Below are 112445 nucleotides of genomic sequence, written 5' to 3'. Positions count from 1 at the left end.
GGACGCGGTGGCCGCCGGCACCCTGGCCCAGGGAGACACCGCCATCACCGTCAAGGTCTAAGCCAAACTCCAGACTCCACTTCCCACTCCTACTGATGAAGGAATGATTATTGTGACCACCACTTTCCCCGACGGATTCCTCTGGGGCGGCGCCACCGCCGCCAACCAGATCGAAGGCGCCTACAACGAGGGCGGCAAGGGCCTCTCCATCCAGGACGTGATGCCCAAGGGCATCACCGAAACTCCCACGGAAGGCCCGACGCCGGAAAACCTCAAGCAGGTGGCGATCGACTTTTACCACCGCTACGAAGAGGACATCGCCCTCTTCGCGGACATGGGCTTCAAGGTGTTCCGTTTTTCCATCGCGTGGAGCCGGATCTTCCCGCTGGGCGACGAGGAAACCCCCAACGCCGAGGGACTGGCCTACTATTCCAGGATCCTCGATGAACTCGAGAAGCACGGCATCGAACCGCTGGTGACCATCAGCCACTACGAAACCCCGCTGCACCTGGCCAGGAAGTACAACGGCTGGACCAACCGTGAACTGATCGGTTTCTACGAGCGCTATTGCCGCACCCTTTTTGAACACTTCGGCGGCCGGGTGAAGTACTGGCTGACATTCAACGAGATCAACTCGGTAATCCACGAGCCGTTCCTGTCCGGCGGCATCCCCACCCCCAAGGATCAGCTCACCAGGCAGGACCTCTACCAGGCCATCCACCACGAGCTGGTGGCTTCGGCCCGGGCCACCAAACTGGCTCACGAACTGATGCCCGGGGCGCAGGTTGGCTGCATGATCATCGCCCTGCCCACCTACCCGCTGACGCCGGATCCCTCGGACGTTGTTGCCGCGATGAACACCGCCCAGGACAGCTACGCGTTCGGCGACATCCACTGCCGCGGCGAATACCCCGGCTACCTGCTGCGGTACTTCCGCGACAACGGGATTGAGCTGGACATCACCGCGCAGGACCGCGAGGACCTGAAGAACACGGTGGACTTCGTGTCCTTCAGCTACTACATGAGCATCTGCGAGACGGCCGACCCCGCCAAGAAGGTCAAAGGTCCCGGCAACATCATGGGCGGTGTTCCCAACCCCACGCTCACGGCATCCGAGTGGGGCTGGCAGATTGACCCGCAGGGGCTGCGGGTGGCGCTCAACGACTACTGGGACCGTTGGCAGAAGCCCCTCTTCATCGTGGAAAACGGTGTTGGCGCGAAGGACCAGCTGGTGGAAGTGGACGGCGCGAAGACCGTCGTCGATGACTACCGGATCGCGTACCTCAACGACCACCTGGTGCAGGCCCGCGAAGCAGTTGAGGACGGCGTCCAGCTCCTGGGTTACACCTCCTGGGGATGCATCGACCTGGTCAGCGCCTCGACCGCGCAGATGAGCAAGCGCTACGGTTTCATCTACGTGGACCGTAACGACGACGGGACCGGCTCCATGGAGCGGCACCCCAAGAAGTCCTACGGTTGGTACAAGGAAGTCATCGCCACCAACGGCGCGAGCCTGAAAGACTGACCCGAGAGAGTTTTTGGGCAGGTACCGCGCCCTAACGGCCGCTGAATTCCTGGTATCTGCCCACAAACTCCCACCCGGGAGCCCGCTCAACGATGAAAGGAGGACGACGTGGAGGTGTTGCGCGTTTTCAACAACAACGTCGTCCTCGCCCGCGACGCGGACAGGGGAGAGGTCATCCTCACCGGGCGGGGCCTCGGTTTCCAGGCCAAGCCCGGCCAGCAGGTGGACGAGGCCAAGGTGGTGCGCGTCTTCGTCCCCGAGGACGGCCGCAATGCGGACAACTTCGGCGCCCTGGTGGCGGCCATCCCGCCCGAACACCTGGCCCTGGCCGACCAGGCGCTGGAAATCGCCAGGGGCGGGGTGGCCGGGCCACTGAACTCCACCACGGTGGTGGCGCTCGCGGACCACCTCAGCTTTGCCATCAAGCGGCTTCGGCAGGGCTTGAACATCGAATACCCGCTGCGCGCCGAGGTCGCCCACCTCTACCCGGACGAGCTGCGGATGGGGCAGCAGATCGTTGATTTCGTCAACGACAGGCTTGAGGAAAAGCTGCCACGCGACGAGTCCGTTGCCGTGGCCCTGCACCTCGTCAACGCGGGCTTCGCCAGCGGTGACCTGTCCTACACGTACCAAATGACCGGTGTCTTCGCGCAGCTCTTCGAGGTGCTGGAGCAGGCCTACGGCCGCGCCTTCGACCGGGAGACAGTCAACGCAGCCCGCTTCATCACCCACCTGCGGTACTTCTTCGTCCGGGCGCACACGGGACGGCAGCTGGCGGAAGGATCAACCGGACTCGGGTCCGCCATCCGCGAAGCCTACCCCGAGGCTTTTGGCACCGCCCTGAAGCTGCAGGCCGTCCTGGAACTCCGGCTCGGCGAGCCCCTCACCGATGACGAAGTGACCTACCTGACCCTGCACGTGGCCCGCATGGCCGACGACCTGCGGCTGAGCCAGGGCGCCGGAACCGGAAGCTAACAGATGCCGGCTAGAGGGCGGGCAGCACGTCCCGGGCCTCGCCCGCGTCCATGCCGGTGGCCTCCAGCAGGTCCACCATCAGCGGCCTGTACAGCATCACCACCGTTTCCCCTTCCAGCCTCTGCACCTCCAGCAGCCTGGGATGCAGCCTGAGCGCAATCTCGCTCAGGTCCTGGCGGGCGGTGCGCAGGTGGGCGCGCCGGGCGCCGTCGTGCGTCTCCGCAAGGCCGAGCGAGAGTTCGTCAATCGCGGCAGCGGTCTCCTGCAGCACCTCCGCGATGTTTTCGGTCGCTTCGTCGGAAAGCGCCGCGTGGTTGATGGCGCTGGTGAGCCGGCGCGCAAAGACCCTGCTGTTTCGCAGGGCAAGATCGATGAAGTCCAGTGACTGCTTGAGCCGGTCCAGCTCGTCACGGTGCCTGCGGTAGGCCGGCGAGAGCGTTGCAATCTCCCCGGAAGCGCGCAGGGAATGGCGCATCGCATCCACCAGCGGCTGGCAGTTGCGGCCGCGGATGAGCGCGTGCCAGGCCTGCGTGGAATCGCTGTTGACGAGCGCGTTGCCACACTCGCGCAGTACCTCGGCCAGTTCATGGAGGAGCTTCTGCACGTCCTTCCGTGGTTCGCGGCGCGGATCCTTGGGCACAAGGATGGTCACCAGCAGCGCGAACAGCCCGCCGATAATAGCGTCAATGCTGCGCGTGAAGGGCCCGCCGGCGGGTGCCGGCAGCAGCACTACCAGCAGCGACTGCAGCCCCAGCTGGGTGGTGAAGATATTGCCGCTGTCGAGGAAACGCGCCAGCAGGATGGAGACGAACAGCACGACGGCGGCAACCCAGATTTCGCCGCCCAGCCAGTGGAGGAGCAGATCGCCCACTGCGATGCCGATGGTGCAGCCCAGCCCAACTTCCACCACCCGGCGCAGCCGGGGCTCGCGGGAGAAGCCCAGGGCGATCAGCGAGGACGTCGCCGCGAACAGCGGTCCTGAGTGGCCCAGCACGTACTCCGCGAACGCGTATGCTCCCACCGCGCAGCCGGTCATCTGGATGGCGGGGGACAGCGAGTTGCGGCTGCGGATCAGGCCGGTGCGGACGCGGCCGCGCACGAACCGGCCGGTTGCTGAGAGTCCCGCTGAAATGGCCATGCGTTCAAGTCTATTCACCGCCCCCGCACTACGGCCGGACATGTGATCTGCGCAATGGTAACCCGGCATATGTAAGCCAATATCCCGCCGTCGTTAAGGTTCCGTTCACTTTGGACCGCCAATCCCGTTACCTGCGGCCCCTAACTTCGATGAAGGTACAAAACGTACGCATCGCGCTGCAGGGTGTCTCCGGCCCTGCCCGCAACTGAGACCCTGGAAGGGGTACATCTAGTGAAGGCACTCCGCTTCGGCCGCCACGCGGCTATCGCTGTTATCGCAGCCGGCGCTCTCGCGCTCACCGCCTGCGGTTCAGACAACGCCACGGGCACCGCGCCCGCCGGCGGCCAGACTTCCGCCGGCCCCAAGGTCACCGGCACGCTTACCGGCATCGGCGCATCCTCCACCGGTGCAGCCATGGACGCGTGGAAGGCCGGGTTCGCTTCAGCCAACCAGGGCGCCACCGTGCAGTACTCCCCGGACGGCTCCGGCGCAGGCCGCAAGGCCATCATCGACGGCTCGGCACAGTTCGCCGGATCGGACGCCTACCTCAAGGACGAAGAGCTTGAGAGCTCCAAGGCCGTGTGCGGTCCCGACGGCGCCATCAACATCCCCGTCTACATTTCCCCGATCGCCGTGGCCTTCAACCTCCCCGGCATCACCGATCTGAAGCTCGACGCCGCAACGGTGGCCAAGATCTTCCGCGGCGAAATCGCCAACTGGAACGATCCCGCCATTGCCGCCCTGAACGAGGGCGTCACCTTGCCGGACCTCAAGGTCACCCCTGTGAACCGCTCGGATGACTCCGGCACCACCACCAACTTCACCGACTACCTGGCTTCGGCAGCTCCCGAAGTCTGGACGGACAAGTCCGCCGGCGTTTGGCCTGCAACCCTGCAGGGCGAGAACGCCAAGGGCACCTCCGGTGTGGTCAAGACCGTCACCGACACCCCCGGTGCCGTGACCTACGCTGACGACTCCGCTGTTGGCGGCACGCTGGGCACCGCGTCCATCAAGGTCGGCGAGGAATTCGTCAAGATCTCCGCTGAAGCTGCCGCCAAGGCCGTGGAAGCAGGCACGCCCGTCGAGGGCCGCGCCAGCACCGACGTTGCCATCAAGCTGGACCGCAAGACCACCGCTGCCGGCGCCTACCCGGTGGTCCTCGTTTCCTACCACGTTGTCTGCAGCGCCTATGACAACCAGGAAACCGTTGACCTGGTCAAGGCCTTCGAGAACTACGTAGTCTCCGAGGAAGGCCAGCAGGCCGCCGCGGATTCCGCGAAGTCCGCCCCGCTCTCCCCGGCCCTGGCAGAGAAGGCCGCCGCGGCCGTCGAGTCCATCAAGGTTAAGTCCTAGTAACCGCTCTGAATCCGGGTTCCCCGCCTGCCGCGAGGCAGCGCGGGGAACTTGGCTTTGGACACCTTCTCTTCCCCTCCCAGTAATCGATCGAAGGGCCGTCGAATGACCGCCACCTCCCTGACCAGCACCCAGGGCGCCGGCCGCGCCGGGGACAAAATTTTCTCGGGTGCCGCGCTGGCCGCCGGCTGCCTCATCCTCGCCGTCCTCTTCGGCGTCGCACTCTTCCTCGTGGTCCAGGCCATCCCGGCGCTGACTGCGCCGGCCGCCGACATCCAGGGCGGTGAGGGCTTCTTCGCCTACATCTGGCCCATCGTGATCGGCACGCTCATCGCGGCGGTCATCGCGCTGGTGATTGCCACGCCCATCGCCATCGGCGTCGCGCTGTTCATCTCGCACTTCGCCCCGCGCGGCCTCGCGTCCGGCCTGGGGTACGTGGTGGACCTTCTCGCCGCCATCCCGTCCGTGATCTACGGCGCCTGGGGTGCGGCGTTCCTGGCCAAGGAAATCTCCCCGGCCTACAACTGGCTCGCGGACAACATGGGCTGGCTGCCCATCTTCCAGGGCCCGGCCTCAGCCACCGGCAAGACCATTCTCACGGCGGGCATCGTTCTCTCCGTGATGGTGCTGCCCATCATCACCTCTCTGTCCCGCGAGATCTTCCTGCAGACCCCCAAACTGCATGAGGAAGCCGCCCTCGCACTGGGCGCCACGCGCTGGGAAATGATCAAAATGTCAGTTTTGCCGTTCGCCCGGCCGGGCATTATCAGCGCCGTTATGCTGGGGCTTGGCCGCGCGCTGGGCGAGACCATGGCAGTAGCGCTGGTGCTCTCCTCCGGGGCACTGACCGCCAGCCTGATCAAGTCCGGCAACCAGACCATCGCCGCGGAGATCGCACTGAACTTCCCGGAAGCCAGCGGACTGAAGGTCAGCACACTGATCGCCGCCGGCCTGGTCCTGTTCGTTATCACCCTGGCCGTGAACATGATCGCGCGCTGGATCATCACCCGGCACAAAGAATTCTCGGGAGCCAACTAAATGACCTCCACGCTTAGCCCCGTGCGCAGCAAGCGCTCGGCGCTCACCAAGGGCCAGTTGCCCAAGTACGCGCCCTACGTGGTCCTGGCCGCCGCGCTGATCGTTGGTGCGGCAATCCTCGCCCTGGTGGGCTTCAACGCGTTCGGCTGGGGCATTGTCTCGGCGATCCTGTTCGCCATCGGCCTGGTGTCCTGGAGCGCCGCTGTTGAGGGTTCCCGCAGGGCCAAGGACAAGCTGGCCACCTGCCTGGTGGTGGGTTCCTTCCTGGTGGCCCTGCTCCCGCTCTTCTCGGTGATCTGGACGGTGCTGGTCAACGGTGTGCCCGGACTGCTGAACCCGGGATTCCTCACCAACTCCATGAACGGCGTGACCGGCGTATTCGACAACCGGGCCGTGGAACAGGGTGCCCCGGTCCTTGGCGGCATTTACCACGCGCTCCTGGGCACCGTCCAGATCACCCTGCTGGCAACCATCATTTCGGTGCCGGTGGGCCTGCTGACCGCCATCTACCTGGTGGAGTACGGCAATGACGGCCGGCTGGCACGCGCCATCACGTTCTTCGTTGACGTGATGACCGGCATCCCGTCCATTGTGGCCGGTCTCTTCGCCGCGGCCTTCTTCTTCGCCGTGGTTGGCCCCGGAACCAAGACCGGCGCCGTGGCCGCCGTCGCGCTTTCGGTCCTGATGATCCCCGTGGTGGTGCGGTCCAGCGAGGAAATGCTGAAGATCGTCCCCAACGAACTGCGTGAAGCCGCGTACGCGCTGGGCGTCCGGAAGTGGCGGACCATCGTCAAGGTGGTCATCCCGACGGCGATCTCCGGCATCGCGTCCGGCGTCACCCTGGCGATCGCCCGCGTCATCGGCGAGACCGCCCCCATCCTGGTCACCGCAGGATTCGCCACCAGCATCAACTCCAACGTGTTCAGCGGCTGGATGGCCTCGCTGCCCACGTTCATCTACACCCAGATCCTGAACCCCACGTCACCGGCCAACCCGGACCCGTCCTCACAGCGGGCCTGGGGTGCCGCCCTGGTGCTGATCATCCTGGTGATGATCCTCAACCTGGGCGCCCGGCTGATCGCCAGGATCTTCGCCCCCAAGACAGGTCGCTGACCGCCTGCTCCTTCCGGTCCCACAGGCCGGATCATAGACTTCAATTCATACCCAGTTAGTGAAGGAACACCATGTCTAAGCGCATCGACGTCAAGGACCTGAACGTGTACTACGGCGATTTCCTCGCGGTGGAAGACGTCACCATCAACATCGAGGCCAAGTCCGTCACCGCGTTCATCGGCCCGTCCGGCTGCGGAAAGTCCACCTTCCTGCGGACCCTGAACCGCATGCACGAAGTGCTTCCCGGTGCCCGCGTGGAGGGTGAAGTCCTGCTCGATGGCGACAACCTCTACGGCCCCGGCGTGGACCCCGTTACCGTCCGCTCGCAGATCGGCATGGTCTTCCAGCGGCCCAACCCGTTCCCCACCATGTCCATCCGCGACAACGTGCTGGCGGGCGTGAAGCTGAACAACAAAAGGATCTCCAAGGGTGAGGCTGACGTCCTGGTGGAACGCTCGCTGAAGGGTGCCAACCTTTGGAACGAGGTCAAGGACCGCCTGGACAAGCCCGGTTCGGGCCTCTCGGGCGGCCAGCAGCAGCGCCTCTGCATCGCCCGCGCCATCGCCGTGGAACCGCAGGTGATCCTGATGGACGAGCCGTGCTCCGCGCTGGACCCCATCTCCACCCTGGCCATCGAGGACCTCATCAACGAGCTCAAAGACCAGTACACAGTGGTGATCGTGACCCACAACATGCAGCAGGCAGCCCGTGTCTCGGACCGGACAGCCTTCTTCAACATCGCGGGCACCGGCAAGCCGGGCAAGCTGATCGAAGTCGGCGACACCCACACCATCTTCAGCAACCCCACCCAGAAGGCAACTGAGGACTACGTCTCAGGCCGCTTCGGATAATCCCCAGCCGCGCCCCAGGCTCGCACGCTCGCCCGGGGACCCCTGCGGCCGTGGGCCCATAGCCGCGCCCCAGGCTCGCACGCTCGCCCGGGGACCCCTGCGGCCGGGGGCCCACAGCCAGCTGAACCAATGGGCCGTCGTTCGCCTACTCGGGCACTTCCAGCTGGAAGCCGCACCGGCAGCGCAGGACCCTGGTGGGAAGTGAGACCGCGCTGAGTCCGCCACTGCCGGTGCTGGTGCGGTAGCAAAGGCGTTCAATCTCAAACTCGGCTTCCTCCATGGGGAAGCCGCAGTGGACGTACTCATCACCGAACATGATGACCTTGGCCATCGAGCGCACCTGGCGCAGGGCCGCGGCCACCTCCGCCGCGTACGCAAGGTGTTCATGGAACCGGCGGCAGTCATGGCAGGTGTAGGAAACCGTGACCAGGTCCCCGTTGGCCGCGCCCATTGCCGTGACGGCGTGGATGGTCAGGTGATGTTCCGTTCCACAGATTTCGCATTCCATATGCCGTGGCTGGGGCAGGGAGTGCCGGGGATTCGAGTTGGACAAAATGCCTGCTCTTTTCCACATGTGCATCCGGGCCGCCGATATTCTGCAGCGGCGTAAGTCCGCGGCCCTGCACCCGGCGGCGGATGTCAGCCCCCGGCAGCAGCGCTTGGGGGCATACTTGTGAATCTACGTCACACGGGTCGGCCTGTACAGGGCAGCACGGACTCCCGGCCCCTCAACGGCCGAGCGGGGACAGTGCGAGGGCCAGCACAAAGGCGAGGGCAGCCGTTGCGGCCGGCGTCAGGATCCACAGTGCCACGATGCGGATCACCAGTTTCCGGTTGGTCACCGAAAAGTTCTGGTTCTCGCCCGCGCCCAGCACCGCCGAGGTGACGGTGTGCGTGGTGGAGAGCGGCCACTGCAGGCCAATGGCACCCACAAACAGCATGAGGGCACTGAGGATTTGGGCCACAGAGCCTCGCAGCGGATCAACCTTGGTGATTTTGTGGCCTATGGTGTGCGAGATCCGCCAGCCCCCGTACAACGTGCCGGCAGTGATCATCGCCGCCGTCAGCAGCGCCACCCACACAGGAATAGTGCCGCCGTCGGAATAGCCCGCCGCGAGCATGGCGAGGATCAGCACGGCGCTGATCCGCTGCCCATCCTGCAGGCCGTGGCCAAAGGCCACCGCCCCGGCAGCTATGGACTGGCTCCGGCGGAACCGCTGGTTGACCACGTTGGGCTGCGTGTACCTGGCCGCCCAGGTGGCCGGATAAACCAGCAGGAAGGCTCCGCTGTAGGCCACCAGCGGAGACAGCACCAGCGGCAGGACCACCTGGAACAACAGTGAGTGGTCCACGCCGCCCACGCCCGTTCCGCCCACCGCGAGGCTGGCGAGCCCGGCCCCGGCAAAGCCGCCCACCAAGGCGTGCGTGGAAGATGCCGGAATGCCCCGCCACCACAGCAGGATGCCCCACGCGATGGCACTGCCCAGGCCGGCGAGCAGGATGCTGAGGCCGTCCGTCCCTTCGGGCAGGTGGACCCAGGTCTGGCTGACGGCCACGGCCAGGAGCGCGCTCAACAGTGCGCCAATGAAGTTGAAGAAGGCGGCCAGCAGGACGGCCACGCTGGGCGTAAGGGCCCGGGTCCGGACGGCAAGGGCCACCGAGGTGGACACGTCGCGGAAGCCGTTGACGAACGCGAACACGGCTGCCAGCAGGACCACCACGCCGAAGACGACTGCTGTCACCTCAGGATTCCTTGACGATGATGCTGCCTACCTGGGTGGCGATGCGCCGCATGTCCTTGGTGACGTCCACCAACTGGTTGGCGACATCACGGTTCCGTGAGTACTGGGCCCACTTCATGTCCCTGATCATGTCCGCCACCCACACCCGGTGCGTCCGTTCAGCACGCTTGGCAAGGCGAAGGATTTCGATCCAGTAATCTTCCAGGTCGTCCAGGTTGTCCAGCCGGCGCATGGCGTCCACGGTGAGCTCGGCCTGCCGGCTGATGATTTCCAGCTGGTCCGCGGCGCGCTTGGGCAGCCGATCGAGCCGGTACAGCGCCACCAGTTCCGCGGCGGCGTCCAGCCCTTCGATGGCTTCGTTGAGGAAGCGGGACAGGGCATACATGTCTTCGCGGGGGAGCGGGTTTACGAAGCTGGTGCGCATGTGCGTCAGGAGGGCGAAATGCAGCTCGGCGGATTTGGCCTCGTGGTTGTGCATGTCTTCCACGAGCTTGCCGTGCTCATCGGCTGGGACGCCGAGGATTTCGGCCAGGGTGGCACTGGCCAGCACGATCTGCTGCGCCATCTGCGTTAGGAGGTTCAGCCCGGCGGGCTCCTGGGGAAAAAGGCGCAGCTTCACGTAGTTACCGGTCTCCGGGATAAGTACAGGGCAAATGTTGTCTGCCGTGTGACTTGACGCCGGCGCGCAACTGACGCTAACTCTACCGGCCCGTTACTGCACCCCTGAAATGGGCCGGCAGGAAAACAGGCAATCGATAATTGGGCAGAAAAATGGTGCCGAACCGGATACGCCTCTCGGCGGTAGGCCGCTCTAGGCGGCTGAATGTTGAAGCCCGGGGGTTTCGCGGCTCGGCACCAGTTTCAGTGTTCTACGTTGATTGGCCCAAGTCAACATTGACAGATCCGGGCTCTTGGGCCAGTGCGGCGGCTTAGTCCAGCTCACCGAGGCGCCAAGCATTGGCGGCGTGCTCGAGGTCCTCGGCGGTCTTCACCAGCTGGTGGGAGTTGCGGGTGAGTTTGCTCGCGTGCGCCTCGTTCCCGTGCTCGGCACCGTCGGCGAGGGTGGCCTGGCCGAGTGCCACCACGCGGCAGAACGCGGCGGACCGTTCCAGCGCGACGTCGAACTCGCCGTCGAACGCGCCGGAAAGGATGGCGTCAGCCATCGCCTTCATTTCGTCCGCACCGGGCGGCTCGGCCGCGCCCGCCACCACGTTGGAGACCTGGGCGGTGTCCTTGCCCGCGCGGAAGTACACCGAAATGCGCTCCGGGTCCTGAACCGTGGCCGCGCGCAGGGCGTACAACCGCCACAGCGCGCCGGGCAGCGAACGGGCCGGGCTTTCGGCCCACATTTCCGCAATGGCCTCCAGGCCCTGCTCGTCCGCAAGTTTGACCAGCCGCTCGGTCACTACGGGATCGTCGCTGTCCCGGCCGTGGCGGACCAGCGCCTGTGCAGCGAGGTGGGCGGCTTCGGATACGCGGGCGGGGTCGGCGCCGCCGGCGAAGGGTTCGAAGTCGACGGGCGCGAAAGGCTTCGGCTTGTGGTGCCGGTTGGCGCCGCCGTAATGACTGGAACCTGTTTGCTCGCTCATGCCACCCACGCTACTCCTGTGCCATGCGGGAAATCGAGCATCCGGACATAGCCGATGGACGCCAGCGCCAGGATCGGCCGCGGGCCGGACCTGCGTGCGAATGGTGCCTGAACCATGGGTTAGAGTATTAACGTCCAGAAATGGATGGGCCGGGTCGGCCGGCACGACGTGCCGAAGCAGCCCGGCTGGGGCCTTTAGCTCAGTTGGTAGAGCATCGGACTTTTAATCCGTGGGTCGTGGGTTCGAGCCCCACAGGGCCCACTCTTTTAGCGAAGAGCGGGAAATCCCCCGGCAGCCTCCCCGAGGCCGCCGGGGGATTTCTTGTTGGCGGCACCCGGCACAATGGGGAGATGACAAAAAGCAGCGCCGGGCGGCTGCCACGCCTCGAGGACGTGGCCGAACTCGCCGGTGTCTCCCACCAGACAGTTTCCAGGGTGGTCAACGGCCACCCGAACGTCAGCAAGGCAACCCGCGAAAAGGTCGGGGCGGCCATCGCAGAGCTCGGCTACCGGCGCAACACCGCAGCCCGGAGCCTGGTGACCCGGCGCTCGCAGACCATTGGTGTGCTCGGCAGCGAGCTGTCCCAGTATGGCCCGGCCAACACCCTGTTGGGAGTGGAGCAGGCGGCACGGGATGCCGGCTACTTCGTCAGCATCGCCGCGCTGCGATCCGTGGGCCGGGACGCCATCGTCGATGCACTGCGGCACTTCCGGGACCAGGCGGTGGACGGGATAGCTGTCCTGGTGCCGCATACACAAACCCTGCGGATCCTGGAAGAGTTTAATGCCGGCGTGCCCGTGGTGGCGGTCGGCTCGGCGGGAAGCCCGGCCGTGAGCGGGGCGATGGTGGACCAGAAGCGCGGGGCGGAGATCGCCGTCGGGCATCTCATCGAGCTGGGGCACAGCCGGATCGGACACGTGGCCGGGCCGGCGGACTGGATCGACGGCGCCCTGCGCACCGAGGGCTGGCGCGCCGCCCTGCAGCACGCAGGGCTTCGGGACGACCTGCTGCTGGAAGGTGACTGGAGCGCGGGCAGCGGCTACGCGATCGGGCGGCAGCTGGCAGCAGAACGCACCGCGACTGCCGTGTTTGTGGGAAATGACCAGATGGCCCTCGGGGTGCTGCGCGCCTTCAACGAGGCGGGGGTCCGCGTGCCCGACGACGTCTCCGTGGTGGGGTTCGACGACCAGCCGGAGTCCGGCTACTTCACCCCGCCGCTCACCACCGTCCGGCAGGACTTCGAAGAGCTCGGGAGGCGCTGCATGGACACCATGCTGAAGGAGATTGAGGCGGGTGCCGCCGTCAGTTCAACGGTAGTCACCCCGGAGTTGGTTCGCCGGGAGAGTGTGGCGGTGCTGCCAGGCTGACTGACCGGATAACGGCTCCGCAATGGGTCCGCGCCGCAGGCACGGTGTGTATGCTGGCCGGAAGACGGCGCCACAGATTCATGAATTTTCCAGGCACGGCCCGTGAGGCACCTCGTTTCTACGCGGAGGTTTTCGGCGGGGAGCTGTCCCTGCACACCTATGCGGATTTTCGGCCGCAGCAACGGTCCGCCGGGCGCCATTGCCCGCGGGGTGCTCACGGGCGCCATGGCAAGTGTGGGATGGGATGCGGCGGCGGGCGAGAGGACCGTCCGGTTCGAAGGAGTCATGCTTTCCTTGCTTGGAACGGCTGCACCTGATGTTCTTCACAGCTGGTTTGACCAGCGGCTGCGCGGGGAAGGTGGTGGAACCCCTTTGCCCAAAGCCCTGGGGCGCTTCCGATGGCCAGGTGGTTGACCGCCACGGGCTTCACTGGCTCATTGGGTACGAAGCCTAGCGACGACGGCTGCGGGCTAACGGGCGGCGATCTTACTTCGGCCCGACCTGACGCGGCCGGCCCAGCCGGCAGGCCGGGGCCAGTAGCTGATGACGGCATTCGTCGCGAGGGCCGCGGCCATGTGCACGTAAAGCATCAGGTGCAGCGAGTAGCCTGCGGGCGCGGCCATCTCGCCTGCCTGCGATGGTTCCTGGCTGACTCCGCCGTGCCCGTGCCCTGAGAGCCCGCTTCCGGAGCCGCCGGCAAAAACCGCGAACCCCAGATGGAGCAGCTGCTGGGCCACCCCGCACAAAAGCAGTACCACCCAGCCCGGCAACGGAAAGCGACCCAGTATCGCCGCCGCCATGCCGAACAGTGCGGCCAGCGCCCCAAGGATCATAAGGCTGGGCGCGGGGCCTCCGGCGGCCAGGTGGGCAGCCAGCCCGAGGCCGGTGGAAAGCGGACCGGCCAACCACGCGAGACCGCCGGCGCGGGCGTGTGGTTTCGCATCCCCGTCCACGGAGCTCCTTCCGGTTGTGCTGGACTTCATCCTGTCCTTACATCTTTACCCCTTTGGGCGGCGTCCCACACTTTCCCGGCGCGAGCTGCATGTTCCAGGCCCAAAAAGCACTTACCCCTGCATTGACATTCGTCTTGTTAGCGCTCACAATCGAAGGGCCGCGAAGCTGCGGCAGCTATCGGAGGAACTTCTTTATGGATGTCAGAGTGGACACGGACAGCTACGTCATCGGTGTGGACTACGGGACGCTTTCCGGCCGGGCAGTGGTGGTCCGCGTCCGGGACGGCAAGGAGTTCGGCAGTGGCGTGTATGAGTACCCGCACGCAGTGGTGACGGGGGCCCTTCCCAGCGACCTGTTGGACGCTTCCGGCGAACCAGGTGCCCGGCTTCCCGGCGAATGGGCGCTTCAGGTGCCCAATGACTACCGCGACGTCCTGCGGACTGCAGTTCCGGCTGCCGTCGCCGACGCGGGAATTGAGCCGGCTGCCGTCGTCGGAATTGCCACGGACTTTACCGCCTGCACCATGGTGCCGGCCAAGGCGGACGGCACCCCGCTGAACGAGCTGCCGGGGTACGCGAACCGGCCCCATGCCTATGTGAAGCTGTGGCGCCACCATGCAGCGCAGGGCCAGGCCGACCGGATCAACCAGTTGGCGGCCGAGCGGGGCGAGGAGTGGCTGCCGCGATACGGCGGGTTGATTTCCTCGGAATGGGAGTTCGCCAAGGGCCTTCAGCTCCTGGAGGAGGACCCCGAGGCTTACGCGGAGATGGACCACTGGGTTGAAGCTGCCGACTGGATCGTCTGGCAGCTGTGCGGCCGATACGTCCGCAATGCCTGCACCGCCGGGTACAAGGGCATCTACCAGGACGGGCGCTACCCGTCAGAGGACTTCCTGGCCGCCCTGAACCCGCAGTTCAAGGACTTCGTCAGTGCCAAGCTCGAGCACACCATCGGGCGCCTCGGAGAGGCCGCCGGATACCTCACGGCTGAGGCTGCTGCCTGGACTGGCCTGCCCGAGGGGATCGCGGTTGCGGTGGGCAACGTGGACGCCCATGTGACAGCGCCTGCTGCGAGGGCAGTGGACCCCGGCCAGCTGGTAGCCATCATGGGCACCTCCACCTGCCACGTGATGAACGGCACCGAACTCCGGGAAGTGCCCGGCATGTGCGGGGTGGTGGACGGCGGCATCGTGGACGGACTCTGGGGCTACGAAGCCGGCCAGTCCGGGGTGGGCGACATTTTCGCGTGGTTCACCACGTACGGCGTGCCGCCGGCATACCACCAGGCAGCCGAAGCGGCCGGACTGGGCATCCACGAATACCTGACAGAACTGGCCTCCCGGCAGGCCATCGGCGGGCACGGCCTGATAGCCCTGGACTGGCACTCGGGCAACCGTTCGGTGCTGGTGGACCATGAGCTCTCCGGCCTTGTGGTGGGCCAGACCCTGGCCACGCGCCCCGAAGATACCTACCGTGCGCTGCTGGAAGCCACCGCTTTCGGAACCCGGACCATTGTGGACGCATTCCGCAACTCCGGCGTTCCGGTGAAGGAGTTCATCGTGGCCGGCGGACTGCTCAAGAACCCGCTCCTCATGCAGATCTACGCAGACGCCACCAACCTGCAGCTCTCCACGATCGGCTCCTCGCAGGGTCCGGCCCTCGGGTCCGCCATCCACGCCGCCGTGGCAGCCGGAAAGTACGCCACCATCCGTGACGCCGCGGCCGCCATGGGTTCCGAGCCCGGCGAGGTCTACACCCCCATTCCGGAGAACGTGGCCGCGTACGAGGAACTGTTCCAGGAGTACAAGGCCCTGCACGACTACTTCGGCCGCGGCAGCAACGACGTGATGCACCGGCTCAAGGCCATCCAGCGGCGGGCCGCCGGCTCACTCTCCGCGACCGGGGCCGGCACTTCCGCGGCCGCGGTGGAGGTGTCGGCATGAGCGCCGGAATCCTTGACGCTATTGCCCGGGTCCGCAAGGACGTCTGCGCCCTCCATGCCGAACTCACCCGGTACGAACTGGTGGTGTGGACGGCAGGCAACGTTTCCGCCCGTGTCCCCGGCCACGAACTGATGGTGATCAAGCCTTCCGGCGTCTCGTACCAGGACTTGACACCGGAACAGATGGTGGTCACGGATCTCTACGGGGTGCCGGTGGCCGGCGATGCGGCAGGTGAGTGGGGCAACCCGGCGTTGTCGCCGTCGTCGGACACCGCAGCGCACGCGTACGTCTACCGGCACATGCCCGAGGTGGGCGGGGTGGTGCACACACACTCCACCTACGCCACCGCCTGGGCGGCGCGCGGGGAAGCAATCCCGTGCGTGCTAACCATGATGAGCGACGAATTCGGCGGGCCCATCCCGGTGGGGCCGTTCGCGCTGATCGGCGATGATTCGATCGGCCACGGCATTGTGGAGACGCTGAAAAACTCAAACTCGCCGGCAGTTCTGATGCAGAACCACGGCCCGTTCACCATCGGCAAGGACGCCAAATCCGCGGTAAAGGCTGCCGTGATGTGCGAGGAAGTGGCCCGGACAGTCCACATCGCGCGGCAACTCGGGGAGCCCGTTCCCATCGACCAGGGGCACGTCGATTCCCTCTACGCCCGCTACCAGAACGTTTACGGCCAGTAGTCCCGCCGCCGGACCCCAAGACTTATTCCAAGGAGACCCATGAGTACCGCAGCAAACACTTCCCTTGACGGTTACGAGGTCTGGTTCCTCACGGGCAGCCAGCACCTCTACGGTGAAGACGTCCTCAAGCAGGTGGCCGCCCAGTCGCAGGAGATCGCCACCCAGCTCAACGCTGCGTCCTCGGTGCCGGTGCGGATTGTGTGGAAGCCGGTCCTGACCGACTCGGATGCCATCCGCCGCACGGCACTGGAGGCCAACTCGGACGACGCCGTTATCGGTGTTACGGCCTGGATGCATACGTTCTCGCCAGCCAAGATGTGGATCCAGGGCCTGGACCTGCTCCGCAAGCCGCTGCTGCACCTGCACACCCAGGCCAACCGGGACCTGCCCTGGGCGGACATCGACTTCGACTTCATGAACCTCAACCAGGCCGCGCACGGCGATCGTGAGTTCGGCTATATCCAGTCCCGCCTGGGCATCGCCCGCAAAACCGTGGTGGGGCACGTCTCCAACCCCGAGGTCGCCAACCAGGTGGGGTCCTGGCAGCGCGCCGCCGCCGGCTGGGCCGCGGTGCGGACCCTGAAGCTGACCCGCTTCGGCGACAACATGCGCAACGTCGCCGTCACCGAAGGCGACAAAACCGAGGCGGAGCTCCGCTTCGGCGTCGCAGTGAACACCTGGTCCGTGAACGAGCTCGCCGATGCCGTGCACGGCGCCGCAGAGCCCGACGTCGATGCCCTGGTTGCCGAGTACGAGGACCTTTACGACGTGGTGCCGGAGCTCCGCGCAGGCGCGGCCCGGCAGGAATCGCTGCGGTACGGCGCCAGGATCGAACTGGGCCTGCGCAGCTTCCTGGAAGCCAACGGGTCTGCCGCCTTCACCACCTCCTTCGAGGACCTGGGCGCGCTCCGCCAGCTCCCCGGCCTGGCCGTGCAACGGTTGATGGCCGCGGGCTACGGCTTCGGCGCCGAGGGCGACTGGAAAACCGCCATCCTGGTCCGCGCCGCCAAAGTCATGGGCGCCGGACTGCCCGGCGGCGCGTCGCTGATGGAGGACTACACCTACCACCTGGAGCCCGGCTCCGAGAAGATCCTCGGAGCGCACATGCTCGAGGTCTGCCCGTCCCTGACCGCCGGCAAGCCCCGCCTTGAAATCCATCCGCTGGGCATCGGCGGCAAGGAAGACCCGGTACGCCTGGTTTTCGACGCCGATGCCTCCCCGGGTGTGGTGGTGGCCCTCTCGGACATGCGGGACAGGTTCCGCCTGGTGGCCAACGCCGTCAACGTCGTCCCGCTGGACCAGCCGCTGCCGAACCTGCCCGTGGCCCGCGCCCTGTGGCAGCCGAAACCCGACTTTGCCACCTCCGCCGCCGCCTGGCTCACCGCCGGCGCGGCCCACCACACAGTGCTTTCCACCCAAGTGGGAATGGACGTGTTTGAGGACTTTGCCGAGATCGCCAAAACCGAGCTGCTCACCATCGACGAAGGAACCACCATCCGGCAGTTCAAAAAGGACCTGAACTGGAACGCCGCCTACTACAAACTTGCCGGCGGAATCTAGGTTGCCTAGTGGCCGAAGTGCGCTCGCGGCGGGCCTTCGGGCAACCGTTCGAGGATGTCCTCCGCCACCCTGCGGACCTTGATATTCCGGTGGCTTGAGGCCTTGGCCAGGATCGAGAAAGCCTCGTGGTAGGAACACCTGTTCTGGGCCATGATCACCCCGCAGGCAACGTTGATGGACGTTCGGCTGTCCAATGCAAGGCGCAGGTCCGAGGCGGTGGACCTCGCGTTGTGCAGGTCAAGGGCCATCTGCAGGCTCTTGGAGGCAAGGCCGGCGAAGGCCCGCGCCTCGGAGATCACCTGCAAGGGGAACGCCTTGGCGTCCTGGGCGAAAAACGCCATGGCCGCGCTGGTCTGGCGGACCGGAGTGCCATCGTCCCGCACATCCCCGGCGTCCTGGTCCACGCGGAGCCGGACCCCCAGGACGCTGCCCAGGTTAGCCAACTGCAGCTGGCCGCAATACCGCGGCCAGCGGAAGTCCCCGCTTCGTTGCAGCACTGCCACGGGATGCCCCCCGGACAGGACCTCACTGACTGGCCCTTCGCCTGTTTCCTGCTCCCATTCAAGCAGGCGGATGACTTCCGGCGAGGTTCCGGTGATGGCCGGCGTCCTCTTCGTCTGGTGCACCACCACGCCGCACTCAATCACAAGCCCTGCCGTGCGGACCACGGCCCGTGCGGACGCGGCGGCGAGCAGTTCGAGTGAATCCTGCAGCGTCTCCGTGCCGGTCATCAGGTCCAGCAGGATTCCGTCAGGCTTCCCTGGTGCGGAGGCTTTCGCCGCTGCGGGGGACGGCGTCCTGGGCTGGAGGGGCTGTGCTGCTGTGGCGCGCCCGGAGCTGGAGGTTCCGCGTGCGCCGTTTCCGGGCGCGGCAGCAACCTGCCGGTGGTGGTTGCTGCCCTGCGGGGAAGTGAGAGGGCCGGCGACGGCTGGGGGAGAGGCCTTGGTCTCAAAGGCCTCCTCGTCGCCGGCCCCGTCTAGTGCCCGGGTCCGTCGGACCGGGAAACCGGAGCTTGCGTATCGTGCATGCATTACGTCTCACACCCCCTCGTGAGTCAAGTACCGCGAGCCAGAACGCGTTCATGTCTCTGTGAAAAACCTAGTTCCGCGGCCGTCCGGGGAGAATGCGTAACCGGTACTCGTTTTTGGAATTAGGTACTACTTGGTTTTTGGACTGCACTACCTGCTTTCGGCGTCTGTGCAGGTGGGTGGCGCGGGGTACCGGGAACCGCTTGGTGCGCGCTCAGGGCGCCGGACAGGCCGCCGGGCTTGACGCTGGACCCGGTAGCCCCAACAATATTTCTATAACGTTGTAAAGATAAATGAATAACCAGGAACGAGGACGTTTTCGTGGCAACAACAGAACCGGCCGGCAGCAGCGGGGCCAGCGCCGCAGGACCAGCCGCAGCAAAAATCACCATGGACCCCGCCTTTTCAGTGGGCCCCGTCCGCCGCCGCACGTTCGGCGCCTTTGTGGAGCACCTGGGACGCTGCGTATACACCGGAATCTTCGAACCGGACCATCCGCAGGCGGATGAGGATGGTTTCCGGAAGGACGTGCTGGAGCTGACCCGTGAGCTCGGGGTGTCCACGGTCCGCTACCCGGGCGGCAACTTCGTATCCGGGTACCGCTGGGAGGACGGCGTTGGCCCCGCAGGCAAGCGGCCTGTCCGCCTCGACCTCGCCTGGCACTCCACCGACCCCAACCTGGTAGGCGTCGACGAGTTTGCCAAGTGGTCCGCCAAGGCCGGTGTAGAAACCATGATGGCCGTGAACCTCGGCACCCGCGGAACGCAGGAAGCCCTGGACCTGCTGGAATACTGCAACATCGACGGCGGCACGGCCTTTTCCGACCAGCGCCGCGCCAATGGCGCGGAAGCCGGCTACGGCATCAAGATGTGGTGCCTGGGCAACGAGATGGACGGGCCGTGGCAGATTGGGCACAAGAATGCCCTTGAGTACGGCCGGCTGGCCGCCGATACCGCCCGGGGCATGCGCATGATCGAACCCGACCTGGAGCTGGTGGCCTGCGGCAGTTCCGCCCCCACCATGAACACTTTCGGCGAGTGGGAGCGCGTGGTCCTCTCCGAAACCTACGAGCTGGTAGACCTCATCTCCGCTCACCAGTACTTTGAGGACTTCGGTGACCTGCAGGAACACCTCTCCGCCGGCCACCGGATGGACGCCTTCATCCACGACATCGTGAGCCACATCGACCACGTGAAGTCGGTGAAGAAATCAACCAGGCAGGTGAACATCTCCTTCGACGAGTGGAACGTGTGGCACATGAGCCGCGATGAGTCCCGGGCACCCACCGGCAAGGACTGGCCGGTAGCCCCCGTCCTGCTGGAGGACACCTACACGGTGGCGGACGCCGTCGTCGTTGGGGATCTCCTGGTCACCCTGCTCAAGAACACGGACCGTGTCCACTCCGCCAGCCTGGCGCAGCTGGTCAACGTGATCGCCCCCATCATGACCGAGCCCGGCGGCCGCGCGTGGAAGCAGACCACCTTCCATCCGTTCGCGCTCACCTCACGGCACGCGTCCGGCACAGTGCTGCAGCTCGCCGTCGAATCCCCGCTGGTCAGCGGAGGCAAGACGGCCGAATTTGCCGCAGTGTCCGCCGTCGCAACCTTTGATGTAGACAAAGGCGAGGCTGTGGTGTTCGCCGTCAACCGCTCGGCTACCGACGCGCTGGGCCTGGAAGCGGTGGTGTCCGGCTTGGGTGACGTCCGCGTGGTGGAGGCGCTCACGTACGCCAACAAGGATCCGTACTGGCAGGCAACCGCTGATGATTCCACCTCCGTCCTGCCGGCGGAGAACCTTTCCGTGAAGTCCGACGGCGGCCGCCTCACCGCCGAGCTGCCGGCAGTGTCCTGGACCATGATCCGGCTGGCGGCAGGCAACTAATCCCCAAGGAGTTTGTGGGCAGTTACCGGGACCTCAAGGGGCCTCAAGTCCCGACAGCTGTCCAAAACTCCAGGGGAGGGAGCGGCATGACGGCGGCGGCCCCCGGGTGGCAGGATGGACGGCATGGAACTGCACATCACGGGGGATCCCGCCGCGGACAAGTTGTTGAGCGAGGACGCTTTCGCATTGCTGACGGGCATGCTGCTGGACCAGCAGGTGACCATGGAATCGGCGTTTGCCGGGCCGGAAAAAATCAAGACCAGGATCGGGTCCATAAAGCCCGAGGCCATCGCCTCCCAGGAACCGCAGGCCTTCGTCGAGATGTTCAAGGAACGGCCGGCAGTCCACCGCTTCCCGGGATCCATGGCGGCACGCGTGCAGGCGCTCGCCGAAACAGTGCAGAGCGAGTGGGACGGCGATGCCACCGCGATCTGGACCAGGGGCGGGCCTGACGGCAGCGAGGTGCTGCGCCGGCTCAAGGCGTTGCCCGGCTTCGGCGAGCAGAAGGCCAAAATCTTCCTGGCCCTGCTGGGCAAGCAGTGCGGACTCCAGGCGCAGGGCTGGCGTGAAGCGGCTGGCCATTATGGCGAGGAAGGGGCCTACCTTTCGGTGGCGGATATCGTCGATCCGGGGTCCCTCACCAAAGTGCGCGCCAGCAAGCAGGCTGCCAAGGCCGCGGCGAAGGCAGCAAAAGCCAAGGACTGACCAGGGCCCGTTCCGGCCCCCTTTCCTCAGGGCCGTTCCCGCAGGGACGGCTTCTTCTGCAACGATGTATGCGGGGAACAGGCGGAACCACAAGAAGGAGCCACGATGGCGGTCACCATGAACGATGTAGCGAGGGCGGCGGGCGTCTCGCTAAAGACGGTGTCCAACGTCCTGAACGACTACGAGTTCATCCGGCCCGCCACCAAGCAGCGGGTCCAGGACGCCATCGCCGAACTCGGGTACGAAGCCAACCTGACGGCCCGCAGCCTCCGCTCCGGCAAGACCCGCATGCTGGGCCTGGTCCTGTCCGACCTCTCGGCGCCGTACTACGCGGAGCTGGCCTCCAGGCTGATGAAGGCCGCCGCCCAGCGGGGTTACCGGGTCCTGGTGGAACAGTCGGACGCCGTGGCGGACGCGGAGCTGAACGCGCTGCAAGGTCCGTTCCGGCAGCTGACCGACGGCCTGCTGTTCACTCCGCTGGTGATCGACGCCGAGGCCATCGCAGCCCGCCTGGGCAGAAAACCCTTGGTAATGCTGGGCGAACACGTCCTCGATCCCAGGTTCGACCTCGTCACCATGAAGAACGAGGAAGCTGCCGCCGCCCTGGCAACCCATCTGCTGGGTTCCGGACGCCGTCGGATTGCCGTTGTTGGCGCGCACCCGGAGGAGTCCACCGGCAGCCCCGGCCTCCGCCTCAACGGCTACCGAAAAGCGCTGGAGCAGGCCGGCGTCCCGTTCGATCCGGCCCTGGTGGCGCCGTGCGAATGGCGCCGGGACAACGGCGCGGCCGCCGTGGCCGGGCTCCTGGAGAAGGGCGTTAAATTCGACGCCGTCTTCGGCCTGAATGACGTCCTTGCGCTGGGCGCCATGCACGAACTGCTGATCCGCGGCGTCCGGGTGCCGGACGAGGTGGCCGTGGCGGGCTTCGACGACATTGACGAAGCCCGGTTTGCGTCGCCGTCCCTTACCACCGTCTCACCGGGCATGGAGGAAATCGCCGAGCGCTCCATCGCCCTGCTTCTCGACCGGATCGAGGGGCAGGAAAAGGACAGCCACGGTATCCACGTGGAGGCCGGGTTCCAGCTGCAGATCCGCGAATCGGCGCCTTAGGTTCGGGAGCCGGGTTTGGGACACGGGGTTTCGTGCGTCCTGCCCCAGGGTACGGTTCCGGCACGAGCCCCGTGAGGAAAGGTGTCCACATGATTGCACTTCTTGTTATCGACATGCAGAACGCCTATTTCGAGGCGCCGGAACTGGCAGCGCAGCAGGAGCAGTTGGTGGCATCCTGCAACAGGCTGCTTGAGGCTTTCAAAGCCGGTGGCCACAAGGCGCTGATGGTGGGCACGGAGCACGAGCGGGACAAATCCACCTGGACGCTGAACATGCTCGACGACGACCAGGGCTTTATCTTCCGCGGCAGCAAGCAGGCGGAGGCGGTGCCCGGGCTGGCTATTGACGGCCTGCCCCAGCTGAACAAGACCCGGGACAGCGCGTTCATAGGGACCAACCTGCTCGCCCGCCTCCGCAACTGGGGTGCGGACGAGGTGGTGCTCGCCGGCGTCTCCACCCACAACTGCATCGCCCAAACCGGTGCTGACGCCTTCGCCCACAACATCCGTGTCACCTATGCCAAAGACGCCATGGCCTCGGAGGACAGCCAGGATGCTGCGGACATGCTGCGCATCCTGTCCACGACTTACCGCCAGCCCGTCCAGTCCAGTGACGAGATCCTGGCCCGCCTCAACCACTGAGCAACCCGCCGCCGGGGCAAGGGGTACGTGACCTGGCCGGGAATGGAGAGCCGCGGATAACAAAACTGAAATGTGGCGGAAACGTCTGCCACCTACTGTGGGTTCCACGCCGTCCGCTGGCCGTCGAAGGGACCCCCATGCATCTGATGCCACGTGAGCAGGAAAAGCTGCTGATTGTAGTGGCGGCCGACCTCGCCCGGCGGCGCCAGGCCCGCGGACTCAAGCTCAACTATCCGGAATCCGTGGCCATCATCAGTTACGAGCTCATCGAGGGTGCCCGTGACGGACGCAGCGTTGCCGAGCTCATGAGCTACGGCACTACCCTGCTGAGCCGGGAGGACGTTATGGAAGGCGTGCCTGAAATGATCCACGACGTGCAGATCGAGGCCACGTTCCCGGACGGCACCAAGCTCGTCACCGTCCACGATCCCATCCGCTGAAGGGGCAGGCAATGATTCCAGGAGAGTACGTCCTCCGGCCGGAACCGGTGATGGTGAACGCGGGCAGGGACGCGATCGACGTCGTCGTGGTTAATACTGGTGACCGGCCTGTGCAGGTGGGCTCACATTTCCACTTCGCCGAAGCGAACGCCGCCCTTGCCTTCGACCGGGAGGCAGCCTACGGCCGGCGCCTGGACATCCCCGCCGGCACGGCGGCACGGTTCGAACCGGGGGACTCCCGGAACGTGCGGCTGATCGAGCTTGCCGGCACCCGCGAAGTCTTTGGGCTGGGCAATGCGGTCAACGGAAAGCTCGACGGCGGCACCCGCCTGGAAGGGGACGGCGCGTGAGCTTCGAGATTCCCCGCCGGCAATACGCCGACCTCTACGGCCCCACCACCGGTGACGCCATCCGCCTGGCCGACACAGACCTCTTCCTCGAGATCGAGAAGGACCTCACCGTGTACGGCGAGGAAGTGGTGTTCGGCGGCGGCAAGGTGATCCGCGACGGGATGGGCCAGAACGGACAGGCAACAAGGGACGGGGACGTCCAAGGGGGAGACGTCCCGGACACCGTCATCACCAACGCCGTGATCCTGGACTACACCGGCATCTACAAGGCCGACGTGGCGCTCAGGGACGGACACATCTTCAAGATCGGCAAAGCCGGCAACCCGCAGATCACCGACGGCGTGGACATTGTGATCGGGGCGAGTACCGAAATTATTGCCGGCGAACACAAGATCCTGACCGCCGGGGGAGTGGACACCCACATCCACTTCATCTCCCCGGACCAGATCCCCGCCGCGCTGACCAGCGGCATCACCACCATGATCGGCGGCGGCACCGGCCCGGCCGAAGGCACCAAGGCCACCACCGTAACGCCCGGAAAGTGGCACATCCAGCGGATGCTGCAGGCCGCCGAGGGCTTCCCCATGAACATCGGCCTGTTCGGCAAAGGCCACGCCTCCGCCGTCGAACCCCTGGCCGAGCAAATCCGGGCCGGCGCCATCGGGCTGAAGGTCCACGAGGACTGGGGCTCCACCACCTCCGCAATCGACACCTCCCTCACCGTTGCCGACGAATACGACGTCCAGGTGGCCATCCACACCGACACCCTGAACGAGTGCGGCTTCGTGGAGGACACCATCCGCGCCATCAACGGCCGCGTCATCCACACCTTCCATACCGAAGGGGCAGGTGGCGGGCATGCCCCGGACATCATCCGCATCGCCGGGATGCCCAACGTCCTGCCGGCCTCCACCAACCCCACGCTGCCGTACACCCGCAACACCATCGAAGAGCACCTGGACATGCTGATGGTGTGCCACCACCTCAACCCGGATATTCCCGAGGACGTGGCTTTCGCCGATTCCCGGATCCGCGCCGAAACCATCGCGGCCGAAGACGTCCTGCAGGACCTGGGCATTTTCTCCATCACGTCCTCCGACTCCCAGGCGATGGGCCGCGTGGGCGAAGTGGTCACCCGCACGTGGCAGGTGGCTGACAAAATGAAGAAGCAGCGGGGCGTGCTGATGGACCCCCGCGGGGACGAAGCAGCCGGCGTGCACGGTTCCGCGGTGGGCCTGGGCCCGGGCAGCGACAACTTCCGGCTCAAGCGCTACGTGGCCAAGTACACCATCAACCCGGCCATTGCGCAGGGCATTGCGGACTCCGTCGGCTCCGTGGAGGTGGGCAAGTTCGCGGACCTGGTGCTGTGGGATCCTGCGTTCTTCGGCGTCAAACCGGAACTGGTGCTCAAAGGCGGACAGATTGCCTACGCCCTCATGGGCGATGCCAACGCCTCCATCCCCACCCCGCAGCCGCGCACCATGCGCCCGATGTTCGCCGCCTTCGGCAAAGCGGTCCAGCAATCCTCCATCACCTTCCTGTCCCAGGCAGCGATCGACGCCGGTGTGCCCCACGAGTTGGGGCTGGAGAAAATCATCCGCCCCGTCTCGGGGATCCGGACGCTGACCAAAGCCGACCTGAAATACAACGACGCCACCCCGGACATCCAGGTGGACCCGGAAACCTACCAGGTAACGGTCGACGGCGAGGACGTCGCCTGCGAGCCATCCGACGTGCTGCCCATGGCCCAGCGCTACTTCCTCTTCTGACCCGCCCTTTCCGAACCTGACTGGAGCGCCACGTGATCATCGAAAAAATCCTCGGCAACCTGCATGAACTTCCGGACCCGCAGGCCTACGCCAACCTGCACCAGGAGAAAGTGGTGCTGCCCAGCGCCCAGCTGGTCAAACGCATCCAGCGCGCCACCACCGACCACGGCAAGGAGATCGGCATCCGGCTGCCCTCCGGCGCCGGAGACCTGCGCGACGGCGACATCCTGCACGTGGCCGGGTCCAACATGATCGTGGTGTCCGTGCTGCCCACCGACGTCCTGGTGGTCGCGCCGCGGACCATCCACGAAATGGGCGTCGTGGCCCACTCCCTCGGCAACCGGCACCTCCAGGCACAGTTCTTCGACGCTGCTTCGGAGTACGGGGCGGACGTCATGGTGTGCGCTTACGACCACACCGTCGAGGACTACCTCAGCCACACTGCCGTGCCCTATACCCGCCAGGAACGCGTGATGCCTGTGCCTTTCCGCCATGCTGAGCACTCGCACTAGTATCAGCGTCACCTGGGGTGCGACGGCTGGCAGCGCTGTGCTGGCTCCAGCGGGTGAAGGGGGCTGTGCCCGTCCCCAGGCGCTCCCAACCCTCGCAAGCTCCGGTCGGGGCCCTCGCGCCAGTGGGCCCCCCGCGGTGCCCACCACACCGCAGCCCCCTTCACCCGCCTCCGCTGAGTTCGATGCCCGCCGCGCCTATTCGAGGTGCCCGTCATGAGCTATCAGTTGGCGCTGCAGCAGCTTACTGACTCCGCTCTTCCTACTGGGGCCTTTGCTCACTCCCTGGGGTTTGAGACTTATGTCGACGGCGGCGTGGTCGCTGATGAGGCTTCCTTTGGGGCGTGGTTGTCTGCCTTTATCGGGCAGCAGTTGACCTATTCGGATGGGTTGGCTGTTCGGTTCTTCTATGAGGGCGTTGATGTCCTTGAACTCGACGGTCTGTTGTCTGCTTCGCTTTTACCTCGGCAGGTTCGTGAGGCCAGTGTGAAGATGGGCTTGCGGTTGCTCGATATTGGGGCGGAGGTGTTCCCTTCGCCTCAGCTGGACCTGTACCGGGGCTTGGTGGCGCGGGGAGTTGCTTGCGGGCATCAGCCGCTGGCGTTCGCCGTCGTCGCCCGCTCACTGGGCGTCCCGCTACAGGAAGCACTCGCCGCCTACCTCTTCGCCACCGTCATGTCCCTGACGCAGAACGCCGTCCGCGCCATCCCCCTGGGCCAGAACGCAGGGCAGCGGCTGCTTAGGCAAGCGGCCGACGACGTCGCTGCCGCCGTCGAACGGATCCCGCACCTCACGCCGGACGACTTCGGGGCCGTCAGTCCCGGACTCGAAATTTCGCAAATGCGGCACGAACGGCAGCGTGCCCGGATGTTCATGAGCTAACTGTGCTTCTTATTCAGGAGGAAAAATGACTGAACCCATCAAAATCGGCATCGGCGGCCCGGTCGGTGCCGGCAAGACCCAACTCGTGGAGCGCCTCACCCGGCATATGAGCGGCAGCATCTCAATGGCCGCCATCACCAACGACATCTACACCATCGAGGACGCCAAAATCCTCGCCGCCAACGGCATCCTCCCCGAAGACCGGATCATCGGCGTCGAAACCGGCGGCTGCCCGCACACCGCCATCCGCGAAGACACCTCCATGAACACCGCCGCCATCGAGGAACTCAAAGCCCGCCACCCCGACCTCCAGGTGATCTTCGTCGAATCCGGCGGCGACAATCTCTCCGCCACCTTCAGCCCCGAACTCGTCGACTTCTCCATCTACATCATCGATGTGGCCCAGGGCGAAAAAATCCCCCGCAAAGCCGGGCAGGGCATGATCAAGTCCGACCTCTTCATCATCAACAAAACTGACCTCGCACCACACGTCGGCGCGGATTTGTCAGTCATGGAACGGGATTCCAAGGAGTTCCGCGGGGCTAAGCCGTTCTGCTTCACGAACCTGAAGACGGATGAAGGGCTCGACGCCGTCATCGCATGGGTGCGGCGCGATGTCCTGATGCTCGACCTGATGCCGTGACGTCCATCAGTTCCGTCGTTGGCCCACCATGGGCGGCGTCCGCGGATGAAGGGGGCTGTGCCCGTCCCCAGGCGCTCCCAATCCTCGCAAGCTCGGATCGGGGCCCTCGCGCCAGGGGGCCCCTCACGAGTGCCGCCACGCCGCGGCCCCCTTCATCCGCGTCCGCTGATCGCCCAGTTAGAGGCCGCTTGGAGCTTGACATCAGCGTGCGGGAGGGCAAGTCCATTGCGTCCTGGCAATTTCATGAGGGTGCTCTTCGGGTACTTAGGCCTCACTATTTGGATGAGTCCGGGCAGGTCTGCTTTGTCGTTGTTAATCCTGGCGGGGCTTATCTTGGGGCGGACCTCTTCCTTCTTGATGTAGAAGTCCAGGAGGGTGCCGAACTCCTCCTGACCACGCAGTCCGCTACGAAGGTTTATCGGACTCCTGGGTCTTTTGCTGAGCAGCGGATGGTTGTCCAGTTGGGGGACCGTGCCCGGTTGGAGTTGATGCCTGACCAGCTCATCGCTTACCGGGAGGCGAGCTACCGGCAACGGACGCACATCACTGTCCGGCCGTCGTCGTGCTTGGTGATGGCTGAGGTGGTGACGCCAGGGTGGTCTCCCGACGGCGCGGCCTTCCGGTATGAGGAACTGCGGTTGCGGAACGAAATTCATATCGAAACGGAGGACGGCAGCCAGTTGCTTGCCCTCGACAACCTGCTGATCCGGCCGCCTTCCGGGGATGTCACGGGTTTGGGGTTTATGGAGGGCTTCAGCCACCTCGGTTCCCTGATCGTGGTGGATCCGCGCGTGGACCAGGCGCTCGCCGATGAACTGCATCAGGTGACGTCAACACACGATGCCTTGACCGGACTCTCGCTGACCCGCAGCATCGCGGGAACCACCGGGCTGGTCCTGCGCGCACTGTCGAACAGCACGGGGGAACTGAATCTCCTCCTTGGCGCCTGCACCGCCCTCCTCCGGAAGCGGTGGCACAGCCAGGAACCACTGAACTTGAGGAAACACTGATGACCGCCCTTACGAGCATCACTACCCTTTACCGCGGGCGGGAAGCATTGCCGCTGCGGACCCGCTTGCTGTGCATGTTTGGTGCGGTGACGGCATTGCATGCCGCCGCCGTCGTACTTCTGCTCGCAGGCAATGCAGGCAGCGGCGTGCAGGCCCTCACTTGGGGCCTGATCCTGACTGCTTACCTCGCAGGAGTGAAGCACAGCTACGACTGGGACCACCTCGCGGCCATCGACAACTCCACCCGCAAGTTCGTGGCGAACCGCCAGGATCCGGTCAGCGTGGGCTTCGCCTTCAGCCTCGGGCATAGCTCGGTGGTGACGCTGGCAGGCGTGCTGGTCATCTGCGGCGCCGCTGTGGCAGGAGAGTTCATGAAAGACGGATCCGCCGGAAACCTGGTGCTGGGGCTGATCGGCAGCGGTGTTTCCTGCCTGTTCCTGCTGGCCTTGGGCCTCTTCAACGGCTCGGCCTTCGCCCGCTCGGCCCTGGCCTACCAGCGGGCGCGGACCGGTGCCGCGATCGATCCCCTGGACCTTGAACCGAAGGGACTGGTGGCACAACTGCTCGCCCGGCCGCTGTCCAGGGTGCGCCGGCCGCGGAACATTTATGTGATCGGCTTCCTGTTCGGGCTGGGTTTCGACACCGCCACCACCATCGGCCTGCTCATGATGACGACGGCGGCGTCGCTCGCCGGCGTGCCGCCGTTCGCCCTGTTGGCGCTGCCGCTCGCTTTCACCGCCGCCATGACCCTGTGCGACTCGATCAACGGGATAGCCATGATGCGGATGTACCGCTCCGCGCTTGACGACCCGCAGCGGAAACTGGGCTTCAACGCCCTGGTGACGGGGATCTCGGCGGTGTCAGCACTGTTTATCGCCGTGATCACCTTGGGCGGGTTCCTCAACGCCGCCTTCGCGCTGGAGGACCCCCTGACGGTGTGGCTGGGATCCATAGACCCGGGTGACGCGGGCCTGCTGCTGGTGGCGCTGATGCTGGCCGTCTGGGGTGCGGCGGCGTTCAGGGTTCGGCCGCGGGGCAGTTCGCGGCAGCAGTACTAGTTCGGCTGGCCCATAGTCACGCGGCCATCCGGCCTTTGCTCCTCCGCTGCGCACGGTCCTTCACTGCCGACGGAACCGATACTCCCGCGGGAACCTTCGGCCGCTCGGGTGCCTTCGCCCGCTCGGGAAGCCGTGCGGTGGAGCCCAACGGAACGTGGCCGCCGTCGGGAACCGCGCTGTCCGCGTGCAGGTGAACCCCATGCTCGATAAGGACGCTGGAGCCGATCCGCGAGTGGCTGCCGATGTGCACCCGGTTGCCGATCACTGTTCCCCGGCCGATCCTGACGCCGTCGCCAATAACGGCACGGTCGCCGATAGTGGCATCACGGTCGATCCAGCTGCCGTGGCCGATCCGGCACCCTGAGCCGATCCGGGCGCCGGGCTCCACATAGGTCATGGGGCCGATGCGTGTGTTTTCCGCCACGGATGCACCGGGAGCGGTCAGGCCGCCGCCGTTGGCATGGCGGACATAACGGGTGACCTTGCCGGCATCGTCTTCAACTGAGACATACTTCGCGTTCATGGAATCCCTCGTTCGAATGCGCGGCACTTTCCCGCACATTCAGTTAACGGTGCACAACTCAAATGGATTCCCGGGCACACGCATGTTTCACCCGGTGCGCGCTGAAAGGCGGCCAAACGGCGCAGAACCGCGTGCAACGCGGCGCGGCAAAGTCCTGACTAGGCCACGAGGTTGGCGGCGGCATTATCCATATGCGCCCGGATGGTCTTTCGGGAAAGCGACGCATCACCGGTTTCGATGGCCGCCACGATCTCACGGTGACGGTCAACGCTCATGTTCTTGACGCCCTTTTCCAGGCCGCCGAACATGATGGACATCCGGATCGAGCCTTCCAGCGACTCCCAGGAGTGGAGAAGGGTTTCATTGCCGGTCAACCGGCACAGAGTACGGTGGAACTCCATGTCGGATTCGATGCGCTCCTCCAGCGATGCCTCCTGCGCCGCCTCCATAACATCGATGGTCTGGTGCAGGGACTGGATCACGTGAGCGCGGTCAGGGAGCTCGCAAAGGGTCCGTGCGGCCAAGGATTCAAGGGCTGCCCGAACGGCAAAAATATCGCGGATCTCTTTTTCGTCCAGGTGCCGGACCGAGAGCCGGCCGCGGGGCCCGGCTGACAGCAGGCCCTCCTGTTCAAGCTGGCGCAAGGCCTCACGCAGGGTTCCCCGGCTGATCTGCAGCATTTCGGACAGTTCTGTTTCCACCAGGTGCCGGCCCGGAGCCAGTTCGCCACTGGTGATGGCGGTCCTCAGGGCCGAGAGCGCCTGCTCGCGCAGGCTCTTCTTTTGCAGTCCGAGCAGCGGGGCTGTCACTCCGGCCATGGCTTCTACCTTAATGTCGTAAGTTGACTGTTTACAGTCGTAGTTCGATAGTACGGCAGAAAGCACGGCGCCGGGTTGGGCTGGTGCCGTGCTTTCTGCGTTTGCTCCGTTTGTCTGAGGCGTGCGCCTAGCCGAGTTCGGCGAGTACCTTCGCCACGATGCGGTCCACGGCGAGGCCGTAGCGGTCGTGGAGGGTGGGCAGGGCGCCGGCGTCGAGGAACTGGTCCGGGAGCGCGACCGGGACAACGCGCTTGCCAATTCCGGCGGTGACGACGGCGGAGGCTACAGTCTCGAACAGGCCGCCCACCACGGAGTGGTTCTCCAAGGTGACGGCGAGCCGGTCGGTGTTGATCTCGGCCAGGACGGTGGCGGCGTCGAACGGCTTGATGGTGGGGGTGTGCACGACGGCGACATCGACGTTGTGTGCCGCCAGCGCCTTGGCTGCCTGGAGGGCCCGCATGGTCATCAGGCCGGAGGAGATGAAGACGACGTCGTTGCCGCCGCGCAGCACTTTGGCTTTGCCGAGCTCGAACGTGTAGTCGTATTCATCGAGGACGGTGGGCACGTTGCCGCGCAGCAGACGCAGGTAGGTGGGCCCTTCGGACGCGGCCAGCTGCGGCACTGCCTGCTCGATGTCGATGGAGTCGCAGGGGTCCACGATGGTCAGGTTGGGCATGCCGCGGAAGATCGCCATGTCCTCGGTGGCCTGGTGGCTGGGGCCGTATCCGGTGGTCAGGCCGGGCAGGCCGCCCACGATGTTCACGTTCAGGTTGGGCTCGGCCGCGTCCAGGCACAGGAAGTCATAGGCGCGGCGGGCGGCAAACACGGAGTAGGTGGACGCGAACGGCACTAGCCCGGTTTCGGCCAGGCCGGCCGCGGCGCCGAAGAGCAGCTGTTCGGCCATGCCCATCTGGAAGAACCGCTCCGGGAAGGCCTTGGCGAAGATGTGCATGTCGGTGTACTTGCCGAGGTCCGCGGTGAGGCCGACGATTTTGTCGTTCTCCTGCGCGGCCTTCACCAGCGCGTGCCCAAACGGGGCGGAGCTGGTTTTCTGGTCCGGGTCGGCGAAGGAGGCGATCATCGCCGAGGTCTTCAGCTTCGGCTTGGCCGCTGTTGTTGTGTCGGGGGCCTCGGTGGTGGTGCTCATGCTGAAGCCTTTCCTTCGTATCCGGCGGTGAGCTGCTCGCGGCAGGTCTGCCACTCGTTTTCTTCGATGCGCATGAAGTGCGCCTTTTCGCGGTTCTCCAGAAGCGGGACGCCGCGGCCCACCTTGGTGTCGCAGAGGATCACGGAGGGGCGTCCGACGGCGGCGGCCTGGGCGGCTGCGTTGTCGAACGCTGCCAGCAGCGCGCCGACGTCGTTGCCGTCCACGCGCTGGGTGTACCAGCCGAACGATTCCCACTTCTCGGTGACCGGCTCGGTGCGCAGCACCGTGTCCGTTTTCCCGTCCGCCTGCAGGGCGTTGATGTCCACCATCGCTGTCAGGTTGCCCAGCTGGTGGTGGTGTGCGCCCATGGCGGCTTCCCACGTGGAGCCCTCGTCAAGTTCGCCGTCGGAGAGGAAGTTGAAAATCCGGGCGTTGGAGCCCTGGTAGCGCAGGCCCAGGGCCATGCCGACGGCGATGGTCAGGCCGTGGCCCAGGGAGCCGCCGGAGATTTCCATGCCCGGGGTGTAGGTGGACATCCCGGACATCGGCAGCCGTGAATCGTCAGAACCGTACGTCTCCAGCTCCTCCACCGGGACGATTCCGGCTTCGGCGAGGGCGGCATAGTGGCCGATCGCGTAGTGGCCCGTGGAAAGCAGGAACCGGTCCCGGGCATCCCAGTGCGGATCCCCGGCGCGGAAGCGGAGCTGGTCGGCGTAGACCGTGGCCAGCATGTCCCCGGCGCCCAGCGCCTGGCCAACATAGCCCTGGCCCTGGACCTCGCCCATATTCAGGGCGTGGTGCCGGATCCGGTAAGCCGCGGCGCTGATTTTAGCGATGCGGTCCTGTGGGACGTCGGCGGAGGTCACCTGATGGGGGGCTGCCTGGTCCTGAAGGGTTTCTGTTGGCATTGCTGGCTCCGTGTTCGTTTCGTGCGTGAGCGTCATTAGACGCTCACCGTGTTGGGGGTGCTTTTGGTGGCTTCGTCAGCAAGCTCGCGTTCGCGCTTGCCCCAGGTTTCCCGGGTGGCCAGGGCTGCCCAGAGGCCGATGGCGGCATAGAAGCTGAAAAGCAGGGCCGGGCCCATCCAGCCCAGGGCTACGAACAGCAGCGTGGTGATGAAGGGCGTGAACCCGGAGACCATCGCGGAGATCTGGTAGGCCAGTGAGGCGCCGGAGGAGCGGGTCTTGGCCTGGAAGAGCTCCGGGAACCAGGGGCCCTGGGCGCCGGCCAGGGAGTTCTGGCAGACGGCGTAGGAGATGGCCACGGTGATGATGATGGCGATGAACATGCCGGTGTTGACCAGCAGGAACATGGGGATCCCGAAGAGCAGGGCGAAAGCGCAGGACCAGACGTAGAGCGGCCGGCGGCCGATCCGGTCCGTCAGCCGTGCCCAGGCAGCCGTAGCGAAGATGCCAATTGCGGAGGCGATGCACAGCGCGACGAGGGTTTCGGTCTTGTCCGCGAGTTGCTCAGTGTGAAGGTAGGAGATCATGTAGGTGATGGACACGGCGTAACCGGCAGTCTCGGCGATGCGCAGGCCGATTCCCTTGACGATGTTGCGCCAGTCGGTCTTGATGACCTCGACAATGGGGGACTTGACGATGGAGCCGCTCTCTTTGACCTCGTCAAAGACCGGAGACTCGGGGACTTTGGCGCGGATGATCAGCCCGACAGCCACCAGCACGATGCTGGCCAGGAAGGGAACGCGCCAGGCAAGTTCGCCGCCGAGGTTCACGCTCACCAGGAAGACGAGGTTTGCGAGCAGGAGCCCCACGGGGAAGCCGGCCTGGACGATGCCGGTGTACTTGCCCTTGGACTTCCAGGGTGCGTGCTCGTAGCTCATCAGGATGGCGCCGCCCCATTCAGCGCCGAACGCAAGGCCCTGGACGATGCGGACAAACACCAGCAGTGCGGGAGCCAGCAGGCCCACCTGCTCGTAGGTCGGCAGCAAGCCTATGAGGAATGTGGCAACACCCATGAGGATCAGGGAAGCCACAAGCACGGGCTTGCGGCCTACCTTGTCCCCGAGGTGCCCGCCGATGACTCCGCCAATGGGGCGGGCCGCGAAGCCAACGCCGAGCGTGGCGAAGGCGGCGAGGGTGCCTGTGACGGGGTCGCCGGTGGGGAAGAAGGCAGTTCCGAAATACAGCGCAGCGGCGGTGCCGAAGCCGATGAAGTCGTAGGTCTCGATGACGGCGCCGACACCTGAGCCGACTGCAACACGCTTCGCGTCCTTGGTGCCATGCACCTGGCCGCGCATTTTGAGAGCTTCGTTGCTCATGGTGGTTCCCTTCCGAATAGCGACCGAGGAAACCCTGCCGCTGTCGACTGTTAACGATGGTACCCCTCAAGTGTGACCCGCATCATGAGCACTGTCAACAGTCGACTCTGAGGGTTGACTGTTGACAGTGTCATTCCGTAGTGTGGTCGGCATCACTGCTGCACCTGGGACGGAAGTCCGATGTCGTGCAAACCACCAAGGAGCAATCATGACCACCACCAAGCGCACCGCCGTCCTCACCGGGGCAACCTCGAACCGCGGGATTGGCATCACCACCGCCCGCCGCTACGCCAATGAAGGCTGGGCGGTTGTCATTCTGGACCTGGACGGCGAGAAGTCGGCCAAGGTTGCAGCCGAAATCGGCAACGAGTTCAACGTCCCGGCCTTCGGGCACGAGATCGACGTCGCCAACGAAGCCTCCGTCATCGCGGCCCAGGCCGCAGTTGCCGCCGAAGTGACCGCCGGCAACCTGCCGCCCGTGGGCGCCCTGGCCAATATCGCGGGAATCACCTCGCCGCTTCCGTTCCTGGAGACCACGCTGGAGCTGTGGCACAAGGTCATGGACGTCAACGCCACCGGTACCTACCTGGTCACCAAGGCATTCCTGCCGGATATGATCGAAAACGGCTGGGGGCGGATCGTCAACATGTCCTCCGTCTCCGCCCAGCGCGGCGGCGGAGTCTTCGGCAAAGTCCCGTACTCCGCAGCCAAGGCAGCCATCCTCGGCCTCACCAAGGCCCTTGCCCGCGAACTCGGCACCACCGGCGTCACCGTCAACGCCATCACGCCGGGCGCCGTGGACACCAACATCCGCGTCGGCAGCACGGATGAGCAGGAAGCGGCGATCAACGCGGGCATTCCGCTGGGCCGTAACGCCACCACGGAAGAAGTCGCAGCCGTCATCACATTCCTGTCGTCCGAGGACTCGGCCTACCTCACCGGCACCACCATCGACATCAACGGCGGAAGCCACCTCCACTAAAGGGGCCGGTGCGGAAACCCACTGGCGTGAGGACGGAGCGGAGCAACGCGATGATGCCGTATCGTTACCAGGACTGGAACCAGCTGGTGGGAACGCCGGTGGAGATCCGCAGGGACTTCGAGATTGTCCGCGCCGGCGTCGTTGACGACGCCATGCCCGATTCCTCTGCCCTGTGGCTGGCCGCGGATGCCGGCGGGGGCAGGGCGCTGTTCACCGCCGTGGAAGGTTATGAAGTGTGGATCCGGCCGCAGGAGCTTGGTGGAAAGCTTTGCTTCAAGATGGCCGCCGCCCATCTGTCGCCATCCCTGCGAGGAGGCGGATCATGCTGAGTGGGCCAGTCAAGGGGTAGGCTTCCCGGCGGGCTGTTCCTACACTGGGGTGATGATCACAGTCACCGGAAGTGTGGAAACCAAACTGCCCGCCGAGCAGGCCTTTGCCTACATGCGGGAGTTCGAAAATACGAGCGAATGGGACCCGAACACCCCGGTGATGGACAAGCTGACACCCGGACCGGTGGCTGTGGGGCACAGATACCACGCCGAGTCCGAGATTCGGGGCAAGCGCCAAACCCTTGAATACGAGGTCATCGAGTTGACGGCGAACCACATCAAGCTCCGTGGCGAAAACAAAACTGTCACAGCGTTCGATTCCATCGACGTCAGTCCTGCCGCAGGGGGCTCGGTGGTCAAGTACACCGCCGAGTTCAGCATCAAGGGGCCGGCAAAAATCATCCAGCCGCTGCTGAAGCCGGCGTTTATGTCACTGCGCGACCCCGCCCTGAAGGGAATCAGGGATACCCTCAACGCGCGTGCCCGGACCTAACGCCCCACTGCCGGGAGCAGGGCTTAGGAAAGTCCGGCCAGGCGGGTGCACGCGTCCCACAAGCGCCGGCGGGCTTCCGGGTCCGAGCCCATGCCCGGCGTCGGAAGTTCTTTCCGCTTCGACCAAAGCTTCCCTGAGGCTTCCGCCGCTTCGGGCGAGGTGGCAAGCCAGACCGCTGTGTCGGCCGCTTTTTCGGCGGGGGCGCCTAACGTGTTGGTGACCCAGCGAAACGGGCCCCCGACGTCCTTCAACAACGCCGTGTCCTTGACGAGGCCGGGATGCACGGCGTTAGCCACCACGCCCACGCCGCGCAGGCGCTCGGCAAACTCCTGGGTTAGGAGGACGCGGGCAAGCATGGTGGGCGGCGTGGAACGGAGGTAGCTGTATTTGCCCTTCGCCGTCAGAAGGTCGTCGAAGTTGAGTGTGGTGTTGCCGTATCTTGAGGCAACGTTCACTATCCGAGCAGGAGCAGGAGCAGGAGCAGGAGCAGGAGCAGGAACCCCAGCCCGTCCCGGAGCGGCCCCGGCTGGGGTTCCGCTGGTTGCCTTTCCTGTGGCCGCAGAGCGCTTGAGCGCGTCCAGCAGCAGGGTGGTCACCAGGAAGTAGGCCATAACGTTTGTGGCGAACGTTAGTTCGAGCCCATCCGGGGTGACGTGCCGTTCCTTGCGGAATACGCCGGCGGCGTTGACCAGCACGTCGAGGCTGTTGTGGCGGGAAAGGAATTCTGCCGCCGCCTCCCGGATGGAGGACTGGTCCGAGAGGTCACAGGCCAGCGGCTCAAGCCGGGCGCCCGGAGCCAGCGCGCTGATTCCTGCCATTGCATCCTCAGTCCGGGTATTCGATCGTCCAACAACGACGACGGCGGCACCCTCGCGTGCCAGGCCGGCGGCTATCGCTTTGCCCAGCCCGCCCGTCGCGCCGGTCACGAGTGCCAGGCGTCCGTCCATCGATCCCATCGCAGCCTCCTCAGCACGGTGGAGTGTGTGCCGCCAGGGTGGCTTCCGCTGCCGGAAGCCCGCCCGGCGCCTTCAGGGTACGCCTCCAGCACGCGCCGTCCCACCAGATTTCGGCGTAGACTTCTGTATAGGCACAAGGTAGGTAGACTGGTCTACCTACCCATGAGGAGTGCCTGTGCCCCCGTCTGCAGTGTCGATGCCACCCAGGAAGTCCGCCCGCGCTCTGTTGCTTGCGGCCGCGGCAAAGCTCTTTTATGCCCAAGGGGTCGGAGCCACGGGGATTGATGCCATCACTGCGGAGGCAGGGGTGGCGAAGAAGAGCCTTTATAACAACTTCGCTTCCAAGTCGGACCTCGTGGGTGCATACCTCGACGCCCGGCACGAGGAATGGCTTGGCCTCTACCGGACGCGCGTGGACAGCGCAGCCGGTCCCAAGGAACGCGTACTCGCCATTTTTGATGCCTACCTCGACCATGCACGCTTTGCCTATGACCACGGATTCCGGGGGTGCGGACTGCTCAACGCAGCGGCCGAACTGCCTGCCGGCAGCCCGGGGCGCTTGGCGGTACGGCGCCACAAGGAAGAAGTCGAAGACCTTCTCAACGGGCATCTGGCTGAGTTGCTCCCCGGACAGGAAGAGCCTCGTGCGAGGCTCGCCCGTCACCTGGCCTTCCTGTTGGAGGGCGCCATGGTCCGCGCGGGCCTCGAAGGCGGTGATGCCCGGCTCCTCGAGGGCCGCAGCATTGCCGCGCAACTGCTGGACGGGCTGTGACGGCGCCGACCGGGCATACGTCCGGTCCGTTCTGGGGTGCGGTTTTTGTGTTGGCCGCGTCGGTGTTGTGGGGCACCACGGGGACGGCCGCCACCTTCGCCCCCGAGGTCAGCCCGTTGGCCATCGGTGCCGTTGCCATGGGTGCCGGCGGCTTGCTCCAGGCTCTGTACGCGGCACTGTCCATCGGTGTGCACCGGAGTCGACTGTGGGAGCAGTGGCCCCTCGTGTCCTTGGGGGCGCTGGCAGTTGCGGTATATCCCCTGGCCTTCTACAGCTCAATGCATCTGGCCGGGGTGGCCGTGGGAACTGTGGTTTCCATCGGTTCGGCCCCGGTTGCCGCGGCGGTTATCGAACGCCTGGCTGACCAGAAGCCGCTTACCCGCCGCTGGACTGTGGGGGCGCTGCTTGGCGTGGGAGGCGCGGTGCTGCTGTCGTTTGCCGGGCACGGGCCCAGCGGCGGCGCAGGGTCCGCGGCGGAGTCCTGGTCAACGCCGGCGGGCATAGCCCTCGGCCTGGTTGCCGGCATCACCTACGCACTCTACTCGTGGGCGGCCCATCGCCTCATCGGGAGTGGCGTTTCCTCCCGGGCCACAATGGGAACAGTCTTCGGGGTGGGCGGCCTGATGTTGATGCCGGTCCTCTATTTCACCGGCCGCCCGCTCGTTGAGTCCTGGACGAACTTCACCGTGGGGGCGTACATGGCCCTCGTCCCGATGTTTGCCGGGTACGTCCTGTTCGGGTGGGGCCTGGCACGGGTCCGCGCCAGTACGGCCACGGGCCTTTCCCTGGTCGAAACTGTGGTGGCAGCAGCGCTGGCAGTTTTTGTTGTGGGGGAACGGCTGCCCACAGCAGGCTGGATCGGAGCCGCAACGGTCCTGGCCGGGCTGTTCTTCCTGGTTCCACGTGCTGCAGCGCAGGGCCAGCCACACCGAAACCAGGCAGCCCTACGTCGGCCGTCCGGGCCGCCTGCGCCGGCAGAGGGGATGCTTGTGCAGGGCAAGGAAAATGCCGAGGGCCATCAGCAGAACCCCGGCGATTCCCACCCAGATCACCTGGCCGCTGATGCCCGTGACAACGAGCACAAGGCCGAGCAGGCCCGCGGCTGAACCACAGTAGAAGCCTGCGCTGAACCGGCGGGAAGGGTAGCCAGAGAGCAGCTCCATCGCCAGGTGGGGATCGTCGGCGATCAGCCCGAGCTCCAGCTCCTTGAGGAGCCTCCGCTCCTCCTCCGACAGTGGCATTGGGACGCCTTTAAATCTGAATCGGGAGTATAGGTCTGACCGTAGGTTTCATTGTTGGTGTGAGTCAAGAGTGCGGGGCCCGGATTTCCTGATCACCCGGGATCAGGAGCGGCGGCGGGCCACCTGCAACGTGCGTTGCCAGCGCCGGGGGCTCCACAGCAGGGGGCAGGACGACGGCGGGACTGGCCTAGCGCCGTCGTAATTCTGCGAACTCGAGCGAAGGCACGATGGCGCCCGCGTCCCGCTCCACGAAGTTGGTGCCCGGCGGGACGACGTCATCGATCGCATCCAGAACGGACTCGCCCAGCTGCACTTCGGCAGCCCTAAGGTATGCCGCCAAATGCTCTTCGCTGCGCGGCCCAATGATGACGCTGCTGATGGCCGGATGCGCCAGGGCGAAGCCGACAGAGAGGTCAACCAGCGACAGTTCCAGCTTATCTGCCAGCCGGGCCAGGGCGTCCGCTGCGTGCAGCTTGCGCTCGCTCGAGGGGCCGGACATGTCGTAGCGGCCCGGGAGGGAGTGCACCCGGGTGGGCGCCTTTCCGGACTCCAGCACAAAACTGCCGGAGAGCCAGCCGCCTGCCAGCGGGCCGTACGCCAGGACACCGAGCCCGTACTGCTGGGCGATGGGGAATACGTCGCGTTCGTTGGCGCGCACCAGCATCGAGTACGGGACCTGGTTGCCGAGCGGCGGGATCAGGTGGTTGGTGGTGGCGAGCCACTGCGCCTCCACCAGCTGCGCCGGCGTAAACACCGAGGTGCCGTAGTAGAGGATCTTGCCCTGCCGGATCAGGTCATTGAGGGTAGTGATGGTTTCGAGGACATCGGTGTTGTAGTCCGGCCGGTGCGCCTGGTACAGGTCAATGCGGTCGGTCTGCAGGCGGCGCAGGCTGCCCTCCACGGCCTGGGTGATCCACCGGCGGGAGTTGCCGGCATGGGCAGGGTTGGGGCTCATCTGGCCGTGGAACTTGGTGGCGAGGAAAACATCGTCACGGCGGCCCCGGAGTGCACGGCCCACCACCTGCTCCGATTCACCCTGCGAGTAGACGTCGGCGGTGTCTACCGCTGTGATGCCCGAGTCCAGGGCGGACTGGATAATGCGGATGCTCTCTTCGGCGCCGGTGGGTGCGCCCGGGGCTCCGCCGGATCCCTCGCCGAAGTTCATGGTGCCCAGGGTCAGCGGGCTGATAGGCGTGCCTGATCGCCCGAACACCCGCAGTTCGCTGAGGCTCATCTCCGGTCTCCTCCGCTATTTTTGCGGCACGTTGCTTCCGATGCGTGCCCTCGATCGTCACGAGGCTACACAGATCGGCCTTGCTCCGGCGGATTCCCGCCGCAGAGCTTCTCTTTTCGACTTGGGGCGTAACGCACGGGGCCAGGTATGACGTTTTATGGAGAGCCGGGAGGTTACCCCGTCGCATATATTGAGTCATGGGCACTCGCAGTAATGACGAGCAGTTCCTCAAACTGCACGACATGATTATCGGCAGCACCAACGTGAGTGGATTCCTTGCCGACCCCTCCGTCCTGGCGGCGTCCACGCTCAGTGAGACGGCAGGAACACACATCGAATGCGGCGTGACGCTCCGGCAGCGCAAGCGCAGTGCGACTGTGGCGGGAAGCAGCGCGCGGGCAACGGTCCTGGACAAACTGGAGCAGGCTTTGGGGCAGGGGCCCTGCGTCCCAGCCAGGTGTGTTCACCGACAAGGTTGTCCACCGGGCCGAAGGTTTTGCCGAACTGGCGGGGCGCGCTTTGCGGCTGGCCCTGAGGATCGCCGATGCGCAGAACCTCGCGGAGGACCTCACCGCTGCCTTGGAACACCGCACCGTCATTAATCTGGCCTGCGGGGTGGTGATGGCCCAGAACCGGTGTTCGCAGGAAGAGGCGATGGCTGTGCTGACCCAGGCCTCCAGCCACCGCAACCAGAAACTGCGCGACCTCGCGGCCGGCATCCTGCACCGGGTGGGCTCGGGCGCGGTCAGCACGCACTTCGAGCCGTAAGCCGCTGTAACGGGAGCCTTCGGTTTCGCCTCTGAGCCGCCCTGCAATAATCTGAACCAACGGTTGTGCGCGGGGGTGCAGGCGCCCGGTGCAACAGGCAGCACTGTAAGTTCGGGCCACATCACACCAGACGAGGCGGACACGCATGACGGCTTCAGACCAGCAGCACCCACGGCAATCGCAGATGCCCGCGGATCCGCCAGGCCCTCCATCCGCTGCCCGCGAAGCTTCTGCCGGTCCGGTAGACCCGCACCTCCTCCAGCAGCTGGCGGACGTCCATGGAGTGGGAACCTCCTTCCAGGGCTGGGACGGGCTGCCCCACCACGTGGCCGCGGAAACCCTGATCAAGGTCCTGGCCTCCCTGGGGGTGCAGGCCCACACCAACCAGCTCATCGAGGCGGCGCTTGCGGAAGCTGAACTGGCTCCGTGGCGGCGGATGCTGCCTCCCGCCGTCGTCATCCAGCAGGGCGAGCCGGCGCAGGTCCCGGTGCATGTGCGCGAAGGTGCCACGGCGCAGGTGAGCATCACGCTTGAAGGCGGCGCCGGGTCCAGGGATGCCGTCCAGCAGGACCTATGGATGCAGCCGCGCGATGTGGACGGCGTGTCCACCGGACGGGTCACCTTCGCCCTTCCGCAGGACCTCCCACTGGGCTGGCACACGCTGCACGCGGAATCCGAAGGTACCGCCGCATCAACCACCCTGGTGGTGGTGCCCGCGCGGCTGATTACCTCCGCACCACTGGAAGAGCGCCGCGGCTGGGGACTCGCCACGCAGCTGTACTCCGTGCGCTCCCGGCGCTCCTGGGGTATCGGCGACTTCTCCGACCTGGCTGACCTTGGCGCATTGAGCGCTACCCGTGGGGCCGACTATGTCCTGGTTAACCCCCTTCACGCCGCGGAGCCGGTTCCGCCGGTACAGCCCTCGCCGTATTCGCCGTCCACCCGGCGGTTCTTCAACCCGCTGTATATCCGGATCGAGGCTATCCCCGAACTGGCCTACCTCAAGCCGCGCAAGCGTGCCGCAGTGGAGAAGCTTCGCGAGGAAGTGGCAGCCCTGAACAAGGATGGCTCCCGGCTGGACCGCGACTCGGTGTACGCCGCCAAGCTGCAGGCCCTGGAGCTGCTCTACCACGCCCGCCGGTCGCCGGCCCGGCAGGCTGCCTTCGATGGGTTCTGCCGCATCTCCGGCAGCGGGCTGGACGACTTTGCCCTCTGGTCCGCAATCCGCGAGGACCTGCCGGCGGGAGACCCCTTCTGGTCCGATCCTGCCAGCGGCCTTGGTACGCCGCAGACCGAGGCGCTCCGGGAAAAACTCTCTGACCGGATTGGGTTCTACCGCTGGCTGCAGTGGATCTGCGACGAACAGCTTGAAAACGCCCAGCAGGCAGCGCTGCGGTCCGGCATGCGGCTGGGCGTAGTCCACGACCTCGCGGTGGGAGTGGACCACAGCAGTGCCGACGCGTGGACGCTTCGGGATGTGCTGGCTCCCGGCACCAGCGTGGGCGCCCCGCCGGACATGTACAACCAGCAGGGCCAGGACTGGGGCCAGCCGCCATGGCATCCGACGCGGCTCGCGGAGGCCGGCTACGTTCCGTTCCGCAACATGCTGGCCACGGTGCTGCGGCATGCCGGCGGTGTGCGGGTGGATCACATCCTGGGCCTGTTCCGGCTCTGGTGGATCCCGTCCGGCAACGCCCCCGGCGACGGCGCCTACGTGCGCTACGACCATGAAGCGCTGATCGGCATCCTCGCCCTCGAAGCGCAGCGTGCCGGCGCCGTGGTGATCGGCGAGGACCTGGGCACCTTCGAGCCCTGGGTCCGCGACTATCTTGCTGCCCGCGGCATCCTGGGGACTTCCATCCTCTGGTTCGAGTACGACGGCGATTCACCCCTTGCGCCCGAGAAGTACCGTACGCAGGCGCTCGCCAGCGTGAACACGCACGACCTTCCGCCCACCGCCGGGTACCTCGCGGGCGACCACGTGGCACTGCGCAGCGGCCTTGGCCTCCTTGAACGTTCCGAGGCGGAGGAGCGGACCGAGCACAACGCCTCACTGGAGAAGATGCTGGCCCTGGTGCGCGAGCGCGGCTACCTGCCTGAAGATGTGTCCGGCGGCCCGGTGGCGACTGAGGAACGGACCATCGAGGCGCTGCACCTGCTGCTGGCGCAGGCACCGTCGGTACTGCTGGGTGTTGCCCTGGTGGATGCCGTGGGGGAGCGGCGGGTCCAGAACCAGCCCGGCACTACCGAAGCGCTGTACCCGAACTGGCAGGTTCCGCTGGGCGGCCCGGACGGCAGGCCAGTGTTCCTCGATGATCTTCCCGCCAACGCACGGTTCAACTCGCTGCTGGCAGCGGTGGAGGGGGCGTTGCGCGGCTAGGCTGTGCGGCGGTATAGCGCCGGGCAGGGCAACAGTCAGGAGGGGCACGATGGGTGAGGGACCAGTACTGGTAGTGGGCGGCACCGGCATGCTGGGCGGCCAGGTGGTGACGGAACTGCTGAACCGGGGAAAGCCTGTGCGTGCCTTGGTGCGCCCCGGCACGGATGCTTCCCGGCTTGAGTCTGCGGGTGCAGAGGTTGCCCGTGGCGACATGATGGATCCTGAATCGCTGCGGCGGACCATGGCCGGGGTGGACGCAGTGGTCACCACGGCTGCCGGCTACACCCGGCACCGTAAAGGGGACACCCCGGAAACCGACACTCGGGGGAACTCGAACCTCGCTGAAGCAGCCAAAAGTGCGGGGGTCCGCAGGTTTGTCCTTACCAGCATCCTGACCTGCGACCAGACACCGGAAGTCCCGCACTTCTGGCACAAGAGGCTCATGGAGGACCGGCTCCAGGCGTTGGGCGTGCCGTTTGTCGCCTTGCGGCCCGGGGCTTTCCTGGACCAGGTGACCCGTTTCGGGGGCGACCCGGTCAGCATGCACCAGGTCAGGTGGCTCGGCTCGGCCGGCATCCCGCTGACTTTCACGCTCACTCCGGACGTTGCCGGGTACCTGGCCGCGGCCGTGGATGCTCCGGGAGTGGAAGGACAGCGCATCGATATCGGGTGGGACAGGCCCATCGCCATGCAGGAGTTCGCCGACCTCGCGGGGCAGTTGACCGGTGAGGAGATCCGTGTCCGGCCGGTCCCCCTGCGCGTCCTGCGGGCGGCGGGGACACTGCTGGGGCCGGTCAACCCGATGGCCAGGGACCTGGCAGCAATGATTGCCTGGTTCCAGACGGGTCGGTACGTGGCTGACACCACCCGGCAGCGGGAAGTGTTCGGGCCGCCGCCCACGGCGGAGGATGCGGTACGGCGGCTGATCACCAGCCTCGGGCACGCGGTGCGAAACTAGGTTTTCGGTGGGGTAGCACCCCTCAACAACAGCAAGGGCCATGTGCCGCCGGTTCCGGTTTGGCGGCACATGGCCTTTGTTGTTGCAGCCTTAAGGCTTTAGCCGGCGGTGATCACGTGCGTGCTGTTGTCGTAGCGGAACGTTACGGGGCCGCCGGGGTGGTCCAGTACGAGGTCTGGTCCGTTGAACGCACCGCCGGCCCCGTAGTTCACGTCCCAGTTGCCGTTCAGCGCAGCCTTGTACGCGTATTGTCCGGCGGGGAGTTCAACGGTCAGGCGCCAGATTTTGTCAGCCGGGTCCAGGGTCATCATTGCCTGCGTGCAGGCCGGGTCCCACGGGGCGGCGCAGCCCATTGCCTTGTTGAAGGATCCGGCAACTGTCACCGAACCGGGCTGCGGTGCCTCGCCCACGGTCACCGTTCGGACGTCGCTGACCACATTGAAACCAGGGCCGGTCATGGCAGCCCGGTACTGCACCTGCGTGCCATCCACCAGTTTCGTGATGTCGTCCTTGACCGAGTACACCGGTGATGAATTATCCGAACCCACCGGCGTCCACGCCCCGCCGGCTACGCTGCGCTCAAACGAGACCGCATGGCTGGCTTTTTCGGGATCCGCAGTTGCACCGAGCTCCACTGAGCCTTCCACGTTGCTGCCCTCGAGGGGCTTCTGCAGGGTGAGGATCGGCGCCGGAACCGCGGCCGTGAGGGGCTGTGACGTTGCGGTGTGCCTTCCGTTGTCCAGCACGGTGGCGCGGTACTCCACGGACGTGCCGGCCTCGAGCGCTGCGACATCGTGGAACACCTGGTACGGCGCCGTGTCATCGGTGCCGATGGCCTCCCACGCCCCCGCCGCCGTCTTCGCCTCGAAGGTGACCTGATAGAACGAGGCGCCGTCGACGTCGGCCGTTACCTTGAGGCGCCCATTGTCACCTTGTGCGGCCGAGGGCTCCTGAAGGACGACGGCGGGCGCTGCCTTGGAGTGCGGAATCCGGCCCGAGGACTGGTAGACCACAGCGGAGAGTGGGGGAACGGTGACTGTCAGTGTGGCGTTTGCTGACGACTTGGCCTCGGCAGCGCCCTCGCCGTAGACGCGGGTGTAGTTGCGCTTGGCGATATAGGTGGGTACATCGGCCGTCTGCGCCTGCTCACTGTTGTTCAGCGCCACCACGTACTCGCGCTGGTCGTCGGCGTTGGTACGGGAGAAGGCGTAAATGCCGGGCCCTTCGGAGGCGTAGCGGTGCTGGTGGGCGCCATCGCGCAGTGCCGGGTGTTCCTTGGTCAGTTCTGCGAGCTGGCTGATCTTTGTATAGAGCGGATGCTGGGTGTTGAAGTTGTCCGTGACGTGGGTGGCGTCGGTGCCCAGGAGGTCGTCGTCGAGGTAATCCGGCACCTGGCTGGCGAACAGCGTCTGCCGGGCATTCTGGTCGCCGCCGGCGCCGGTGAAGCCCTGTTCGTCGCCGTAGTAGATCACCGGGTTGCCCCGGGAGAAGTACATGAGCTCGTGGGCCAGCTGGTCGCGGGCCACCTGCTCGGCGTCTGTTGAACCGGGATTGTCTGAGGCGATGAAGCTGCCGATGCGGCCCATGTCATGATTCCCCAGGAAGGTGGGCAGCTGGTAAACGTTGGAATCGGCGTCGGTGTACCAGTCGTCAGCCGAGAAAAAGGTCTCCAGCGTGCTGGCGGCCTGGCCCTTGGAGGCGAAGTTGCGGGCCGCGTCCTGGAAGGGGAAGTCCAGTACCGCCTGCATACCGTTCCGGGTGGTGAACTGCGAGGTGAAGCTCTTGGTGGTGTCGAAGACCTCGCCGAACATAAAGAACTCGTTTTTGCCCTGTTCCCTCGCGTAGTTGAGGACGTCCGGGCCGAATTCCTGCCAGAACTCGTTGTTGACGTGTTTCATGGTGTCGATCCGGAAGCCGTCCACACCGAAGTCCTTGATCCAGGTCTTGTAGATGTCCTTCATGCCGTCCACCACCCTGGGGTGCTCGGTGAAGAGGTCATCCAGCCCGAAGAAGTCGCCGTAGAACGAGTCCTCGCCCGCGAAGGTGGTGTCTCCGCGGTTGTGATACAGGGTGGGATCGTTGAGCCAGCCCGGGACCTTCAGGGTTTCTTCGCCCGGTTCGAGGACGGGATTGTAGGGGAACGATGTTTCCGGTGTGAGTGCAGGAAAGCTTTGGGTGCCCGCGTAGTCCCGGTCGTCGAAGTCGTCGCCAGCCGCCGTCTTGTAGGGCACTTCGTCCTTGGAGGTGTACCCCTTGCGTGCGGCTCCCTCGTAGCCGATGACGTCAGCGGTGTGGTTGGTGATGATGTCGAAGTACACCTTCATGCCGCGGCTGTGGGCTTCGTCGACGAGGGCCTTGAGTTCGTTATTGGTGCCCAGGTGCGGATCAATCTGTGTGAAGTCCGTGATCCAGTAGCCGTGGTACCCGGCCGACTTGTCCTCCGGCTGCACGGCCTTGTTCTTGAAGCTCGGGGTGAGCCAGATGGAGGTTGTGCCCAGGCCCTGGATGTAGTCGATCTTGTCCAGCAGGCCGGCCAGGTCCCCGCCGTTGTAGAACCCCTTGTGGGCGGGATCGAAGCCGGACACCATGGGGTCGTTGCCCAGCCCGCCCTGGTCGTTGGCCGTGCTCCCGTTGCTGAAGCGGTCGGCCATCACGAAGTAGAAATTCTCGTCCGTCACGGGCGCGCGCAGGCTGTGCAGGGCCGACGTCGAACCTGGGTTTTTGGAGCCCGGGTCTTTGGGGCCCGGGGCGGCCTGCGCTGGAAGGACCGAAGCTGAAACGGCCACCGCCGCTGCCAGGAACGCGACGGCAGTCCGTGCCGCGGATTTTCTGCCATCGGTGCTGGATGTTGTGGCGTGGGGCGCGGCAGCGGCGGTTGTTTTGGTGTTTCTGGTGGCGCGTATTTTCACGCCTTTTCTGTCATTTGGGGGAACGCTGGGTAGGGTGCGGATTTTCAAGGCAGGAGACCTTTCCTGGGAGCGGCGCTGCTGTACAGGCTTGCCGGGGCAAGGGTTCGGCATGGGGCTGCCCGTTTTGCAATGCATCGGGATGAGGCTGCCCGATCTGCAAGCCATCGGGGCGCCCTGTGAACCAAGTCACAAGAGTAAGCGCTTGCACTGAATAACTCCAGCGTTTAGGAAAAGCATGGCTTTGCGCCTGTCTCCTGCTGGCCCATCCTGCCCCCTGCCGCCTTCCTGCGGATGCCGGCCCGATCCGGAAAGGGGGCGGATTACCGCGCGCGCACCAAGGCAGTGGGGGAGGGCGTTTCCAGGTTGTGGACGATGGGGCCGGGCAGGCCCGTAACGGCGTCCAGCTCAAAAGTTGCTATGTTGTCCGACCGCTCGTGGGCCACGTGGAGCCAGCGGCCGCTGACTAGATGGTGCCGCGGCCAGTCCCCTCCGCTGGCGAAGTCGCGGACCGGCACCAGTTCCGTCCCGCCGGCACCGACCGCCAGCACACTCACCAGGTTGGAGCCGCGCACGCCCACGTACGCGTGCCTGCCATCCTGGTTGAGGCTGATCTCCGCAGCCGAGTCGTCCGGCAGACCGCCGCCGGAGGTGGCCGGGCCCAGGAAAACAAGCTCGAACGTTCCGGCTTCCGGCTTGACGACGAAGACCTCCACCGAGTATTCGGAAACCACAAAAACGCTGCCACCGGTGTGCTGCACCAGATGGCGCGGACCGCACCCGAAGGGAAGGGCCACCTCGTGGTCAGCAACCAGGCCCGAGCCCGGCACGTAATTCCAGATGCGAAGGGTGTCGTGGCCCAGGTCCGTCGTCATGATGCGTCCGTCCTGCAGCATCAGGCTGGCGTGGGCGCGGCTCTGCCGGGGCTCGCCTGGTGTCTGGCTGGCGTGCGGATCCACCGAGGGCGGCGCAGAAAAGCGTGCACTGATGCCGCCGTCGGAATCCAGCTCGTACAGCAGGACTTGGCCGTCGCCCCAGCAGGCGGCCGTGACGAAACGGCCACGTGGGTCCACCGCCACGTGGCAGGTAGCTTCTCCGGAGGGCTGCGGATCGCCCAGGGGCTCCAGGCCAAAATCACCTGTGCGCCGAAAGGCCCTGACCTTTTGGCGTTGCTCGGCCACTGCGTACACCACCGGCAACGTGGGGTGAACCCCAACGAACGACGGCGAGTCAGTCCTGGCCGCTGTACCCAACCATTCGAGCGAGCCATCCGGGTGTGCGGCCAGCGCACCGATCCCTTCCGCGCGTCCGCCGCCGTCGGGAGTGTAAGTGCCGGTCCAAATGATGGGGTGCGGGGCGGGGGAAGTCATGGGACTATCCTGCCAAGAAAAGGCCCCTAAGCCGGGGAACTCAGGATTAGCATTGGATTCCAGCGGTCACAAAGGAGGTGAGCCCGATTCCTGCTTCATCAGTCTCGGGCAATTCCCGGTTGTGCCGTTCGGGCCTGCCGGCCTGGTAAAGAGCGAGCTGCCCACCGGATCACCGAAAGGCGTTTTATGCCAGGTCCTGAATCTCTTGCTTCTCCGCGCTTTGCCGACCTTGTTCCAATGCTGCGGGCGGCCGGCTGCGTGTTTGCCGAAGATGAGGCGCAACTTCTCTTGTCGGAAGCTTCAAGTCCCGCTGAGCTGTTCGAATGGGTGGAACGCCGCGTTGCCGGTGCACCGCTCGAATGCATCGTTGGCTGGGCCGAGTTCTGCGGACTCCGGATAGCCGTTGACCCAGGCGTTTTTGTGCCGCGTCGCCGCACTGAGCTGCTTGTTTCGGAGGCCGCCGCGCTCATGCTGGAACACATTGCGCCGGCGTCATCGTCCGCAGCCGTTGTGGATCTATGTTGCGGGTCGGGGGCCGTCGGCGTTGCATTGGCCTCCCGGGTGTCCCTGCGGGAACTTCACTCGGCGGACATCGATTCCATCGCGGTGGAGTGCGCCCGACGAAACGTGGCAACCGTGGGCGGACACGTCCATCGAAGCGACTTGTATTCTGCCCTTCCTGCCAGGCTCAAGCAGCGAGTGCAGCTCATCGTGGTGAACGCTCCCTACGTGCCTACAAGAGTGCTGCCGACGATGCCTCCCGAAGCCAGAATCCACGAGCCGCCGCTTTCGCTGGATGGCGGCGCGGACGGACTGAACCTCCACCGGCGCATCATCCGGGAAGCACCGGAGTGGTTGGATCCGAACGGCTATCTTGTGATCGAAACCAGCGAGCGTCAGGCAGCCGGTACGGCGTCCCTTGTGGCTGCTGCAGGACTGGCCCCACGGATTGTCCACTCTGAGGAGCTGGACGGCACAATCGTTGTCGGCGGCCCACGCGGTCAGTAAGTGACGCGCTTTTCACGTGTCCGCGCCCGGTGGCAGGCATACGACCCTGGGCGCTTCTTCCCTCCGGGCGGTGGGCCGGGCGGTGCGACGTTCCGGGCCGTGGATCGGCGGTGCGAAGTTTCGTGCGTCATCGTGATGCTGGGCAGTGGGATGTCCGGTTGGAGCTTGGTCGAGGACGTCCTGGCCCAAGGGAAGCCGGCAGGCAAATGCCGTCCTGCACCTAGTACCGCCTGCACCCGGGCCTCCTCCTGGACCCACCCTTCATGACCGGAACGGCTGGGGTGGTGGGGGTGGTTTGAAGTAGTGGTTTTGTTGGGGTTTTTGGTGGGGGTCGATGTGTTTTGGGGGTGTGTACCAGGGGGTGCCGTTGGTGGTGGTGATGGTCCATTGATCTTTGTGGATGAGGTGGTGGTGGGCGGAGCAGAGGAGGGTGCCGTTGTTGAGGGTGGTGGGGCCGCCGTGGGACCAGTAGGTGATGTGGTGGGCTTCGCACCAGGGGGCGGGGATGGTGCAGTTGGGGAAGGTGCAGCCTTGGTCGCGGGCGGTGAGGGCGAGGCGTTGGGTGGGGGTGAAGAGCCGGGTTTTGCGGCCGAGGTCGAGGAGTTCGCCGTGGGTGCCGAGGAGGGCGGGGATGATGTCGGCGTCGCAGGCGATTTTGCGGAGGGTGGCTGCGGCGACAGGTCCGGTGAAGACGAAGTTTCCCGTGCCGGTGGCGACATCGCTCCCCGTTGTACCCGTGCCGGTGCCTGTGCGGGCAGAGTTTTCTCCTGCGGGGTGGGGGAGGAGGTCGTGGTAGTTGATGGTGGCGATGATTTGGGGGCGGTTACCACCGGTGGCGGGCAGGGCGTTGGTGCCCAGGGCGACCTTTGCCGCGCCGACGAGCCCGTCGAGTTGTTTTTGGGGCCGGGTGCGGCGGTCCAGGTCGGGGCCGCCGTCCCGCCAAAGTTCCTGTCCACTGCCACTGCCACAGCCACTGCCGGTTTGGGCTGCGGTGCCGGTGCCGGTGCTGGTGGTGCGGGGGTTGGTGGCGGTGTTCATGACGGTGAGGAGGTGTTCGTATTGGTCGGTGGTGGCGAGGATTTCGATGTGGTGCAGGCCGTGGCGGGGTTTGCGGATGAATGCGCCCTGGGTGTGGCGGAGGGTTTCTTCGCTGGGTTCGGTGCCGTCGGCGTCGATGGTGTCGGCCCAGCGGCGGGCGACGCGGGTGAGGAAGTCCGGGTCTGCGGTGGCGGCGGTAGTGGCGAGGTCTTGTTCAATGATGACCAGGGTGTCGGGTGTGGTGAGGTGTTGGAGCCGGTTCAAGGTCAGGGCGATGATGGTCCCGGCCCGGGAAGAGACCGCCGGGCCGGCTACCGGGTCCTGGCCGGGGGCCGTGTCATGGGAGTCAATGCCGGTGGTGGCCGGTGTGGGGGTGAGGGCGGTGGCGAGGTGTTCACGTGGGGCGGGGATGGTGTCGCCGGTGAGGGTGGTGGCGGGCAGGATGTCCGCGGCGAGGGCGAGCCGGCGGTGGGCTTCGCTCTTGCCGATCCTGAGCCGCTGGCGGAGGAACTCGGCGGTGTTGGCGCACCCGTCATCGGCCGGCGACGTGATCACCCGGTCAGTGGCTGAACCCTTGCCCGCCGGGCCTTCGGGCCAGGCGGCGTCTGTTTCGTTCAGGGTTTCCACGCCGTTGTCCCAGCCGGTGACCCAGCCCTTGCCCGTCCGGGAGCGGCTGGCCCGTGCGGCGTCCGCGGCGGCGATGGCCTGTGTTCGGGTGCGGTCCACGGTACCGGCGGCGAGGACCTGCAGGTAATCCATGGACCGGGACGCCTCCTCCACGGTGCCGGCGAAATTGGCGGCCTCAACATAGTCGGCCGCAACAAGCATCGCGGGTGCGGCAGCGGCGGCAACAGCCAGCAGCCTGTTAATCTCCGTCAGGCTCAGCGGCGCGTCAAGACCCGGCACGGTGGCCGGGGCTTGGGGCGCAAAGTCATCCGGCCCGGCATCATCCTGCCCAGCGTCATCCGGCCCGGCAGCGTCACGGGCGGGCGTGCCGGGAACGACGCGAAGGTGGGCGGCAGGATTCGGCGCAGAGCCGTCGTCGTACGCCGCAGAGCCACCGGCGGGCCTGCCCCCGGCCCGCGTCAGCACGGCGGTCGAACCGCCGAACTCCGCAAGCTGATCCCCCATGGCCTCCATAGGACAACTCTGCCAAAGACCACCGACATTCTTGCCCGCCAAAGGCGCTATGTGGAAAACTTCGGCCGCCCTTGATCCGGAGTTGATGTCCGGTGTCCAATTAGCGGGGGTAAGTGGCCGGAGACGCCGCTGGCCGCCGCGTCCCCCAAGGATCGCGACGGCCAGCAAAGCCATCCAGTTGTAGCACATCCGCGGTGCGGCCTCCTGTCACAAGGGGTGCCGCTCGGGGTGAGCAGTCGCGTTAGCTACGCTCTTGATTCCGGTTCGCCGCTGGAGGTATCCAGGTTGAGCGTCTCGGGGTGGGTGCTGTGCGAAGGAATGTGGCCACCATCAAGGCCGGAAACGCTGGGAGTCCCGGCGTTGCCGGCGGAGGTACCCGCTGCACCGCCGTCGGCCAACGTGGACTTGCTGTCCCCGGGCGAACCGTCACGGTGCATCGCGGAACCGATGACGGTGCCTGCCCGGCGGGCCGCCTCAGTCAGTTGATCCGCAACTTCAGGGGCTTTCTCCTTGATGGCCTCCGTTGCTACGGACACCTTGTCCTGGACAGGCTTGCTGTCCCAAATGCCGGCTGCGCGTGCCTTGAGCTTGTCGTAGGCTGCCCGGCCGGACCGCGATCCGAGAACGTACCCGGTGGCGATTCCGATGCCCAAAAGAAGTTTGTTTTTCATGATGAACTCCTGCTCCGTGAGAAGGTTTCAGTTCCGGCCAGATAGGCCGGGAGATAGGAAAAACCGGCCAGGGGATGTTGTCCCCAGGCCGGTTTTCCTGGCTGGCGCGCTGGTTAGCGACGCGCGCCGCGCTTGGTGATCATGCCGTAAACCAGCAGCACGATGAGTGCGCCGCCGATGGCCAGCAGCCACGTCTGCAGTGAGAAGAACTCCTGCAGACCGGTGCCGAAGAGCATGCCGCCGATCCAGCCGCCGAGCAGTGCTCCGACGACACCCAGGACAAGGGTGATGATCCAGCCGCCACCCTGTCGGCCCGGGAGGATCGCCTTAGCGATCGCACCAGCAATAAGTCCGAGAATTAGAAATGCAATGAATCCCATTTTTTGTTCCTCTTCCTAAGTAAAGGAGGCCTCCGGATCCCGGAAGCACTTCATCCTTCTGCCTCAATAGTAATCATGCTTACTATTGATTTGCCAACCCCGTTTCTAACGAAAGCCGCATTTCAGGGCCGGTTCAGTGACCCGTGGCGTCCGAATCGTTGCCTGCGTCAGGCCCGTCGTCGAGTATGGCCAATTCCGCTAGATCCTGCGGGTCCAAGGCGAAATCAAAGATGTCCAGGTTCTCCCGCATCCGCTCCGGATTCGACGTTTTCGGAATCGTTACAATTCCGTTCTGGATATGCCATCGAAGGACCATTTGGCCGGGCGTTTTGCCATACTTTTCCCCCAGCTGCGACAGGATGGGGGCACTCAAAAGACCAGCGCCATCCCCTCCCAGCGGGCTGTAGGACTGAGTCACAATGCCATGCCGGTGGTGAAATTCCCGTTCCGTGGTCCGGGTAATAGCCGGGCTCAGCTGGATCTGGTTCACCGCCGGCACTACGTCTGTTTCCGCCATCAGCCGCTCCAGGTGCGCGGGCTTGAAGTTGGAAACCCCGATTGAACGGACCTTTCCCTCCGCCTGCAGCCGCTCGAAAGTCTTCCACGTGGAAACATATTCATCGCGCTGGGGCAGCGGCCAATGGATCAAAAGCAGGTCCACGTAATCGAGCCCCAGCCGCTTCAGCGCACCCTCCAGTCCCTCGACTGCGCGGTCGTTGCCCTGGAACTGGCCGTCTACCTTGGTGGTGATGAACACCTCATCCCTGTCCACGCCACTGGCACGGAGTCCGTTGCCAACGCCCTGTTCATTGCCGTACTTCACAGCGGTATCGATGTGCCGGTACCCGGCTTCCAGGGCTTGCACGACGGCGGTCGCCACCTGGTCGTCGTCCAGCGGCCAGGTGCCGAGTCCCACTTGCGGGATGGAGTAACCGTCATTGAGTTTGATCAGCGGTGCGAGTGTCATGGCAACAGTGTCTCCCCTATGTGGTGGCCGTCCTAGCCCCCAAACGCCCGCAGGATGTTTTCGGCGTTGTAGGTCAGGGCCACCCGGGCGGTGTCCGATACCTTGTCCGGGCCCTTCTGCTGGCCCAGGAAGTCAACGAAGCGCTGCAGTGCCTGGCCGGCCTTGGCGGCGTCACCGTCAGCAACCGCCTTCGCCGCCTGCTGGATGCTCGCCTTGAGCTGGCTGCCTACCGGCCCAGCCACGTCGCCTGATTCGGTCAGGTCTTCCACCACATGCTGCAGCGCTTTCACACTGCCCGGGAGCCAGGCTGCCCGCAGTGGCACGTTCGCGAAGTCCATGTCCGAGGCCAGGTAGAAGTCGGTGTAGGACGGCTGGTTGTAGGCGGTGTTCTGGCGGGCAACTTCTGCACGGTACTGCGGGTCGTGCATCAGGGTGTAGAGCTTGTGGTTGGTCACCTCGGTGCTGAGGTACATCCGCAGCGCCGAGCTGTCCGTGGTCCTCACCAGCAATTCCTCGCGCCAGTCACCCACGACGTCCGCTACGAGGCTGGGGTTTCCCTTAGTGCCGTTGTTGGTGCGGGTATCTGTGGCGGTGAGGAGCCGGCCGCGCTTCCAGTCGTCAATGGTGGGCGTTTGTTCCGCTGAGCCGTTGACGATCTGCGTGGTCATGTCCGCGGCCCACTTGATGCTCATGTTGGTGCCGGGCCCGGAGGAGGAGAGCTTGCCGCCGTCGGCCGCTTGCATGCCGATGGCCCAGTTCTCAATGCCGGGCACTGCGGGATCAACGTCGCCGATCATGCCGCGGCCGGTGTCCCTCCCGGAGTAGGCACCGAAAAGCACCTCGCCGGTGGCGGCATCGCGCATGGCGTAGCCGTAGGGGGCAAAGGTTCCGCCCTCGTGCACGCTGAAGATTTCCTTGCCCGGACGTGCCGGATCAATGTCGGTGACGTGCATGGCGTCGCCATGGCCCAGGCGGGCTTCCTCACCCGGGGTGGCGCTGCCCTGCGGCATGGTGTCGAACGAGCTGTACAGCAGCGACCCGTCGTCGTCGATCGTGGCCGAGCCGTAGACGATTTCCTGCTTGCCGTCCCCGTCCACGTCCGAGGCGCTCAATGAGTGGAAGCCCTGCGTGGTGAGCGTGCCAAACTCAGGATCGGTGCCGTTTCGGCCGTGCGGCCCATCATTGAACGGGTTGGTCATGGGCGTCCAGCCGGAATCGACGTTCCATACGGGGGAGAGGTTGGACCCGTCCCAGGTGTACGCAGCCAGTGTGCTGCGTGTGTAGTAACCGCGGGCAAAGACAGCCGCCGGCTTCTTGCCGTCCAGGTAGGCGACGCCGGCGAGGAACCGGTCCACGCGGTTGCCCGGCTCGATGCGGGCCATGGCATAATCGCCCCACATGAGGCCGTCGTCGTGCCTGCCCGGCTCGTAGGCGACTGTCTTGAGCTCCTTGCCGGAAGCTCCCTCGAAAACGGTGAGGTACTCCGGGCCGGACACAATGAAACCCTCGAAGGCCCGCAGCACGTTCCGGGGGCTGCGCGACGGTGCGTAGACGTCCATGAAGTAGTCGGTCAACGCTTCGGCATCTGTGGGGGACAGCGGGTACTGGTACTTCGGCGCGATTCCGAAGGCTTCCTCCAGTGTGGCGGGCCAGTTGCCGGCCTTCACTTCCGGGTGCTCGGTCCAGCCCTGAAAGGTCTTCACCATGTGTTCGTAGTAGCCGGCCGCGCTCATCCGGTAGTCGTCCGAGTTGGAGTAGCCGGCCTGGATGTCCGACTGCAGCAAGGAAATGAACTTCTCAGAGGCTACGCTGCCGTCGGCGTTAAAGTTGGTGCTCTTGGTTCCCGGCGCCGTCTTCATCATCATTTCCGCGCGGCCGTCGCCGTCGAAATCGTTGACCAGGAGCTGGGTGTAGTGGGCGCCCGAGCGGATGTTCACACCGAGGTCGATGCGGTGGAGCAGTGTGCCATCTGCCTTGTACGTGTCCACGTAGGTGTTCCCGGTGTACCCCACCTGGGAAACGTCCTTGGAATTGTTCGGGTCCCACTTGACCACGAATTCGTACTGGCCGTCGCCGTCCACATCGCCGATGGAGGCGTCGTTGGCGGCGTAGGTGTACGCCTGGCCGGTGGGAGTCACTCCGTCAGCCGGCTTCTTCAGCGGGATATCCATGAAGTTGGCGCCCCAGGACGTGGCGGTTGCGCTGGTGTCCAGTTCAACGCCGCCGACGACGGCCCGCACCTCGTATTCAGACGCTGCGGTTCCAGCGGTGTCCTGGAAGTTGGTGCTGTCCGTGACCGTTGCCAGCTTCTCGCCATCCCGGTAAACGTTGAAGTCCGTGCCGGTCAGGCCCGTCGCGGACGATCCGGTGGCTTCGTGGCCCAGCAGGCGCCAGCTGAGGAACACCCCTTCCGAAGTCTTGGCGGCCACCAGGCCGCGGTCGAGGTGGTCCAGCTGGACGCCGGGGGCGCCAGGCTTGGGGGAACGTTCGACGGCGGAGGCCGGGGCTGCGAGGCAGCCGAGGGAGAGGGCGATACCCAGGGCACCTGCTGAAAGAAGGCGGGCGGAGTTCCTGCTCGGATTCATCGATGAATCCTTTCAATTTCTAGTTCGGGAAAGCGCTTCCCCAGTAACTTAGTGGTGGGGTGTGGAGAAAACAAGCCTTGCGGCATCGTGGGTTCGAAGGTATTTAGAACGTTGTAGAAATAGCGCGCGGCTGGCGGCACACTGCCTAACAGGTTCCGTCGCCGGGGACTTGGAACGGCTCGGGGACGCTGGAACGGTGCGGGGACGCTGGAACGGTGCGGGGACGCTGATCCGGTTCAGCGTGCCCGCACCGTTCCGGCGATTTCCACTGCGGCGCGTCAGCCAACCGGCTCAGCCGGGGCCGGATCAGGCGCCGCGCCGGGCCCAGCCAATCATCCGGTCGCTCAGGTCCATGAACTGTTGGTTGACCACCTGCAGTTCTGGATTTGTGTCGTACCAGTCCACGATCTCCCGGGCGCCGTCGGCGAACGGAATGGTGGCGCAGTAGCCGGGGACCAGGGACTTGATCTTGGTGTTGTCAAAAACCACTGAGTGCGAGCGGTCGCCAAGGAGGTTCGGTCCCAGTTCCTCACTGTTCGCGGCGATGGTTTCCGATGCCACGTGGACCAGTTCCGGATCCGCAACACCTGCTGCCCGGGCGAACAGTTGGTAGATCTGGTTCCAGGGCAGGTACTCGTCAGAGGTGATGGTGTAGCTCTCGCCCACCGCCTGCGGCCGGCCCAGCAGCCCCACAAACGCCTTGGCGAAATCCTTGCTGTGGGTAAGTGTCCAGAGGGACGTGCCGTCGCCGTGCACCATGACCGGCAGACCGGCTCGCATCCGGTGGATGTCCGTCCAACTGCCCACCATCGCGATCTTGGTCCGGTCATACGTATGGGACGGACGGATCACTGTGAGCGGGAAATCCTGCTCCCGGTATGCCTCGAAGAAGAGTTCCTCGCAGGCGATCTTGTCCCGCGAATACTGCCAGAAGGGGTTCTTCAGGGGCGTGGATTCCCGGATCGGCAGCCGGGTGGGCGGCTTCTGGTACGCGGAGGCGGAACTGATGAACACGTACTGCCCGGTGCGGCCGGTGAACAGGTCCAGGCTGGCCTTGGCCTGGTCCGGTTTGTAGGTGATGAAGTCCGCGACGGCGTCGAATTCCCGCCCGGCCAGCACTTCCCGGACCGCGGTGACGTCGCGGACATCCGCCGTCAGGGTTTCCACCCCTTCCGGGACCGGCCTGGCGGACTGGCCCCGGTTGAGGACTGTGACACGGTGGCCCAGCGCGACGGCGCGTTGTGCCGCCGTCGCGCTGATGACCCCGGTGCCGCCGATCAGAAGGATGCTCCTCGGCGCCACCGTATCGGCCACACCAGCCAGCGGGTTCACCACGCGTAGTCTTCCGGCGCAGTGCGGTGCCCTGGGAAGATGCCATCGAGCTGCTTGAGCGCATCGGCGTCGAGCGTAACGTCCAGAGCCCGGATGGCGGCGTCGAGCTGTTCCTGGGTCCGCGGCCCCACAATAGGTGCCGTAACGGCGGGCTGGTGCAGCAGCCAGGCGAGGGCGATATCGCCGGGCTCTTTGCCCAAATCATCGGCGAAGTCCTCGTACTGCTGGATCTGGTCCTGGTGCTTCTTGAGGGTCTCCGCGGCCCGGCCCTCAGTCCGCCGGACGCCCTGCCGCTCCTTCTTCAGAACCCCGCCCAGGAGTCCACCCTGCAGCGGTGACCAGGGGATGAGCCCCAGCCCGTACTGCTGGGCGGCCGGAATAACTTCCAGCTCCACCTGACGCATGAACAGGTTGTAGATTGACTGCTCGCTGACCAGGCCGGTGTAGTTGCGGCGCCGCGCAGCCTCCTGCGCCTGGGCGATGTGCCAGCCGGCGAAGTTGCTGCTGCCCGAATACAGGATCTTGCCCTGCTGGACCGCGACCTCGATGGCCTGCCAGATCTCGTCCCACGGGGTGTTCCGGTCAACGTGGTGGAACTGGTAGATGTCGATGTAGTCCGTCTGCAGTCGCTTCAGGCTCGCATCCAGGGCGCGGCGGATGTTCAGCGCGGACAGCTTTGACTCATTGGGGCGGTCCGTCATGGTCCCGTACAGCTTGGTGGCAAGCACTGTGTGCTCGCGGCGCTCGCCGCCTGTGGCGAACCAGCGCCCGATGATCTCTTCGGTCCAGCCGCGGTGGCCGGAGCCCCCGTACACGTTGGCTGTGTCAAAGAAGTTGATGCCTTGGTCAAGTGCGGAGTCCATGATGCTGTGGGCTTCGGTTTCCTCTGTCTGGGGACCGAAGTTCATGGTGCCCAGGCAGAGCCGGGAGACTTTCAGGCCTGAGCGGCCCAGTTGGGTGTATTGCATTGTGATTCCTTTCGATGCCGGGCTTGCCGAGTCGGCGGTTGGGGCCGGCTACAGCTGCGTGAAGGACGCGACGGCGGGGTCTGACCCGAGGCGCGCACCGGACTCGAGTGCCGTGATGGCTGAAATTTCCTCGTCGGAAAGCGTGAGCGTGGAGGCGGCGAAGTTTTCGCGGATCCGTGATGCCTGGCTGGACTTGGGAATGACGATGTTCCCGGCGGCCAGGTGCCAGGCGAGGACCACCTGGGCGGTGCTTGCGTTGTGGGTGTTGGCGATGGCCGTCACCGCATTTCCGTTGAGGTCCGCGCCCTGGCCCAGGGGGCTGTAGGCTTCCACGGCGATTCCCAGGTCCCGGCACTTTGCGGCAAGGTCCGCCTGCTGGTAACTCGGGTGCAGTTCGAACTGGTTCACCGCGGGGACGATCTCCGAAGACTTCAGGAGCTCATCCAAGTGCTCGCGGAGGAAATTGGAGACGCCGATGGCGCGGATCTGGTTGTTTTCATAGAGCCGCTCCATCTCCTTCCAGGCCTGCACGAACAAGCCCTGTGAGGGGACAGGCCAGTGGATGAGATAAAGATCCACATAGTCCAGGCGCAGTGCTTTGCGGCTGTTCTGGAACGCTTCCTGGGCCCGGCCCTGGTCGCCGTTCCGGAGCTTGGTGGTGATAAAGAGGTCTTGGCGCGCGATGCCGGCAGCCGCGATCGCAGCTCCCACCCCGGCCTCGTTGCGGTAGGCGGCGGCTGTATCAATGTGGCGGTATCCGGCCTCGAGGGCGTCCTCCACGGTGCGCTGGGTGTCCTCGGGTGGGACCTGGAAAACACCGAAACCAAGTTGGGGGACAGTGATGCCGTTGTTAAGTGTCAGCTCTGACATGGGGTGGCTCCTTGAAAGGTGCGGGTGGGTGCCGTTGGCTCGACCATGAGAAAGCGGTTTCCGCTTGGCTCGGTATTGAGCCTATGCACTTTTGGCCGGTCTGTCAGCAGGCAGGGCCCATCCCGTTCTTTTCGGAGTGCCGGTCCTGCCTTCGGGCGGAAGCGGTGCGGCTGTACATTTGGCCAGCGGCAAGGGCGGATTCTGGCCACGAGCCCATTGGGAACGTCCCGCGGATTTCCTAGGCTGAAGGCACGAACTTCTCACTCCAAGGATGTCTCAACGATGAAACGCATCGCCCTGCTGAAGGAGCGCCAGGCTTCTGCCGCCACAGGCGCCCCGTCCACCGCCACCGGCTCGCACTGCCCGGTCTCCGGCTTGTGGAGCCCGGACCTCGACCCCCACACCGTGCTGTCCTTCTTCGAAGGCCATGTCTTTCCGGCGTTCGACGGCGTTCCCACCGTCTGGCGGAGGCGCGCGGCAGCTGCCGCCCCGGCCCGTTAGCTCCGGTTAAACCCAAACTGGCCCGCAGCCGGCGTCCTCATGCGAGTGACGTTGACTGCGGGCCAGTTTGGGTTTAAATCAGTGTTCTTCCAGCCGGAAACCGAGCTTGATGGTGACCTGCCAATCAGCAATTTTGCCCTCTTCCAGATGGCCGCGGATTTCCTTGACCTCGAACCAGTCGAGGTTGCGGAGGGTCTGGGATGCCTTGGCGATTCCGTTCCGGACGGCGTCGTCCACTCCCTGATCCGACGTGCCGACAATTTCAGAAATGCTGTACGTGTGGTTGGACAACTTCGCTCCTCGTGATTGCCTTGGGGCTCCCGGTTGCGGGCCGTTCTTGAAGACTAGTAGCACTTCAAGAACGTTGGCCAGCCCCTGGGCCGGGGAAAGCTGCTGCTACTTTGCCTCGAGCACCAGGTTCTTGAGATCGTCGAGGGTCTGCTGCATGTGGGCGTCCATGGCTTCCCGGGAGCGTGCAGCGTCCCGGGACTCCAGGGCTTCCGCGATGTTCTGGTGGTGCCCGATGGCGTGCTCCTGGATCTGGGGCACTGCCGAGGTCTCGGTGCGCCTCTTCTCCAGCACCCGGTGCAGTGGCTCGAACAGCACGGCCACAAAGACGTTTTCCGAGGCATGCAGGATCAGATCGTGGAATGCCAGGTCCGCCTCCACAAAGGCGGCCACGTCGTTCACCTCATGGGCGGAACGCATTGCTGTCACGAAGCCAAAAAGCTTCTGGATGTCAGCATCGCTGATCCGTCCCGCGGCGAGTTCGCACGCGCCGGTTTCCAGCATTCGGCGGAGCTCGATCAGCTGAACGGACGCTTCGGCTTCATTCTTGCCCTCAGAGGCTGCGCGCAGCACCGCCTCCAGTGATGCCCACCGGTTGAGCGGGTTCACAAAGGTACCGCGCCCGCGCTCCACACTGAGGATGTGCTGGGCCTCAAGGGTCTTCATGGCTTCACGCACGGTCATCCGGCTGACTTCATGCCTGGCGCTGAGCTCGTGCTCGCCGGGCACAATGGCGCCCGGCGGAAATTCGCCTGCGATGATGCGGTCAAGAAGCTCGTCAGCCACTTGGCCTACCAGCGACTTCCTTGCCATTGCTGCCCCCATCGATGCCCTGCGCGGATATGCCAGACAAGTCTACTTGCGCGTCTTTATGTCCTGTGCCACACTAGCATTCAAATGCAAGATGTCAGACATCTTACAGATACCTTTTACATCAGGATCCGCCCCCGGATTCATACACAACGGAGTGCACTGTGACGCTTGAAGCAGACGTTCTGGCCGCCTACCCGGCCGAAGTCCGGATTCCCGCCGAACTGGTGGCCAGCACCCTGGCCGCCTCCAACGCGGAGACACCGCGTGTCCTGGTAGTGCTCGACGACGACCCCACCGGAACGCAGTCCGTGGCAGACCTGCCCGTCCTCACCCGTTGGGAAGTAGAAGACTTCATCTGGGCGTTCGGCCAGTCCAAGCCCGCCGTCTACGTCCTCACGAATACCCGCAGCCTGGATCCCGCAGAGGCCGCCGCCCGCAACGAAGAAGTGGTCCGCAACGCCCTCGCCGCCGCCGGGTCCCCTGAGCAACTGCGGCTCGGGTTCGTCAGCCGCAGCGACTCCACCCTCCGCGGCCACTACCCCCTGGAGCCGGACGTCATCGCCGCCACGGTGGCGGACGCCAGCGGCGAAAAGATTGACGGCGTGGTGCTGGTCCCCGCTTTCCCCGACGCCGGACGCGTCACCATCGGCGGTGTCCACTACATGCGCGGTACCGGCGATGCAGCCGGCACGCTGACCCCGGTGTCCGACACCGAGTTCGCCAAGGATGCCACTTTTGGCTTCGCCACCTCCGTGATGGCCAACTACGTCGAAGAAAAGTCGAAAGGCCGCTTCCCCGCCGGCTCGGTGATCGTCCTGGACCTGAACATCATCCGCGCCGGGGCCGCAGCCAAAGACGCAACCGCCGGCGCAACCATCAGCGCCCACGCCATCGCCGATGCGATTGAACCCGCCACGGATTCCACCCCGATCGTGGCCGACATCGTCACCGAAAACGACCTTCGGGCATTGTCCCTCGGCCTGGAAGAAGCTGAACGCCGCGGCAAGAAACTCCTCTACCGAGTGGGCCCGCCGTTCGGGCGCGCCCGCATCGGGCAGGAGATCCGCACCGAGCTCACCGGTGCCGAAGCCTACGCCGGCAACACCCCGTCCGAAGCCGGCGGCCTGATCGTCGTCGGATCCCATGTGGGCGTCACCACCCGCCAGCTCAAAGCCCTGACCGAACAGCACAGTGCGGCACGCATCGTGGAAATCGACGTCGAAAGGCTCCTCGCAGGCGAAACCGAAGCGGCGGCACACCTGGACCAGACAGTGGACACGGTTGTCGAAGCCCTCCGCGGCGGCGACGTCATCGTCCACACCAGCCGCCTGCTGATCAAAACGGAGGACCCGGCCGAAAGCCTGCGGATCGCGCGCACCGTGTCCGCCGCCGTCGTCACCGTCGTGAACCGCACCCTAAAGACGTTCCCGCCCCGGTTCGTAATCGCCAAGGGCGGCATCACGTCCTCGGACGTTGCCGCGCACGGCCTGGAGATCCGCCACGCCATTGTCCGCGGGCCCATGCTGCCGGGCATCGTCTCGCTCTGGGAGCCGGTGGACGGCCCCGCCAAGGGCATCCCGTACATCGTCTTCGCCGGCAACGTCGGTGACGACCAGTCCCTCGCCGACGTCACCCGCAAGCTCAGCAACACCTTTTAGATACCCCCCCGCCGCAATTCCCGCCAAAATTCAATGGAGAACACCATGACCAGCAACTACACCGTCACCGTCCTGGGCCTCGGCGCCATGGGCCTGCCCATGGCTACCCGCATGGCCTCCCAGCTGACCGTCCACGGCTTCGACATCGCCGAGCCCCGCCTCAAGCTGGCCGAAGAAGCCGGCATCGCCACATTTGCCTCCGCCCGCGAAGCCGCCAAAGGCGCCGACGCCGTGCTCCTTGCCGTCCGCAACGGCGAACAGCTGACCGACGTCCTCTTCGGCGAGAACGGCGTGGCCTCGGTGCTGGAGCCGGGCGCCGTCGTCATCCTCGGCAGCACCGTAGGCACCGACGCCATCCCCGCCACGGTGGCCAAGCTGGCCGAGTACGGCGTGGAACTCGTGGACGCCCCGCTCTCCGGCGGCCCCAAGCGTGCCGGCGAAGGCGACCTGCTGATCGTTGTCGGCGCTTCCCGCGAAGCCCGCGAAAAGGCAGCCCCCGCACTGGAACTGCTAGCCTCCACCCTCACCGTGGTGGGCGACAAGCCCGGCGACGGCCAGGCACTGAAGACCGTCAACCAGCTGCTCTGCGGCGTCCATATCGCCGCGGCCGCAGAAGCCATGGCCCTCGCCGACGCTTTGGGCCTTGACCAGGCAAAGACCCTCGCAGCCCTTGAAGCCGGTGCCGCGGGCTCGTTTATGCTGTCCAACCGCGGTCCCCGGATCCTTGAGGCTTACAACGAGGAAGGCGCCGAGGTCCTCTCCCGCCTGGACATCTTCGTGAAGGACATGGGCATCGTGGGCAAGGCCACCCGCGCCGCCGGCCTGGCAGCCCCCGTTGCCGCAGCAGCCGAGCAGCTCTACCTGCTGGGCCAGGCCCAAGGTCTCGCCGCCGCCGATGACTCCGCCGTCATCAGGGTCGTCGCCCCCACCAAGCGCACTAACTGACCCCACCCCCTCCCGGAGTATTTGGGCAGATACGGCGGCCTGAATCCCCGCAGGTCCCGATACCTGTCCAAACACTCCAGGGATGGACGACGACGGCGGTCCCCCCTCCGCCGTCGCCGTACTTCCGCAGCGTTCCCCCGACGCCCCCACCATTCCCCCTGAGAAAAAACCAGCGCCTGATTGCCCGTCTTCTGGAAGACTGGCACGTCAAAGGAGACACCCGTCATGAACCACCTGATGAACCCGCTGATAGTGCGGGCGGCTGATGTTCCAGCCATCAAACCCGCAGTGGAGCTCGGCACTCCGCTGCTGCTGACCATCGCCGCGCTCGGCATCGCCGTGCTGCTGGTGATGATCATCCGCTTCAAGATCCAGGCCTTCGTTGCCCTGCTCACCGTCAGCATCATGGTGGCCGTCGCCGCGCAGATCCCGCTGAAGGACGTCTTCACGGTGGTGGCCAACGGCGTGGGCAGCACCATGGGCAAGGTGGCGCTGCTGATCGCACTCGGCGCCGTCCTGGGCCGCATGATCGAAGTATCCGGCGGCGTGCAGTCCCTCGCTACCCACTTCACCGAGAAGCTCGGTGCCAAGCGCGTCGCAGTGGCGCTCACCGCCGTCGGCTTCCTGGTGGCCATCCCCGTCTTCTTCGAAGTGGGCATCATCGTGCTGGTGCCCATCGTCTACGCCTTCGCCAAGATCGCCAACGTACACCCGGTCAAGTTCGGGCTGCCCATGGCCGGCATCATGCTCGCCATCCACGTCGCCGTGCCGCCGCACCCCGGCATCGTTGCAGGAGCCGGCGTGTTCGGAGCGGACATCGGACTCATCACCCTTATCTCCCTGGCCATCTGCGTTCCCCTGGGCTTCCTGTCCTACTGGGTTGCCAGCATCATGAACCGCAAGGACTACGAACTCCTCCCGTCCGTCAAGGCGCAGGTTGAGGAATTCGGCTCCGACTCCCTCGTCAAGGTGGGCCATGACGGCCCAGGTGCTGCCACCATCGCACCTCCGCGTCCCGGCCTGATCATCTTCCTTATCGCCGCCCCCATCGTGCAGATCCTGATCGGCACCCTGGGCACCCTCACCATCCCCAAGGACAACTCCTGGTACGGCCTGGCCGCGTTCGTCGGCAACCCGTTCTTCGCCCTCCTGGTGGCCGTCGCGCTGTCCTTCTTCCTGCTCGCGGTACGCCGCAACTGGTCGCTGAAGGAAACCGGCGAAATCTTCGAAGGCGCACTGCCTCCCATCGCCTCCATCCTGATGGTGGTGGCCGCCGGCGGCGTGTTCGGCGAAGTCCTGCGCACCTCCGGTATCGGTGCCGCCCTGTCCCAGACCCTGGACCACCTGGGCCTGCCCGTCATCGCGCTGGGCTTCGTGATCTCACTGGCACTCCGTGCAGCACAGGGCTCGGCCACCGTCGCCATCGTGACCACCACCGGTCTGTTGACCTCGGCTGTGATGGAAGGCGGCTATACGCCGGCCCAGATCGCAGTGATCGTTATTGCCATCGGCTTCGGCTCGCTGGGACTGTCCCACGTCACCGACGCCGGCTTCTGGACCGTGGTCCGCTACTACGGCCTCACCGTCTCGGACGGCCTGAAGACCTGGACCGTCCTCACCACCATCCTGGGCCTGGCCGGCTTCGCGCTGACCTTCGTGGCCTGGATCCTGGTAGGAGGCCTGGGGGTCTGATGCGCACCCGACTCGACCACCTGGTCACCTCCGCCCTCCAGCAGGGATCCGCAGTCCCGGCCTTCACCTGTTACGACTTCACCACCGCACTTGCCGTGGTGGCCGCCGCCGAGGAATCCGGCCGGGGCGTCATCCTGCTGGTGGCCCCCAGGACTGCCGCCACGTCCAACGGACTGCGCCTCATCGGAGCCCTCCGGGGCCTCGCCGACGCCGCGTCCGTCCCGGTGGCCGTGCAGCTTGACCACGCCACGGACCTTCGGGTGATGGCGGACGCCGTCACGGCAGGGGCGGATTCGGTCCTCGCCGACGGTTCCTCCCTTCCTTACGAGGACAACATCGCCCTGGTCCAGGCGGCCCGCGCGTTGCTGGGCCCCGACGTGGTGCTGGAAGCCGAGCTGGGCGGCCTCGCGGGGGACGAGGACCGCGCCTTCGGTGCCGACCAGTCCGGCGTAGCCGTGGCCGGGCTGACGGATTCCGCGCAGGTGGAGGACTTTGTGTCCCGGACCGGAGCGGAACTGCTGGCTGTCGCCGTCGGGAACGTCCACGGCAAGTACAAAGGGGAGCCGCAGCTGCGCTGGGACGTCCTGCAGGACATCGCCGTGCGGACACACATCCCGCTGGTCCTCCACGGGGCTTCCGGGATCCCCGCGGAGGAGCTGGTGAAGGCCGCGTCCATGAACGTTGGCAAGGTCAACTTCAACACAGAGCTCCGCACCGGCGTCCTCGCAACCCTGCAGGAGCAGTTGCCCGGACACCGGTCCGACGGCGAGAATCTCCAGGGGCTTTTGGGCCACTGGGACCAGTCCGCGGGCAGCTTCGCCAGCACCATGCTGGCCACCCTCACCCGGTAGGGGCGCCCAACCTCCTGGAGTTTCCGGACAAATACAAAGGGTTGGAGCACGCCACGTCCTCGTATCGGCCCAACAGCTCTTCCCGGAGGGGAGGCCAGGATTACACAATGATCCTGGCCTCCTTCTTTGCGTTCCTGGGCGCCGCCGTCGTGATCTTCTTTCGGTGACCACCGCCCTGAGCGGCTCGACGCCCGAACTGCCGGAATGGGTCGGTGTGCTTTGCCCGGGCCCTTGTGATGCTGAAGGGTAAGCCGGGGCATTGCCAGCAGGGTGAAGTAGTGCCAGTGTCGAACCATGACCGAGAACACGATGTCCACCGAGGATAGGTTCGCCCCCGACGTCTCACTGAGGCGCAACGACGCGGACCACCGCTACGAACTTCTGGTGGGCGGCAAACTCGCCGTCCAGTCCTTTTACCGGGACCTTCCCGGCCATATCGACTTCAGCCACACCGAGACATCGCCGGGCTTTGAAGGCCAGGGCCTTGGCAAGGTCCTCGCACACTTCGCGCTGGATGACGTGGTGGCAGCGGGAAAGCGGATCATCCCGCATTGCCCGTTCATCGCGGGATACCTTCGCAACCACGAGGGCTACGAGCAGTGTGTCGACTGGCCGGACAGCCCGGTGAGGAACGGCTCAGGAGCCTGAAGGCCGGCGCCGCCCCATCGCCAGAATCAGCTGGCCAGGGCGTGCAGGCTGGCCGGCGGGACATCGATGGTGAAACCGCAGGCGCAGCGGTAGGTGTCCACGCTGGCGGGCCGGGAGCCGGCGCCCACCGGAATAACCTGGGCGCCGTCAACGTGGACGGGCTGGTAGAGGGGCATGGCGTCCGGATCCACCAGCTGCATGGGGGCATGGCAGTGCATTCGTGAACTCAGGGTGACCAGCAGTCCCGCGTCCACGGGGCGGAAGAAGCTCAAGGGAGGTTCTGCTGCTGCTTCCGGTCCCTCGGGAGCTGCCAACTGATCTTGTACTGCGGTGGTCACGATGTTCGTCCTTGGGCTTCTTCACGGAACTGCCGGCATTGGCAGCACCGCCGCGAACTGCTTGCGGAGGTTCAATTACCCCACAACCTAAGCATGCTTACTAATGCTTCGGCAAATCACCTGTGGCCCAGGGCACAGTTCCAGCCTTCACTTTCGCCCGGCGGCGGGTACTCGCTAGTGCACTTAGCGGCGCCGCCGCTGCCACTGGTTTGCGTGCCAGAGCAGCAGGCAAATGGCGGCAATGATGCCACCCAGGACAATATGCGGCGCAAGGGTGAAAATCACAAAAGGCAGCGGCGTCGCTCCGCTTGACGGCCCCACCGCCAGGTTTGCGTTGAGGATGGCCGAGAGGCCGCCTCCCACCAGCAGGACGGCCATCAGCCACAGAACCACAATGAACGGGTTGACGGGGACGGCCCCGCCGCCCGTCGGGTCTTCCGCCGCTGCGGACGGAGCCTCCTCGATTATGGGGTTTCCATCCGGGCCCACTTCCCGGAACCCGCTCGCACCCGATGGCTGCTCCATGCTTCCCCCTTATGGATCGCAGCCTTCCGGCTGCCCGTAAACCAACCCTAGCCTCCGTCCGCCGCTGGCGTGGGCCCTCTGCGGGTGGGGATGGCGGGGCATTGTGCAGGAGGAGTGATTGGGCCTGCCAGTCAATGACGCCCAACCGGGCAAAAACGGCGCTTCGCAGACTCTTTTGTGGAAATACATCACAAAAGTTTGATTAAAAGGGTTACCTAAGTAAGGCTGGCCTTTGCAATTGCCAGGAACTGCCGACAGAAGGAAGACCAGTGCCGCTGATGCCCCGCCTTGAAGAGCTACACGTGGACCACCACCGAGGGAGCCAGGAGCCGCCCGGGCAGGATTTCGCCTCCCGCGTGGAACTCGCGCTCGGGGCCACCAACCACCTCTTCAATGCCCGGAATTCGCCCCGCTACGTGGCGCAGGTGCTGCAGGGCGTCACTGCCGTGGCCACCAAGCTGGAACGGACCACCCGGCCGTTCACCGGCGTCGTGCCGTCGGAGCTGCAGGCCCGGGTGGGTGCCGTGGACCTTGAAACGCCGCTGCCGGACACGGCTGCGGCGCTGCAGGAACTCGAAGACGTGTACCTGCGCGACGCCGTCTACTTCCACGACGCCAAGTACGCGGCGCACCTGAACTGCCCGGTGGTGATTCCGGCGCTGGTGGGCGAGGCCATCCTGTCCGCGGTGAACTCGTCACTGGACACCTGGGACCAGAGCGCCGGCGCCACCATGATTGAACGCCGCCTGGTGGACTGGGCCGCGGACAGGCTGCACCTGGGCAGTGATGCCGACGGGATTTTTACTTCCGGCGGCAGCCAGTCCAACCTTCAGGCGCTGCTGATCGCCCGCAACCACGCAGTGGCCGGGCTTCGGCAGGATCCTTCCCGGAGCCGCCTCCGGCTTCCGGCACTGCTGGACACACTCCGGATCTTCACCTCCGAGGACAGCCACTTCAGCATCCAGAAGTCGGCGTCGATGCTGGGCCTGGGGTTTGACGCCGTCATCACCGTGCCGTGCACGCCTGACCACCGGATGGACCCCGCCGCCCTTGCGGAGGCGATGGCGGAAGCGAGCGACGCCGGCCTGTCACCGATGGCAGTTGTCGCCACCGCCGGGACGACCGACTTTGGCGCGGTCGACCCGCTCGCGGAGCTCGCGGCGCTGGCCCGGGCCTATGGCGCCTGGTTCCACATCGACGCCGCGTACGGCGGCGGCCTGATGGTCTCCGGCCGCTACCGCCACCTCCTGGACGGAACCCGGCTCGCCGACTCCGTGACCGTGGACTTCCATAAGACCTTCTTCCAGCCAGTGAGCTCCAGCGCACTGCTGGTCCGCGAGCGAGCCATGCTCCGCCACATCACCTACTACGCCGATTACCTCAACCCGGAAAGCGCAGCCCTGGCCGAGATCCCCAACCAGGTGGACAAAAGTATCCAGACCACCCGCCGGTTCGACGCCCTGAAGCTCTGGCTCACCCTCCGCATCATGGGCGCGGATGCCATTGGCGCCCTGTTCGACGAAGCCATCGACCTTGCCGCCCGCGTCGGCTCGCTCCTCGCGGCCGAGGACGACTTCGAACTCGCCGCACCGCCGCAGCTCAGCACCTTGGTCTTCCGGTACCGGCCCCGCCTGGACTCCGGCGGGCGGCTCTCCGAAGACGCCGCCGACGCCCTGAACCCGGCCATCCGCGCCGCCGTTTTTGCTTCCGGGGAAGCTGTGGTTGCCGGTACCAAGGTAGGAGGGCGGCACTACCTCAAGTTCACGCTCCTCAACGCCGAGGCCACCCTGGAGGACATTGCCGGCATTGTCGCGCTGTTGCGCCGCACCGGTGCCGGACTTCTGCAGAGCGAGGTATCCGCATGAGTCGCATCTACGACTTCGCTGCCGTCGGCGTCGGACCCTTCAACCTGGGCCTCGCCGCACTCACTGAACCTGTGGAAGGACTGGACGGTATCTTCCTCGAGCGCCGCGAATCCTTTGACTGGCACCCCGGGATGATGCTGGAGTCTGCCCACCTGCAGGTTCCCTTTATGGCCGACCTCGTCACCCTCGCCGACCCCACGTCGCCATACTCGTTCCTGAACTTCCTCAAGCAGACAGGGAGGCTCTACCGCTTTTACATCCGCGAGAACTTCTATCCGCTGCGTGCCGAGTACAACCAGTACTGCCAGTGGGTGGCGGGGCAGCTGCCCTGCGTGCGTTTTGGCACAGCTGTGCTGGATGTGGCGTACGACGACGGCGTGTACCGGCTTTCCGCCTCGGGCCCAGGCGGGCATGAGGTGCTGCTGGCCCGCCGGCTGGTGCTGGGCACGGGGACCTCCCCGTACGTGCCGGCGTCGGCTCAAGGCATTCTGGCCGAGGCGGCTGCCGGCGGTGGGGGAGTGGTCCTCCACAACGCTGATTACCTCGCACGAAAGGCGGAACTGCAGCAGCAGCGAAGCATCACCATCCTGGGCAGCGGCCAGAGTGCCGCCGAGATCTACTGTGAGCTGCTCCAGGAATCGGACGCACACGGGTACCAGCTGAACTGGGTGACCCGCTCCGGCCGGTTCTTCCCGCTGGAGTACACCAAACTGACCCTCGAGATGACCTCGCCTGAGTACGTGGACTACTTCCACGGGCTCCCGCAGCAGCAGCGCGACCATCTCAACATGACCCAAAAGAACCTCTACAAGGGGATCAACTCCAGCTTGATCGACGAGATCTACGACCTGCTCTATAGCAAGAGCATCTCCGGCCTGGTGGACACGAGGCTGCTGACCCACTCGACGCTCACGGCTGCCCGGTGGGATCCGGAAACCGGTACGCATACCCTGCACCTTCAGCATGGGGAGCAGGGCACGTCCTACACCCTGGACAGCGAAGCGGTGGTGCTGGCCACGGGCTACGGCTACCGGGAACCAGGCTTCCTGGCCGGCATCCAGGACCGGATCGCCCGGGACAGCGCAGGGAGGTTCGCCGTGGACCGGAACTACAGCACCGGCGTCGAACCCGCGGAGATCTTTGTCCAGAACGCGGAGCTGCACACGCACGGGTTTGCCGCCCCGGACCTGGGCATGGGCGCCTACCGGAACTCCTGCATCCTGCGTGGGATTGCCGGCCGCGAGGTGTATCCGGTGGAGCGCAGCATCGCGTTCCAGCAGTTCGGGGCACCCGTGGATATCGGCGCGCCTTCGGGCTCTGAACCGCCGTCCGGCGTTGGACCTGGAACGGCGGCTGACTCTGCATCGGCGGTGTCGGCATGAGGTTCACCTTCCGCTGCCTCGACGCGAAAGCCGATGCACCGCTCCTCCACAGCTGGGTGACGCAGCCCTACGCCTCGTTCTGGGGGATGCTCTCCGCCGGGGTGGACGACGTGGTGGAGGAATACACAAAGATCCAGGCGAGCGGCCACCACCACGCCTTGCTGGGGCTCGACGGCGGCGTCCCCGCCTTCCTGATGGAGGAATACCTGCCGGCGTCCTCGCCGCTGGCAGCGGTGTATCCGGTCCTCTCCGGGGACCTGGGGATGCACTTGCTGGTGGCGCCGCCGGCGGGCCCTCCGGTCCCCGGTTATACCGCGGCGGTTATGGACGCGGTCCTGGACCGGTTGTTCGCCAAGGCCGGAGTGGACCGCATCGTGGTGGAACCGGACGCGCGGAACACCAGAATCCATGCCCTGAACGAACGGCTGGGCTTCCAGCCCGTCGGCGTGGTGACGCTTCCCGACAAGGACGCGTTGCTGAGCTTCTGCAGCCGCGACGACTACCAGGCCGCCCGTAAGGCCCTTGACACTCTTTCCACCCCCGTCCCGCAGGGAGCATCACTGTGACTATCCACCTCGACTCCACCCCACCTGCCCTCAGCACCACCGCCGCAACTACTGCCACTCCCCACCTCACCGGCGATAGATGGGACAACGCCAACCGGCATCTGCTCCGCAAGGCGCTCGCCGAGTTCTCCCACGAGCGGATCCTTGCCCCGGAACGTCTGGGGGATGAACGGGCGGGTGGCGGGACCGTGCCAGCCGGGAACGCCAGCTACCGTGTCCGCAGCGACGACGGTACGCATGAGTACCGGTTCAGTGCCCGCGTCCTCGAGCTCGACCACTGGTCCATCGACGCCGGTTCCATCCGGTACCTGAAGGACGGCGCCGAAGCGCCGCTGGACGTGCTCAAGTTCGTCACGGCGTTCTCGGGCACCCTGGGCATCAACATCCAGATGCTCCCCGTGTACCTCGAGGAGATCAGCAGCACCATGGCAAGCCACGCCTACAAGCAGTGGGCCGGCCAGCCGTCGGCCGCGGAACTCGCGACGGGGGTCACCGGAGGTCTGGACCGGGCTATTGACTTCCAGGCCATTGAGCGGAGCATGACCGAGGGCCACCCGTGCTTCGTGGCCAACAACGGTCGTCTCGGCTTCGGCATGAGCGATTACCGTGCCTTCGCCCCCGAAACCGGCGCCCCGGTGCAGCTGGAATGGATTGCCGTGCACCGCAGCCATGCCGCCTTTACCTCGAGTGCCGGGCTGGACTACCGGGCCCACCTGGAGGCAGAGCTCGGCCCGTTGCTCGGGGCTTTCGACGCCGGACTGCAGGCGCAGGGCCTGGACCCGGACCAGTACTTCCTGATGCCCGTGCATCCGTGGCAGTGGGAGAACAAGCTCACCGTGACCTTCGCGGCGGAAATTGCCCGGCAGCGCATTGTCCACTTGGGCACGGGAACGGACACTTACCAGGCGCAGCAGTCCATCCGGACGTTCTTCAACACCAGCGCCCCGGGCCGCCACTACGTCAAGACCGCCATGTCCGTGCTGAACATGGGCTTTATGCGGGGGCTGTCGCCGCAGTACATGAAGGCCACCCCGGCTATCAACGACTGGCTGCGGAACCTTCTTGACTCAGACGGGACACTCCAGCGGCGCGGTTTCACCCTGATTGGTGAAGTTGCTGCTATCGGCTACCACAACGGTTACTACGAGGCCGGATCCGCCCAGGGCTCGCCCTACCGGAAGATGCTGTCGGCGCTGTGGCGCGAAAGTCCCCTGCCGCTCCTTCAGGACGGGCAGCAACTGGCCACCATGGCCTCCCTCCTGCACGTGGACTCCGAGGGCAAACCGGTGGTTTCCGCCCTCATCCAGCGTTCCGGGCTGGTGCCGCAGGAGTGGCTGCGGCGGTACTTCGAGGCCTACCTGGTTCCGCTGGTGCACTGCCTGTACCAGTACGAACTGGCGTTTATGCCGCACGGCGAGAACGTGATCCTTGTGCTCGAGGACGGTGTGCCGGTCCGGGCCATCATGAAGGACATCGCCGAGGAAATCGTGGTGATGGGGGACAGGCTGGACCTGCCGGAAGAGGTGTCCCGGATCAAGGCCGCCATCCCGGACGGCGAGAAGGTGCTTGCCATCTTTACCGATATCTTCGACTGCATCTTCCGCTTCCTCGCAGCACTCCTCGAGGAGGACGGCAAACTTAGCCAGGAGGAGTTCTGGCGCACCGCTGCCGCCGCCATCAAGGACTACCAAAGCCAGCATCCCGGGCTCGCCGGCCAGTTCACCCGGCACGACCTCTTCGCCGCCGACTTTGAGCTGTCCTGCCTCAACCGGCTTCAACTGCGGAACAACCAGCAGATGCTGGACCTCGCGGATCCGTCCGGCGGCCTTCAGATGGCCGGGCGGCTGGCGAACCCGCTGGCGAGGTTCGCGGGGAAGTAACTGCCGCTTCAGCACCTCCCAGGTGGCTAGGCTTGCACCATGACTGCAGACCTCCCCGGGACAACAGCCCTCATCACCGGTGCCAGTGCCGGCCTGGGCTCCGAGTTCGCCCGCCAGCTCGCAGCCCAAGGCTGCAACCTTGTACTGGTAGCGCGGAACCGGGCCCGCCTCGAGCAAACCGCGGCGGCCCTGGAACGGCGCTACGGAATCAGGGCTGAGGTGCTGCCCGCGGACCTGACGGACGACGCCGGGGTGGCAGCCGTCGTCGGACGCCTGTCCGATCCGCAGCGGCCGGTGGGGATCCTGATCAACAACGCGGGGATCGGGCTGCTGCACAACTTCGAGGACAACCCCATCTCGGAGGAGAAAAAGCACCTGAAGCTGCACGGTGAGACGGCTATGGAGCTCACCCACGCTGCGCTGAAGGGCATGCTGGAGCGGGGCGGTGGCCGGATTATCAATGTGGCCAGCATCGCCGCGTTCCTGCCCAGGGGCACCTACTCGGCGGCCAAGGCGTGGCTGGTGAGCTTCAGCCGCTGGGCCAACCTCACTTACCGCCGGCGCGGCGTCAGGGTCACGGCGGTGTGCCCGGGCTTTACCCACACGGAGTTCCACGATCGGATGGGAATGGACAAGTCCGTGGCACCATCGTGGGCCTGGCTGAACGCCGAGCGGGTAGTGCGGGAGGGCCTGGCGGATAACCAGCGGGGCAAGGCGGTGTCCATCCCGTCCAAGAGGTACAAGCTCGTGGCGGCTGTAGCGAGGGTGGCGCCGGCAAGGCTAGTGGCGGGACCGGCGCGCAAACCCAAGTAGAACCGCCGGGTTGCGCGTCCCCGCCCGGCGGACAACCACCACCACCGCAATTCCCACCAGCGCACCCACCAGCGTTTCGACACCGCGCTCCAGGATCAGGACCCCCGGGTCGATGGGGTGGGCAAGCTGGGTTATCAGGAGGATGACGGGCGTAAAGGAGACCATGGCAAGGCCGTAATGGCGGGCCATAAACAGCTCGGTGGTGAACTGGAAGATGATGACCAGGAGTGCCAGCATCACGGCCTGCCTGGCGGGGAACAGCCCTGCCAGGGACCAGGGCGCGGGAAGAATGACGACGGCGGTGACCCCCAGTCCCACGAACGTCCCCACGATGCGGTGGATACCACGCCGGACGCTGCTGGGAAGGTCCGCGCCCGCGAGGGGAACGGCCGCGGCAGCCATCGCCCAGTGCGGGTGGCCGCTGCCGGAAAGGACACCCACCGTGCCCGCTGCCCCTACAGCGAGGACGTACCGGGCAGCGTGAAGCAACAACTCCGCCTTGCCGGCGGGGTGGACGGCAGGGACGCTGCGGACAGCACCGCGCTGCCATGACCTGCTGCGGATCCAGCCGCCGAATCCGACCAGGATGGAGAAGGCGGCCGACCCTGCGGCGATGAGCAGGGCGGTCTGCCAGGGCACTTCCATGGGTACCGAAGCGCAGGCTCCCAGTGCGAGGATGCCGAAGAAAGGCCCGTTGGGTTTGAGCCGGACCCGGTCCGCAAACACTGATCCGACGCCGGCCAGCAACGCTTCGACGGCGACGAGCCACCATGAGTGGAGGTTGTTGACGGACAGGAACAGTCCTGCCGCAACTCCGCCGAGCAGGACTACCGCGGCCTGGGCCTGGTGCCGGAGGCGGAGCTGGTGTGGCTCCGAGCGTCCGTACATGCCGGTCAGGGCCCCGAAGACGGCGTACATGATGAGGTCTGTTCGGCCGGCGGCGAAAAGCAGCAGCGAGGGAACTGCAACGCTGAGGGCCACCCGCAGGGCTGCGAGGTGGTCCCGGTTGGCCGGTTCCAGCCGGTGGAGGGCGCGCACCTGCTCCACGAGAAGCTTCATGCTGCACCATCCCTGCTTGTCACTGGATCCCTTCCGGGCCGTTCGGAACCTATCACCGGCAGCTCCATCCGGGCCATTTACCGGAGGGTCACGGGACATAAATGGAAACAGCGGCAAGGCTTCAGCGGCAGCGTCCAACGCAATGCCACCAACCGCACGGCCAAGGACGGCAAGGCAAAGGCCCGCCCCTTGCGGCTTCCGCAGAAGCTGCAAAGGACGGGCCGGGAGCGTTGCTACAAGGTATGCCGCTGGGGGACTGCCTGGGCGCTGTCGCCTGCCTGCTGCTGCCTGGCTAGACCGTGGCCGGAGCCTTCCCGGCAGAGCTCGAATCCGTGATGTCCTGCGTCTCGAACGGGAGTTCGTCAAGGTTGATCAGCGGGTTCTCATCCTGCGTGGCCACCAGCTCGCGCGCCTCTGCCTGGGTGTCCACGCTCGGCATGGAGCCCGGCAGCGGGCGCTGGGCTGATTCCTTCAGGAAGTAGATGGCCACGGCGCCCACCAGTGAGGTGCCCATGAGGTAGTAGGCGGGCATCATGTCGTTGCCGGTGGCGCTGATGAGGGCTGCCACGATGAACGGGGTTGTTCCACCGAAAATGGCCACCGAGAAGTTGTACGCAATGCCCATGGCGCCGTAGCGGCTGGATGTGGGGAACTGGGCCGGAAGCGCGGAGGCGAGGTTGGCCACGTAGAACGTCACCGGGAACGCAATCAGGGAAAGGCCCGCCAGCGTGGACCAGATTTCACCGATGCCGATCAGCAGGAAGGCCGGGGTTGCCAGGACCACCGTGCTCAGCGCACCGATCCACAGCACGGGACGGCGGCCAATCCGGTCGGACAGCTTGCCGGTGAGCGGGATGCAGAGGCTCATGACCACCAGCACGGGGATGGTCAGCAGGGTGCCGTGCACCTCGTCGTAGCCCTTGGCCTCCGTGAGGTAGGTGGGCATGTAGGAGGTGAGGGCGTAACCGGCGGTGTTGGCCGCGGCTACCAGGATCATCGCCACAATGATCGAGCGCCAGTAGGCCTTGACGATTCCCACCGGGCCCTTGACAGTTGCCTGATCGGAAGCCGCGGCGTGCTTCGCAAGGTCTTCCTGCGCGTCCAGGGTTGCCTGGAATTGAGGAGACTCCTCGATCTTGCTCCGGAAATAGACCGCGATCAGGCCGAGCGGACCGGCAACCAGGAACGGAATGCGCCAGCCCCACTCCTCCATGGCAGCCTGTCCGAGGGTCAGTTGCAGGACGGACACCAGCGCCGCGCCGAGGGCGAAGCCAAAGTAGCTGCCCATATCCAGGAAGCTGGCAAAGAAGCCGCGGCGTTTGTCCGGGGCGTACTCGCTGACGAACGTCGTGGCACCGGCATATTCGCCGCCGGTGGAGAAACCCTGGACGATCTTCAGCAGCACCAGCAGGCCTGCTGCCCACAGCCCGATCTGGGCGTAACCGGGAAGGAGCCCGATGGCGAACGTGCTGGCCGCCATGATCATCAGCGTGGTGGCGAGGATCTTCTGCCGGCCCATCTTGTCGCCAAGCCAGCCGAAGATCACGCCGCCGAGCGGGCGGGCGATAAACGTGGCGGCGAAGGTTCCCAGCAGGAACAAAGTTTGGGTGGTGGGATCGGACTCCGGCAGGAAGACGGGCCCCATGGTGGTGATGAGGTAGCCGAACACGCCGACGTCGTACCATTCCATGGTGTTGCCCACGATGGTTCCGCCCAGGGCTTTCTTCAGCATGGGCTGGTCAACAACGTTGACGTCCGACTCCTTGAGCCGGCGGCGCTTCAGAATTTTCGGCTTCCGTGGACCTTTGGCGGCCGCAGTTGGGCTGCCGGGGGGTGTAGCTTGGTTGGTTCCGGAGGCGTTGTGCATGCCTGCGGAAGAGTCGGTGATGCTTCGGTCTGTGGGCATTTGGGCAACTCCCGTGGAGGTCATTTGCTTGCGACTTGTAGCTGCCCCGCTCTGGGCAGGCCTTCAATTTTACGCGAATGTCATGGCGCCCGTTCGCTTTATGCCGTAAGGTCACCTCTTTTGGGCGCGTTTCCTGACAGTTCCAGAAACTTTCTTTCCCGGCTTTTCCCGCGCCATCACTGGGATCGGCGGCGTCCGGCGCCACCGTTACCGAATCTTTTCCATTTTGGCCGCGCGCAACCCCCTTTTATCCCGGATCTGCGCGGAAAAGTGACGCGGCCCACGGCGCCCGCAGCCCTCCCGCAGGAGCCGGCAGGGCCGCCGTCGTCCTTGCCCGCAGCCGACGCTGGATTAGGGGTTCACAGGTGCGCTGGGCTTCCCTATGGTTATGCCATGGGAACACTCACTTTCAAGTAGGCGGACGCCTGCGGCCAGGCCCCTGCCGGCCGATCCTTCAGTCTCGAAGGCCTTTTTGGCCTGAAACTTGTAGCACTTCATTTCATTGCGTTGCGGAAAGGAAGAACAATGGCTGACGAAAACATCGAAAAACACATAGCGCCGGAGTTGGCGGATCACCTGGCGGAGGCAATGGACGCCCCCGACCTGCCCGGTGCGGCCGCCCCGCTTTCGCCCACGGGAACGGGCGCCCAGCGCTCCTGGCCGGATGGCAGCGGCAAGAAGCGGCACCCCAAGGACAACGGCTCCAGCCACGGCCGCATGGGGCAGGGTGCAGCCGTGACGGCTGTCCACCGGACCAGCCGGCCGCAAATGCCGCACTCGTCCTGAGGGTGGCGTAGGACCCTAAAAGCATGGGGACACCGGGATTCCGGTGTCCCCATTCTTTTTCCTCCCGTAGGCCCCATCAGGCCTCGTCGACGACGTCGGCCGGATCCTTGTCCAGCCGCCAACCGCGCCAGACCGGGTGCCGGAGCCGCCCCGTCCCGGTCCATTCGCTGTACGTCACCTCACCGACAAGTTGCGGGGCGACCCAGTGCGCGTCCGCCGAGTCCTCGCGCGGGACATCCTGGAAGGGGGACGTTTTGCGGGCGAGACGGTCCACGGTCTGCCGGAGCTCCGACAACTCGCGGAAACTGAAGCCGCTTCCCACCCTGCCCACGTAACGCAGGCTCCGGCCATCCGGGATGCCTACCAGCAGCGACCCCACCGAGTCCTGGCGGGCGCCCTTGCCCGGCCGCCAGCCGCCCACCACCACCTCCTGGGTCTGGTCGAGCTTGAGCTTGACCCAGGTGCGGGTGCGCTGGCCGCTCACGTACCTACTGTCGGTGCGCTTCGCCATCACGCCCTCAAGCCCCAGTTCCTGTGCGCTCTCCAGAATGTGCTCCACCCGGTCCTCAAGGACCGTGGAAAGCTCCACCGGGCAGTCGGACGGGCTGAAGAACTGCTCCAGCCGCTGGCGCCTCTTGGCGAGGGACAACCTGCGAAGGTCGGTCCCGTCGTCGTACAGCAGGTCAAAAAGCATCAAGCGAACCGGAATGGCCCTGCGTGCCTTGGCGACGTCGCCGGGCCGGGTGAGCTTCATGCGCCCCTGGAGCAGCCCGAAGTCCGGCCTGCCTGAAGGCCCGACGGCGATGATCTCACCATCTGCGACGAACGGCTGGGGCGGCCAACAGCCCCTGACCGTTAACTCGGGGTAGGTCCTGGTGACGTCGTTCCCGTTGCGGCTGAAGATCCTCACTGTCTCCTCGTCGGCCACGAGGAGGGCGCGCACCCCGTCCCACTTGAGTTCGAACTGCCAATTGCTGCCCTGTAGGTTTGCCGTTGTCCCCGCTGTGGCCATCATGGGGCTGAAATCCTCCGGTGACGCTGAAGCGGCGGGTGACGGCGGATCCTGGGGCGGAGCTTCGGCTTCGTCTGGCTCCTCATCCTCCTCCGTCGGCTCAGCCTCCTCCGTCTGATCAGCCTCTTCCGGGTCCGCCGCCTCAACCGGCTCCTCTGCCACTTCCTCCCGCGCCTCGTCCTGCGGCTCTTCCAAATCTTCCTGCGGCGCCGCCGCGTGACGGTGACGGCTGCCCGGGTGGTCCTTGTCCATGAGGTGGATGAGCCACTGGCCTTCGGCGTCCCGGCCCTGCCCCCGGCCGGTATGGATCAGGGCGAACTTCCGGGTGCCGCCCAAGCCGCCGCCTTCGGAGCCGGTGAGGGTGACGATGACCTCCCGGCCATTGATCCACTTATGCAGTTCGTAGGTGCCGGTGTCCCAGATGGTCATCTCACCGGCGCCGTACTCCCCTTTGGGAATGGTCCCGTGAAAAGTGAGATAGTCCAGGGGGTGGTCCTCGGTCTGGACTGCCAGGTGGTTCTTGCCCCCAGATTCGGGGACTCCCTTGGGCAACGCCCAGGACACCAGGACGCCGTCATGCTCCAGGCGGAGGTCGAAGTGCAACCGGCTGGCATGGTGCTCCTGGATCACAAATGCGTCACCGCTGCCGGCCGCGCCCTCGAAGGGCTCCGGTGTCTTCCGTGGGTCGCGCATGGAGCGATACTTGCCCAGGCGGGGGTCACCGTCGTGATGATGATCCGGAACGTCCGCGCCCGGGTTTGAGGCGCCGACGACGGCGGCGAAGGGCTCCGTGCCGTCCTGCACCCTCCGCAGCACCTCCTGGTAGTCCAGGTGCCGAAGTCCCGGTGCGCTGATCTCCTGCCAGGTCCGCGGTGCGGCCACCATCGGGGTGGGACGGCCACGCAGCGAATACGGAACGATGGTGGTTTTGGCCGCGTTGTTCTGGCTCCAGTCCACCAGCACCTTGCCTTTGCGGAGGGCCTTCTTCATGTCGCTGACCGCAAGCTCAGGGTGGTCCGCCTCCAAAGCCCGCGCCAGCTCGCGGGCAAAAGCTGAGATCTGCTCCGAGGTCTGGCTCCGGTCCAGTGCGGCGTACAAATGGATCCCTTTGCTGCCGCTGGTCACGGGGACAAGATCCATGCCCACGTCTTTGAGGATTGAGCGGGCCAGGAGGGCCACTTCCGCGCATTCCGCCAGGCCTGCGCCTTCGCCGGGGTCCAGGTCCAGGACCAGCCGGTCCGGATTCAGCTGGTTGCCGTGCGAATCCACCTGCCATTGGGGTACGTGGATTTCCAGCGAGTTGATCTGGCCGAACCAGGTGAGTGTGGCGGGGTCGTTGACCATCGGATAATGGATGGTCCGGTCCTTGTGGGTGATCGCGGCCCGCGGCAGCCAGCCGGGAGCGGAGTCCTCAAGGTTTTTCTGGAAGAACACTTCGCCGGGGTCCCCGGCCGTTCCCACACCGTTGACCCAGCGCTTCCTAGTGGCCGGCCTGCTGGCGGCAGCGGGAATCAGGACGTGGGCCACCGCCGCGTAGTAGGCGAGCACGTCCGCCTTGGTGGTGCCTGTTTCCGGGTAGATGACTTTGTCCAGGTTGGTGAGGGTCAATTCCCTGCCCGCAACGCGGACACGCTCCTTAGCGGCGGCCATGGGGCTTCACCTCCGGGGCTGTGTGATGTTGACTTAGGGAATGAGAGCCATCTGGAAAGGTGCCATCGCGTTTGGCCTGGTCAACGTACCCGTGAAGGTCTACAGCGCCACCGAAGATCATGACATCAGTCTGCACCAGGTCCACAATGCCGATGGCGGCCGGATCCGCTACCAGCGCAGGTGCGAAGTCTGTAGCCAGGTCATCGACTATTCGGACATCGAGAAGGCCTTCGAGGAGGACGGCCGGACGGTCATCCTGGCCAAGGACGAACTGAAGGCCATTCCGGCGGAGAACAGCCACGAGATCGAAGTGGTGCAGTTCGTCCCGTCCGAGCAGCTTGAACCGATGATGTTCGAGAAGAGCTACTACCTGGAGCCGGACTCCAAGTCGCCCAAGGCCTACGTGCTGTTGCGCCGGGCGCTGGAGGACACGGACCGGGTGGCAATCGTCCAGTTCGCGCTGCGGGAGAAGACGCGGCTGGGTGCCTTGCGGATCAAGGACGACACCTTGGTGCTCCAGTCCCTGCTGTGGCCTGACGAGGTCCGCGAAGCCAACTTCCCATCCCTGGAGGCGGACATCAAGATCTCCCCGCAGGAACGGGACATGTCCGCGGCCCTGGTGGAGTCCATGGCGGCTGACTTCGACCCGGCGCACTTCACCGATGACTACCAGGTGCAGCTGCGCCAGCTCATCGAGGCCAAGCTTGAGCAGGGCGATTCCCTGGATACCGAGGAAACCTTTGGTGTGGAAGCCGGCGAGGGCGGCAAGGGCGAGGTCATTGACCTGATGGAGGCACTGAAACGGAGCCTGGACCGGAAACGCGGAGGCGGGTCCGATGCTTCCGCCGCGGACTCGGGCGCTGAAGCCGGCAGCGACGAGGAAGCCGCCAAGCCGGCGGCCAAGAGAGCCACGGCCAGGTCCACGGCCAGCAAGTCGACGGCGGGTAAGGCTGCCGACACGAAGTCCACTACGGCCAGGTCCACTGCCAACAAGTCCACCGCCGCGAAGTCCACGGGGGCCAAGACCGGCACGGCAAAGTCCAGCACTGCGACGTCCAGCACGGAAAAGTCCACTGCCGGCAGGTCCACCGCAGCGAAATCCACGGCAGCCAAGGCCGCTGACAAGCCCGCCGCTAAATCCAGTACTGGCAAGGCAACCACCACCAGGGCGCGCAAGCCGGCGTGATGGTCCGTGGCCTGCGGCGCGTGTTCCGTGGGTTAATGCCATGAGTACGAAACTACTAAGCCGGCTTGCTTCCCGGTAGTCGGTGCCTCTTTACGGCCGGGCCGCCATGAGCAGGTCCTGCGGGATGCCCCCGTTAGGGCTGCCCTCGTTACAGTCCGTCTCTTTACAGCGGAGGCCGGCGAGTTCACAATGAGTCGCATCACAGCCTCCGCTGTGCCCGCAGCGCGCTGTTCACTCACTGACGGACCACCACAGTAGAGAGGCACAGTCATGACAGACCAGACAGATGTCCTGGAGGCGGACCGGGCGCTCAAGCAGAAGCACCGGACCATGTGGGCCTCAGGGGACTACCCCGCGCTGGCCAGTGAATTGCTCCCCGAGCTCGGAGCCATCCTGGTGGAAGCCTGCGGCGTCAACTCACGTCAGCGGGTCCTCGACGTTGCCGCAGGGGCAGGCAATGCCGCCATTCCCGCCGCGATGATGGGCGCGAAGGTAGTGGCGAGCGACCTCACGCCGGAACTGTTCGACGCCGGCCGCCACCAGGCAGCGGACCGTGGGGTGGAGCTTGAATGGAAGGAAGGGGACGCTGAGGCTTTGCCTTTCGGCAATGATGAGTTCGATACCGTGATGTCCTGCCTCGGCGTGATGTTTGCGCCGCACCACCAGGCGGCAGCCGATGAGCTCCTGCGGGTTTGCAAACCGGGCGGCACCATCGGGCTCCTCAGCTGGACTCCTGAGGGGTTCATCGGCAGGATGTTCGCCACCATGAAGCCGTTTGCCCCGCCGCCGCCACCGGGTGCGCAGCCGGCGCCGCTGTGGGGGAGCGAGGACCATGTCCGCGAGCTCTTAGGGAGCAGGATCACCGAAGCCAGCGCCCGCAAAAAGACCTTGGGCATCCACAGCTTCCATCAGCCGGAGGACTTCGTCCGCTACTTCAAGTCCCACTACGGCCCCACCATTTCGGTCTACAAATTCATCGCTGAGGACGGGGACAAGGTGAAGGAACTGGACAAGGCGCTGACGGACCTGGCTGAGTCGTTCGGTGACGCCCATGGCGATTCGCCGTTCCGCATGGAGTGGGAGTACCTGCTGTTCACGGCCAGGAAGGCCAAGGGTTGATGCCGGGTGCTTTCACTGCCACCTCCTCGGCGGCCATAGATGCGCCCCCGGCCAAAGTATGGGACGTCATCACGGACCCGGCCGCCACCAAGGAGTTTATGTTCGGCGCCGAGCTCACCACGGACTGGACGGTGGGCGGACCTGTCACCTGGAACGGCACCTGGGACGGCAAGGACTACCAGGACAAGGGAGTGGTCCTTGAGGTCGAACCTGGCCTCAGGCTTGTTTACACACATTTCAGTCCCCTGACGGGGCAGGAGGACAAGCCGGAAAACTACCACACGCTGACCTGGACGCTGACGGACAAGGACGGCCGGACGCAGCTGGTGTTGTCGCAGGACAACAACCCGGGCGCGGAGGCGGCGGAGCACTCCAAAGGCATGTGGGACCAACTGGTGGCGGACGTCAAAAAGATCGCCGAACGCGGCTAACCCAGCCAACGAAACAGCGCCAAGTCCTTTTGACCCCCCAAAAGAAAACGACGCTTCGCGCTACCCGGTTGAGGTGCCGGGAGGGCAAAACGTGAGCGGCCGCCGTCGTGTACTTCCCTTTGTGGGGAAGGCCCGACGGCGGCCGCACTGCTTTGCTGCCTGGACAGCGTCGCTGCTACTCGGCGTCGTGATCCGTTTCCAGGATCTGGACCAGGTGGTTCAGGGCGTCATCGGCGCCGGTGCCCTCAGCGCGGAGGACCACAACGTCGCCGTGTGAGGCGCCCAGGCTCATCAGGGACAGGATGCTGGCCGCGTCCATGGCCTCGTCAGCCGGCTCGCCTTCGCGGGCGATGGTGATATCCAGGTCGTACTCGCCGGCGGCTTCCGCGAAGATGGCGGCGGGGCGGGCGTGCAGGCCTACTCGGCTGGCGACGGTTGCGGTGCGTTCTGGCATTGTTGCTCCTTTTGTCTTTCGGCGCCCTGGTGGTTCAGCGCCGTTGATAGGTGGTGGATAGGGCAGGGTCAGACCGTTGCGGGAACGGACTCCACGGTATCAGCGGCCTTGGGGGCTGCCCAACGCTTGAGCGCCACTACGGCCAGCGCGCTGACGATGGTGCCGGCGATGATCGAGAGGATGAACATCAGCACGTTGCCGATGGCGAAGAACACAAAGATACCGCCGTGTGGTGCCTGCGAGGTGACGTTGAATGCCATGCACAGCGCCCCGGTGAGGGCACCGCCCACCATGCTCGCGGGGATGACACGCAGCGGATCGGCCGCGGCGAACGGGATGGCGCCCTCGGAGATGAAGGATGCACCCAGCAGCCAGGCTGCCTTGCCATTCTCACGTTCGGCCAGGCTGAAAAGCTTTTTGTCCAGGACTGTCGCCAGGGCCATCGCCAATGGGGGAACCATGCCGGCGGCCATGACGGTGGCCATGATCTGCCACGGCGCCTGGTTGTCGGCACTGCCGGCGCTGAGGCCGGCCACAGCGAAGGCGTAAGCCACCTTGTTGACCGGACCACCGAGGTCGAAGCACATCATGAGGCCAAGAATGATGCCCAGGACAACGGCGGAGGCGCCGGTCATGCCGGAGAGCCAGTCGTTGAGGGCCAGGGTCAGGCCGGCGATGGGGCCGCCGAGCACCAGGAACATCAGCCCGGAAGCAAAGATCGAGGCGAGCAGTGGAATGATCACTACGGGCATCAGGCCGCGAAGCCAGCGTGGTACCTGCCACGTGCCGATCAAGTGGGCCATGTAGCCCGCGAGCAGGCCGCCGACGATGCCGCCGAGGAAGCCGGCACCCATGAACCCGGACACTGCACCGGCAACAAAACCGGGAGCGATGCCGGGGCGGTCAGCGATGGCGTAGGCGATGTAGCCCGCCAGCGCAGGGACCAGGAAGCCCATGGACAGGGCCCCGATCTTGAACAACACAGCGCCGAGGTAGGTGGCCAGGCCGCCTTCCGGCAGGTTGCCGAAGTTGTTTTGGAGGACGACGTCGTCCGCCACCTCAGTGATGTCGTACCCGCCCAGCAGGAAGCCCAAGGCGATCAACAGGCCGCCGCCGGCTACGAACGGAATCATGTAGCTGACGCCGGTCAGCAGGGCCCTCTTCAGCTTCTGGCCGATGTGCTCGCCCTTTTCGGCTGCTGCCTGTTCGGCCTGTTCCTCGGCTCCGAAGTGCGGGACCCGGCGGGCATGGGGGTCGGTTGCTGCAGCCAGCGCTTCCTGCACCATCTTGGCGGGCTCGTCGATGCCGCGCTTGACCGGAGCGTTGATCACTGGCTTGCCGGCAAAGCGTTCCTTGCCGCGCACGTCCACGTCGACGGCGAAGATGACGGCGTCGGCAGCAGCGATCACGGCGGGGTCCAGCGGCTTGGCGCCGGAGGAGCCCTGGGTTTCCACCTGCAGGTCAACGCCGGCTTCCTGGGCCGCGGCAACAAGGGAATCAGCTGCCATGTACGTGTGGGCGATGCCCGTGGGGCACGCGGTCACAGCCACGAGGCGCTTGGGTCCGGATCCCGTGGATGAACCTGACGAAGCCGGGTCCGCGGAAACCGAGCCGGCGGCCGACGCCCCGGAAGTGGCTACTGCATCAGCGGGAGCCGCCGCTGCATGGGCGGCAGGCTTGTCAGCAAGCGCGCCATCCACCAGTTCCACAATCTCCTCGCGGGAGGAGGCGTTGCGCAGGGAGGCGGTGAAGTCCTTCTTGATCAGGGACCTGGCGAGCTTGGACAGCAGCTTGAGGTGCTGCTGGTCGGCGCCGTCCGGGGCTGCGATGAAGAAGATCAGGTCCGCCGGGCCATCCTTGGCGCCGAAGTCCACCTTGGGGTTAAGGCGGGCCATGGCCAGGGTGGGTTCCGTAACGGCCGCCGAGCGGCAGTGCGGGATGGCGATGCCGCCGGGGATGCCGGTGGCCGTCTTCTGCTCGCGGGCGAAGGCATCCGCGAAGAGGCCTTCAACTTCTGACGCGCGTCCGGTGGCAGCTACTTTGCTTGCCAAGTGCCGGATCACCGTCTCGGGGGAGTTGCCCAGGTTCTGGTCGAGCTCGACCAGTTCCGTGGTGATGAGCTGGGTCACTGTCAATCCTTTCGAAGGGCCGTGATGGTTACGGCATCCGGGTTGGTTTGGTGGACTGCCGGAACAGTGGACCCCGGCAGGGAGGCGGCGGCGGCACCATGGGCCACCGCCTGGCGAAGGCAATCGGCCGGGGCGGCGCCCTGGCCGTGGGCGAGCAGGTAACCGGCAAGGGCAGAATCGCCCGCCCCGACCGTACTGACCGCGGCGACCGGCGGGTGCGTGGCCAACCACGCGCCGTCGGCCGTTACCAGGACAGCTCCCTTGGATCCGAGAGTTGCCAGCACAGCACCCACACCGGAACGTACGACGGCGGCGGCTGCTGCAGCGGCAGCAGCCGGGTCCGCTTCCAGTTCGTCAGCGGTGGCCGGGGAGGCGAAGCCGGCTGCGGCAGCCAGCTCAGCCAGTTCTTCGGCATTGGGCTTGAGGAGGTCCGGCATGCCTTCCGCCCCACCTGCGAGGGCGGAGGCGAGTGGCTGGCCGGACGAGTCGACGGCGATCCGTGGTGCGGCGCCGTCGGCGGCTGAACGCAGTCGGGCGGCCGCCGTCGCGTAAAAATCTTCGGGGAATCCTGGCGGAAGCGATCCGGCCAGGACCACCCAGCTGGCGCCGCGGGAGCTCTCCAGCAGCAGCTTCATCAGGGCTTCCTGCTGGTCCTCGTCGAGCAGCGGGCCTGGCTCGTTGATCTTGGTGGTGACTCCGCCCGGCTCGGTGAGCGCAACGTTGGTGCGGAGCGGCTCATTGATGGGGAGGGAAACGAAAGGCACTTCGCTCTCACGCAGGCCTGCAAGAACGGGGTCGTTGTCCGCGCCGGGAAGGACCGCTACGGACTCCAGGCCGGAGGCCACCAGGGCGCGGGAGACGTTAACGCCCTTCCCTCCCGATTCCTGGCTGACGGAGACGGCGCGCTGCACTTCGCCGCGTTCCAGCGGCCCAGGCAGGGCCACTGTCCTGTCCAGGCTCGGGTTGGCCGTGAAGGTGACGATCATGCGATCACCACGTCTACGCCGGCTTCTTCAAGAGCGGCTGCAAGTTCCGGTCCGGGTTCGCTGTCTGTAATCAAGGTGTCCAGATCTTTCAGGGAGGCGAACTGGACCAGGGTTTCCGTGTCCAGCTTGGAGGAGTCGGCCAACACCACAATGCGGCGTGCCGAACGGACAAAAGCTGCCTTGACGGCGGCTTCTTCGGGGTCGGGAGTGCTGAGGCCGAACGACGCGTGGATCCCATTGGTGCCGATAAATGCGATGTCCGGCCGGAGCCTGCCGGCGGAGTCCACAGTCGACTGGCCGACGGCAACCTGGGTCAATCCGCGTACGCGGCCGCCCAGGACCTCCAGGGCAATTCCGGGAATGCTGGACAGCTTGCCGGCGATGGGGACCGCGTGGGTGATGGCCACCAGTTCCGCGCGTGGTTCCGTGGAGTCGGAAGGCTCGACGGCGGTGCGCCGGGAGAGCAGGTCCGCCAGTACTTCGGTGGTGGTGCCGCCGTCGATCAGCACGCTGCCGGGGGAGTTGCGGGGAATGAGCGCCAGGGCTGCCTCGGCAATGCGGATTTTCTGGTCCGGTCGCTGGATGGCCCGCTCGTTCACGCTTTCCTCGGTGGTGCTGAAGCGGTCTGCCGCCACGGCCCCGCCGTGCACGCGGCGGACGGTCCCGGCGTTCTCGAGGGTGGCTAGATCCCGGCGGACGGTTTCGGTGGTGATGCGGAAGCGCTCGGCCAGGAGGGTCACGCTGACCCGGCCGGTGCCGGCGACAAGCTCGGCAATCTTTTGCTGGCGCTCCTCGGCGAACACATACCCTCCGTTGCGTAAGGCTTCCTGGTGCGTGACTGGCATCACACGATGTTGAGTTACTTGACTTTATCTTTGCTTCTGTTGGTTTGTCAATGGAAACCCACATGAAACAAAGTGTGCGCTGGGTCCCCGTCCATGCAACGGGCACATCCGGGCTGGACCCCTCCACCACGCCAGAAGCTGCCGGGCAGAAGAAAGCCGGGCCGGACCGCGGTGGTCCGGCCCGGCTTCCTCGGGATCACGTCTGTTCCTTCTGCTTCGGCTACAGCCCGGCATCCCGGCTTTCGTTCCGGGTTATCCGCTCGCCCGTGTTGGGGTCCACGACGGACCGCGTTTCGCTGACCCGGCGGCTGCGGCCCGGCGAGGCGAGAATCAGCGAGGCGATGAGCCCGATCACCCCCACGGCAATCAGAATGTAGCCGACCAGTACCTGGTCCACGAAGGGGATGAGTCCCGGGGCAACCGCCCAGGCAAGAATGGCACCGAGGGCGATGAGGAAGATGGAGGATCCGATTCTCACTGTTGCTCCTTGTCGTGGTGGAGAGGGCGTTTTTGCTGCCCGGCAGGGGATTACTAAGCATGCTGTCCGTCACGCGTCACGCTACAGCGCGGAGATGCCGTATTCAATGGCCGGTAGGGGTGACTTGCGCGCTTGGCGTGCGTGGGACGCGTGGGGCAGACGTGGTTGAGGTGGCAGTCGGCTTGTAATACTGGGGACATGGGGGATAAGGCTGAAGACGGAATGCAAGAGCGCCGAAACGTCCAGTTTTATGGCGACCCCAGTGCCCGGGAGGCGCTTGGCAGCCTGCGGCGGCGGTGGCTTGAGGGTTCGGGCGGGCACCGCTCCACGCCGGGCCGTACCAGCCGGGGTGCCATGGGTCCCGCAGCCGTTGCGTTGGTCCGGGACGGAGTGCTGGCAGTGGCAAGCGTCAACGCCCCGCTTGGGGCCGACTACGAAATCGGATCCGTGTCCAAGGGTCTTACCGGCCTGCTTTACGCGGACGCTGTTGACCGCGGAGAGCTGGACGGTGCCACCACGTTGGGGGACCTGCTGCCCCTGCAGGACTGCGGGCCGGCGAAGGTCACCCTCGGATCAGTCTCCCGCCACGCTTCCGGGCTGCCCAGGCTCGCCACATCGCAGTCCACGGTGCAAAGAACGCTCGCCCTGTGGCTCCGCGGAGCTAACCCGTACGGGGAAACCCTGGAGGAATTGCTCGCCCAGGCAAGGACCACGCGGCTGCAGTCTCCCCGTCCCCGCTACTCCAATTTTGGCTTCGAACTCCTGGGGCATGCGGTGGCTGCCGGGGCCGGTGCCACATACCGGGAGCTTATGGCCAGGCGGATCACAGGGCCGCTCGGCCTGGCGTCCCTCTACGCTCCGGCGTCAACCGGAGAGCTCCAGCAAGCCGCCCTGCCCGGCCGCAGCCGTTACGGGCGGATCATGCAGCCGTGGACCGGCGAAGCCTTGGCTCCGGCCGGCGGGTGGCGGGCGACCATCGGCGACATGGGGGAACTGGCCCGTGCCCTTCTGCACGGTCATGCGCCCGGAGTTTCGGCCCTTGATCCCGTGGCTGATTTCGCCGGGCCTGCTGCACGCATCGGCGCGGCATGGCTCAGCCTTGACGTTAAGGGTCACACCGTTACGCTGCACAGCGGAGCCACGGGCGGGTTCCGCTCATGGATGGGGCTGGATCGGAAGGCCGGGACCGGCGTCGTGCTGCTGTCCGCAAGCTCCGCACCGCTGGACCGGCACGGCTTCAGGCTCCTTCTTCACCAGCCTCGTTAGGCTGATGCGATGGAAACAGTTGTGTGGTCCAAGCCCGAGGCCGAGCGGGCGGGCACCCCGCTGCTGGTAATGATGCACGGCTACGGCACGGACGAGTCGCGCATGGTCCGGCTGTTTGAGTACCTGCCTGCGGAATTCACCTGCGCAGCCCTGCGTGCACCCATGCCCATCGGCGACCACTACGGCTGGTTCCTGCTGGACTACTTCCTCGCCAATGACTTCGCCGACGTCATCAAGGCCTCGAGCGCCGTCCAGACCTGGATCAACACCGTCAAGGGCCAGCACACCAGTGTGAGCCTGCTCGGCTACTCGCAGGGCATGGCCATGGCCAGCACGCTGCTGCGCCTCCACCCCAAGGACTACGTGGCTGTTGTAGGGCTTTCCGGTTTTGTGCTCGAAAATGAACTGCTGTCCCTCACTGAATCCTTCGACACCAGGCCGCCGTTCTTCTGGGGGCGGGACAAGGCTGACCTGGTCATCAACGAAGACGCCATTGCGTACACGGGGGAGTGGCTCCAGGACAAGACGCTCCTCACCGCCAGGACCTATCCGGGGATGGGGCACGCGATGTCCAAAACGGAAATGGTGGATGTCAGTGCGTTCCTGCGACACTACGTGCTGGCGACGAACGGACCTGCGGCTACATAATCTTGCCGTTCGCCCTGCCGGTGAACTGCGTCACACGGCGCCTGTAGAAAAAACAGTTGCAAGCCAAATTTGTAAGCGCTTACACTCTTCTTCGGCCGTTATCGCGGCTGTGAACTGGGCAAACAAGGAGATCAGTGCGGTGGGGATGGTTTGCTGCGGCCCGATAGGGGCTGGTGTCATAGCCGTCGCAATCCGCGTCGGGTGCCCTGCCGGCTTGTCCTGTGGCGGGAAACACGTCCATGATGGGATATAGCGATCAGCAAGCTTGCGGCTGCGGTGTTTCTCCCGCGCCGGCGGTTGTGTGCCGTACCTGCAGGTCGCCAGGGCACCGTGGCCTCCCCAATTCCAAGCATCCCCGTTTTGAGGCTGCCCGCCGTCCTGAAAGGACAACGCACCGCTGATGACTGAAAATATGGCTCCCGACCACGCAACTGCCGAACTTTCGGCTTGGGTCGGCGCGTCCGCCATCCTTTTCGACCTGGACGGCGTGCTGACACCCACAGCCACCGTGCATGAGCAGGCCTGGCAGGAACTGTTCGAAAGCTACCTCGCGTCGCAGCCGCACGTTGCCGGTTACAGCGAAAGCGACTACTTCGACCACATCGACGGAAAGCCCCGCTTCGACGGCGTCAGGGACTTCCTGGCCTCGCGCGGCATCGTACTTCCCGAGGGTCCCACCGACGACGACCCTGCCAACCTGACTGTGCAGGGCCTGGGCAACCGGAAGAACGGAATCTTCAACGACATCGTGGGTGCCGGCGTCGAGCCGTTCGAGGGCTCGGTGCGGTTCCTGGAAGCCGTACTGGAACGCGGCCTGAAGGTCGCCGTCGTCTCTTCCTCCCGCAACGCACCCGCCGTCCTGGCGGCGGCCGGACTCAGCGGACACTTCCGCGTGGTGGTGGACGGCGTGGTGGCAGCCAGGGAAGGCCTGCCCGGCAAACCCAGCCCCGCCACCTACGAGTACGCTGCCACACTGCTGGACCTGCCCAGCGGGGAATGCGTGGTGGTGGAGGACGCAGTCTCCGGTGTCCAGGCCGGAAGCGCCGGCTCGTTCCACTCCGTTGTCGGGGTGGACCGGGGCGCTGGACGGCAGACACTGTTCGACGCCGGAGCCACCGTTGTGGTCAACGACCTCGACGAGCTCCTTTAGCAGCACCGCAATTTCACCCCAAGGCAGCCTTCCCCGGGCAGCCGCCCGCTGCTTTCCCCGGCAGTATCCGTAATCCCTCAACCCCCCCTCGGCAGGACGGGCCGGCCAGGCCGGCATCTCCGCCACTCGCACAAGGACCCCAACACCATGGCTCTGATCTCCGCGGACCGCGAAAGGTTCCCCAACACACCCTGGCAACTCGTGGAAACACGCCACGAACAGGGCACCGAAGGGACGCTGGAAACCCTCTTCGCCCTGGGTAACGGACACTTGGGAATCCGCGGCGCCCACTGGGCGGCAACCGACTCTGACCTGCCCGGCAGCTTCATCAACGGACTCCACGAAATCTGGGACATCAAGCACGCCGAAAACGCCTTCGGCTTCGCCCGCACCGGCCAGCGCATCCTGTACATCCCGGACGTCAACAACTTTTCAGTCATCATCGACGGCGAAGCCCTGAGCCTGGCTGACTCCGAAGTGCTGGAGTACCGGCGCTCCCTTGATTTCTCCACCGGCGTTTACGAATGCCGGACCACCTGGCAGTGCCGCTCCGGCGCGACTGCCACCACCACCGAACGGCGCGCCGTCGGATTCGCTTCCCGGGGAACCCTTGGCATCTCTCTGGAGGTGTCCACCGACCGCGATGTCTCGTTGGACGTCACCTCGTCCGTGATCAACCGCCAGGACCAGCCGGTGGAAGACCATTCCGTCCACGACCCGCGCCGGGCTGGCCGCCACGCCGGGCGCGTGTTGCTGCCCCTGCGCCTCGACGGTGGGGACGGATCGCTCCGGCTGGCCTGGGAAGCCGCCGAATCCAAGCAGCGGGTGGGCGTCGCGGTGGACCACTGGACGTCCGCGGGACACCAGCCGTTTGACACCTTGGTGGACCAGGACGACAGCAGCGTCCGCTACGTCCTGGCAGTTGGTGCCGGCGAGCCGTTCCGCCTGGAAAAGAGCGTCAGCTACGCGGCCGGCGCCGCCATCCAGGAACCGTCGGTTGACCCGGCCGCCGTGGCAGAAGAAAACCTGCGTTCCGTTCAGGACATCTTCGCCGAAAGCGAAGCGCACTACCGCGACTACTGGTCCACCTCGGACATCGTCGTGACCGGCCAGCCCGAACTGCAGCAGGCCATCCGGTGGAACCTGTTCCAGCTGGCCCAGGCAACGGCCCGTGCGGACGTTGCCGGGATCCCTGCCAAGGGTGTGACCGGTTCCGGTTACGAAGGGCACTACTTCTGGGACCAAGAGGTCTACCTCCTTCCGTACCTGACGTACACCAATCCCGACGGCGCCCGCCGGGTGCTGGAATTCCGCCACGGGATCCTCCCGGAGGCCAAGATCCGGGCGAAGGAACTGAGCGTGGACGGCGCGCTGTTTCCGTGGCGCACCATTAACGGGCTCGAAGCCAGCGCCTACTACGCCGCCGGCACGGCCCAGTTCCACATTGCCGCCGCCATTGCCTTTGCCACCAACCGTTACGTTTGGGCCGCCGGCGACGCCGCGTTCCGTGACGGTATGGGCGCCGAACTGCTGATTGAAACGGCGCGCATGTGGATTTCGCTGGGATTCTTCGGCAAGGACGGGCTCTTCCACATCCACGGAGTCACTGGGCCGGACGAATACACGGCTGTGGTTAACGACAACCTCTACACCAATGTGATGGCCCGCTTTAACCTGCGTGCTGCCGCCGCCCTGGAGAATGCCGGCATCTCCCAGGAGGAGCGGCAGCTCTGGGCGGCTGCGGCAAACCGTATGCACCTGCCCTTCGATAAGCGGATGCAGGTGTACTCGCAGGATAACGACTTCATGACGCTGGAATCGTGGGACTGGACCACACCCCGTTCCAAGTACCCGCTGCTGCTGCACTTCCACCCTTTGGTCATCTACCGCCACCAGGTCCTGAAGCAGGCGGACACCGTCCTGGCCATGTTCCTGCAGTGGCAGGACTTCACCGCAGAGGAAAAACAGCGGGCCTTTGATTTCTACGACCCGTTGACAACAGGGGATTCAACGCTCTCCGCCTGCGTCCAGGGCATCATGGCCGCCGAGGTGGGGTACTCCCGCGAAGCACTGGAGCACTTCACCAACGCCGTGTTCATCGATCTGGACGATACGCACGGCAACACCATCGACGGTGTGCACATCGCCTCCACCGGCGGTGTGTGGAGCTCCCTGGTCTGCGGCTTCGCCGGCCTGCGGGACCAGGGCCCGGTGCCGTACTTCGATCCGCGGCTGCCTGCCGAGTGGGAAGGGCTCGCCTTCCACCTCAAAATCCGCGGCCGGCTTCTGCTGGTCGAACTCGAGGCCGGTGCTATCACCCTGGCCGTCCAGGACGGCGAAGCCCTTGAGGTGGATGTGCGCGGGAACTTGCTCAACGTTGGCGCCGAGCCCGTAAAGGTGGCACTCCAACCCGTCCCGGAACCGGAACCCACGGTATTCCCCAGCGGACATCCGACGGCGAGCATTCCTGTGGTGCACGCCAGCAGCTAAATGCCGCGCGGGGAACCGCGCCGGGGGAACCGCGCGCGGAGGCGCGCCCCGCCGCCTAGTCTCCGGCCGCCGTCGAACGCTCCACAACAGCCGCCCTGTCCAGGGGGTGGGCAAGTTCGTCGTCGGACATACGCGCCACCATCATGGCGATGACCGCCATGATGGGGCAGACCACGCCGGCCACGAGGAAAATCAGCCAGATTGGCAGGACCTCGGCGGCGGGCCCGGCCAGTGCCATCGACACGGGCATCAGGGCGAGGGACACAAAGAAGTCCAGGCTGGAGACCCTGCCCAGAAGATGGGGCGGGACCCGCCGCTGGAGCAGCGTGCCCCAAATGACCATGCCCACGCTGCCGGTCACGCCCCAGATGAACAGTGCGGTGGCGATGACCCAGAAGTTGTCCATGATTCCGACGGCGGCCAAGGGCAGGCTGCCCGCGCCCCAGGACACCATCATCACCGTGAGGTAGCGCCGTGGCAGCCTCAAGGACGCTGTGAGCAGGGAACCCAAGGCTGCTCCGACGCCCATCACGGCGAGGAGGAAGCCGAACATGCGGGAATCGCCGCCCAGCTGGTCGCGCACCACAAACGGAAGCAACACCTCGATGGGGCCGATCAGGAACAGGACCGAGATGCAAGCCCAGAGCAAGGTCCACAGCAGCCATGGGGTGCGCAGGGTGTACAGGACGCCTTCGCGCAGGTCCTGGAGGAAGGACGACTTGCCGCGCTCGGCACCAGCAGCGAATGAACCGTCTTCGGCCCCGTTGACGGGCGCGTCCAGTGAGTGCTGCCCCAGGAAGTTCAGGACGATAAAAGCCGAAAGGTGGCAGACAGCCACCGCCGTGACGGCGTGGGACGGCGAGAGCGCGGCCACCACGATGCCCGCCACGGCAGGACCGGCAGCCTGCTGGAGCACCGGCCGCATGGAACCCTCCACACCGTTCGCTGCGAGCAGGTCCTCTGGAGGGAGGATGCGCGGCAGGATGGCGGAATAGGCGGGGAAGAAGAAGGCCGCCCCAACGCCCAGCACGAATGCACCTGCAGCGAGGTGCCAGAGTTGCAGCCACCCGGTCATGGCCAGCCCGCTGACGGCCGCGATCACGGCAAGGTTGGCGCCCTCCACAGCGATGATCAGGCGGCGCTGCGGAACCCGGTCGGCGGCGATTCCGCCCGCCAGGAGGAAGGCCACCAGGCCTACACTGCCGGCGGCAGCCACCAGGGACAGCTCCAGCGGTCCGCCGCCCAGATGGATTACCTGGTAGACCATGGCGACGGCCCACATTCCGGAACCAAAAATGGAGATGGCCAGCGCCGAAATCAGTACCCGGTACTCACGATGGGCAAACGGCCGCAGGGCTTTAGGGGCGGGCATAGGGTTAAGTCTAGGCTTTGGCCGGACCCCCGGACAGCCGGCCGGACCCTCAAGGCGACGTGGGGCAGGGGTGCCGTGGCCTAGTGTTAAGCAACCTTAGTATTAGGAAGGGCCGCATCCGACGCGGCCGGCGAGACCAACAGAGGTGACCATGGCCAAGCGCAGCAATCCCGCAGTACGAATCGCACACGAAACCGCCCACAAGGCCGTATTCGACGAAGACGGCAAACCGAAGCCGGGCGTCCACAACATGCTCCTGAAAGCGGTGGAGATCCAGCGTCCGCTGGTCCTCGCCTACATCCGCCGGTTGCAGCGCAAGCACCCGCGCGCCACCGCCGCCCAGTTGGCGGACATCCTGGAGCGTGACTACCTCCGTGCCGTAACCGGCGGGGGTGCAGTGGTGGGCGCCACCGCCGTCGTCCCCGGTGTTGGCACTGTGGCCTCCCTCGGCCTCTCCGCCGCGGCGACCGTGGGATTCCTGGAGGCAACCGCCCTCTACGCCACCTCACTCGCGGAGCTGCACGGCATCCGCCTGACCAACCCGGAAAAGGCCAGCACCATGGTCATGGCCCTGATGCTAGGCGAGGAAGGCACTGCACTGCTCGGAACGCTCAGCGGCCAGGCGGCAGGCAACGGCATCAGTGCCTCCAGCGCGTGGGGCAACGTCTTGTCGAAGTCGATGACCGTTCCCGGCTTCGGCTCCGTCCGGAACCGCATCCAAAAAGCCTTCCTCAAGAACCTCCTGAAACGCCAGGGCACCGCGCTGTTCGGCCGGGCACTGCCGTTCGGCATCGGCGCAGTGGTGGGCGGAGCCGGTAACCTCATCATGGGACGGGCGGTGGTGTCCAACGCAAAGGAAGCGTTTGGTCCCATGCCGGAAACCATCCCCGGCGAGCTCAACGCCGCCGCACCGCAGAACCTGACGCTGGAAGGCAACAACCTTGGATCTCAACGCTGACCTCGGCGAATCATTCGGCTCCTGGAACATGGGGGACGACCCCGCCATGTTCCGGCTGGTTACCAGCGCCAACGTGGCCTGCGGCTTCCACGCCGGAGACCCCGTCACCATGCTGGACAGCTGCCGGGCGGCCTATGAGCTGGACGTGACCGTCGGTGCCCACGTGGGGTACCGCGACCTCGCCGGCTTCGGCCGCCGTTCGCTGGATATGTCCTTCGACGAGCTGTTCGGCGACGTGCTGTACCAGCTGGGCGCGCTCGACGGAGTTGCGCACGCAGTGGGTGCCTCCGTTGACTACGTCAAGCCGCACGGCGCGCTGTACAACCGGCTGGTCCACGACGCGGACCAGGCCTCGGCCGTGGTGGCAGCCGTGAACTCCTATGATCCGGGCCTGCCCATCCTTGGCCTGCCCGGTTCGGAATTACTCAAGCAAGCCCAGGAAGCCGGGCACCCCGTCTTTATCGAAGCGTTTGTGGACCGCGCCTACATGGCGGACGGAACACTGGTGCCGCGCTCCCGGGAAGGTGCAGTTTTGCACGACGTCGACTCGATCGTCGAGCGGGCCGTGCGCCTGGCCACCAAGGGTGAGGTGCTGGCCCTTGATGGAACATTGGTGCAGGTGCAGCCGGATTCCCTGTGCATCCATGGGGACACCCCCGGTGCCGTCGAGATGGCTGCCGCAGTCAGGGCTGGCCTCGAAGCCGCCGGCGTGGAGCTGGAGTCCTTCGCCTAGTTGCAGCTTCGCTGACACCACAAATGTCGACGCGCAGATTACCCAGCGCAACCCAAATGGGGAATGTGGGCAGCGCCAGGTAATTTGCGCGTCTAGTGCGGTTTTGCGTGTCGCCCGGCGATGGTCAGCCGAAAATCAGGTGCGCCACGGTAAAGATCGTGAGCCCGGCCAGTGAACCCACCACCGTGCCGTTGATCCGGATGAACTGCAGGTCCTTGCCCACCTGCAGCTCGATCTTCTGGGAGGTTTCTTCGGCGTCCCAACGGGCGACGGTATCGGTGATTACCCCGGCGATGTCGGAGCGGTACGTCCGCACCAGGTAGCCCGCGGCGTCGCCGATCCATGCGTTGACCTTTCCGGCGAGCTCAGGATCGTTCACCAGGCGGGAGCCGAAGTCGCGGACTGCCGCCTTGAACTTGATAGTCAGCTCGCTGTCGGGATCATCCACGGCCCCCAGCAGGGCGTTCTTCACGGTGCCCCACGTCCGGGAGGCGAGTTCCCGCACCTCGGGATCGCCCAGGACCTGTGCCTTGATGTCCTCGGCGCGAGCGATCATGGCCGGATCATGCTGCAGGTCTTGCGCCAGGTCATTCAGGTACTTGTCGATGGACTGCCGCACCTCGTGGTTCGGGTCAGCCTGTACCGCGCGGACGAACTTGAGGATCTCCACGTACACCTTGTCGCCAACCAGGCCGTCCACGAACTGTGGGACCCACGTGGGGGATCGGTCGGAGACCAGATGGGTGACAGTGTCGTGGTTGTCATCCACCCAGTCCGCGGCCCTGTCCACCAGCAGGTCCACCAGCTTGTGGTGGTGTCCGTCGTGGAAGATCCGCTCGGCCATCCTGCCCACGGGAGGTCCCCACGGCGGAGTCAGCAGATGCTTACGCACCATCCCCTCGATGACCGCCTGGACGTCGTCGTCATTCAACACCTTGAACGCGCCCCGGATGACGGCGGCGCCTTCCTTGGCGACGCGCTCGGCTCCGGCCGGCGTGGCGAGCCATTCACCCGCCCGGCGGGCGATGTTCACGCTGGCCAGTTTCTCCTGGACCACCTGTTCGGAAAGGAAATTGGTTTCCACGAACTCGCCCAGCGAGGCGCCGATCTGGTCCTTCCGGCGCGGGATGATCGCGGTGTGCGGGATCTTGATGCCCATGGGGTACTTGAACAGCGCGGTGACGGCGAACCAGTCCGCCAGTGCGCCCACCATCCCGCCCTCCGCGGCGGCGCGCACGTACTGGAGCCACGGATACTCTTTCTGCAGCGCGAACGCGAATACAAAAATCACCGCCATGGCAATCAGCAGCCCCAGCGCCACCAGCTTCATCTTCCGCAGCGCTGCCGCCTTTTCGGCGTCACCTGCACTGAATTGGCTGACGACGGCGGCGCCCGCGTTTCCGCCGGGCGGCGCCGACGGTGCGGGCGTGGTGGGTGCTTCGCGGGTAGTTGGCTCAGAGTTCACCTGCATGTGCCAAGCCTAGTCCCGCAGTGGGGGCCGGGTCGGCTACCGTGTCTCCATGACTACTGACGAGTCAGTGCCGCAGCGGCCCCTGGTCTTTGCCCACCGGGGCTCGAGCGCCGCGTTCGCCGAGCACACCCGCGCAGCCTACCTGCAGGCGCTTGCGGACGGGGCGGACGGCGTGGAATGCGATGTCCACCTGACCCGCGACCAGCACGTCATCCTCCTGCACGACGCCAACCTTGACCGCACGTCGGACGGCACCGGGCCGGTGGCCGAACGGACGTTGCGGGAGCTCCGCCGCCTGGACTTTTCCTCCTGGAAGGGCGTGCGCATCCCCGAGGTTTACGGCGCGAGGTCCGAGCAGTTCCTGACCCTTCCGGAACTGCTGGACATCCTCCGCGGGGCAGGACGCCCTGTGCGACTGGCGATCGAGCTCAAGCACCCCAGCCCGTACCAGCTCAAACTGGAAGACCGGGTGCTTGAGGTCCTCCGGAGCGAGGGGTGGGACGCCAAGGGCTCAGCTCTGGACAACGTAGCCGTGACCTTCATGAGCTTCAGCCCGGAATCTGTCCGCCGCCTGCTCCGCTCGGTTCCATCCGAGTACGTCTGCCAGCTGGTGGATGACGTGGATGTGCGTGAGCTCCGCGAGGAACTGGGTCTGGGGCTGATCACCGGTGGTGCGATCGCCAACGTGATGAAGGCCGCCCAGCTTGAAGGCGAGCGGATACTGGACCACGGCGAGGCGGCGTTGGCAGGTCCCGGAGTGGACTACGTCCGCCATCACCCGGCTTCCATCCAGCGATGGCTGGAGCGGGGCCGGCGATTCCGGGTGTGGACCGTGGACTCGGAACAGGACGTGGCCCTGTGCCAGGGCCTGGGCGTGCACGAAATCACCACCAACGTCCCGGCGCGAGTCCTTAGCCAGCTGCAGGTCGCGTCGCCACAAGGAAGGTAGGCAGCCACGTGGGCGAGGCTTCGCGCGGCGTTCCTCCACCGGGCGTTCCGCCGCTGTTCCGGGAACTCGAGCCGGTGCTCGGCGGCTTCCCACCTGCACCCGGTCGCTTCGCGCCGGTGTCCGGTGATCCAGGCATGGAGGCCGGCATCGCCGCAGCGTCCTGGTCCGGTGACCGAAGCTGGTGGGGCGGCGCGCTGGACGTGGAAGGCCTGGCTTTGGGCGCCGTTGGAGCCGCTGCCGCAGCCTTGAACTTCCTCGTCGGTGTGCCGGACCGGTTTGCGACCACGGCAGGCATGACGGCCGGTGCTTTTGACTCTTTCGGGTACTTGCGCATTGACGGGCGGAAGATCCAGGGCTTCGCCCCGCTGTCCGGCTTCCGGCGGACCAGTGACGGCTGGATCCGGCTTCACGCCAACTATCCGCACCATGAGCACCGGTTGATGCAGGCACTGAAAACCACCACCGCAGATGGTGTGGCGTCCGCCCTCCGCACCATGGCGTCCCTGGAGGCGGAGGCCGCCATCCAATCCCAGGGCGGTGTCGCCGCAGCCGTGCGAAGCCGCAAGGAGTGGCTGGACTCCGGGATGGGCCGGAATGCAGCCGCGTCGCCTTGGATCGATTGGACCCTTGCCGACGGCGGGGCCACAGGCGTCGAACGCGCGCTGCGGTTGTCCGCCGAACACCCCCGGCGCCCACTCGAGGGCGTGCGCGTGCTGGATTTGACCCGTGTCATCGCCGGACCTGTGTCCACCCGGCTGCTGGGGGCACTGGGCGCCGACGTGCTGCGCATAGATCCACCGCAACTGCCGGACATCACCGACCAGTTTGTGGACACCGGGTTCGATAAGAGAAGCGCCGAGGCAGACCTGGCTGCGAGCGGAAACCGGCACCGGCTGCACCAGTTACTGGGCGACGCCGATGTGGTGATCACCGGTTACCGCCGCGGTGCCCTGGACCGTTTTGGACTGGAGCCGGAGGGGCTGCTGGCCTCCCGGCCGGAGCTGGCGGTGGTCTCCCTGGACGCCTGGGGCAGCGTGGGCCCATGGAGTGGCCTCCGCGGCTTCGACAGCATCGTCCAGGCGGCCACCGGAATCGCCGACCTTTACGGGGCGGAGAATCACGACGGCGAGTGGCGGCCTGGTGCGCTCCCGGTCCAGGCCCTGGATCACGCCACCGGGTATGGTGTGGCCGCGGCGGCCATCGCGCTGCTGGCCCGGCGCCGGCAAACCGGCCTGGGCGGGTGGGGCCGGCTGTCGCTGGTCCGCACCGCGGAGGAGCTTTTCGCCCTGCCCGCCCTGCATCCTTCCGGTGGGGCAAGCCCGCTGCCGGAACCTGAGCTTCGGACTCTTGCAAGCGCTTACGGGGAACTTCGTTACGCCCTGCCGCCCCTCCTGGTGGACGGGGAACCCCTCGACTACACCAGTCCACCGGTGCCCTACGGAAGCTCAGACCTCAGCTGGGCCTGACGGTTCGCCGTGGCTGCCGGTTCAGGCAGAATTGGGCGGAGTGCGCGGGCCTGACGGTTTCGAGGGCCTGCCACGCTTGTGATTGAGTGGTGCCATGCCTTTTCCCCGGGCAGCCCGGGCCCGCCAGAGCCTTTCCGCTGCAGCAATGAGCGCCCTGCTGCTGGCCAGTGCCATGAAACACTTCCGCGACCCCGGTTTCTACCGCCAGGTAGTGCCTGACTACCTCTGCCTCGAAGGCACCGGACGGCCAGGAGCGGTCGACGGCGGTGCTGCCGCCGCCGGCGCTGCCCCGGCCGCCGGCACGGCTGCCGCGGCTACGGCTGACTCATTCGGCACGGTTGCCCCGGCTACTGCTGACTCAAGCGGCACGGCTGCCTTTGACGGCGGCGCGGAAGTGCGCCGGCGTCGTCCATTCGCCGTGATGACCAGGGAGGAATGGATCGCGGTCAGCGGCCTGCTGGAACTGGCGGCCGCCGTCGGCATCCTGGTCCCACTGACACGGAAGGCGACCGCAACCGCCCTCGCCGCCATGTTCACCGCGTTCCTGGCCGGTCATGCCGATGCCCTGCGCCGCGCCTACAACCGGCAGGGGACCCCTCGGCAGCGCCAGGTCCACACTCTTCGCTTCCCGCTTCAGGCGCCGCTTATCCTCTGGGCGTGGAGCCTCAGGAAATCTTTACGGGGTTCGTGGCAGTGAAAATCCTGGCTTCCCCTGCCGTACGCGTGGGGCTCTCCATCAGCGTTGCCACCGGCCTGTACGGGATATCCTTTGGAGCACTCTCCGTCACGTCCGGGTTGGACTTCTGGCAAACCATGGCGCTCAGCCTGCTCCTGTTCAGCGGCGGCTCACAATTCGCTTTCATCGGGGTAGTGGGCGGAGGCGGTTCGGGCATAGCAGCTATGAGTGCAGCCACGCTTCTGGGCATGCGCAACGGCATCTACGGCATGCAACTCAACGCCCTGCTGCACCCCACCGGGTGGCGGAAGTACGTTGCCGCCCAGGTGACCATTGACGAATCCACTGCCACCAGCACCGGCCAGACCGACCCCGCCGAACAGCGCCGGGGTTTTTGGGCGGCCGGCATCGGCATCTACGTGCTTTGGAACCTGTTCACCGCGGTGGGGGCGCTCGCCGGAAGCGGGCTGGGGGATCCCAAACAGTGGGGACTGGACGGGGCAGCAGTGGCGGCGTTCCTGGCCCTGCTCTGGCCAAGACTCAAGGGCCGCGAACCGATAGCCATTGCGGTGGTATGCGCCCTGGCCACGGTGGTGGCAGTGCCGTTCGTTCCGGCCGGTGTGCCGATCCTGGTGGCTGCCGTTGTGGCCGCCTTGTTCGGCTGGTTCAGCCACGGCCGGAGCGATGAGGGCCTGGAACCGGACGTGGAGCCCTACCGTGAGTCCCGCCACCACCCAGTCCCTGGGCAGCACAGCAGCGAGCCTCACCACGGAAGCGCTGGGCAGCAGCGCGGCGCTGACCAGCACGGGGAGCGCCGCGGCAATGAGCCACACTACCGCCGTGATGGCGGCACCTCGGGGGACGCATCATGAACCTCTGGATGTGGTTGCTGATCGCCTGCGTTTTGGCATACGCGTGGAAGCTGGTGGGCTACTTTGTCCCGGCCAGGTTTTTGGAAAATCCCCGGATGTCCAGGGTTGCAGGCACCATGACCATCGGGCTGCTGGCGTCCCTCACAGTGGTGAACGCGGTGGCCTCAGGGCAGTCGCTGGCGGCCGATGCACGCCTGGGTGCCCTCGCTGCAGCAGCGATCGCCCTGGCACTGCGTGCACCGTTTCTTGTGGTGGTGGTGGCCGGTGCGGGCACTGCCGCGCTGCTGCGGATGCTGGGCTGGAACTAAGCCGCCGGCAAGAACATAACGCGGATCCCTTTTCTTTGCCCGCAGTGGGTTTGTACTATGAGAGCGGCTATGCAGTTGGCCCCGACTTTCCGCATGAATGGCATCGATGGAACATCAACTGCACGCGTCCGGGGCAAAGGCCGGTAGACCTCATGTCCACAAAAACTTCCGATGGCGCGCGGGACTGCCCGCCAAGCGCTTCTTTACCCGCTTTTCCGCCATTTCCGATGTCCCTGCAGAGGATCTGGAGGCGCTCTCCGAAAGCCTCATGAGGGCGATGGATGTGGACCCTGCATCGCAGGTTCCCGCGCTGCGGGCCATGGTGCGCCGCGAAATCCGCGCCAGGGGAGCGGCTGGCAGGGAGTAACCGGAGCCAGGCATCAGGAAGTTGGGCCCAGGACAGCAGGTGGACCGCAGGAAACGTCCGGGCTCCAGCGGGCCGGCGTCGTGAAAGGAAATGGTCAGGCTACCCCGTGCGCAGCGCCGTCAGGTGCGGCTGACCGGCGTGAGCTTTCTTCAACCGCCATCTCGTACCAGGCTTGGGCGCCGAACTCAGGCTCGGGGGTGTCAAGGTTCTGGTAGAGGGCATCCAAAAGTTTCGCCAGTTCCTCTGCCGGCAGGGTGGGCAGAACTTCCTCGGGGCCGCGCGGATCGTTGATGAAGTGAAAAAGCCTGGAACTGTTCATCGCGCTGCGGCCGTACGCCGGAGGTGCAGGAACTGTGTCATGGGTGCTCCATCTGGAAGGTACAGAGGCTGGCTGCGTAACCCACTTGAAGTGTATTGCACCCGCTGGAGGCCCACAATGGGGTGATCAGGCATCCCGCGGGCAGCGTTTCTGCGGCTAGATTGGCTGCTGACCCGCCAGGGACGCGGCCGGCAGCGGCACATGGACGGGAAGCGGTCGGCCTGGCCGGACCGACCGGATGGCGTCCTCCACCAGGGCCAACGGACGGCGCCAGGCGTCCGACCCGGGCTCCATGGTGTCCACCACTCCTATGAGCATGGCGAGCAGCCGGAACATGTCCGTCATGGAGATGTCCGCGCGCAGGCTGCCCTGCCCCTGGCCCCGTACCAAAAGCACACTCATCGATTCCATCAGCGAGCCCGTGATGCCGGTCAGGAGCTCCCGGCGGCCGGCAACGGCTCCCAAAAGATTGGCGTCGTCGCTCGCGGCGGCCATCAGGGCTTCCATAACCCGCAGCAGTCCGGCGGCAGCGTCGATATCGGCCAGGGCGCTGTCTACCACGGGGTCCACGGTGAGCCGCAGCTGCCGGTTGAGGGCTGCAAGCACCAGCTCTTCCTTGTCCGAAAAGTTCCGGAACAAGGTGGCCGGGCCTACGCCGGCCGTGGCCGCAATGGTCTGCAGCGGTACTTCCGGGCCGAACTCGCGGAAGCATTGGCGCGCCGCCGTGATGATCTTGTCCACGTTCCGCGCTGCGTCGGCGCGGAGCGGCTTGCGGGCGACTGCGAGGCTCATGCCAAAAGGTTAGCAACGGAGCCTTCGGCCTTCACCGTTACTGGAGGGTAGGGGGTTTTGTGACGGCGGCCCCGGCCGTCCTGCACTCCACCGCCGCCCGCACCGTGGCACACTGGGCTTCATGCTGCTTGCGTTTTCTGTCGCCCCGTCCGGTTCTCCCAGCGAAGGTTCCCGGCCGGGTGACGCCTCCGTTCACGACGCCGTCGCCGCCGCCGTGAAGATCGTCCGGGAGTCGGGGCTGCCCAACAAAACAGACTCCATGTTCACCACCATCGAGGGCGAATGGGATGAGGTGTTCGACGTCGTAAAGCGCGCCACCGAGGCGGTGGGCCGCTACGGCAGCCGGGTTTCCCTGGTCATCAAGGCGGACATCAGGCCCGGCTACTCAGGTGAGCTGACCGCCAAAGTGGACCGCCTGGAAGACGCGCTCTCCGACGGTTCCTGAACACGGACGTCGCTGCCGCCGTCGTCCGCTGATTTCTCTGGACCCGCGCGCGGCCACGTGCCAAACTGTGCCCATGTTTGAGCACAAGCCCCGGCCGGAGTGGATCGCCACGGAAAAGTTCCTGTCCGACGTCGTGGTCCACCCGGATCCCGCCGTGCTTCGCGCCGTCCAATCGGCCGCCGAGGCAGGCATGCCGGCTATTGAGGTGGCGCCCACCGCCGGCAAGCTCCTCAAACTCCTCGTTCAGCTCTCCGGCGCCCGCCGCATCCTGGAGATAGGCACCCTGGCAGGCTTCAGCACCATCTGGATGGGGCAGGGCCTGCCCCACGACGGCACTTTGGTCACGTGCGAATTCCTGCCTAAGCATGCGGAAGTGGCGTGGGCCAACATCGACTTCGCGGGTCTGGGGCAAAAGGTCGAGATCCGGCTTGGACCAGCATTGGAGACCCTCGCAGCCCTGGCGGAAGAGGACCGGGAACCCTTCGACTTCATCTTTATCGATGCCGACAAGGAGAACAACAGCCGCTACCTGGAGTGGGCACTCCGCCTTGGCCGCACGGGGACAACCGTGGTCCTGGACAACACCATCTGGGAAGGTGCGGTGCTCGATCCCGAAATGGACCCGGTCAACGCGCAGGGAATAGTCGATGCACTTCGGCTGCTGGGCTCACATCCACGGCTTGATGCCACCGTCATCCAGACTGTCGGTTCAAAGGGCTGGGACGGGTTTGCGCTCGCCCGCATACGGTAGGGCATCCTCTTTGCCTGCCGGCTCCAACTGATAAGTATGCTTAGAGTAATTCGCCGGTTGATCCGCAGCCGGGCAGGAAGCCGCCGTGGAGGAAAATGATGAAAGCGTCGCCCACCCTTGCCAGTGCTCTGCAGTTGGTGCTCACTGACCTTATTGAGTTGCACCTGCAGGGTAAGCAGGCCCACTGGAACCTTGTGGGCACCAATTTCCGCGACCTGCACCTTCAGCTGGACGAAATCGTTGCAGCCGCCCGCCTCTTTGCCGACGAGGTGGCAGAACGAATGAGGGCCCTGCATGCCCTCCCCGACGGCAGCAGCAGCACTGTTTCGGCAGGAAGCCGGCTGGAGGAGTTTCCGCAAGGGCTGACCAGCACAAAGGACACCGTCAAGCTCGTCACAGCACGGCTGGAACGGTCAGTCCAGACCATGCGGGACGTCCATGATGAGGTGGACGAGGAAGACCCCACCAGCGCAGATCTGCTTCACGCCGCGATCGAACGGCTGGAACAGCTTGCATGGATGGTCAACGCCGAGACCATGGCTGCCTCGGCGCCCGTCACCGGACCGGCAGACAAATAGGCGCCCTCCCCACTTCGCCGGCGGAGAGCCCAGGACTGGGTGCGCTTTCCGGGGAAGGAAACACAGTACCCGTACGCCTTTCTGCTGCGTCCGGAACCCTCGATGCAAGGGACGGCCTGCTTGAAGCCGTCGCTGCTGCCGCCGCGGATGTTCCGGCCCTGCTCGGCCTTGCCCGCGAAGCCGGGAGGACCTGGCCGCGGCCCGGCGAAGGCATGACGGGACTTCTGTGGGAGCTCCTTGCCTCGGTGGCGGCCATCGATGTGGCGGCCGCACGCGTTTTCGAGCCGCACCTGGATGCCCTGGCTATCCTGTCCCAGGCAGGCCGGGATCCCGGTTCAGTGAGCGGCGCCTGGGGAGTGTTCGCGGCTGAAGGGCCAGGCGTCCGCCTGGAAGCACAGGGCAACGGCAGCGCAGTGACACTGAACGGCACCAAACCGTGGTGCTCCCTGGCGGCGGTCCTGGACCATGCGGTCGTCACGGCGCACACGGACGACGGCGGCAGGGCGGCTTTCGCGGTGGACCTCCGTCAGCCGGGGTCACCTGCGAGGACCCGTCGTGGGTGGCGCGGGGCCTGAGGGAGATACCCAGCGGCACCGTGCACTTCGATGGCGTTCCTGCAGAGCGTCTTCAGGCAACCGGCTGGTACTTCAGCCGCCCGGGCTTTGCCTGGGGCGGAATGGGCGTTGCGGCCTGCTGGCTTGGTGGCGCTGTGGGCGTTTCCCGTGGCTACCGGGACTCCTTGCAGGCAGGGGCCCGGGCCGGCCGCGACCCTGACCAGATTGCGCTGGCCAGTCTTGGTGAGCTGGACCGTACCCTGGCCTCCGCGCTGCAGTACTTGGCGCAGACGGCGTCGGCCATCGATGGCGGGAAGAGTGTGCCCGGGGAGCGGCCTTCGGCGTGGAGCGACGCGTTGCGGGTGCGAGGAACCTGCGCCGCGGCTGTGGACCGTGTGTTGTCGCTGGTCAGCAGCAACCGGGGACCGGGACCGCTTGCCTTCGACGAAAAGTACGCCAAGCGGATGGCAGACCTGGCCCTTTACGTCCGCCAGCATCACGCCATGCGCGATGACGCCCAACTTGGGGCGCTGACCCTGAAGGGTGATGCCGCATGGTGACGTTCACGCACGCAGATGCTGGGACGGACGAATCAGCCTGGGCGGCCAGCGGCCTGCCTGTCATCGCCGAGCTCCCGCTCGGCCTGGGGGAACTGGCTGCAATGAAATTCCTGGTCCTGGCCGCCCATCCGGATGACGAAACGCTGGGGGCCGGCGGCCTGCTGGCGCGCCTGCACAGCATCGGGGCTGAGGTCAACGTACTCCTGTGCACGGCGGGCGAGGCTTCCCATCCGGCGTCGCCAACCGTTTCACCCCAAGATCTGGCCGCCACCCGCCTGGAGGAATTTGCGGCCGGGATGGAATCCCTGGGACTTAAGGACTGCTGGCGGTACCTTAGCCTCCCGGACAGTGGCCTGCAGGAGCACGCCGCAGAGCTCACCCGTCAGGTCCGGGGTGCTGCCGACCGGTTGGGAGGCCCTCCGGGACAGCTCGCTATCGTTGCACCCTACCGCTCCGACGGGCACGCCGACCATGATGCCCTGGGAAAGGTTGCTGCGGGCGTGGCCGCCAGCCGCGGCCACGCCCTGCTGGAGTACCCCATCTGGTACTGGCTATGGGCCACCCCCGGCCACCCCGGGTGGCGATCCTGGAACCGGGTGCACCTCGAACCCGGGGAACAGCTCGCCAAGGAACATGCCATGCAGGCGCATGTCAGCCAAACAAAGCCCTTGTCCCCGCATGCGGGGGACGAGGTTCTCCTGAGCGAACCCTTCCTCCAACACTTTTCCCGCCCGTTTGAGACCTTCGCCTGGACCGCACCCCGCGAATTCCCCGGGAAAAGTGATGTCCCGGAGGCGCGGGGACCGCACACCAGCGTTCAGGCAGAACAGATCTTCGACGGGGTTCACGCCCGGGAACCGGACCCCTGGCACTACACCACCAGCTGGTACGAGCGGAGGAAGCGTGCGCTGACGCTGGCCGCGCTGCCCGCCGAACAGTACTCCTCCGGACTGGAAATCGGCTGCTCCATCGGAACATTGACGGCGGAGCTGGCACCACGGTGCACCAACCTGGTCGCTGTGGATGCCAGCGGCACCGCGTTGCAAAGGGCAGCAGATCGTCTTGCCCCTTTCCCGGGGGTCACCCTTCGGCAACTGGTTCTTCCCGGTTCCTGGCCGGCAGGGAACTACGATCTGGTGGTGCTGTCCGAAGTGGGGTACTACTTCGCCCCGCGGGAGTACGACGAGCTGTTGGACAACATCGGGACCTCCATCCTGCCCGGAGGGACCCTGCTGCTCTGCCATTGGCTGCATCCTGTTTCCGGTTGGGAGCTCGACGGTGAAACAGTCCACACGGTGGCCAGGAACCGTCTGAAATGGCGGACTGCCGGCCTGTACCGGGAGCGCGACTTTCTGCTCGAAACGCTCATCGCGCCACCGGCAACAGAAACCGAACCATGACAGCGGTCCAGAACGTGGCCGTGGTGATACCGGTGCACAACGAGGAAGAACACCTGGAGCGGGCGCTCACCGGGGTGGAGGCCGCCGTCGCGTCCCTTCACCGGCTGCAACCGGAGATTGGGGTACGGGTACTGGTGGTCCTGGATTCCTGCACCGACGCCTCCGCTGCAATTGCCGCACACTTCACTGCCCGGATCAACTGGTTCTCCGTCCTCGCCGTCAGTTTCCGCAGCGTGGGAAGGAGCCGCCGCGCCGGGGTCAGGGAGATTTTGGGCCCTGAAGCGGACACCATTCCTGACACTGCGCCTGGCGCGGCCGCCGGGTTGTGGCTGGCCAATACTGATGCCGATTCACTTGTTCCGGAGAACTGGCTGGTGGCGCAGGCCGCGATGGCGGCTGCCGGTGCGGACGCGGTGCTGGGATCGGTGGACATTGACCCCGCCGGCGCGGTGCCGGATCTCCTGCGCCGGTGGCACTCCCGGCATCTGTTCCGGGAAGACCACCCGTACGTTTACGGTGCCAATTTTGGGATTCGGGGCTCCGCCTACCTGGCGGCCGGCGGGTTCCCGCGGCACCGCTCCCACGAAGACCGCGTGCTGGCGGAGCGGCTTCGGCGCCTGAAGTACAACGTCAGGGCCACAGACACCATCCGCGTGCTGACCTCGGGCAGGACGCATGCGCGCGCCCCGCACGGCTTGGGGAAATATCTCCAGGCACTCAGCCTGGAGACATCCCTGGCTCGTGAAAGTTGAGGACGAACGCATCCCTCCGGCCCGGGCAGCGGCCCTGATCTTTTGCCGGCTGCCCGGGGACAAAAAGAGGGGCTGCCGCGGTGTGTCCGCAGCAGCCCCCTGGTCCTCAACCAGTCGGTCGTGAAAGTCAGTCTTTCTTGAAAGCGTCCTTGACTTTCTCGCCGGCCTGTTTCAGGTCCGCTTTGGCCTGGTCCATCTGGCCTTCCGTGCGAAGGCTCTCGTCATTGGTGGCCGCACCGGTGGCCTCTTTGGCCTTGCCACCCATTTTCTCGGCGGCGTTGTCGATCTTGTCATCCAAACCCATGGTGTTTCTCCCTTCGGCTGGTGACCGGCGGACGGTAAATGCGCCGGCCATGCTCCATGCTAACCAGCCAGGGGTTGCTTCAACAGGTGTGGAAGGGAAGATCAGACCAGATCGGGCGCGCTGGCCACGATGTAGTCAGCGGCGGCAGGGCCGGTCATGGACAAGTTGTTGCTGTCCGGATCAATTCCCTGTGCCTGCAGTGCATCCCAGAGGGCTTCCGGAGCCAAAAGAGGCACTTTTTGGAGCAGGCACCAGCTGGTGTAGAGCCCGTACAGCTCATCTCGTCCGAGTCCAAGTCCCGGTTCCCTGTCCGCGACGACTGCTTCAGCAGTGAATTGTTCAAAATGGCTAGCATGCATGTTTGCTCATTCGGGGTCGACCGTGATGCCGCCGTATCTGCTTCAGCGGACCTGCAGGCTCCGGAGGAACCAAGCAGAGTAATCATGAAGGTATGGCAGCGTGGCTCACTTTGTCCAGTCGGGCGGGGGCCCCTCACTGGATTTGAGGGGGCCGACGGCGACTGGGGGGACTGGCCTCGGTCTCAGAAGAGGCCATCTCACCGCCGGCCCCGCCTTGACCCCGGGACACCTTGTTGACCCGGGAAACCTAAACAGGACCTCCAAGACAATTTTCCCCTATCTTGATGGTCCTGCCTAGTCCCCGGAAACTACGGCTGCTGCCTGCCGGCCGCTGTTTTTCCGGTGCAGATTTGTTTACTCCTGGCTGGTGCCACGGTCGCGCAGCTTGTCCCGCACCCGGTCCCGATGCGGTTGTGTTGGCTCGCTGACATTCCCGTCCGAGTCCGCGTCGCCGTTCTGGTTCGAATCCGTGTCCTCGCCGTTCTCCGCGCTGTATTTCTCCCGCAGTTCCCGTCCGTGTTGGATGTCTTCTTCCTCCTGCTTCTGCAGCTTGTCACTCTTCTTGGTGTCACGCGGCGGCAGTTGGATGGTTTCTTCGGCTTTGATGCCGGCCTGGAGCTGGCGGCCCCGTTCCATTTCGGCGTCGAACTCGGCGCCGAAGAGCAGGGACATGTTCAGGATCCACAGCCACAGCAACATCACGATGACACCGCCCAGGGTGCCGTATGTCTTGTTGTAGTTTCCGAAGTTGCCCACGTAGAAGCCGAAGCCCAGTGACGCCAGGAGGAAGACGAACAGGGCAATGCCCGAACCGAGGCTCATCCACTTGAATTTCGGCTGCTTGACGTTGGGCGTGGCGTAGTAAAGAACGGCGATGATGACGATGATGAGGCCCACCATCACGGGCCATTTTGCAATGTCCCAGATGGCGAGGAAAACGCCGCTGAGCCCGATCAGGCCGCCAATAGCTTCGGCCACTGGGCCGCTGAGCACCAACATGCCGGCGAGGATCGCGATGATGACAACCGACAGGAGCGTGACCACCAGCATGGTGCCGCGCAGTTTCGCGAAGGGACGGCCCTCATCCACCTCGTAGACCCGGTTCATTGCCCGGCCGAAAGCGCCGACGTAGCCGGAAGCAGACCACAGGGCGGTGGCAAGGCCGATGACCAGGGTGAATCCTGCAGCCGGCGCGTTGGCCAGGTCTTCCACCACTCCGCCAATCGTGCCCACAGTTTCGGCCGGGACGAAGCCGCTCACGATTTGCAGGAGCGCATCTGTGGTTTTCTGTGGGTCCCCGAAAATTCCGATCAGCGAAACGAGTGCAAGTATGGCCGGAAACAGCGACAGTACGGCGTAATAGGTCAGGGAAGCGGCGAGGTCCGGGCACTGGTCCTTGCTGAACTCCCGGAGTGTCTTCTTGAGGATGTACTTCCAGTTTGGCTTGTCCAGGTCCTTGGGGCTGTCCGGTTTCCGGGAATCATTTGGATCCGGTGCCTGGCCCGCCTTGGCGGTACTGGTCTCGGAAGAGTCATGAGTGGCCATGGGGCGTCCTCTCGATAAGGGTGCGAAAACTGACAGGCCGGCACCGCGGGACTGCGGGGCCGGCCTGTCAGGTGGTGATCGTGCCTTGGGGTGCCGCGTTGCGTAGCGGGTCAGGTGTTTTGGACGTTGGTTTTGGCGTCGGTGGCGCGGTCTTTGACGTCGGTGACGGCGCCTTGGCCTTCGGCTTTGACGTTTTGGGCGGCGTCAGTGGCGGTGGCCTTGACGCTTTCCATGGCTTCCTGGGCCGGTTCCTTCAGGTCCTGGACCATGTCCTTGGCGGCGTCGGTGACCTGGGTGGCGAGGGGCTCGGCGGCGGTTTTGAGCTGCTGGGCGGCTTCGCGTTCCTTTTCGCTGGCCGGGATCAGGGACGAGATGAGCATCCCGGCGCCGAATGCGATCAGGCCGGCGGCCAGGGGGTTGCCCTGGGTTTTGGCTTTGACTTGGTCCGGTGCGTGGCTGATCGCGGTTCCGGCATCCGACAGTTTGGCCGAGACGTTGTCCTTGGCCCCGTGCAGGGTGTCGCCGGTGCTGTGCAGGGCGTTCCCGGTGTGGCCGGTGCCGGAGTGGACCTT

The 112445-nt window shown here is 65.6% G+C and carries 108 protein-coding genes, 1 tRNA gene and 2 pseudogenes (1 of these 111 running past the window's edge); 66 read left to right on the top strand and 45 right to left on the bottom strand.

Going from position 1 to position 112445, the window contains the following annotated elements; genetic code table 11:
• The 3 genes from ACFVYC_RS06605 to ACFVYC_RS06595 all read left to right on the top strand — a co-directional run.
• On the top strand, positions 1–61 hold the 3' end of the coding sequence (locus ACFVYC_RS06605; protein WP_387548164.1) for a beta-glucoside-specific PTS transporter subunit IIABC. Its footprint begins 1910 nt before the window's first position; the window shows 61 of its 1971 coding nt (coding positions 1911–1971); its start codon lies off the left edge, out of view; it ends in the stop codon at positions 59–61.
• A gap of 42 nt (positions 62–103) precedes the next feature.
• Positions 104–1525 carry a glycoside hydrolase family 1 protein gene (locus ACFVYC_RS06600; protein ID WP_387548162.1) on the top strand — a complete coding sequence of 474 codons (1422 nt, stop codon included), beginning with the start codon at positions 104–106 and terminating at the stop codon, positions 1523–1525.
• Positions 1526–1633: 108 nt separating this feature from the next.
• On the top strand, positions 1634–2500 hold the full coding sequence (locus tag ACFVYC_RS06595; RefSeq protein WP_387548160.1) for a PRD domain-containing protein: 867 nt from the start codon (positions 1634–1636) through the stop codon (positions 2498–2500).
• 10 nt (positions 2501–2510) lie between these two features.
• Here the strand turns inward: ACFVYC_RS06595 and ACFVYC_RS06590 are convergent, their stop codons facing one another.
• Positions 2511–3638, bottom strand: a complete 1128-nt coding sequence (locus ACFVYC_RS06590) for an aromatic acid exporter family protein (RefSeq protein ID WP_387548157.1) — start codon at positions 3636–3638, stop codon at positions 2511–2513.
• A 231-nt stretch (positions 3639–3869) separates the two neighbouring features.
• Between ACFVYC_RS06590 and pstS the strand changes: the two genes are divergently transcribed.
• The 4 genes from pstS to pstB all read left to right on the top strand — a co-directional run bounded on the left by pstS (position 3870) and on the right by pstB (position 7993).
• Positions 3870–4991: a phosphate ABC transporter substrate-binding protein PstS gene (gene pstS / locus ACFVYC_RS06585; RefSeq protein WP_387548155.1), complete on the top strand. Its 1122-nt coding sequence runs from the start codon at positions 3870–3872 to the stop codon at positions 4989–4991.
• Between the two features lie 105 nt (positions 4992–5096).
• Entirely contained in the window at positions 5097–6029 is a 933-nt protein-coding gene (pstC, locus tag ACFVYC_RS06580; protein WP_387548152.1) for a phosphate ABC transporter permease subunit PstC, read from the top strand.
• The gene (gene pstA / locus ACFVYC_RS06575) at positions 6030–7142 is read left to right on the top strand and encodes a phosphate ABC transporter permease PstA (protein ID WP_387548149.1); all 1113 of its coding nucleotides are present in this window, start codon (positions 6030–6032) and stop codon (positions 7140–7142) included.
• A gap of 71 nt (positions 7143–7213) precedes the next feature.
• Complete coding sequence (pstB, locus tag ACFVYC_RS06570) at positions 7214–7993, top strand: phosphate ABC transporter ATP-binding protein PstB (RefSeq protein ID WP_387548146.1); 780 nt, start codon at positions 7214–7216, stop codon at positions 7991–7993.
• 145 nt (positions 7994–8138) lie between these two features.
• Here the strand turns inward: pstB and ACFVYC_RS06565 are convergent, their stop codons facing one another.
• The 4 genes from ACFVYC_RS06565 to ACFVYC_RS06550 form a co-directional block, all read right to left on the bottom strand.
• Positions 8139–8501: a hypothetical protein gene (locus ACFVYC_RS06565; protein WP_387548143.1), complete on the bottom strand. Its 363-nt coding sequence runs from the start codon at positions 8499–8501 to the stop codon at positions 8139–8141.
• Positions 8502–8721: 220 nt separating this feature from the next.
• On the bottom strand, positions 8722–9735 hold the full coding sequence (locus ACFVYC_RS06560) for an anion permease (protein ID WP_387548141.1): 1014 nt from the start codon (positions 9733–9735) through the stop codon (positions 8722–8724).
• A 1-nt stretch (position 9736) separates the two neighbouring features.
• Positions 9737–10354, bottom strand: coding sequence for a nuclease PIN (locus ACFVYC_RS06555; RefSeq protein ID WP_387548138.1), 618 nt, complete (start codon positions 10352–10354; stop codon positions 9737–9739).
• A 310-nt stretch (positions 10355–10664) separates the two neighbouring features.
• Complete coding sequence (locus ACFVYC_RS06550) at positions 10665–11324, bottom strand: hypothetical protein (RefSeq protein ID WP_387548135.1); 660 nt, start codon at positions 11322–11324, stop codon at positions 10665–10667.
• A 188-nt stretch (positions 11325–11512) separates the two neighbouring features.
• Here ACFVYC_RS06550 and ACFVYC_RS06545 point away from each other — a divergent pair.
• Positions 11513–11585, top strand: a tRNA-Lys gene (locus tag ACFVYC_RS06545).
• Between the two features lie 89 nt (positions 11586–11674).
• A complete protein-coding gene (locus tag ACFVYC_RS06540) occupies positions 11675–12691 on the top strand; it encodes a LacI family DNA-binding transcriptional regulator (protein ID WP_387548134.1) in 1017 nt (338 codons plus the stop codon).
• A 470-nt stretch (positions 12692–13161) separates the two neighbouring features.
• Here the strand turns inward: ACFVYC_RS06540 and ACFVYC_RS06535 are convergent, their stop codons facing one another.
• Positions 13162–13674: a hypothetical protein gene (locus tag ACFVYC_RS06535; protein ID WP_387548131.1), complete on the bottom strand. Its 513-nt coding sequence runs from the start codon at positions 13672–13674 to the stop codon at positions 13162–13164.
• A 164-nt stretch (positions 13675–13838) separates the two neighbouring features.
• Between ACFVYC_RS06535 and araB the strand changes: the two genes are divergently transcribed.
• From araB to araA, 3 genes are read left to right on the top strand one after another with little or no spacing between them, the layout of a single operon-like run.
• Positions 13839–15587 (top strand): ribulokinase, encoded by a 1749-nt coding sequence (gene araB, locus ACFVYC_RS06530; protein ID WP_387548128.1) that lies wholly within the window; start codon positions 13839–13841, stop codon positions 15585–15587.
• Positions 15584–16279 carry an L-ribulose-5-phosphate 4-epimerase gene (locus tag ACFVYC_RS06525; protein WP_387548125.1) on the top strand — a complete coding sequence of 232 codons (696 nt, stop codon included), beginning with the start codon at positions 15584–15586 and terminating at the stop codon, positions 16277–16279. The genes araB and ACFVYC_RS06525 overlap by 4 nt, the downstream gene beginning before the upstream one ends.
• 39 nt (positions 16280–16318) lie before the next feature.
• Positions 16319–17839: an L-arabinose isomerase gene (gene araA, locus ACFVYC_RS06520; RefSeq protein WP_387548123.1), complete on the top strand. Its 1521-nt coding sequence runs from the start codon at positions 16319–16321 to the stop codon at positions 17837–17839.
• A gap of 5 nt (positions 17840–17844) precedes the next feature.
• On the opposite strand, the gene ACFVYC_RS06515 is transcribed toward araA, so the two are convergent.
• Positions 17845–18870, bottom strand: a complete 1026-nt coding sequence (locus ACFVYC_RS06515; RefSeq protein WP_387548121.1) for an ANTAR domain-containing protein — start codon at positions 18868–18870, stop codon at positions 17845–17847.
• A gap of 387 nt (positions 18871–19257) precedes the next feature.
• On the opposite strand from ACFVYC_RS06515, the gene ACFVYC_RS06510 reads away from it, so the two are divergent.
• The 12 genes from ACFVYC_RS06510 to ACFVYC_RS06455 all read left to right on the top strand — a co-directional run bounded on the left by ACFVYC_RS06510 (position 19258) and on the right by ACFVYC_RS06455 (position 29865).
• Positions 19258–20748 (top strand): alpha-N-arabinofuranosidase, encoded by a 1491-nt coding sequence (locus ACFVYC_RS06510; protein ID WP_387548559.1) that lies wholly within the window; start codon positions 19258–19260, stop codon positions 20746–20748.
• Between the two features lie 114 nt (positions 20749–20862).
• Complete coding sequence (locus ACFVYC_RS06505) at positions 20863–21453, top strand: HhH-GPD-type base excision DNA repair protein (protein ID WP_387548118.1); 591 nt, start codon at positions 20863–20865, stop codon at positions 21451–21453.
• A gap of 105 nt (positions 21454–21558) precedes the next feature.
• Positions 21559–22563, top strand: a complete 1005-nt coding sequence (locus ACFVYC_RS06500) for a LacI family DNA-binding transcriptional regulator (protein ID WP_387548116.1) — start codon at positions 21559–21561, stop codon at positions 22561–22563.
• An 89-nt stretch (positions 22564–22652) separates the two neighbouring features.
• On the top strand, positions 22653–23204 hold the full coding sequence (locus tag ACFVYC_RS06495; protein WP_387548114.1) for a cysteine hydrolase family protein: 552 nt from the start codon (positions 22653–22655) through the stop codon (positions 23202–23204).
• A gap of 137 nt (positions 23205–23341) precedes the next feature.
• Positions 23342–23644: an urease subunit gamma gene (locus ACFVYC_RS06490; RefSeq protein ID WP_387548112.1), complete on the top strand. Its 303-nt coding sequence runs from the start codon at positions 23342–23344 to the stop codon at positions 23642–23644.
• An 11-nt stretch (positions 23645–23655) separates the two neighbouring features.
• Positions 23656–23994, top strand: coding sequence for an urease subunit beta (locus ACFVYC_RS06485; RefSeq protein WP_387548110.1), 339 nt, complete (start codon positions 23656–23658; stop codon positions 23992–23994).
• On the top strand, positions 23991–25763 hold the full coding sequence (gene ureC, locus ACFVYC_RS06480) for an urease subunit alpha (protein WP_387548107.1): 1773 nt from the start codon (positions 23991–23993) through the stop codon (positions 25761–25763). Before ACFVYC_RS06485 ends, ureC begins: the two co-directional genes overlap by 4 nt.
• A gap of 32 nt (positions 25764–25795) precedes the next feature.
• A complete protein-coding gene (gene ureE, locus ACFVYC_RS06475; RefSeq protein WP_387548105.1) occupies positions 25796–26275 on the top strand; it encodes an urease accessory protein UreE in 480 nt (159 codons plus the stop codon).
• Positions 26276–26488: 213 nt separating this feature from the next.
• Positions 26489–27154 carry an urease accessory protein UreF gene (locus ACFVYC_RS06470; protein ID WP_387548103.1) on the top strand — a complete coding sequence of 222 codons (666 nt, stop codon included), beginning with the start codon at positions 26489–26491 and terminating at the stop codon, positions 27152–27154.
• 25 nt (positions 27155–27179) lie between these two features.
• Positions 27180–27797: an urease accessory protein UreG gene (gene ureG, locus ACFVYC_RS06465; protein WP_387548100.1), complete on the top strand. Its 618-nt coding sequence runs from the start codon at positions 27180–27182 to the stop codon at positions 27795–27797.
• A 188-nt stretch (positions 27798–27985) separates the two neighbouring features.
• Complete coding sequence (locus ACFVYC_RS06460) at positions 27986–28807, top strand: urease accessory protein UreD (protein ID WP_387548097.1); 822 nt, start codon at positions 27986–27988, stop codon at positions 28805–28807.
• Positions 28807–29865 carry a HoxN/HupN/NixA family nickel/cobalt transporter gene (locus tag ACFVYC_RS06455; protein ID WP_387548095.1) on the top strand — a complete coding sequence of 353 codons (1059 nt, stop codon included), beginning with the start codon at positions 28807–28809 and terminating at the stop codon, positions 29863–29865. Before ACFVYC_RS06460 ends, ACFVYC_RS06455 begins: the two co-directional genes overlap by 1 nt.
• A gap of 16 nt (positions 29866–29881) precedes the next feature.
• Here ACFVYC_RS06455 and ACFVYC_RS06450 read toward each other — a convergent pair whose 3' ends face one another.
• From ACFVYC_RS06450 to ACFVYC_RS06430, 5 genes are all read right to left on the bottom strand, one after another.
• A complete protein-coding gene (locus ACFVYC_RS06450) occupies positions 29882–30388 on the bottom strand; it encodes a DapH/DapD/GlmU-related protein (protein ID WP_387548093.1) in 507 nt (168 codons plus the stop codon).
• A gap of 158 nt (positions 30389–30546) precedes the next feature.
• Positions 30547–31206, bottom strand: coding sequence for a GntR family transcriptional regulator (locus ACFVYC_RS06445; protein WP_387548090.1), 660 nt, complete (start codon positions 31204–31206; stop codon positions 30547–30549).
• Positions 31207–31333: 127 nt separating this feature from the next.
• Positions 31334–32353, bottom strand: coding sequence for a transketolase family protein (locus tag ACFVYC_RS06440; protein ID WP_387548087.1), 1020 nt, complete (start codon positions 32351–32353; stop codon positions 31334–31336).
• A complete protein-coding gene (locus ACFVYC_RS06435) occupies positions 32350–33261 on the bottom strand; it encodes a transketolase (RefSeq protein WP_387548084.1) in 912 nt (303 codons plus the stop codon). Before ACFVYC_RS06435 ends, ACFVYC_RS06440 begins: the two co-directional genes overlap by 4 nt.
• Before the next feature lie 35 nt (positions 33262–33296).
• Positions 33297–34634 carry an MFS transporter gene (locus tag ACFVYC_RS06430; protein WP_387548081.1) on the bottom strand — a complete coding sequence of 446 codons (1338 nt, stop codon included), beginning with the start codon at positions 34632–34634 and terminating at the stop codon, positions 33297–33299.
• Between the two features lie 208 nt (positions 34635–34842).
• On the opposite strand from ACFVYC_RS06430, the gene ACFVYC_RS06425 reads away from it, so the two are divergent.
• From ACFVYC_RS06425 to ACFVYC_RS06415, 3 genes are read left to right on the top strand one after another with little or no spacing between them, the layout of a single operon-like run.
• Positions 34843–35616 (top strand): SDR family NAD(P)-dependent oxidoreductase, encoded by a 774-nt coding sequence (locus ACFVYC_RS06425; RefSeq protein ID WP_387548078.1) that lies wholly within the window; start codon positions 34843–34845, stop codon positions 35614–35616.
• Between the two features lie 50 nt (positions 35617–35666).
• Positions 35667–35945 (top strand): hypothetical protein, encoded by a 279-nt coding sequence (locus ACFVYC_RS06420; RefSeq protein WP_387548076.1) that lies wholly within the window; start codon positions 35667–35669, stop codon positions 35943–35945.
• A 52-nt stretch (positions 35946–35997) separates the two neighbouring features.
• Entirely contained in the window at positions 35998–36438 is a 441-nt protein-coding gene (locus ACFVYC_RS06415; RefSeq protein WP_387548074.1) for an SRPBCC family protein, read from the top strand.
• Positions 36439–36461: 23 nt separating this feature from the next.
• On the opposite strand, the gene ACFVYC_RS06410 is transcribed toward ACFVYC_RS06415, so the two are convergent.
• Positions 36462–37394, bottom strand: coding sequence for an SDR family NAD(P)-dependent oxidoreductase (locus tag ACFVYC_RS06410; RefSeq protein WP_387548071.1), 933 nt, complete (start codon positions 37392–37394; stop codon positions 36462–36464).
• 175 nt (positions 37395–37569) lie between these two features.
• Between ACFVYC_RS06410 and ACFVYC_RS06405 the strand changes: the two genes are divergently transcribed.
• Positions 37570–38166, top strand: coding sequence for a TetR/AcrR family transcriptional regulator (locus ACFVYC_RS06405; protein WP_387548069.1), 597 nt, complete (start codon positions 37570–37572; stop codon positions 38164–38166).
• Positions 38163–39272 (top strand): DMT family transporter, encoded by a 1110-nt coding sequence (locus ACFVYC_RS06400; protein WP_387548067.1) that lies wholly within the window; start codon positions 38163–38165, stop codon positions 39270–39272. Before ACFVYC_RS06405 ends, ACFVYC_RS06400 begins: the two co-directional genes overlap by 4 nt.
• On the opposite strand, the pseudogene ACFVYC_RS06395 reads toward ACFVYC_RS06400, so the two are convergent.
• Both ACFVYC_RS06395 and ACFVYC_RS06390 read right to left on the bottom strand, forming a co-directional pair.
• Positions 39231–39407: pseudogene (locus tag ACFVYC_RS06395) on the bottom strand (DUF3040 domain-containing protein); the annotation flags it as partial. The gene ACFVYC_RS06400 and the pseudogene ACFVYC_RS06395 overlap by 42 nt on opposite strands.
• Before the next feature lie 187 nt (positions 39408–39594).
• Positions 39595–40641, bottom strand: coding sequence for an aldo/keto reductase (locus tag ACFVYC_RS06390; RefSeq protein ID WP_387548065.1), 1047 nt, complete (start codon positions 40639–40641; stop codon positions 39595–39597).
• Positions 40642–41100: 459 nt separating this feature from the next.
• On the opposite strand from ACFVYC_RS06390, the gene ACFVYC_RS06385 reads away from it, so the two are divergent.
• From ACFVYC_RS06385 to ACFVYC_RS06375, 3 genes are all read left to right on the top strand, one after another.
• A complete protein-coding gene (locus ACFVYC_RS06385; RefSeq protein WP_387548063.1) occupies positions 41101–41409 on the top strand; it encodes an ANTAR domain-containing protein in 309 nt (102 codons plus the stop codon).
• A gap of 145 nt (positions 41410–41554) precedes the next feature.
• Entirely contained in the window at positions 41555–43789 is a 2235-nt protein-coding gene (gene malQ / locus ACFVYC_RS06380; protein ID WP_387548061.1) for a 4-alpha-glucanotransferase, read from the top strand.
• Between the two features lie 49 nt (positions 43790–43838).
• A complete protein-coding gene (locus tag ACFVYC_RS06375) occupies positions 43839–44747 on the top strand; it encodes an SDR family oxidoreductase (RefSeq protein ID WP_387548059.1) in 909 nt (302 codons plus the stop codon).
• A gap of 98 nt (positions 44748–44845) precedes the next feature.
• Here ACFVYC_RS06375 and ACFVYC_RS06370 read toward each other — a convergent pair whose 3' ends face one another.
• Together ACFVYC_RS06370 and ACFVYC_RS06365 are read right to left on the bottom strand one after the other, a co-directional pair.
• Positions 44846–47656, bottom strand: coding sequence for an alpha-amylase family glycosyl hydrolase (locus ACFVYC_RS06370; protein WP_387548057.1), 2811 nt, complete (start codon positions 47654–47656; stop codon positions 44846–44848).
• Positions 47657–47976: 320 nt separating this feature from the next.
• Positions 47977–49023 (bottom strand): lactonase family protein, encoded by a 1047-nt coding sequence (locus ACFVYC_RS06365; RefSeq protein ID WP_387548054.1) that lies wholly within the window; start codon positions 49021–49023, stop codon positions 47977–47979.
• Positions 49024–49209: 186 nt separating this feature from the next.
• On the opposite strand from ACFVYC_RS06365, the gene ACFVYC_RS06360 reads away from it, so the two are divergent.
• A complete protein-coding gene (locus ACFVYC_RS06360; RefSeq protein ID WP_387548053.1) occupies positions 49210–50031 on the top strand; it encodes a putative protein N(5)-glutamine methyltransferase in 822 nt (273 codons plus the stop codon).
• 261 nt (positions 50032–50292) lie between these two features.
• On the opposite strand, the gene ACFVYC_RS06355 is transcribed toward ACFVYC_RS06360, so the two are convergent.
• From ACFVYC_RS06355 to ACFVYC_RS06320, 8 genes are all read right to left on the bottom strand, one after another.
• Positions 50293–52200 carry a DUF222 domain-containing protein gene (locus ACFVYC_RS06355; RefSeq protein WP_387548050.1) on the bottom strand — a complete coding sequence of 636 codons (1908 nt, stop codon included), beginning with the start codon at positions 52198–52200 and terminating at the stop codon, positions 50293–50295.
• A 254-nt stretch (positions 52201–52454) separates the two neighbouring features.
• Entirely contained in the window at positions 52455–52880 is a 426-nt protein-coding gene (locus ACFVYC_RS06350; RefSeq protein ID WP_387548047.1) for a YtxH domain-containing protein, read from the bottom strand.
• 113 nt (positions 52881–52993) lie between these two features.
• On the bottom strand, positions 52994–53260 hold the full coding sequence (locus ACFVYC_RS06345) for a GlsB/YeaQ/YmgE family stress response membrane protein (RefSeq protein WP_387548044.1): 267 nt from the start codon (positions 53258–53260) through the stop codon (positions 52994–52996).
• A gap of 133 nt (positions 53261–53393) precedes the next feature.
• Positions 53394–54227: an aldo/keto reductase gene (locus ACFVYC_RS06340; RefSeq protein ID WP_387548042.1), complete on the bottom strand. Its 834-nt coding sequence runs from the start codon at positions 54225–54227 to the stop codon at positions 53394–53396.
• 32 nt (positions 54228–54259) lie between these two features.
• Positions 54260–56812, bottom strand: a complete 2553-nt coding sequence (locus ACFVYC_RS06335; RefSeq protein WP_387548040.1) for a rhamnogalacturonan lyase — start codon at positions 56810–56812, stop codon at positions 54260–54262.
• A gap of 306 nt (positions 56813–57118) precedes the next feature.
• Positions 57119–58147 carry an SDR family oxidoreductase gene (locus ACFVYC_RS06330; protein WP_387548039.1) on the bottom strand — a complete coding sequence of 343 codons (1029 nt, stop codon included), beginning with the start codon at positions 58145–58147 and terminating at the stop codon, positions 57119–57121.
• On the bottom strand, positions 58141–59112 hold the full coding sequence (locus ACFVYC_RS06325; protein WP_387548037.1) for an aldo/keto reductase: 972 nt from the start codon (positions 59110–59112) through the stop codon (positions 58141–58143). The genes ACFVYC_RS06330 and ACFVYC_RS06325 overlap by 7 nt, the downstream gene beginning before the upstream one ends.
• 48 nt (positions 59113–59160) lie before the next feature.
• The gene (locus ACFVYC_RS06320) at positions 59161–59982 is read right to left on the bottom strand and encodes an aldo/keto reductase (protein ID WP_387548035.1); all 822 of its coding nucleotides are present in this window, start codon (positions 59980–59982) and stop codon (positions 59161–59163) included.
• A 282-nt stretch (positions 59983–60264) separates the two neighbouring features.
• Here ACFVYC_RS06320 and ACFVYC_RS06315 point away from each other — a divergent pair, with 282 nt between their 5' ends.
• Entirely contained in the window at positions 60265–60483 is a 219-nt protein-coding gene (locus ACFVYC_RS06315; protein ID WP_387548033.1) for a hypothetical protein, read from the top strand.
• Positions 60484–60561: 78 nt separating this feature from the next.
• On the opposite strand, the gene ACFVYC_RS06310 is transcribed toward ACFVYC_RS06315, so the two are convergent.
• On the bottom strand, positions 60562–60774 hold the full coding sequence (locus ACFVYC_RS06310; RefSeq protein ID WP_104043363.1) for a dodecin: 213 nt from the start codon (positions 60772–60774) through the stop codon (positions 60562–60564).
• Positions 60775–60879: 105 nt separating this feature from the next.
• Positions 60880–61584: a FadR/GntR family transcriptional regulator gene (locus tag ACFVYC_RS06305; protein WP_387548030.1), complete on the bottom strand. Its 705-nt coding sequence runs from the start codon at positions 61582–61584 to the stop codon at positions 60880–60882.
• Between the two features lie 161 nt (positions 61585–61745).
• On the opposite strand from ACFVYC_RS06305, the gene ACFVYC_RS06300 reads away from it, so the two are divergent.
• From ACFVYC_RS06300 to ACFVYC_RS06280, 5 genes are all read left to right on the top strand, one after another.
• A complete protein-coding gene (locus ACFVYC_RS06300; protein ID WP_387548028.1) occupies positions 61746–63242 on the top strand; it encodes a four-carbon acid sugar kinase family protein in 1497 nt (498 codons plus the stop codon).
• Positions 63243–63287: 45 nt separating this feature from the next.
• Positions 63288–64187 carry an NAD(P)-dependent oxidoreductase gene (locus tag ACFVYC_RS06295; protein ID WP_387548025.1) on the top strand — a complete coding sequence of 300 codons (900 nt, stop codon included), beginning with the start codon at positions 63288–63290 and terminating at the stop codon, positions 64185–64187.
• A gap of 225 nt (positions 64188–64412) precedes the next feature.
• Positions 64413–65879 carry a GntP family transporter gene (locus ACFVYC_RS06290; protein WP_387548022.1) on the top strand — a complete coding sequence of 489 codons (1467 nt, stop codon included), beginning with the start codon at positions 64413–64415 and terminating at the stop codon, positions 65877–65879.
• Entirely contained in the window at positions 65879–66730 is an 852-nt protein-coding gene (locus tag ACFVYC_RS06285) for a class II fructose-bisphosphate aldolase (protein WP_387548020.1), read from the top strand. Before ACFVYC_RS06290 ends, ACFVYC_RS06285 begins: the two co-directional genes overlap by 1 nt.
• A gap of 294 nt (positions 66731–67024) precedes the next feature.
• On the top strand, positions 67025–67378 hold the full coding sequence (locus ACFVYC_RS06280) for a GNAT family N-acetyltransferase (protein WP_387548017.1): 354 nt from the start codon (positions 67025–67027) through the stop codon (positions 67376–67378).
• Between the two features lie 26 nt (positions 67379–67404).
• On the opposite strand, the gene ACFVYC_RS06275 is transcribed toward ACFVYC_RS06280, so the two are convergent.
• Positions 67405–67716: a hypothetical protein gene (locus tag ACFVYC_RS06275; RefSeq protein ID WP_387548015.1), complete on the bottom strand. Its 312-nt coding sequence runs from the start codon at positions 67714–67716 to the stop codon at positions 67405–67407.
• 183 nt (positions 67717–67899) lie between these two features.
• Positions 67900–68241, bottom strand: a complete 342-nt coding sequence (locus ACFVYC_RS06270; RefSeq protein ID WP_387548013.1) for a hypothetical protein — start codon at positions 68239–68241, stop codon at positions 67900–67902.
• A gap of 278 nt (positions 68242–68519) precedes the next feature.
• Between ACFVYC_RS06270 and ACFVYC_RS06265 the strand changes: the two genes are divergently transcribed.
• From ACFVYC_RS06265 to ACFVYC_RS06245, 5 genes are read left to right on the top strand one after another with little or no spacing between them, the layout of a single operon-like run.
• Positions 68520–70106: a pyridoxal phosphate-dependent decarboxylase family protein gene (locus ACFVYC_RS06265; protein WP_387548557.1), complete on the top strand. Its 1587-nt coding sequence runs from the start codon at positions 68520–68522 to the stop codon at positions 70104–70106.
• On the top strand, positions 70103–71488 hold the full coding sequence (locus ACFVYC_RS06260; RefSeq protein WP_387548010.1) for a lysine N(6)-hydroxylase/L-ornithine N(5)-oxygenase family protein: 1386 nt from the start codon (positions 70103–70105) through the stop codon (positions 71486–71488). Before ACFVYC_RS06265 ends, ACFVYC_RS06260 begins: the two co-directional genes overlap by 4 nt.
• A complete protein-coding gene (locus ACFVYC_RS06255; RefSeq protein ID WP_387548007.1) occupies positions 71485–72054 on the top strand; it encodes a GNAT family N-acetyltransferase in 570 nt (189 codons plus the stop codon). The genes ACFVYC_RS06260 and ACFVYC_RS06255 overlap by 4 nt, the downstream gene beginning before the upstream one ends.
• Positions 72051–73934 (top strand): IucA/IucC family protein, encoded by a 1884-nt coding sequence (locus ACFVYC_RS06250; RefSeq protein ID WP_387548005.1) that lies wholly within the window; start codon positions 72051–72053, stop codon positions 73932–73934. Before ACFVYC_RS06255 ends, ACFVYC_RS06250 begins: the two co-directional genes overlap by 4 nt.
• Positions 73935–73973: 39 nt before the next feature.
• Positions 73974–74747 (top strand): SDR family NAD(P)-dependent oxidoreductase, encoded by a 774-nt coding sequence (locus ACFVYC_RS06245; RefSeq protein WP_387548002.1) that lies wholly within the window; start codon positions 73974–73976, stop codon positions 74745–74747.
• On the opposite strand, the gene ACFVYC_RS06240 is transcribed toward ACFVYC_RS06245, so the two are convergent.
• Positions 74715–75806, bottom strand: a complete 1092-nt coding sequence (locus tag ACFVYC_RS06240) for an FUSC family protein (protein ID WP_387548001.1) — start codon at positions 75804–75806, stop codon at positions 74715–74717. The genes ACFVYC_RS06245 and ACFVYC_RS06240 overlap by 33 nt on opposite strands.
• 292 nt (positions 75807–76098) lie before the next feature.
• Positions 76099–77712, bottom strand: a complete 1614-nt coding sequence (locus ACFVYC_RS06235) for an MFS transporter (protein WP_387547998.1) — start codon at positions 77710–77712, stop codon at positions 76099–76101.
• 525 nt (positions 77713–78237) lie between these two features.
• On the opposite strand from ACFVYC_RS06235, the gene ACFVYC_RS06230 reads away from it, so the two are divergent.
• Positions 78238–78498: a hypothetical protein gene (locus ACFVYC_RS06230; protein ID WP_387547996.1), complete on the top strand. Its 261-nt coding sequence runs from the start codon at positions 78238–78240 to the stop codon at positions 78496–78498.
• A 76-nt stretch (positions 78499–78574) separates the two neighbouring features.
• On the opposite strand, the gene ACFVYC_RS06225 is transcribed toward ACFVYC_RS06230, so the two are convergent.
• Positions 78575–81160, bottom strand: coding sequence for an ATP-dependent DNA ligase (locus tag ACFVYC_RS06225; protein ID WP_387547993.1), 2586 nt, complete (start codon positions 81158–81160; stop codon positions 78575–78577).
• 40 nt (positions 81161–81200) lie between these two features.
• Here ACFVYC_RS06225 and ACFVYC_RS06220 point away from each other — a divergent pair, with 40 nt between their 5' ends.
• From ACFVYC_RS06220 to ACFVYC_RS06210, 3 genes are all read left to right on the top strand, one after another.
• On the top strand, positions 81201–82346 hold the full coding sequence (locus tag ACFVYC_RS06220) for a Ku protein (protein WP_387547991.1): 1146 nt from the start codon (positions 81201–81203) through the stop codon (positions 82344–82346).
• A 270-nt stretch (positions 82347–82616) separates the two neighbouring features.
• Positions 82617–83465 (top strand): class I SAM-dependent methyltransferase, encoded by an 849-nt coding sequence (locus ACFVYC_RS06215; protein WP_387547988.1) that lies wholly within the window; start codon positions 82617–82619, stop codon positions 83463–83465.
• Entirely contained in the window at positions 83465–83896 is a 432-nt protein-coding gene (locus tag ACFVYC_RS06210) for an SRPBCC domain-containing protein (RefSeq protein ID WP_387547986.1), read from the top strand. The genes ACFVYC_RS06215 and ACFVYC_RS06210 overlap by 1 nt, the downstream gene beginning before the upstream one ends.
• A gap of 175 nt (positions 83897–84071) precedes the next feature.
• Here ACFVYC_RS06210 and ACFVYC_RS06205 read toward each other — a convergent pair whose 3' ends face one another.
• The 5 genes from ACFVYC_RS06205 to ACFVYC_RS06185 form a co-directional block, all read right to left on the bottom strand.
• The gene (locus ACFVYC_RS06205) at positions 84072–84350 is read right to left on the bottom strand and encodes an HPr family phosphocarrier protein (protein WP_387547984.1); all 279 of its coding nucleotides are present in this window, start codon (positions 84348–84350) and stop codon (positions 84072–84074) included.
• Between the two features lie 68 nt (positions 84351–84418).
• Positions 84419–86479 (bottom strand): fructose-specific PTS transporter subunit EIIC, encoded by a 2061-nt coding sequence (locus ACFVYC_RS06200; RefSeq protein WP_387547981.1) that lies wholly within the window; start codon positions 86477–86479, stop codon positions 84419–84421.
• Between the two features lie 2 nt (positions 86480–86481).
• Complete coding sequence (locus tag ACFVYC_RS06195; protein WP_387547979.1) at positions 86482–87465, bottom strand: 1-phosphofructokinase family hexose kinase; 984 nt, start codon at positions 87463–87465, stop codon at positions 86482–86484.
• On the bottom strand, positions 87462–88268 hold the full coding sequence (locus ACFVYC_RS06190) for a DeoR/GlpR family DNA-binding transcription regulator (protein WP_387548555.1): 807 nt from the start codon (positions 88266–88268) through the stop codon (positions 87462–87464). The genes ACFVYC_RS06195 and ACFVYC_RS06190 overlap by 4 nt, the downstream gene beginning before the upstream one ends.
• Before the next feature lie 262 nt (positions 88269–88530).
• Positions 88531–88788: a DUF6458 family protein gene (locus ACFVYC_RS06185; RefSeq protein ID WP_387547978.1), complete on the bottom strand. Its 258-nt coding sequence runs from the start codon at positions 88786–88788 to the stop codon at positions 88531–88533.
• 198 nt (positions 88789–88986) lie between these two features.
• Here ACFVYC_RS06185 and ACFVYC_RS06180 point away from each other — a divergent pair, with 198 nt between their 5' ends.
• From ACFVYC_RS06180 to ACFVYC_RS06165, 4 genes are all read left to right on the top strand, one after another.
• Complete coding sequence (locus ACFVYC_RS06180; protein WP_387547977.1) at positions 88987–90054, top strand: serine hydrolase domain-containing protein; 1068 nt, start codon at positions 88987–88989, stop codon at positions 90052–90054.
• A gap of 9 nt (positions 90055–90063) precedes the next feature.
• Positions 90064–90702 (top strand): alpha/beta hydrolase, encoded by a 639-nt coding sequence (locus ACFVYC_RS06175; RefSeq protein WP_387547974.1) that lies wholly within the window; start codon positions 90064–90066, stop codon positions 90700–90702.
• A 400-nt stretch (positions 90703–91102) separates the two neighbouring features.
• Positions 91103–91852, top strand: a complete 750-nt coding sequence (locus ACFVYC_RS06170; RefSeq protein ID WP_387547972.1) for an HAD family hydrolase — start codon at positions 91103–91105, stop codon at positions 91850–91852.
• Between the two features lie 147 nt (positions 91853–91999).
• Positions 92000–94342: a glycoside hydrolase family 65 protein gene (locus tag ACFVYC_RS06165; RefSeq protein ID WP_387547971.1), complete on the top strand. Its 2343-nt coding sequence runs from the start codon at positions 92000–92002 to the stop codon at positions 94340–94342.
• Positions 94343–94397: 55 nt separating this feature from the next.
• On the opposite strand, the gene ACFVYC_RS06160 is transcribed toward ACFVYC_RS06165, so the two are convergent.
• Positions 94398–95714: an MFS transporter gene (locus ACFVYC_RS06160; RefSeq protein ID WP_387547970.1), complete on the bottom strand. Its 1317-nt coding sequence runs from the start codon at positions 95712–95714 to the stop codon at positions 94398–94400.
• 151 nt (positions 95715–95865) lie between these two features.
• On the opposite strand from ACFVYC_RS06160, the gene ACFVYC_RS06155 reads away from it, so the two are divergent.
• A complete protein-coding gene (locus tag ACFVYC_RS06155) occupies positions 95866–96672 on the top strand; it encodes a hypothetical protein (RefSeq protein ID WP_387547967.1) in 807 nt (268 codons plus the stop codon).
• Positions 96656–97405 (top strand): LamB/YcsF family protein, encoded by a 750-nt coding sequence (locus tag ACFVYC_RS06150; protein ID WP_387547964.1) that lies wholly within the window; start codon positions 96656–96658, stop codon positions 97403–97405. Before ACFVYC_RS06155 ends, ACFVYC_RS06150 begins: the two co-directional genes overlap by 17 nt.
• A gap of 124 nt (positions 97406–97529) precedes the next feature.
• Here the strand turns inward: ACFVYC_RS06150 and ACFVYC_RS06145 are convergent, their stop codons facing one another.
• Positions 97530–98876, bottom strand: a complete 1347-nt coding sequence (locus ACFVYC_RS06145; protein WP_387547962.1) for a DUF445 domain-containing protein — start codon at positions 98874–98876, stop codon at positions 97530–97532.
• Between the two features lie 49 nt (positions 98877–98925).
• Here ACFVYC_RS06145 and ACFVYC_RS06140 point away from each other — a divergent pair, with 49 nt between their 5' ends.
• From ACFVYC_RS06140 to ACFVYC_RS06115, 6 genes are all read left to right on the top strand, one after another.
• Complete coding sequence (locus ACFVYC_RS06140; protein ID WP_387547961.1) at positions 98926–99825, top strand: glycerophosphodiester phosphodiesterase; 900 nt, start codon at positions 98926–98928, stop codon at positions 99823–99825.
• 134 nt (positions 99826–99959) lie between these two features.
• Complete coding sequence (locus ACFVYC_RS06135) at positions 99960–101291, top strand: CoA transferase (protein WP_387548553.1); 1332 nt, start codon at positions 99960–99962, stop codon at positions 101289–101291.
• Positions 101292–101436: 145 nt separating this feature from the next.
• Positions 101437–101988, top strand: a complete 552-nt coding sequence (locus ACFVYC_RS06130) for a hypothetical protein (protein WP_387548551.1) — start codon at positions 101437–101439, stop codon at positions 101986–101988.
• The gene (locus ACFVYC_RS06125) at positions 101943–102839 is read left to right on the top strand and encodes an AzlC family ABC transporter permease (RefSeq protein WP_387548549.1); all 897 of its coding nucleotides are present in this window, start codon (positions 101943–101945) and stop codon (positions 102837–102839) included. The genes ACFVYC_RS06130 and ACFVYC_RS06125 overlap by 46 nt, the downstream gene beginning before the upstream one ends.
• Positions 102836–103147 carry an AzlD domain-containing protein gene (locus ACFVYC_RS06120; RefSeq protein ID WP_387547959.1) on the top strand — a complete coding sequence of 104 codons (312 nt, stop codon included), beginning with the start codon at positions 102836–102838 and terminating at the stop codon, positions 103145–103147. The genes ACFVYC_RS06125 and ACFVYC_RS06120 overlap by 4 nt, the downstream gene beginning before the upstream one ends.
• Positions 103148–103253: 106 nt before the next feature.
• On the top strand, positions 103254–103514 hold the full coding sequence (locus tag ACFVYC_RS06115; RefSeq protein WP_387547956.1) for a hypothetical protein: 261 nt from the start codon (positions 103254–103256) through the stop codon (positions 103512–103514).
• A 94-nt stretch (positions 103515–103608) separates the two neighbouring features.
• Here ACFVYC_RS06115 and ACFVYC_RS06110 read toward each other — a convergent pair whose 3' ends face one another.
• Together ACFVYC_RS06110 and ACFVYC_RS06105 are read right to left on the bottom strand one after the other, a co-directional pair.
• Positions 103609–103833 carry a hypothetical protein gene (locus ACFVYC_RS06110; protein ID WP_387547954.1) on the bottom strand — a complete coding sequence of 75 codons (225 nt, stop codon included), beginning with the start codon at positions 103831–103833 and terminating at the stop codon, positions 103609–103611.
• Positions 103834–103989: 156 nt separating this feature from the next.
• Positions 103990–104625, bottom strand: a complete 636-nt coding sequence (locus tag ACFVYC_RS06105) for a TetR/AcrR family transcriptional regulator (RefSeq protein ID WP_387547952.1) — start codon at positions 104623–104625, stop codon at positions 103990–103992.
• A 121-nt stretch (positions 104626–104746) separates the two neighbouring features.
• On the opposite strand from ACFVYC_RS06105, the gene ACFVYC_RS06100 reads away from it, so the two are divergent.
• From ACFVYC_RS06100 to ACFVYC_RS06075, 6 genes and pseudogenes are all read left to right on the top strand, one after another.
• Positions 104747–105070 carry an MTH1187 family thiamine-binding protein gene (locus ACFVYC_RS06100; RefSeq protein WP_387547950.1) on the top strand — a complete coding sequence of 108 codons (324 nt, stop codon included), beginning with the start codon at positions 104747–104749 and terminating at the stop codon, positions 105068–105070.
• A 73-nt stretch (positions 105071–105143) separates the two neighbouring features.
• Positions 105144–105821: an O-methyltransferase gene (locus tag ACFVYC_RS06095; RefSeq protein ID WP_387547948.1), complete on the top strand. Its 678-nt coding sequence runs from the start codon at positions 105144–105146 to the stop codon at positions 105819–105821.
• A gap of 98 nt (positions 105822–105919) precedes the next feature.
• A complete protein-coding gene (locus ACFVYC_RS06090; protein WP_387547946.1) occupies positions 105920–106399 on the top strand; it encodes a Dps family protein in 480 nt (159 codons plus the stop codon).
• A gap of 35 nt (positions 106400–106434) precedes the next feature.
• Positions 106435–107513 (top strand): annotated as a pseudogene (locus tag ACFVYC_RS06085) (acyl-CoA dehydrogenase family protein).
• Positions 107507–108913 (top strand): PIG-L family deacetylase, encoded by a 1407-nt coding sequence (locus ACFVYC_RS06080; protein ID WP_387547943.1) that lies wholly within the window; start codon positions 107507–107509, stop codon positions 108911–108913. Before ACFVYC_RS06085 ends, ACFVYC_RS06080 begins: the two are co-directional and overlap by 7 nt.
• Positions 108910–109665, top strand: coding sequence for a glycosyltransferase (locus ACFVYC_RS06075; protein ID WP_387547940.1), 756 nt, complete (start codon positions 108910–108912; stop codon positions 109663–109665). The genes ACFVYC_RS06080 and ACFVYC_RS06075 overlap by 4 nt, the downstream gene beginning before the upstream one ends.
• A 127-nt stretch (positions 109666–109792) precedes the next feature.
• Here the strand turns inward: ACFVYC_RS06075 and ACFVYC_RS06070 are convergent, their stop codons facing one another.
• The 4 genes from ACFVYC_RS06070 to ACFVYC_RS06055 all read right to left on the bottom strand — a co-directional run.
• Positions 109793–109969: a CsbD family protein gene (locus ACFVYC_RS06070; protein WP_387548547.1), complete on the bottom strand. Its 177-nt coding sequence runs from the start codon at positions 109967–109969 to the stop codon at positions 109793–109795.
• 101 nt (positions 109970–110070) lie between these two features.
• A complete protein-coding gene (locus ACFVYC_RS06065) occupies positions 110071–110328 on the bottom strand; it encodes a hypothetical protein (protein ID WP_387547939.1) in 258 nt (85 codons plus the stop codon).
• A 354-nt stretch (positions 110329–110682) separates the two neighbouring features.
• Complete coding sequence (locus tag ACFVYC_RS06060; protein ID WP_387547937.1) at positions 110683–111873, bottom strand: YihY/virulence factor BrkB family protein; 1191 nt, start codon at positions 111871–111873, stop codon at positions 110683–110685.
• A 110-nt stretch (positions 111874–111983) separates the two neighbouring features.
• Positions 111984–112445: hypothetical protein (locus ACFVYC_RS06055; protein ID WP_387547935.1), on the bottom strand; the 462-nt coding region annotated here is incomplete at its 5' end.

Origin of the sequence: Pseudarthrobacter sp. NPDC058329, assembly GCF_042879835.1 — a bacterium.
Classification (GTDB): domain Bacteria; phylum Actinomycetota; class Actinomycetes; order Actinomycetales; family Micrococcaceae; genus Arthrobacter.
The sequence above is the reverse complement of the archived record's forward strand: the minus strand, read 5'-3'. Positions and strand labels throughout refer to the sequence as shown.

Bases quoted from the DNA above. Each gene is read 5' to 3' on its own strand.
- ACFVYC_RS06600 (WP_387548162.1), top strand. From the start codon at position 104: ATGATTATTGTGACCACCACTTTCCCCGACGGATTCCTCTGGGGCGGC.
- ACFVYC_RS06590 (WP_387548157.1), bottom strand. From the start codon at position 3,638: ATGGCCATTTCAGCGGGACTCTCAGCAACCGGCCGGTTCGTGCGCGGC.
- pstC (WP_387548152.1), top strand. From the start codon at position 5,097: ATGACCGCCACCTCCCTGACCAGCACCCAGGGCGCCGGCCGCGCCGGG.
- pstA (WP_387548149.1), top strand. From the start codon at position 6,030: ATGACCTCCACGCTTAGCCCCGTGCGCAGCAAGCGCTCGGCGCTCACC.
- pstB (WP_387548146.1), top strand. From the start codon at position 7,214: ATGTCTAAGCGCATCGACGTCAAGGACCTGAACGTGTACTACGGCGAT.
- ACFVYC_RS06565 (WP_387548143.1), bottom strand. From the start codon at position 8,501: ATGGAATGCGAAATCTGTGGAACGGAACATCACCTGACCATCCACGCC.
- ACFVYC_RS06550 (WP_387548135.1), bottom strand. From the start codon at position 11,324: ATGAGCGAGCAAACAGGTTCCAGTCATTACGGCGGCGCCAACCGGCAC.
- ACFVYC_RS06540 (WP_387548134.1), top strand. From the start codon at position 11,675: ATGACAAAAAGCAGCGCCGGGCGGCTGCCACGCCTCGAGGACGTGGCC.
- ACFVYC_RS06535 (WP_387548131.1), bottom strand. From the start codon at position 13,674: ATGAAGTCCAGCACAACCGGAAGGAGCTCCGTGGACGGGGATGCGAAA.
- araB (WP_387548128.1), top strand. From the start codon at position 13,839: ATGGATGTCAGAGTGGACACGGACAGCTACGTCATCGGTGTGGACTAC.
- ACFVYC_RS06525 (WP_387548125.1), top strand. From the start codon at position 15,584: ATGAGCGCCGGAATCCTTGACGCTATTGCCCGGGTCCGCAAGGACGTC.
- araA (WP_387548123.1), top strand. From the start codon at position 16,319: ATGAGTACCGCAGCAAACACTTCCCTTGACGGTTACGAGGTCTGGTTC.
- ACFVYC_RS06515 (WP_387548121.1), bottom strand. From the start codon at position 18,870: ATGCATGCACGATACGCAAGCTCCGGTTTCCCGGTCCGACGGACCCGG.
- ACFVYC_RS06510 (WP_387548559.1), top strand. From the start codon at position 19,258: ATGGACCCCGCCTTTTCAGTGGGCCCCGTCCGCCGCCGCACGTTCGGC.
- ACFVYC_RS06505 (WP_387548118.1), top strand. From the start codon at position 20,863: ATGGACGGCATGGAACTGCACATCACGGGGGATCCCGCCGCGGACAAG.
- ACFVYC_RS06500 (WP_387548116.1), top strand. From the start codon at position 21,559: ATGGCGGTCACCATGAACGATGTAGCGAGGGCGGCGGGCGTCTCGCTA.
- ACFVYC_RS06495 (WP_387548114.1), top strand. From the start codon at position 22,653: ATGATTGCACTTCTTGTTATCGACATGCAGAACGCCTATTTCGAGGCG.
- ACFVYC_RS06490 (WP_387548112.1), top strand. From the start codon at position 23,342: ATGCATCTGATGCCACGTGAGCAGGAAAAGCTGCTGATTGTAGTGGCG.
- ACFVYC_RS06485 (WP_387548110.1), top strand. From the start codon at position 23,656: ATGATTCCAGGAGAGTACGTCCTCCGGCCGGAACCGGTGATGGTGAAC.
- ACFVYC_RS06470 (WP_387548103.1), top strand. From the start codon at position 26,489: ATGAGCTATCAGTTGGCGCTGCAGCAGCTTACTGACTCCGCTCTTCCT.
- ureG (WP_387548100.1), top strand. From the start codon at position 27,180: ATGACTGAACCCATCAAAATCGGCATCGGCGGCCCGGTCGGTGCCGGC.
- ACFVYC_RS06455 (WP_387548095.1), top strand. From the start codon at position 28,807: ATGACCGCCCTTACGAGCATCACTACCCTTTACCGCGGGCGGGAAGCA.
- ACFVYC_RS06450 (WP_387548093.1), bottom strand. From the start codon at position 30,388: ATGAACGCGAAGTATGTCTCAGTTGAAGACGATGCCGGCAAGGTCACC.
- ACFVYC_RS06445 (WP_387548090.1), bottom strand. From the start codon at position 31,206: ATGGCCGGAGTGACAGCCCCGCTGCTCGGACTGCAAAAGAAGAGCCTG.
- ACFVYC_RS06440 (WP_387548087.1), bottom strand. From the start codon at position 32,353: ATGAGCACCACCACCGAGGCCCCCGACACAACAACAGCGGCCAAGCCG.
- ACFVYC_RS06435 (WP_387548084.1), bottom strand. From the start codon at position 33,261: ATGCCAACAGAAACCCTTCAGGACCAGGCAGCCCCCCATCAGGTGACC.
- ACFVYC_RS06430 (WP_387548081.1), bottom strand. From the start codon at position 34,634: ATGAGCAACGAAGCTCTCAAAATGCGCGGCCAGGTGCATGGCACCAAG.
- ACFVYC_RS06425 (WP_387548078.1), top strand. From the start codon at position 34,843: ATGACCACCACCAAGCGCACCGCCGTCCTCACCGGGGCAACCTCGAAC.
- ACFVYC_RS06420 (WP_387548076.1), top strand. From the start codon at position 35,667: ATGATGCCGTATCGTTACCAGGACTGGAACCAGCTGGTGGGAACGCCG.
- ACFVYC_RS06415 (WP_387548074.1), top strand. From the start codon at position 35,998: ATGATCACAGTCACCGGAAGTGTGGAAACCAAACTGCCCGCCGAGCAG.
- ACFVYC_RS06410 (WP_387548071.1), bottom strand. From the start codon at position 37,394: ATGGGATCGATGGACGGACGCCTGGCACTCGTGACCGGCGCGACGGGC.
- ACFVYC_RS06390 (WP_387548065.1), bottom strand. From the start codon at position 40,641: ATGAGCCTCAGCGAACTGCGGGTGTTCGGGCGATCAGGCACGCCTATC.
- malQ (WP_387548061.1), top strand. From the start codon at position 41,555: ATGACGGCTTCAGACCAGCAGCACCCACGGCAATCGCAGATGCCCGCG.
- ACFVYC_RS06375 (WP_387548059.1), top strand. From the start codon at position 43,839: ATGGGTGAGGGACCAGTACTGGTAGTGGGCGGCACCGGCATGCTGGGC.
- ACFVYC_RS06365 (WP_387548054.1), bottom strand. From the start codon at position 49,023: ATGACTTCCCCCGCCCCGCACCCCATCATTTGGACCGGCACTTACACT.
- ACFVYC_RS06360 (WP_387548053.1), top strand. From the start codon at position 49,210: ATGCCAGGTCCTGAATCTCTTGCTTCTCCGCGCTTTGCCGACCTTGTT.
- ACFVYC_RS06355 (WP_387548050.1), bottom strand. From the start codon at position 52,200: ATGGGGGATCAGCTTGCGGAGTTCGGCGGTTCGACCGCCGTGCTGACG.
- ACFVYC_RS06350 (WP_387548047.1), bottom strand. From the start codon at position 52,880: ATGAAAAACAAACTTCTTTTGGGCATCGGAATCGCCACCGGGTACGTT.
- ACFVYC_RS06345 (WP_387548044.1), bottom strand. From the start codon at position 53,260: ATGGGATTCATTGCATTTCTAATTCTCGGACTTATTGCTGGTGCGATC.
- ACFVYC_RS06340 (WP_387548042.1), bottom strand. From the start codon at position 54,227: ATGACACTCGCACCGCTGATCAAACTCAATGACGGTTACTCCATCCCG.
- ACFVYC_RS06335 (WP_387548040.1), bottom strand. From the start codon at position 56,812: ATGAATCCGAGCAGGAACTCCGCCCGCCTTCTTTCAGCAGGTGCCCTG.
- ACFVYC_RS06325 (WP_387548037.1), bottom strand. From the start codon at position 59,112: ATGCAATACACCCAACTGGGCCGCTCAGGCCTGAAAGTCTCCCGGCTC.
- ACFVYC_RS06320 (WP_387548035.1), bottom strand. From the start codon at position 59,982: ATGTCAGAGCTGACACTTAACAACGGCATCACTGTCCCCCAACTTGGT.
- ACFVYC_RS06315 (WP_387548033.1), top strand. From the start codon at position 60,265: ATGAAACGCATCGCCCTGCTGAAGGAGCGCCAGGCTTCTGCCGCCACA.
- ACFVYC_RS06305 (WP_387548030.1), bottom strand. From the start codon at position 61,584: ATGGCAAGGAAGTCGCTGGTAGGCCAAGTGGCTGACGAGCTTCTTGAC.
- ACFVYC_RS06295 (WP_387548025.1), top strand. From the start codon at position 63,288: ATGACCAGCAACTACACCGTCACCGTCCTGGGCCTCGGCGCCATGGGC.
- ACFVYC_RS06290 (WP_387548022.1), top strand. From the start codon at position 64,413: ATGAACCACCTGATGAACCCGCTGATAGTGCGGGCGGCTGATGTTCCA.
- ACFVYC_RS06285 (WP_387548020.1), top strand. From the start codon at position 65,879: ATGCGCACCCGACTCGACCACCTGGTCACCTCCGCCCTCCAGCAGGGA.
- ACFVYC_RS06280 (WP_387548017.1), top strand. From the start codon at position 67,025: ATGACCGAGAACACGATGTCCACCGAGGATAGGTTCGCCCCCGACGTC.
- ACFVYC_RS06270 (WP_387548013.1), bottom strand. From the start codon at position 68,241: ATGGAGCAGCCATCGGGTGCGAGCGGGTTCCGGGAAGTGGGCCCGGAT.
- ACFVYC_RS06265 (WP_387548557.1), top strand. From the start codon at position 68,520: ATGCCCCGCCTTGAAGAGCTACACGTGGACCACCACCGAGGGAGCCAG.
- ACFVYC_RS06260 (WP_387548010.1), top strand. From the start codon at position 70,103: ATGAGTCGCATCTACGACTTCGCTGCCGTCGGCGTCGGACCCTTCAAC.
- ACFVYC_RS06255 (WP_387548007.1), top strand. From the start codon at position 71,485: ATGAGGTTCACCTTCCGCTGCCTCGACGCGAAAGCCGATGCACCGCTC.
- ACFVYC_RS06245 (WP_387548002.1), top strand. From the start codon at position 73,974: ATGACTGCAGACCTCCCCGGGACAACAGCCCTCATCACCGGTGCCAGT.
- ACFVYC_RS06240 (WP_387548001.1), bottom strand. From the start codon at position 75,806: ATGAAGCTTCTCGTGGAGCAGGTGCGCGCCCTCCACCGGCTGGAACCG.
- ACFVYC_RS06235 (WP_387547998.1), bottom strand. From the start codon at position 77,712: ATGCCCACAGACCGAAGCATCACCGACTCTTCCGCAGGCATGCACAAC.
- ACFVYC_RS06230 (WP_387547996.1), top strand. From the start codon at position 78,238: ATGGCTGACGAAAACATCGAAAAACACATAGCGCCGGAGTTGGCGGAT.
- ACFVYC_RS06225 (WP_387547993.1), bottom strand. From the start codon at position 81,160: ATGGCCGCCGCTAAGGAGCGTGTCCGCGTTGCGGGCAGGGAATTGACC.
- ACFVYC_RS06220 (WP_387547991.1), top strand. From the start codon at position 81,201: ATGAGAGCCATCTGGAAAGGTGCCATCGCGTTTGGCCTGGTCAACGTA.
- ACFVYC_RS06215 (WP_387547988.1), top strand. From the start codon at position 82,617: ATGACAGACCAGACAGATGTCCTGGAGGCGGACCGGGCGCTCAAGCAG.
- ACFVYC_RS06210 (WP_387547986.1), top strand. From the start codon at position 83,465: ATGCCGGGTGCTTTCACTGCCACCTCCTCGGCGGCCATAGATGCGCCC.
- ACFVYC_RS06205 (WP_387547984.1), bottom strand. From the start codon at position 84,350: ATGCCAGAACGCACCGCAACCGTCGCCAGCCGAGTAGGCCTGCACGCC.
- ACFVYC_RS06195 (WP_387547979.1), bottom strand. From the start codon at position 87,465: ATGATCGTCACCTTCACGGCCAACCCGAGCCTGGACAGGACAGTGGCC.
- ACFVYC_RS06180 (WP_387547977.1), top strand. From the start codon at position 88,987: ATGGGGGATAAGGCTGAAGACGGAATGCAAGAGCGCCGAAACGTCCAG.
- ACFVYC_RS06175 (WP_387547974.1), top strand. From the start codon at position 90,064: ATGGAAACAGTTGTGTGGTCCAAGCCCGAGGCCGAGCGGGCGGGCACC.
- ACFVYC_RS06170 (WP_387547972.1), top strand. From the start codon at position 91,103: ATGACTGAAAATATGGCTCCCGACCACGCAACTGCCGAACTTTCGGCT.
- ACFVYC_RS06165 (WP_387547971.1), top strand. From the start codon at position 92,000: ATGGCTCTGATCTCCGCGGACCGCGAAAGGTTCCCCAACACACCCTGG.
- ACFVYC_RS06160 (WP_387547970.1), bottom strand. From the start codon at position 95,714: ATGCCCGCCCCTAAAGCCCTGCGGCCGTTTGCCCATCGTGAGTACCGG.
- ACFVYC_RS06155 (WP_387547967.1), top strand. From the start codon at position 95,866: ATGGCCAAGCGCAGCAATCCCGCAGTACGAATCGCACACGAAACCGCC.
- ACFVYC_RS06145 (WP_387547962.1), bottom strand. From the start codon at position 98,876: ATGCAGGTGAACTCTGAGCCAACTACCCGCGAAGCACCCACCACGCCC.
- ACFVYC_RS06140 (WP_387547961.1), top strand. From the start codon at position 98,926: ATGACTACTGACGAGTCAGTGCCGCAGCGGCCCCTGGTCTTTGCCCAC.
- ACFVYC_RS06135 (WP_387548553.1), top strand. From the start codon at position 99,960: ATGGAGGCCGGCATCGCCGCAGCGTCCTGGTCCGGTGACCGAAGCTGG.
- ACFVYC_RS06130 (WP_387548551.1), top strand. From the start codon at position 101,437: ATGAGCGCCCTGCTGCTGGCCAGTGCCATGAAACACTTCCGCGACCCC.
- ACFVYC_RS06120 (WP_387547959.1), top strand. From the start codon at position 102,836: ATGAACCTCTGGATGTGGTTGCTGATCGCCTGCGTTTTGGCATACGCG.
- ACFVYC_RS06115 (WP_387547956.1), top strand. From the start codon at position 103,254: ATGGAACATCAACTGCACGCGTCCGGGGCAAAGGCCGGTAGACCTCAT.
- ACFVYC_RS06110 (WP_387547954.1), bottom strand. From the start codon at position 103,833: ATGAACAGTTCCAGGCTTTTTCACTTCATCAACGATCCGCGCGGCCCC.
- ACFVYC_RS06105 (WP_387547952.1), bottom strand. From the start codon at position 104,625: ATGAGCCTCGCAGTCGCCCGCAAGCCGCTCCGCGCCGACGCAGCGCGG.
- ACFVYC_RS06100 (WP_387547950.1), top strand. From the start codon at position 104,747: ATGCTGCTTGCGTTTTCTGTCGCCCCGTCCGGTTCTCCCAGCGAAGGT.
- ACFVYC_RS06095 (WP_387547948.1), top strand. From the start codon at position 105,144: ATGTTTGAGCACAAGCCCCGGCCGGAGTGGATCGCCACGGAAAAGTTC.
- ACFVYC_RS06090 (WP_387547946.1), top strand. From the start codon at position 105,920: ATGAAAGCGTCGCCCACCCTTGCCAGTGCTCTGCAGTTGGTGCTCACT.
- ACFVYC_RS06080 (WP_387547943.1), top strand. From the start codon at position 107,507: ATGGTGACGTTCACGCACGCAGATGCTGGGACGGACGAATCAGCCTGG.
- ACFVYC_RS06075 (WP_387547940.1), top strand. From the start codon at position 108,910: ATGACAGCGGTCCAGAACGTGGCCGTGGTGATACCGGTGCACAACGAG.
- ACFVYC_RS06070 (WP_387548547.1), bottom strand. From the start codon at position 109,969: ATGGGTTTGGATGACAAGATCGACAACGCCGCCGAGAAAATGGGTGGC.
- ACFVYC_RS06065 (WP_387547939.1), bottom strand. From the start codon at position 110,328: ATGCATGCTAGCCATTTTGAACAATTCACTGCTGAAGCAGTCGTCGCG.
- ACFVYC_RS06060 (WP_387547937.1), bottom strand. From the start codon at position 111,873: ATGGCCACTCATGACTCTTCCGAGACCAGTACCGCCAAGGCGGGCCAG.